This is a genomic window from Stenotrophomonas sp. T8 (assembly GCF_051853085.1).
Taxonomy (GTDB): Bacteria; Pseudomonadota; Gammaproteobacteria; order Xanthomonadales; family Xanthomonadaceae; genus Stenotrophomonas; species Stenotrophomonas sepilia.
On record NZ_CP195329.1, the window covers coordinates 2,716,295 to 2,831,637 of the forward strand.

Annotated in this window: 94 protein-coding genes, 1 tRNA gene and 1 pseudogene (2 of these 96 running past the window's edge); 43 read left to right on the forward strand and 53 right to left on the reverse strand. The window is 67.3% G+C overall.

The features are described from left to right. Both tpiA and ACSDHM_RS12815 read right to left on the reverse strand, forming a co-directional pair. Positions 1-98, reverse strand: the start of a protein-coding gene (gene tpiA, locus ACSDHM_RS12810) for a triose-phosphate isomerase (RefSeq protein ID WP_072168490.1). It extends 658 nt beyond the left edge of the window; 98 of the gene's 756 nt are visible here — the first part of the coding sequence; the start codon lies at positions 96-98; the stop codon falls past the left edge of the window. Positions 99-726: 628 nt separating this feature from the next. Further along, positions 727-1,704 carry an isopenicillin N synthase family dioxygenase gene (locus ACSDHM_RS12815; protein ID WP_049414703.1) on the reverse strand — a complete coding sequence of 326 codons (978 nt, stop codon included), beginning with the start codon at positions 1,702-1,704 and terminating at the stop codon, positions 727-729. Between the two features lie 150 nt (positions 1,705-1,854). On the opposite strand from ACSDHM_RS12815, the gene ACSDHM_RS12820 reads away from it, so the two are divergent. Genes ACSDHM_RS12820 through ACSDHM_RS12830 form a run of 3 tightly spaced genes read left to right on the forward strand, consistent with a single transcriptional unit; the run spans position 1,855 to position 5,748 of the window. Continuing rightward, positions 1,855-3,732, forward strand: a complete 1,878-nt coding sequence (locus ACSDHM_RS12820; RefSeq protein ID WP_072168492.1) for a DUF3413 domain-containing protein — start codon at positions 1,855-1,857, stop codon at positions 3,730-3,732. A gap of 20 nt (positions 3,733-3,752) precedes the next feature. Then, positions 3,753-4,898 (forward strand): glycosyltransferase family 4 protein, encoded by a 1,146-nt coding sequence (locus ACSDHM_RS12825; protein WP_227836936.1) that lies wholly within the window; start codon positions 3,753-3,755, stop codon positions 4,896-4,898. Continuing rightward, positions 4,891-5,748, forward strand: coding sequence for a polysaccharide deacetylase family protein (locus tag ACSDHM_RS12830; protein WP_061480014.1), 858 nt, complete (start codon positions 4,891-4,893; stop codon positions 5,746-5,748). Before ACSDHM_RS12825 ends, ACSDHM_RS12830 begins: the two co-directional genes overlap by 8 nt. 81 nt (positions 5,749-5,829) lie before the next feature. On the opposite strand, the gene glmM is transcribed toward ACSDHM_RS12830, so the two are convergent. The 5 genes from glmM to trpB form a co-directional block, all read right to left on the reverse strand. Continuing rightward, on the reverse strand, positions 5,830-7,191 hold the full coding sequence (gene glmM / locus ACSDHM_RS12835) for a phosphoglucosamine mutase (protein WP_072168494.1): 1,362 nt from the start codon (positions 7,189-7,191) through the stop codon (positions 5,830-5,832). Continuing rightward, on the reverse strand, positions 7,191-8,066 hold the full coding sequence (accD, locus tag ACSDHM_RS12840) for an acetyl-CoA carboxylase, carboxyltransferase subunit beta (protein WP_005417947.1): 876 nt from the start codon (positions 8,064-8,066) through the stop codon (positions 7,191-7,193). The genes glmM and accD overlap by 1 nt, the downstream gene beginning before the upstream one ends. Before the next feature lie 215 nt (positions 8,067-8,281). Next, the gene (gene trpA, locus ACSDHM_RS12845) at positions 8,282-9,091 is read right to left on the reverse strand and encodes a tryptophan synthase subunit alpha (protein WP_227836935.1); all 810 of its coding nucleotides are present in this window, start codon (positions 9,089-9,091) and stop codon (positions 8,282-8,284) included. A gap of 1 nt (position 9,092) precedes the next feature. Then, on the reverse strand, positions 9,093-9,773 hold the full coding sequence (locus tag ACSDHM_RS12850; protein ID WP_151355355.1) for a hypothetical protein: 681 nt from the start codon (positions 9,771-9,773) through the stop codon (positions 9,093-9,095). Then, a complete protein-coding gene (trpB, locus tag ACSDHM_RS12855) occupies positions 9,770-10,987 on the reverse strand; it encodes a tryptophan synthase subunit beta (protein ID WP_072168497.1) in 1,218 nt (405 codons plus the stop codon). The genes ACSDHM_RS12850 and trpB overlap by 4 nt, the downstream gene beginning before the upstream one ends. A gap of 97 nt (positions 10,988-11,084) precedes the next feature. On the opposite strand from trpB, the gene ACSDHM_RS12860 reads away from it, so the two are divergent. Next, a complete protein-coding gene (locus tag ACSDHM_RS12860) occupies positions 11,085-11,972 on the forward strand; it encodes a LysR family transcriptional regulator (protein ID WP_188240776.1) in 888 nt (295 codons plus the stop codon). Between the two features lie 71 nt (positions 11,973-12,043). Here the strand turns inward: ACSDHM_RS12860 and ACSDHM_RS12865 are convergent, their stop codons facing one another. From ACSDHM_RS12865 to prmB, 13 genes are all read right to left on the reverse strand, one after another. After that, a complete protein-coding gene (locus ACSDHM_RS12865; protein ID WP_439426313.1) occupies positions 12,044-13,153 on the reverse strand; it encodes a toxic anion resistance protein in 1,110 nt (369 codons plus the stop codon). Positions 13,154-13,197: 44 nt separating this feature from the next. Continuing rightward, entirely contained in the window at positions 13,198-13,905 is a 708-nt protein-coding gene (locus tag ACSDHM_RS12870; protein ID WP_188240775.1) for a hypothetical protein, read from the reverse strand. Beyond that, positions 13,902-19,289 carry a DNA repair ATPase gene (locus ACSDHM_RS12875; protein WP_439426314.1) on the reverse strand — a complete coding sequence of 1,796 codons (5,388 nt, stop codon included), beginning with the start codon at positions 19,287-19,289 and terminating at the stop codon, positions 13,902-13,904. The genes ACSDHM_RS12870 and ACSDHM_RS12875 overlap by 4 nt, the downstream gene beginning before the upstream one ends. A gap of 82 nt (positions 19,290-19,371) precedes the next feature. Beyond that, a complete protein-coding gene (locus tag ACSDHM_RS12880) occupies positions 19,372-21,390 on the reverse strand; it encodes a hypothetical protein (protein WP_005417967.1) in 2,019 nt (672 codons plus the stop codon). Then, entirely contained in the window at positions 21,390-22,064 is a 675-nt protein-coding gene (locus ACSDHM_RS12885) for a hypothetical protein (RefSeq protein ID WP_439426315.1), read from the reverse strand. Before ACSDHM_RS12885 ends, ACSDHM_RS12880 begins: the two co-directional genes overlap by 1 nt. A 168-nt stretch (positions 22,065-22,232) precedes the next feature. Next, a complete protein-coding gene (locus tag ACSDHM_RS12890; RefSeq protein ID WP_065179160.1) occupies positions 22,233-22,889 on the reverse strand; it encodes a phosphoribosylanthranilate isomerase in 657 nt (218 codons plus the stop codon). Further along, the gene (gene truA / locus ACSDHM_RS12895) at positions 22,886-23,656 is read right to left on the reverse strand and encodes a tRNA pseudouridine(38-40) synthase TruA (RefSeq protein WP_088497829.1); all 771 of its coding nucleotides are present in this window, start codon (positions 23,654-23,656) and stop codon (positions 22,886-22,888) included. The genes ACSDHM_RS12890 and truA overlap by 4 nt, the downstream gene beginning before the upstream one ends. Positions 23,657-23,689: 33 nt before the next feature. Continuing rightward, the gene (locus ACSDHM_RS12900) at positions 23,690-24,052 is read right to left on the reverse strand and encodes a VOC family protein (RefSeq protein ID WP_049414720.1); all 363 of its coding nucleotides are present in this window, start codon (positions 24,050-24,052) and stop codon (positions 23,690-23,692) included. A gap of 26 nt (positions 24,053-24,078) precedes the next feature. Then, positions 24,079-26,106: a FimV/HubP family polar landmark protein gene (locus ACSDHM_RS12905; protein ID WP_439426316.1), complete on the reverse strand. Its 2,028-nt coding sequence runs from the start codon at positions 26,104-26,106 to the stop codon at positions 24,079-24,081. A gap of 144 nt (positions 26,107-26,250) precedes the next feature. Next, the gene (locus ACSDHM_RS12910) at positions 26,251-27,279 is read right to left on the reverse strand and encodes an aspartate-semialdehyde dehydrogenase (protein ID WP_072168506.1); all 1,029 of its coding nucleotides are present in this window, start codon (positions 27,277-27,279) and stop codon (positions 26,251-26,253) included. An 89-nt stretch (positions 27,280-27,368) separates the two neighbouring features. After that, positions 27,369-28,406 carry a 2-hydroxyacid dehydrogenase gene (locus ACSDHM_RS12915; RefSeq protein WP_072168507.1) on the reverse strand — a complete coding sequence of 346 codons (1,038 nt, stop codon included), beginning with the start codon at positions 28,404-28,406 and terminating at the stop codon, positions 27,369-27,371. Then, on the reverse strand, positions 28,399-29,502 hold the full coding sequence (aroC, locus tag ACSDHM_RS12920) for a chorismate synthase (protein WP_061480026.1): 1,104 nt from the start codon (positions 29,500-29,502) through the stop codon (positions 28,399-28,401). Before aroC ends, ACSDHM_RS12915 begins: the two co-directional genes overlap by 8 nt. Further along, positions 29,499-30,428 (reverse strand): 50S ribosomal protein L3 N(5)-glutamine methyltransferase, encoded by a 930-nt coding sequence (prmB, locus tag ACSDHM_RS12925; RefSeq protein WP_069139585.1) that lies wholly within the window; start codon positions 30,426-30,428, stop codon positions 29,499-29,501. The genes aroC and prmB overlap by 4 nt, the downstream gene beginning before the upstream one ends. A 122-nt stretch (positions 30,429-30,550) precedes the next feature. Between prmB and ACSDHM_RS12930 the strand changes: the two genes are divergently transcribed. After that, the gene (locus ACSDHM_RS12930; RefSeq protein WP_072168509.1) at positions 30,551-31,201 is read left to right on the forward strand and encodes an SCO family protein; all 651 of its coding nucleotides are present in this window, start codon (positions 30,551-30,553) and stop codon (positions 31,199-31,201) included. Further along, complete coding sequence (asd, locus tag ACSDHM_RS12935) at positions 31,198-32,040, forward strand: archaetidylserine decarboxylase (RefSeq protein ID WP_069139587.1); 843 nt, start codon at positions 31,198-31,200, stop codon at positions 32,038-32,040. Before ACSDHM_RS12930 ends, asd begins: the two co-directional genes overlap by 4 nt. Before the next feature lie 111 nt (positions 32,041-32,151). Here asd and ACSDHM_RS12940 read toward each other — a convergent pair whose 3' ends face one another. Continuing rightward, complete coding sequence (locus ACSDHM_RS12940) at positions 32,152-32,499, reverse strand: ribonuclease E inhibitor RraB (RefSeq protein ID WP_049414732.1); 348 nt, start codon at positions 32,497-32,499, stop codon at positions 32,152-32,154. Positions 32,500-32,522: 23 nt separating this feature from the next. Next, on the reverse strand, positions 32,523-34,133 hold the full coding sequence (locus ACSDHM_RS12945) for a transglycosylase SLT domain-containing protein (RefSeq protein WP_154351181.1): 1,611 nt from the start codon (positions 34,131-34,133) through the stop codon (positions 32,523-32,525). Between the two features lie 122 nt (positions 34,134-34,255). On the opposite strand from ACSDHM_RS12945, the gene ACSDHM_RS12950 reads away from it, so the two are divergent. Both ACSDHM_RS12950 and greB read left to right on the forward strand, forming a co-directional pair. Continuing rightward, on the forward strand, positions 34,256-35,761 hold the full coding sequence (locus tag ACSDHM_RS12950) for a helicase HerA-like domain-containing protein (protein WP_227836930.1): 1,506 nt from the start codon (positions 34,256-34,258) through the stop codon (positions 35,759-35,761). A gap of 86 nt (positions 35,762-35,847) precedes the next feature. Next, positions 35,848-36,354, forward strand: coding sequence for a transcription elongation factor GreB (gene greB, locus ACSDHM_RS12955; protein WP_005418006.1), 507 nt, complete (start codon positions 35,848-35,850; stop codon positions 36,352-36,354). A gap of 86 nt (positions 36,355-36,440) precedes the next feature. On the opposite strand, the gene ACSDHM_RS12960 is transcribed toward greB, so the two are convergent. After that, complete coding sequence (locus ACSDHM_RS12960) at positions 36,441-37,265, reverse strand: DUF3025 domain-containing protein (protein WP_439426317.1); 825 nt, start codon at positions 37,263-37,265, stop codon at positions 36,441-36,443. Then, positions 37,262-38,623, reverse strand: a complete 1,362-nt coding sequence (rimO, locus tag ACSDHM_RS12965; RefSeq protein ID WP_072168513.1) for a 30S ribosomal protein S12 methylthiotransferase RimO — start codon at positions 38,621-38,623, stop codon at positions 37,262-37,264. Before rimO ends, ACSDHM_RS12960 begins: the two co-directional genes overlap by 4 nt. 205 nt (positions 38,624-38,828) lie before the next feature. Here rimO and ACSDHM_RS12970 point away from each other — a divergent pair, with 205 nt between their 5' ends. Genes ACSDHM_RS12970 through ACSDHM_RS12980 form a run of 3 tightly spaced genes read left to right on the forward strand, consistent with a single transcriptional unit; the run spans position 38,829 to position 40,102 of the window. After that, positions 38,829-39,500, forward strand: a complete 672-nt coding sequence (locus tag ACSDHM_RS12970) for a dienelactone hydrolase family protein (protein WP_065179170.1) — start codon at positions 38,829-38,831, stop codon at positions 39,498-39,500. Next, entirely contained in the window at positions 39,497-39,919 is a 423-nt protein-coding gene (locus ACSDHM_RS12975) for an HIT domain-containing protein (protein WP_049414742.1), read from the forward strand. The genes ACSDHM_RS12970 and ACSDHM_RS12975 overlap by 4 nt, the downstream gene beginning before the upstream one ends. 15 nt (positions 39,920-39,934) lie before the next feature. Beyond that, positions 39,935-40,102 carry a LiaI-LiaF-like domain-containing protein gene (locus ACSDHM_RS12980; protein WP_005418011.1) on the forward strand — a complete coding sequence of 56 codons (168 nt, stop codon included), beginning with the start codon at positions 39,935-39,937 and terminating at the stop codon, positions 40,100-40,102. A gap of 106 nt (positions 40,103-40,208) precedes the next feature. On the opposite strand, the gene dcd is transcribed toward ACSDHM_RS12980, so the two are convergent. Together dcd and apbC are read right to left on the reverse strand one after the other, a co-directional pair. Beyond that, positions 40,209-40,781, reverse strand: a complete 573-nt coding sequence (gene dcd / locus ACSDHM_RS12985; RefSeq protein ID WP_005418012.1) for a dCTP deaminase — start codon at positions 40,779-40,781, stop codon at positions 40,209-40,211. 78 nt (positions 40,782-40,859) lie between these two features. Continuing rightward, a complete protein-coding gene (apbC, locus tag ACSDHM_RS12990; RefSeq protein ID WP_005418013.1) occupies positions 40,860-41,714 on the reverse strand; it encodes an iron-sulfur cluster carrier protein ApbC in 855 nt (284 codons plus the stop codon). Positions 41,715-41,928: 214 nt separating this feature from the next. On the opposite strand from apbC, the gene ACSDHM_RS12995 reads away from it, so the two are divergent. Both ACSDHM_RS12995 and ACSDHM_RS13000 read left to right on the forward strand, forming a co-directional pair. Further along, complete coding sequence (locus tag ACSDHM_RS12995) at positions 41,929-44,718, forward strand: TonB-dependent receptor plug domain-containing protein (RefSeq protein ID WP_072168514.1); 2,790 nt, start codon at positions 41,929-41,931, stop codon at positions 44,716-44,718. A gap of 414 nt (positions 44,719-45,132) precedes the next feature. After that, positions 45,133-47,940, forward strand: a complete 2,808-nt coding sequence (locus ACSDHM_RS13000; protein ID WP_065179173.1) for a TonB-dependent receptor domain-containing protein — start codon at positions 45,133-45,135, stop codon at positions 47,938-47,940. A gap of 115 nt (positions 47,941-48,055) precedes the next feature. On the opposite strand, the gene ACSDHM_RS13005 is transcribed toward ACSDHM_RS13000, so the two are convergent. After that, entirely contained in the window at positions 48,056-51,172 is a 3,117-nt protein-coding gene (locus ACSDHM_RS13005; RefSeq protein WP_188240770.1) for a TonB-dependent receptor domain-containing protein, read from the reverse strand. A 559-nt stretch (positions 51,173-51,731) separates the two neighbouring features. On the opposite strand from ACSDHM_RS13005, the gene ACSDHM_RS13010 reads away from it, so the two are divergent. From ACSDHM_RS13010 to ACSDHM_RS13025, 4 genes are all read left to right on the forward strand, one after another. Further along, a complete protein-coding gene (locus ACSDHM_RS13010) occupies positions 51,732-53,834 on the forward strand; it encodes a M13 family metallopeptidase (protein WP_072168541.1) in 2,103 nt (700 codons plus the stop codon). Positions 53,835-54,050: 216 nt separating this feature from the next. Then, the gene (locus tag ACSDHM_RS13015; protein WP_188240769.1) at positions 54,051-56,060 is read left to right on the forward strand and encodes a M13 family metallopeptidase; all 2,010 of its coding nucleotides are present in this window, start codon (positions 54,051-54,053) and stop codon (positions 56,058-56,060) included. 123 nt (positions 56,061-56,183) lie between these two features. Beyond that, entirely contained in the window at positions 56,184-56,678 is a 495-nt protein-coding gene (locus tag ACSDHM_RS13020) for a VOC family protein (protein ID WP_227836927.1), read from the forward strand. A 73-nt stretch (positions 56,679-56,751) separates the two neighbouring features. Beyond that, on the forward strand, positions 56,752-58,335 hold the full coding sequence (locus tag ACSDHM_RS13025; protein WP_227836926.1) for a phytoene desaturase family protein: 1,584 nt from the start codon (positions 56,752-56,754) through the stop codon (positions 58,333-58,335). A 90-nt stretch (positions 58,336-58,425) separates the two neighbouring features. On the opposite strand, the gene ACSDHM_RS13030 is transcribed toward ACSDHM_RS13025, so the two are convergent. The 7 genes and pseudogenes from ACSDHM_RS13030 to ACSDHM_RS13060 form a co-directional block, all read right to left on the reverse strand. Continuing rightward, positions 58,426-59,100: a rhomboid family intramembrane serine protease gene (locus ACSDHM_RS13030; RefSeq protein ID WP_005410509.1), complete on the reverse strand. Its 675-nt coding sequence runs from the start codon at positions 59,098-59,100 to the stop codon at positions 58,426-58,428. A 93-nt stretch (positions 59,101-59,193) separates the two neighbouring features. Continuing rightward, positions 59,194-59,622 carry an MGMT family protein gene (locus tag ACSDHM_RS13035; RefSeq protein WP_404830527.1) on the reverse strand — a complete coding sequence of 143 codons (429 nt, stop codon included), beginning with the start codon at positions 59,620-59,622 and terminating at the stop codon, positions 59,194-59,196. After that, positions 59,529-60,449 (reverse strand): DMT family transporter, encoded by a 921-nt coding sequence (locus ACSDHM_RS13040; RefSeq protein WP_439426318.1) that lies wholly within the window; start codon positions 60,447-60,449, stop codon positions 59,529-59,531. Before ACSDHM_RS13040 ends, ACSDHM_RS13035 begins: the two co-directional genes overlap by 94 nt. Positions 60,450-60,608: 159 nt before the next feature. Beyond that, positions 60,609-61,967: a glutathione-disulfide reductase gene (gorA, locus tag ACSDHM_RS13045; RefSeq protein ID WP_072168518.1), complete on the reverse strand. Its 1,359-nt coding sequence runs from the start codon at positions 61,965-61,967 to the stop codon at positions 60,609-60,611. Beyond that, positions 61,964-62,125: pseudogene (locus ACSDHM_RS13050) on the reverse strand (amino acid dehydrogenase); the annotation flags it as partial. The gene gorA and the pseudogene ACSDHM_RS13050, both read right to left, overlap by 4 nt. Positions 62,126-62,151: 26 nt before the next feature. Next, entirely contained in the window at positions 62,152-63,396 is a 1,245-nt protein-coding gene (locus tag ACSDHM_RS13055; protein WP_072168519.1) for a DUF418 domain-containing protein, read from the reverse strand. Between the two features lie 99 nt (positions 63,397-63,495). Next, positions 63,496-63,978 (reverse strand): FKBP-type peptidyl-prolyl cis-trans isomerase, encoded by a 483-nt coding sequence (locus ACSDHM_RS13060; RefSeq protein WP_005418041.1) that lies wholly within the window; start codon positions 63,976-63,978, stop codon positions 63,496-63,498. Positions 63,979-64,089: 111 nt separating this feature from the next. On the opposite strand from ACSDHM_RS13060, the gene ACSDHM_RS13065 reads away from it, so the two are divergent. After that, positions 64,090-64,629 carry a C40 family peptidase gene (locus tag ACSDHM_RS13065; RefSeq protein ID WP_005418044.1) on the forward strand — a complete coding sequence of 180 codons (540 nt, stop codon included), beginning with the start codon at positions 64,090-64,092 and terminating at the stop codon, positions 64,627-64,629. A gap of 131 nt (positions 64,630-64,760) precedes the next feature. After that, positions 64,761-65,534: a C40 family peptidase gene (locus tag ACSDHM_RS13070; protein WP_053497133.1), complete on the forward strand. Its 774-nt coding sequence runs from the start codon at positions 64,761-64,763 to the stop codon at positions 65,532-65,534. A gap of 287 nt (positions 65,535-65,821) precedes the next feature. Here ACSDHM_RS13070 and ACSDHM_RS13075 read toward each other — a convergent pair whose 3' ends face one another. After that, positions 65,822-67,156 carry a dicarboxylate/amino acid:cation symporter gene (locus ACSDHM_RS13075; RefSeq protein ID WP_065179181.1) on the reverse strand — a complete coding sequence of 445 codons (1,335 nt, stop codon included), beginning with the start codon at positions 67,154-67,156 and terminating at the stop codon, positions 65,822-65,824. Between the two features lie 154 nt (positions 67,157-67,310). Between ACSDHM_RS13075 and ACSDHM_RS13080 the strand changes: the two genes are divergently transcribed. The 5 genes from ACSDHM_RS13080 to ACSDHM_RS13100 all read left to right on the forward strand — a co-directional run bounded on the left by ACSDHM_RS13080 (position 67,311) and on the right by ACSDHM_RS13100 (position 72,553). Next, on the forward strand, positions 67,311-69,017 hold the full coding sequence (locus ACSDHM_RS13080; protein ID WP_227836925.1) for an alkaline phosphatase: 1,707 nt from the start codon (positions 67,311-67,313) through the stop codon (positions 69,015-69,017). Further along, on the forward strand, positions 69,014-69,559 hold the full coding sequence (locus ACSDHM_RS13085; protein ID WP_188240763.1) for a WG repeat-containing protein: 546 nt from the start codon (positions 69,014-69,016) through the stop codon (positions 69,557-69,559). Before ACSDHM_RS13080 ends, ACSDHM_RS13085 begins: the two co-directional genes overlap by 4 nt. 542 nt (positions 69,560-70,101) lie before the next feature. After that, entirely contained in the window at positions 70,102-71,388 is a 1,287-nt protein-coding gene (tilS, locus tag ACSDHM_RS13090) for a tRNA lysidine(34) synthetase TilS (protein WP_181357781.1), read from the forward strand. A gap of 36 nt (positions 71,389-71,424) precedes the next feature. After that, the gene (locus ACSDHM_RS13095) at positions 71,425-71,685 is read left to right on the forward strand and encodes an exodeoxyribonuclease VII small subunit (RefSeq protein ID WP_188240762.1); all 261 of its coding nucleotides are present in this window, start codon (positions 71,425-71,427) and stop codon (positions 71,683-71,685) included. Next, positions 71,675-72,553 carry a polyprenyl synthetase family protein gene (locus tag ACSDHM_RS13100; RefSeq protein WP_072168525.1) on the forward strand — a complete coding sequence of 293 codons (879 nt, stop codon included), beginning with the start codon at positions 71,675-71,677 and terminating at the stop codon, positions 72,551-72,553. The genes ACSDHM_RS13095 and ACSDHM_RS13100 overlap by 11 nt, the downstream gene beginning before the upstream one ends. 75 nt (positions 72,554-72,628) lie before the next feature. Here the strand turns inward: ACSDHM_RS13100 and ACSDHM_RS13105 are convergent, their stop codons facing one another. Further along, entirely contained in the window at positions 72,629-73,000 is a 372-nt protein-coding gene (locus tag ACSDHM_RS13105) for a DUF4870 domain-containing protein (RefSeq protein ID WP_005418071.1), read from the reverse strand. 87 nt (positions 73,001-73,087) lie between these two features. Continuing rightward, positions 73,088-74,455, reverse strand: a complete 1,368-nt coding sequence (pmbA, locus tag ACSDHM_RS13110) for a metalloprotease PmbA (protein WP_072168526.1) — start codon at positions 74,453-74,455, stop codon at positions 73,088-73,090. 68 nt (positions 74,456-74,523) lie between these two features. Between pmbA and yjgA the strand changes: the two genes are divergently transcribed. Further along, positions 74,524-75,111 (forward strand): ribosome biogenesis factor YjgA, encoded by a 588-nt coding sequence (gene yjgA, locus ACSDHM_RS13115; RefSeq protein ID WP_072168527.1) that lies wholly within the window; start codon positions 74,524-74,526, stop codon positions 75,109-75,111. A gap of 41 nt (positions 75,112-75,152) precedes the next feature. Here the strand turns inward: yjgA and tldD are convergent, their stop codons facing one another. From tldD to ACSDHM_RS13135, 4 genes are read right to left on the reverse strand one after another with little or no spacing between them, the layout of a single operon-like run. Beyond that, on the reverse strand, positions 75,153-76,598 hold the full coding sequence (gene tldD / locus ACSDHM_RS13120) for a metalloprotease TldD (RefSeq protein ID WP_072168528.1): 1,446 nt from the start codon (positions 76,596-76,598) through the stop codon (positions 75,153-75,155). 58 nt (positions 76,599-76,656) lie between these two features. Beyond that, complete coding sequence (locus ACSDHM_RS13125) at positions 76,657-80,514, reverse strand: YhdP family protein (RefSeq protein ID WP_227836923.1); 3,858 nt, start codon at positions 80,512-80,514, stop codon at positions 76,657-76,659. Between the two features lie 30 nt (positions 80,515-80,544). Next, the gene (gene rng, locus ACSDHM_RS13130; RefSeq protein WP_005418079.1) at positions 80,545-82,032 is read right to left on the reverse strand and encodes a ribonuclease G; all 1,488 of its coding nucleotides are present in this window, start codon (positions 82,030-82,032) and stop codon (positions 80,545-80,547) included. Continuing rightward, positions 82,025-82,633, reverse strand: coding sequence for a Maf family nucleotide pyrophosphatase (locus tag ACSDHM_RS13135; RefSeq protein WP_072168530.1), 609 nt, complete (start codon positions 82,631-82,633; stop codon positions 82,025-82,027). Before ACSDHM_RS13135 ends, rng begins: the two co-directional genes overlap by 8 nt. A 130-nt stretch (positions 82,634-82,763) precedes the next feature. Here ACSDHM_RS13135 and ACSDHM_RS13140 point away from each other — a divergent pair, with 130 nt between their 5' ends. The 4 genes from ACSDHM_RS13140 to arcD all read left to right on the forward strand — a co-directional run bounded on the left by ACSDHM_RS13140 (position 82,764) and on the right by arcD (position 88,938). Next, positions 82,764-83,501: an SIMPL domain-containing protein gene (locus ACSDHM_RS13140; protein ID WP_072168531.1), complete on the forward strand. Its 738-nt coding sequence runs from the start codon at positions 82,764-82,766 to the stop codon at positions 83,499-83,501. 215 nt (positions 83,502-83,716) lie between these two features. Next, positions 83,717-84,367 carry an energy transducer TonB gene (locus ACSDHM_RS13145; protein ID WP_072168532.1) on the forward strand — a complete coding sequence of 217 codons (651 nt, stop codon included), beginning with the start codon at positions 83,717-83,719 and terminating at the stop codon, positions 84,365-84,367. 195 nt (positions 84,368-84,562) lie between these two features. Further along, positions 84,563-87,352 (forward strand): TonB-dependent receptor, encoded by a 2,790-nt coding sequence (locus ACSDHM_RS13150; RefSeq protein ID WP_061479655.1) that lies wholly within the window; start codon positions 84,563-84,565, stop codon positions 87,350-87,352. A 164-nt stretch (positions 87,353-87,516) separates the two neighbouring features. Continuing rightward, positions 87,517-88,938 carry an arginine-ornithine antiporter gene (gene arcD / locus ACSDHM_RS13155; protein ID WP_072168533.1) on the forward strand — a complete coding sequence of 474 codons (1,422 nt, stop codon included), beginning with the start codon at positions 87,517-87,519 and terminating at the stop codon, positions 88,936-88,938. Between the two features lie 101 nt (positions 88,939-89,039). Here the strand turns inward: arcD and ACSDHM_RS13160 are convergent. From ACSDHM_RS13160 to ACSDHM_RS13200, 9 genes are all read right to left on the reverse strand, one after another. Next, positions 89,040-89,116 (reverse strand) — tRNA-Asn (locus tag ACSDHM_RS13160). A 22-nt stretch (positions 89,117-89,138) separates the two neighbouring features. Then, positions 89,139-89,609, reverse strand: coding sequence for a 23S rRNA (pseudouridine(1915)-N(3))-methyltransferase RlmH (gene rlmH, locus ACSDHM_RS13165; RefSeq protein WP_005418108.1), 471 nt, complete (start codon positions 89,607-89,609; stop codon positions 89,139-89,141). Between the two features lie 64 nt (positions 89,610-89,673). Beyond that, positions 89,674-90,084, reverse strand: a complete 411-nt coding sequence (gene rsfS, locus ACSDHM_RS13170; RefSeq protein ID WP_005418109.1) for a ribosome silencing factor — start codon at positions 90,082-90,084, stop codon at positions 89,674-89,676. Between the two features lie 58 nt (positions 90,085-90,142). Further along, on the reverse strand, positions 90,143-90,808 hold the full coding sequence (gene nadD, locus ACSDHM_RS13175; RefSeq protein WP_439426319.1) for a nicotinate-nucleotide adenylyltransferase: 666 nt from the start codon (positions 90,806-90,808) through the stop codon (positions 90,143-90,145). 3 nt (positions 90,809-90,811) lie between these two features. Beyond that, the gene (holA, locus tag ACSDHM_RS13180) at positions 90,812-91,849 is read right to left on the reverse strand and encodes a DNA polymerase III subunit delta (RefSeq protein ID WP_439426320.1); all 1,038 of its coding nucleotides are present in this window, start codon (positions 91,847-91,849) and stop codon (positions 90,812-90,814) included. A 12-nt stretch (positions 91,850-91,861) separates the two neighbouring features. Then, entirely contained in the window at positions 91,862-92,446 is a 585-nt protein-coding gene (locus tag ACSDHM_RS13185; protein ID WP_005418114.1) for an LPS-assembly lipoprotein LptE, read from the reverse strand. Between the two features lie 137 nt (positions 92,447-92,583). Continuing rightward, positions 92,584-95,226 (reverse strand): leucine--tRNA ligase, encoded by a 2,643-nt coding sequence (leuS, locus tag ACSDHM_RS13190; RefSeq protein WP_072168545.1) that lies wholly within the window; start codon positions 95,224-95,226, stop codon positions 92,584-92,586. 105 nt (positions 95,227-95,331) lie between these two features. Then, a complete protein-coding gene (locus ACSDHM_RS13195; protein WP_072168536.1) occupies positions 95,332-95,931 on the reverse strand; it encodes a DUF998 domain-containing protein in 600 nt (199 codons plus the stop codon). 28 nt (positions 95,932-95,959) lie between these two features. After that, entirely contained in the window at positions 95,960-96,139 is a 180-nt protein-coding gene (locus ACSDHM_RS13200; RefSeq protein ID WP_141653594.1) for a hypothetical protein, read from the reverse strand. A gap of 49 nt (positions 96,140-96,188) precedes the next feature. Here ACSDHM_RS13200 and trxA point away from each other — a divergent pair, with 49 nt between their 5' ends. The 4 genes from trxA to ACSDHM_RS13220 all read left to right on the forward strand — a co-directional run bounded on the left by trxA (position 96,189) and on the right by ACSDHM_RS13220 (position 101,024). Then, entirely contained in the window at positions 96,189-97,046 is an 858-nt protein-coding gene (gene trxA, locus ACSDHM_RS13205) for a thioredoxin (protein WP_069139614.1), read from the forward strand. A gap of 107 nt (positions 97,047-97,153) precedes the next feature. After that, positions 97,154-98,854, forward strand: coding sequence for a FecR family protein (locus ACSDHM_RS13210; RefSeq protein WP_088496124.1), 1,701 nt, complete (start codon positions 97,154-97,156; stop codon positions 98,852-98,854). Continuing rightward, positions 98,851-100,473 carry a CHASE2 domain-containing protein gene (locus tag ACSDHM_RS13215; protein WP_061479663.1) on the forward strand — a complete coding sequence of 541 codons (1,623 nt, stop codon included), beginning with the start codon at positions 98,851-98,853 and terminating at the stop codon, positions 100,471-100,473. The genes ACSDHM_RS13210 and ACSDHM_RS13215 overlap by 4 nt, the downstream gene beginning before the upstream one ends. 98 nt (positions 100,474-100,571) lie before the next feature. Then, entirely contained in the window at positions 100,572-101,024 is a 453-nt protein-coding gene (locus ACSDHM_RS13220; RefSeq protein ID WP_439426321.1) for a DUF4442 domain-containing protein, read from the forward strand. 127 nt (positions 101,025-101,151) lie between these two features. Here ACSDHM_RS13220 and ACSDHM_RS13225 read toward each other — a convergent pair whose 3' ends face one another. Beyond that, entirely contained in the window at positions 101,152-102,468 is a 1,317-nt protein-coding gene (locus ACSDHM_RS13225) for a hypothetical protein (protein WP_088496125.1), read from the reverse strand. 76 nt (positions 102,469-102,544) lie between these two features. On the opposite strand from ACSDHM_RS13225, the gene ACSDHM_RS13230 reads away from it, so the two are divergent. From ACSDHM_RS13230 to rnfB, 9 genes are all read left to right on the forward strand, one after another. After that, positions 102,545-103,228: a DUF502 domain-containing protein gene (locus ACSDHM_RS13230; RefSeq protein ID WP_088496126.1), complete on the forward strand. Its 684-nt coding sequence runs from the start codon at positions 102,545-102,547 to the stop codon at positions 103,226-103,228. Continuing rightward, positions 103,225-104,013 carry a queuosine precursor transporter gene (locus ACSDHM_RS13235; protein WP_061479667.1) on the forward strand — a complete coding sequence of 263 codons (789 nt, stop codon included), beginning with the start codon at positions 103,225-103,227 and terminating at the stop codon, positions 104,011-104,013. Before ACSDHM_RS13230 ends, ACSDHM_RS13235 begins: the two co-directional genes overlap by 4 nt. 94 nt (positions 104,014-104,107) lie before the next feature. Then, positions 104,108-106,048 carry a DUF885 family protein gene (locus ACSDHM_RS13240; RefSeq protein ID WP_439426322.1) on the forward strand — a complete coding sequence of 647 codons (1,941 nt, stop codon included), beginning with the start codon at positions 104,108-104,110 and terminating at the stop codon, positions 106,046-106,048. Positions 106,049-106,064: 16 nt separating this feature from the next. Next, positions 106,065-107,135, forward strand: a complete 1,071-nt coding sequence (locus tag ACSDHM_RS13245) for a serine hydrolase domain-containing protein (protein ID WP_088496128.1) — start codon at positions 106,065-106,067, stop codon at positions 107,133-107,135. Further along, positions 107,132-107,536 (forward strand): SMU1112c/YaeR family gloxylase I-like metalloprotein, encoded by a 405-nt coding sequence (gene gloA2, locus ACSDHM_RS13250; protein ID WP_072169114.1) that lies wholly within the window; start codon positions 107,132-107,134, stop codon positions 107,534-107,536. The genes ACSDHM_RS13245 and gloA2 overlap by 4 nt, the downstream gene beginning before the upstream one ends. A gap of 479 nt (positions 107,537-108,015) precedes the next feature. Beyond that, entirely contained in the window at positions 108,016-108,459 is a 444-nt protein-coding gene (locus tag ACSDHM_RS13255; RefSeq protein ID WP_049415741.1) for a DUF2147 domain-containing protein, read from the forward strand. A 100-nt stretch (positions 108,460-108,559) separates the two neighbouring features. Next, positions 108,560-110,632 (forward strand): methionine--tRNA ligase, encoded by a 2,073-nt coding sequence (gene metG, locus ACSDHM_RS13260; RefSeq protein ID WP_072169113.1) that lies wholly within the window; start codon positions 108,560-108,562, stop codon positions 110,630-110,632. A gap of 78 nt (positions 110,633-110,710) precedes the next feature. After that, positions 110,711-111,301, forward strand: coding sequence for an HAD family hydrolase (locus tag ACSDHM_RS13265; RefSeq protein ID WP_151355457.1), 591 nt, complete (start codon positions 110,711-110,713; stop codon positions 111,299-111,301). A gap of 24 nt (positions 111,302-111,325) precedes the next feature. Next, complete coding sequence (rnfB, locus tag ACSDHM_RS13270) at positions 111,326-111,739, forward strand: Rnf electron transport complex subunit RnfB (protein ID WP_151355456.1); 414 nt, start codon at positions 111,326-111,328, stop codon at positions 111,737-111,739. 50 nt (positions 111,740-111,789) lie between these two features. On the opposite strand, the gene ACSDHM_RS13275 is transcribed toward rnfB, so the two are convergent. After that, entirely contained in the window at positions 111,790-112,137 is a 348-nt protein-coding gene (locus ACSDHM_RS13275) for a RidA family protein (RefSeq protein ID WP_005418155.1), read from the reverse strand. Positions 112,138-112,330: 193 nt separating this feature from the next. On the opposite strand from ACSDHM_RS13275, the gene mprF reads away from it, so the two are divergent. Continuing rightward, positions 112,331-114,895 carry a bifunctional lysylphosphatidylglycerol flippase/synthetase MprF gene (gene mprF, locus ACSDHM_RS13280; RefSeq protein ID WP_188240757.1) on the forward strand — a complete coding sequence of 855 codons (2,565 nt, stop codon included), beginning with the start codon at positions 112,331-112,333 and terminating at the stop codon, positions 114,893-114,895. Positions 114,896-114,990: 95 nt separating this feature from the next. Here mprF and ACSDHM_RS13285 read toward each other — a convergent pair whose 3' ends face one another. Continuing rightward, on the reverse strand, positions 114,991-115,343 hold the end of the coding sequence (locus ACSDHM_RS13285; RefSeq protein ID WP_072169110.1) for a virulence factor family protein. It continues 994 nt past the right edge of the window; the window shows 353 of its 1,347 coding nt (coding positions 995-1,347); its start codon lies beyond the right edge, outside the window; the stop codon is at positions 114,991-114,993.

Sequence of the window (115,343 nt, forward strand, 5' to 3'; positions counted from 1 at the left end):
TCCAGCGGCAGCCCGGCGGCCACCTGCTCCAGCAGTTCATTGGCGAATTGACGGCTGCCGTGCAGCTTCCAGTTTCCGGCGACGATCTTGCGGCGCATGAGCGGGTGGCTCCTGTGTGAAGTCAGCCGGTCATGATACCCGCTACGGCAAAAATCCGTTTCCGTGTAAGCGGTTACATGGATTTTCAGCCAACGGCGCAGCCCCTCGTGGCGGGGGTCGGGTTGGTCGCGGAGAGCCCGGCTGGATCTGGGGCTTGGCCGCGGCATGGATGCCGCGAACACCCCCGTCATCCCCGCCCGCCCGGCCTCTGACACATTCCGACGGTTCCGCCCGCCACGGAAAGAAAAAAGAAGAGCAAGAGCAAAAGCGGCATTCCGGGTGCCCTGCCCCACTTCGATCTGACAGATCTCATCCACGCATGGCGTGGATCTACCGTGTCGACCAAGGTCGACACCTACCGAGAATCGGGATTTACCCACCGTCACCGGGAAACTGTCGGGGGTGGGGCGGTGTGGGTTGGCAGGACCGTTGGCGCCATGGATGGCGCCATCGAGCCCCCATGGACGGGTTCACGGCGTGTCCTGCCAACCCACGCCGCCCCGCTCAACCGGCACGAATCCAGAGCCGCTTTGGCTTTGGGCTTGCTGGCCAGCGGCCGGCACTACCGCGGGCGCAGGGTGCGACCCTGCAAAAAACAAGGCCGCCTTTCGGCGGCCTCACTTCTCTTTACTTCAGCTTGATCTCGCGCAGGCGCTCCTCGAGGAAGCCGTGGGCGGTGATCGGCTCCGGGTACCGGCTCGGGTTCTCCGGGGTGATGCACGAGGGCAGCACGTCGATCAGGAAGTCCGGGTTCGGGTGCAGGAAGAACGGCACCGAGTAGCGCGGCTGGCGCGCCAGCTCGCCCGGAGGATTGACCACGCGGTGGATGGTCGACGGATACACATGGTTGGTCAGGCGCTGCAGCATGTCGCCGATGTTGACCACGATGGTGTCCGCGTCCGAGGTGAACGGCACCCACTCGCCGTCGTGCGACTGCACTTCCAGGCCCGCGGCACTGGCACCCACCAGCAAGGTGATGAAGTTGATGTCGCCATGAGCACCGGCACGAACGTTCGGGATGTCGTCGGTGGTGATCGGCGGGTAGTGGATCGGGCGCAGGATCGAATTGCCGAAGTTGGTCTTGTCGGCGAAGAAATTCTCCGGCAGGCCGATGTGCAGGGCGAGCGCCGACAGCACGCGCGACCCCAGGTTGTCCAGCGCCTGGTACAGGCCGTACCCCCGCTCGCGGAAGCCCTCTACTTCGGTCGGCCACAGGTTCGGCGCCATCACGTCACGGTACTTGGAGTCGTCGGCGATCTCGCGGCCGATGTGCCAGAACTCCTTCAGGTCGAAGTGCTTGGAGCCCTTGGCGGTCTCCACGCCGAAGGGGGTATAGCCGCGGGCCCCGCCGCTGCCAGGCACGTGGTACTTGCGCTTGACCTCTTCCGGCAGGGCGAAGAAGGCCTTGAAGGCATCGTAGGCCGCGTCGATGTCGGCCTGCGGGATGCCGTGGTTGCGGATGCCCGCGAATCCCCATTGGCGATAGGCCGCGCCCAGCTCGGCCACGAAGGCCTCGCGGTCGCTGTCGAAACGGGTGATGTCGAGGGTGGGGATCTGGCTCACAGCGGTTCCTGGCTTGTCATTGGGTCTGGGGGGCCAGCGCATTCATGGCCCGCCTGAACATTGTGACAGATCGCCCGGGGGACGCCACTCGATACGAAGAAACAAACCGATACAATGCGCGACCCGCGCGCGGATTAACGCTTCCGTCACGTGGGGCCCGACCTTTTCCCCGCTCCCTGAATCCGCTTCGCCATGTCTGCAGCCGCCCCTGCCGCACTCGCCCTTGAAGGCTTCACCCGGCGTTGGCGCCGGCTGGCCTGGTGGTCGCTGTTCGTCGCCGGCAATGCGGTCCTGGCTGCGGCGATCGCACTGGGCAACGTGCCGCTGCGGGACAATCCAGGCGGCAGCGCGGGCCTGGCCTACCTCGCGATCGCCCTGCCCGGCCACCTGCTCGCGTTCGGCGCGCTGGCCGGCCTGCTGCCGTTGCTGCTGGGGCTGTGGCCACGCACTGCCCGTACGCTGAGCATCAGCGCCGTTCTCCTGCAGGGCCTGTGGCTGTGCCTGCTGCTGGTCGACGCCAAGGTGTTCACCCTGTACCGCTTCCACCTCAACGCCATGGTCGTGAACATGGTGTTCGGCGGCGCCCTGCAGGACCAGGTCGCCCTGTCCTGGAAGACCTGGCTGCAGGTCGCGCTGCTGGTCGCCGCGGTCTTCGCCGCCGAAGGCCTGCTGGCCTGGGCGTGCTGGAAGCTGCTGCCGGCAGTGCCGCGCCGGCGACGGGTGCTGCAGGCGTGGGCAGCGGTCGCGCTTCTGATGGCCGGCGGCCAGGTGGCCACCGCCTACTACGACGCCCGCGGCGACCGCGATGTGATCGCGCAGTGGAACTACCTGCCGTGGGCGCAACCGATCACCGCCAAGAGCTTCATGCGGCGCCTGGGCGTGGTCAGCCAGCAGCAGGCCGGCCTGCCCGACCCGCGCCATGCGCAGCTGCAGTACCCACTGCACCCGCTGCGGTGCCAGAACCCGCATCGTCCCAATGTGCTGATGGTGGTGCTGGAATCGCTGCGCCAGGACGTGCTGACACCGCAGCTGATGCCCAACACGTCGGCGCTGGCGCAGGACGCGCGCGTGTTCGACCAGCACTTCAGCACCGGCAATGCCACCCGCTACGGCCTGTTCGGGCTGCTGTACGGCCTGCCCGGTGGTTACTGGCCAAGCATGCTCGACGAGCAGCGCGGCTCGCAGCTGTTCCAGGTGCTGGGCCAGCAGGGCTACGACCTGCACCTGTACGGCAGTGCGCCGTTGTACAGCCCGGAATTCGATCGCACGGCATTCGCCGATGTGCGCGACCAGCTGCACCAGGGGCCATCGGCACTGAAGTCCGACGGCCGCGACCGCGCGATCATCAGTGCACTGCAGCAGGACATCCGCGCCAGCCAGGCGGCGCAGCGCCCGTGGTTTGGCTTCGTGTTCCTCGACTCCACCCACGCGCCGTACCACATGCCCGATGGTTACCCGCCCGTGGCGACGCCGATGGCTGCGGACATCGACTTCCTCAAATTCGGCCCGGAGCATGACCCGACGCCGGAACTCAACCGCTACCGCACCGCCGTGCACTACGCAGACAGCCTGATCGGCTCGCTGCTGGACGACCTGCGCGCACAGGGCCTGGCCGAGGACACCATCGTGCTGGTCACCGGCGACCATGCCGAAGAGTTCAACGACCTCAAGCTGAACTATTGGGGCCACAACGGCAACTTCTCCGACTACCAGCTGCAGGTCCCGTTCGTGCTGCATTGGCCAGGCAGGGCCGCTGGCCGCGACGCCCGCACCAGCTCGCACGAAGACTGGGTACCGACACTGATGCGCCATGCGCTGGGCTGCGAGAACGCGCTGAGCGATTACAGCACCGGCCAGGACCTGCTGGCCGAACCGCAGGGCCCGCGTGCCCTGGTGGTCGAAAGCTGGTCGCAGCGCGCGATACGCCATGGCGACGCGATCTACGTGTTCGACAAGTTCGGCAACGCCACAGCGCTGGACCGGCACTACCTCCCGCTGCCCCAGCAGGCCCCTGATGCGGCTGCCGTACGCACTGCATGGGAAGCGTTGACCCGCTTCCGCAATCGTTGACCTTCAAGGATCGATCCCGCATGAACCGTCCGCTGCGCATCCTGCACACCGAAGCCGCCAAGGGAATGGGCGGACAGGAGATCTACATCTTCCGCCACATGCAGGTGATGCGCGCGCGTGGCCATGAGGTGGCGCTGCTGTGCCAGCCCGAAGCGCGCCTGGCCAAGCTGGCACGCGACGACGGTTTCACCGTGTACACCCTGCGCATGGGGGGCCTGCTGCGCCTGCTGCGCGGCATCTGGTCGGTCTCGCGCCTGGTGCGTCGCGAGCGCTACGACGTGGTCAACACCACCAGCCGCCGTGACGCGCTGATCGCCGCCGCCGGTGCACGCCTGGGCGGCACACCGCTGGTAATACGCTCGCGCCACCTGATGAGCCCGGTCAACTCGCTGCTGACCTATACCGGCCTGCCGCACCGGGTGATGACCGTCAGCAGCTTCGTCAAGCAGCTGCTGACCGAGCGCGGCATTCCGGCCGAGCACATCGGTATCGTGCCGCCAATTGCAGTCCCGCCGCGCTGGAGCGAGATCCGCAAGGCCGATCCCTGGCAATGCCTGCAGGAGGTGCGCGCGGAGGTGCGCGCCGAGCTCGGTTTCAGCGAGCAGGACATCGTGGTCGGTTGCGTGGCGGTGCTGCGCGGACCCAAGGGGCATGCCGACCTCCTGCAGGCGATGGTGCCGCTGTGCAGGACGCATCCGAACCTGCACCTGGTGGTGATCGGCGATGGCCAGCCGGTCATGGATCGGCTGCAGGCGCTGCGCGACGAGCATGGGCTGCAGCAACAGGTCCACCTGCTCGGCTATCGTGACGGCGCGTGCCGGCTGATGGCCGGCTTCGACATCTTCGCGCTGGCTTCGCACAAGGAAGCGGCCGGTACCGTGTTGCTGGAGGCTGCCTATGTCGGGGTACCGATCGTGGCCACGCGCGTAGGTGGCGTGCCGGAGATGGTGGTCGATGGCAGCAATGCGATCCTCACCCGATTGGGCGACAATGCAGCCCTGACAGGCGCACTGCGCCTGCTGGTGGAAGATCCGGAACGGCGGCGGCAGATGGGCCGCGCCGGGTGGGACTGGATGCACAGCGCGCACCGGTTCACCCCCGATGGCCACGGTGAGACCACCGAACACTACTACCGCCAGTGGCTGAAGGAGCTGGGACATGGCTGATGCCCGAACCGTACCGGTGCTCATGCACCACCACGTCAGTCCGTCGCCGGGCATGATCACCGTGTCACCGGAGAATTTCGAAAGCCAGATCGCCTGGTTGGCCGGCAACGGCTGGACTTCGCTGACACTGGACCAGTACGCCGGCTTCCTGGCCGGCAAGCCGGTGCCGCGCAAGTCGATCGTGATCACCTTCGACGATGGCTACCTGGACAACTGGGTGTATGCGCACCCGATCCTGCAGAAGTACGGCATGCACGCAGTGGTGTTCGTGGTCACCGGCTGGATGGGTGAAGGCCCGGAGCGGCCCCATGCGGGGCTTGCCGGAGCAGTGCTGCCTGCCACGCCGGACCACCGCGGTTGCGAAGCGGCCATCTACGAGCAGAACCGCAGCGACGACGTGATGATGCGCTGGAGCGAAGCGCGCGCGGCCATCGCCGCCGGCACCTTCGAAGTGCATTGCCACACCCATACCCACACCCGCTGGCTGCGCCGCGACGACCTGGACCGCGCACAGCGCCGTGCGGGCCTGAGCCACGACCTGGCAGTCTCGCGCGAAGTCCTGCGGGACAAGCTCGGCGAGGTGTCCGATACGCTGTGCTGGCCTTACGGCGATTTCGACCAGGACCACATCGAGGTGGCACGCGAGCACGGCTTCCGCTACCTGCACACCACCCACCCGTTCGGCCGTAATGTGGTCGGCGGCGATCCGGAACGCATCTACCGCTTCGCGATCCGCAACCGCCCGGCGAGCTGGTTGCGCAAGCGCATCGCCCAGAGCTACACCCCCCTGATCGCGCCGCTGTTCAATGGCTTCAAGGCGCGGCAGAAGAAGATGGTGCCGGGGCCGTGAGCCTCGCGCAGCCTTGCCGCCCGAACGAAAAAACGCCCCGGCATTGCGGGGCGTTTCTGTTTGGGCAAATGCACAGCTGCCTCAGGCGGCGGCTTCACGGACCGCTGCAGACAGGCGGTCCAGCGTGTCCTGCATCAGCGTTGCATCATCGGCCTCGACCGTGACACGCACCACCGGCTCGGTACCGGACGGGCGCAGGAACGCACGGCCACGGCCGGCCACTGACTGCTGCGCGACGGCCAGCGCGGCCTGCACGCTGTCGGCCTGCACGGTGGCCTTGGCCGAGACATTGCCCAGCCGCACGTTGACCGTCTTCTGCGGCACCCGCACCAGCCCCTTCAATGCCTGGCGCAGGGTCTGCCCGCTGTTGCGCAACGCCACCAGCACCTGCAGCGCACTGACGATGCCGTCACCGGTGGTGGCCCGATCCAGGCACAGCAGGTGGCCGGAGGCTTCGCCGCCGAGCACCCCACCGCCTTCGATCAGCGCCTGGTGCACATAGCGATCACCGACATTGCTGCGCACGAACGGAATCTGCAGATCGGCGAAGGCCTTCTCCACGCCGTAGTTGCTCATCAGCGTGCCGACCACCGGGCCGCGCAGGCGGCCTTCGGCTTTCCATGCCCGGGCCAGGATGTAAAGCAGGTCGTCGCCGTCGACCGGGTTGCCCTGGTCGTCGGCCATCAGCACGCGGTCGCCGTCGCCGTCGAAGGCAATGCCGAGATCGGCGCGGGTTTCGCGGACCTTGGCCGCGAGATTGTCGATATGGGTGGAGCCCACGCCGGCGTTGATGTTGACGCCGTTTGGCTCGGCGCCAATGCCGATCACCTCGGCACCCAGCTCGCGGAACAGCAGCGGTGCGATCTGGTAGGTGGCGCCGTGCGCGCAGTCCAGCACCAGGCGTACGCCACGCAGGTCGAACGCGCGCGGCACGCTGGCCTTGCAGAACTCGATGTAGCGGCCGACCGCCTCGCGGCCACGCGACGCCTTGCCCAGCTTCTCTGATTCGACGGTGGTGAACGGAACGTCCAGCGCCGCTTCGAGGGCAAGCTCGGTGGCATCGTCGAGCTTCTCGCCCTGGGCGGAGAAGAACTTGATGCCGTTGTCGTAGTGCGGGTTGTGCGAGGCACTGATGACGATGCCGGCATCCACGCCCAGCGTACGGGTCAGGAACGCCACCGCCGGCGTCGGCATCGGCCCCAGCAGCTGCACGTCGGCACCGGCGGCCACCAGGCCGGCTTCCAGCGCCGCCTCGAACATGTAGCCGGAAATGCGGGTGTCCTTGCCGATCACCACGATCGGCCGGCGCCCGTCCTGGCCGCGCTGGGCGACCAGGACACGGCCCAGGGCGTTGCCCAGGCGCAGCACGAAGTCGGCCGAGATCACGCCCTGGCCGACCCGGCCACGGATGCCATCAGTACCAAAGTACTTGCGGCCTCCCATCAAGCCACCTCCGGCGCCGGCTGACGGCCCAGCATCGCCAGCAGGTCGGACAGGCGGTCGCGCAGCTCGCGGCGATCGCAGATCTGGTCGATGGCACCATGTTCGAGCAGGAACTCCGAGCGCTGGAAGCCTTCCGGCAGTTTCTCGCGCACGGTCTGCTCGATCACGCGCGGGCCGGCGAAGCCGATCAGCGCCTGCGGTTCGGCGATGTTGATGTCGCCCAGCATCGCAAAGGAGGCAGAGACACCCCCGGTGGTCGGATGGGTCAGCACCGAGATGTACGGCAGCCCGGCTTCACGCAGCTTGCCCAGCGCGGCCGAGGTCTTGGCCATCTGCATCAGCGAGAACAGGCCTTCCTGCATGCGGGCGCCACCGCTCTGCGAGAAGCACACGTAGGGCGCCCCGATCTCGACTGCGGTTTCTGCGGCCAGTGCGAAACGCTCGCCGACCACCGAGCCCATCGAGCCGCCCATGAAGGCGAAGTCGAAAGACGATGCCACCAGCGCACGGCCCTTGAGCAGGCCGCGCATGGCGATCAGCGCGTCGTACTCGCCGGTATTCTTCTGCGCGATCTTGATGCGCTCGCTGTACTTCTTCTGGTCCTTGAACTTGAGCAGGTCGGTCGGCCCCAGGCGCGCACCGATCTCGGTGGTGCTGTCGGCGTCGAACAGGGCGGCCAGGCGCGCGCGCGCGCGGATCGCCATGTGATGGCCGCACTTCGGGCAGACTTCCAGGTTCTCTTCCAGTTCCGGACGGTACAACGCGCTGCCGCAGTTGCTGCACTTTTCCCACAGGCCCTCGGGGACACTGCGCTTCTTGCTGGGGGTGTTGTCGGTGCGGATGCCGGACGGCATCAACTTGCTGAGCCAACTCATGCGGGAGGACACTTCCGTTCAGGGCGGCCCTGGGGCCGCAAAGGCGGACAGTCTAGCTCCGCTTTCCCCGCCCGTGCACCCCCTTGCCAGCCGCGGGGCAGCGGGAAAAAACCATGCTGGGACGTACGTTTAGGTGCTGGACGGTGCCCGCCGCCGGCCGGCAGCCTTTGCACGCCAGCCATCAGGAGGACGCCGGCCAGCGGCCGGCAGTCCTGTTACGCGTCCAGCGCCTGCCGCAGCGGGGCGAGGAAGGCCCGGGCGCGCTGCACCGCGTCTTCCGCCGAGCCCGCTTCCGCCAGCGCCGCCACCAGCGCGCTTCCGACCACCACGCCATCGGCCTGGCGGGCCATGGCCGCGGCACTGGCGGCATCCTTGATACCGAAGCCCGCCACCACCGGCACCGATGCGCGCGCGCGCAACGCCTGCAGGCGGGTACCGGCGGCATCGCTGTCCAGGCGCTCGGACGCGCCGGTGACACCGGCAAAGCTGACGTAGTAGAGATAGCCACGGGCCAGCGCCAGCAGCTTGTCGGCTCGCGCCTCGCTGGTGGTCGGCGACGCCAGCAGGACCAGTGCAAGGCCGGCTGCGTCGAACGCCTGCTGGGCATCGCCCGCTTCTTCCGGCGGCAGGTCGACCAGCAGCACGCCGTCCACGCCGGCGTCGACGGCGGCCTTGGCGAAGGCCGCGTAGCCATGGATCTCCACCGGGTTGAGGTAGCCCATCAGCACCACGGGGGTCTGCGCATCGCGTTCGCGGAACTGCGCCACGGCCTGCAGGACGTAGCGGCTGCCGGCGCCGCGTGCCAGCGCGCGCTCGGAGCTGCGCTGGATGGTCGGGCCATCGGCCATCGGGTCGGAAAACGGCACGCCCAGTTCGATCACGTCGGCGCCGGCCTCGACCAGTGCGTGCATGACCGGCACGGTCGCCTCCAGCGAGGGATCACCGGCGGTGACGAAGGGAATCAGCGCCTTGCGCTGCTGTTCGCGCAGACGCAGGAAACAGGCATCGAGTCGGGATACGGGCATTTCAGGCACATCCTTCAATCAGTTCAATCGCATCGCTGGTTCCCCAGTACATCCGGGTGACCTTCCCTTCAAACAGTTCCAGGCGGATGCCCAGGTCCGAACCCGGGTCCTGCCAGGTGAGGTACTCGCCCTGGTCACCGTCGTAGGCATGCGGGCTGGATACCGGCGGCTTCGGGAACTGCGCCATGGCCTGGGCACGGGTCATGCCGATGCGCAGGCCGAAGGGACCGGGCTGTTCAACCGGCAGCTCCGGGTCGTCGCCCGGCTTCAGATCAAATCGGACCACGCGGTCGTCGTCGGTCATCATCGACACGCCCGGCGGCAACCCCCTGCCGTCGTAGTACTCGCAGTCGCCTTCGAAGAACTCTTTCGCGCCCTGTGCCTTCCACGGCCCCAGTGACTTCAGGTCCCCCATGTGCTGACCAACCAGCACTTCGCCGGCATGGTCCAGCGCAACCGAGGCGACGGCGGGGGCGTTGTCGTCGTTGCTCTCTTCCGCAGACGGCGGATCGACGATCGGCGTACGCGCCATCGGGTCGAGGTCATCGTTGGCGGCCGGCTGCTGTGCGGGCTGCGCGGTGGCTTTGGCAGCCGGCGCAAGCACTGGCGGTTCCGGCGGCTGGCACGCGGCCAGGCCCAGCACCAGCAGAAGCACCCCGCTGTTCCGCAGCAGCGCGCTCACAGCACCAGCCCTTCGCGCGCGGCGATGGTGTGCACGTCCTTGTCGCCACGGCCGGACAGGTTGCACAGCACGATCTGGTCACGCGGACGCTCACGCGCCAGCTTGATCGCCTGTGCCAGTGCGTGGCTGGACTCCAGTGCCGGCAGGATGCCCTCGGTATGCGCCAGCAGGTGGAAGGCCTGCAGCGCTTCTTCATCAGTGATGCCCAGGTAGCGCGCACGGCCGGTATCGGCCAGGAAAGCATGCTCCGGGCCGACGCCCGGATAGTCCAGGCCGGCCGACACCGAGTGGGTCTCGATGATCTGGCCGTCGTCGTCGCACAGCACATAGGTGCGGTTGCCATGCAGCACGCCCGGCCGACCGGCGGCGATCGATGCGGCGTGGCGGCCGGTGCCGATGCCGTCGCCGGCGGCTTCGGCGCCGACGATCTCGACCTGGCGATCGTTGAGGAAGGCGTGGAACAGGCCGATGGCGTTGCTGCCGCCGCCGACGCACGCGGTGATCGCATCGGGCAGGCGGCCATACTCGGCCAGCATCTGCTCGCGTGCCTCGCGGCCAACGATGGCGTTGAAGTCACGGACCATGCGCGGATACGGATCCGGGCCGGCCACGGTGCCGATGATGTAGAAGGTGTCCTGCACGTTGGTCACCCAGTCGCGCATCGCTTCGTTGAGCGCGTCCTTCAGGGTGGCCGAGCCGGAGGTGACCGGCACCACCGTCGCGCCAAGCAGCTTCATGCGGTAGACGTTGATCTTCTGCCGCTCGATGTCGGTGGCGCCCATGTACACCACGCATTCCAGGCCCAGGCGGGCGGCAACGGTGGCACTGGCAACACCGTGCTGGCCGGCACCGGTCTCGGCGATGATGCGCTTCTTGCCCATCCGCGCGGCCAGCAGCGCCTGGCCGATGGTGTTGTTGATCTTGTGCGCGCCGGTGTGGTTCAGGTCTTCGCGCTTGAGCAGGATCTGCGCGCCGCCGACATGGTCGCTCAGGCGCTGGGCGTGGTAGATCGGGCTCGGCCGGCCCACGTAGTGGGCCAGGTCGCGGTCGTAGGCAGCCTGGAATGACGGGTCCTGGCGGGCCTGGTCATAGGCCTGGGCCAGTTCCTGCAACGGACCCACCAGGGTTTCGGCAACGAAGCTGCCGCCGTAGCGGCCGAAATGGCCCTGGGCATCCGGGAAGGCGTGGTAGTCGGCAATGGGGGAGGCAGACATGGAAGCGACCGCTGGTTCGAGACAGGTGGATACTCTAGCGCACGGGTCTTGACCGGAAAATGGATATTATCTGGCGCATATCGTCAGGAAATCTCAAATGAGCCGTTCCCTGCTGCCGCCACTCAATGCGCTGCGTGCGTTCGAGGCCACCGCCCGTCTCGGCGGCGTCGGCCGCGCCGCACACGACCTGCATGTCACCCACGGTGCGGTCAGCCGGCAGCTGAAACTGCTGGAAGACCATCTCGGCCTGGCGCTGTTCCAGCGTGCCGGTCGCGGCCTGCGCCTGACCGCTGCGGGCACGCGGCTGCAGGCAGCGTGCAGCGAGGCCTTCGGCGGCATCGAAGACTGCGTGCGCGAACTGCGGCGGCCGGCGGCGGCCCCGGCGCTGGTACTGGGCTGCAGCGGCAGCGTGCTGGCGCGCTGGATGATCCCGCGCCTGCCTGCGCTGCAGGCCGCCCTGCCCGGCGTGCGCCTGCAGTGGTCAGCGCTGGATGGCAGCTTCACCGAGGCACAGGCGGCACTGGATGCGGTACTGCTGCTGGCACAGGGGCCGTGGCCCCGGGGCTGGCAGGTGCGTGAGCTGGCCCCGGAACGGGTGGGCGTGGTGGTGGCCCCCTCGCATCCGGCCGCGCAGCGCCTGCGGCAGGCACCGCCCTCGGCGCTGCTGCAGGAGACGCTGCTGCACACCAGCTCACGGCCGCAGGCGTGGCCGGCGTGGGCGCAGGCGCACTCTCTGGACCCCGCGAAGCTGCAGCTGGGCACGGCCTTCGAGCATCTGTACTACCTGCTGGAGGCAGCGGTGGCCGGGCTGGGCCCGGCGATCGCACCCGAGCCACTGGTGGCCGAGGACCTGGCCGCCGGGCGACTGGTCGCGCCGTGGGGGTTTGCCGCCACTGGTGGTTTCTGGGTGCTGGCGCAACCGGACGGACCACCTGATGCGCGCGTGGATGCGCTTGCCGACTGGCTGGGCCAGCAACTCCGATGACAACAAAAAGGGGACGGAGGGAATTAAGTCGCAAGTGGCACAAACGACTTAATTCCCTCCGTCCCCTTTTTTCAGCTGGCGGTCGGTGTGGCCAGGCGCTGCTGCAGGTCTTCGCGCAGGCGCGACAGCTCCGCTTCCGCCTGCTGCCGCTGCTGCATCCCTTCGCGATGGATGCTGCGCACTTCTTCCACCGTGGCGATCAGCTGGTCGTGCACATGGCGCAGCGTGGCCACGTCGATCACGCCGCGCTGGTTGCTGCGCGCGGTATCCACCGAGGCCTGGCGCAGCAGGTCGGCATTGCGGCGCATCAGTTCGTTGGTGGCGTCATCGATGGCCGTGGACAGTTCGACCGCAGCCTTCTGTTCGCCCAGCGAGAGCTGGATGGCGAACTGGCGCTTCCACGACGGAATGGTGATGTCGCGGACGGTGTTGAACTTCTCGATCAGCTGCAGCGCGTTGGCCTGGATCAGGCGGATCATCGGCAGCGACTGATCGGCGGCGTGCTGCATCAGCTGCAGGTCGGACACGCGCTTCTCGATCAACCGGATCGCATTGTCGATCTCGCCCTGGCGGATGCGCTGCTGGGGGTCCTCGCTGGCCTGCCCGGCCAGCTGTTCGGCCTGCAGTTCGGCCAGCCGCTGCTTGCCCGCTGCCGCATACAGGCCGAGCGCACGACGTTCTTCGCGGACGATATCGTGCATGCGGTCGAACTCGCCCACGCGCTTGCCCATCAACGCCTGCTGCACGCCGACGTCGGCCAGCAGCTGTTCGATCTGCGCGTTGGTGTCGCTGAACTTCTGCACCAGCTCGCCCTTGGAGGCGCGCATGCGGTCGATCAGGCCACCGATCACCGGCACCTTCGAACGCTGGGCGAAGCCATCCAGCTTCAGGCTGCGCGCGATGCGCACCACCTCGCGCAGCTTCTCGCCACTGGCATCCAGGTCACGATTGCGGACCTGGTCCAACAACTGGCTGGAGAACGCGGCGGTGCGCGTGGCCGCCTCGCGGCCGAACACCTGCAGGTTGCCCGGGCGCAGATCGTCCAGTTCCAGACGGATCTCGGCGATGCGCGGCAGATCCTCGCGGACCAGCCCAAGCGCCTGCAGTGCACCTTCGTCGAGCGCAGTGGCGGTGGTCGTGCCGGGTACGAGGGCACCGGGGGTCTGGCTGTCCTGGGTCATCGGGCAGTCTCCTTGCAGTTGGGTAAGCGGCAGCGGCGGCCGGCTCAAGGCAGTCTAGCCTGAGCCGCGGCCACCTCGTCATCGATCTGTGCGTGCAACGTGGCAGCCTTGCCGGCCAACGCAGCGCCCGCAGCGGCCTGGCCCGCCAGTGCAGCCTGCCGCCAGGCTGGCAGCAGCACGTCATGGATGCGCGCGAAGCGTTGCAGCAGCATGTTGTCCTGGTCCTGCAGCAGCTGCCATTGGCCGGCTTCCAGGCGGCGCAGCGAGGCCAGCCGGCGAAGATGGTCCAGCCGGTGCGACAGCGCGGCCTGACCGGCGATATCCAGCGTCGTCAGCCGCGACGCAGCCAGTTCGGCCCAGCCGTCCAGCGCCGCGGCCGCCGCGGAATGCTCAACGATGGCCATGGCCCGCAGCTGCATGTGCTGCTGCAGGTGCTGGGCCTGCTCACGCGCCTGCAGGGCCAGTACGCCCAGCTGCGACTGCAGCGCGTGCCCTTCTGCTTCGCGAGCGACATCGCGCCCCAGCAGCCGTCCCCACCAGCCTTCCTGCTGCCGGATCTGCGCCGGGTTGCCGGCCTGCAGGGCCAGCGCGATGCGCGCAAGCGCAGCCACCAGGCGCTCGCCCGCACCCGGTGGCAACGGCGTTTCGCGCCGCGCCAGCGCCTGCAGCAACGGCGCACCATAGTCGGCCAGCGCAGCGACATCGACCGTATCCGGCAGCATCGGTGGCGGCAGTGGTACGCGCGTGGTCACGGCAGCGGCGGCGGCTTCGGCGTGGATGCCGGCATGCCATCGCCGTCTTCCGGTGGCAATGACTCGCCGTAGAAGTGGCGCATCAGCGCCTCATCCAGCGCCCGCTCCTCCGGCGTCGCGGCGCGGCGCACGCGCGCGCGCTGCGCCACCACAGCGCTCGGCGTGCCCCGCTCGACCTGCTGTCGCGCCCAGCCGGCGAACGCGGCCAGGGTCTGCGACACCTGCACCTGCTGCGCCTGCGATGCCGCCAGCAGCTCCACCAGCGGCGCCAGGCCCGCCTGCAGGTCTTCGGCCAAGGCCGTGGCCGGCACGCCGGGGGCTGCCGCGACCGGCGCCGGCGCAGCGGCCGGACGCGCCTCTGAAAGGCGATGCAGGGCCTCCAGCAGCGCCGGCCACGGCGCCGGGTCCGCAACGGCGATCGCTTCCGGCGCGGGCGGTGGCAGCTGCAGCGCGGTGGCGATATCGGCCAGCTGCGCCACCACGCGCCCGCCGACATCGCTGTCGTCGGCCCCCATGGCCTTGTTGCGCAGGAAGTCGCGCTTGATCTGTGCCCAGCGCTGCGCCTGCGTGTCATCCAGTACGCCGCGCAGTTCGGCCAGCTTCAACAGGTTCTCTTCGGCACCGGTGGTCAGCAGCTGCGCCTCGCCCAGGTAGTGGTCGGAGATCAACTGCTGCAGTTCGTCCTCGTTCATCACCGGGGAGATCTTCTCGGCCAGCTTGTTCATGTTGCGGTAGCTGCCTTGCAGGCGGAACGGCGGCTCGGTGCGGTAGCGGTCGTCCTGTGCGGCGCTGGCGATGTACTGCTGGTTGACCCGGTAGACCACGTCACGCACACGCAGCATGCGCTGCAGGGTGGCGGTGATCTCGTTGATCTCCGCGCTGCTGTAGGCGTGGCTGAGGCCGTTGGTCGAGACCTCCTTGCCCATCGCGCGGTCGACCAGTACATACAGGTCGGCCATGTCGCGCGTGGCCAGCGGCGCCAGCACCGGATTGGAGGTCAGGCTGTTCTCGATGTAGCTGAGGGTGAAGGCGGCCTCCATGCCACCGAGCACGTCACCGAGGTTGTAGATGTCGGCACGGTTGGCCAGCATGTCCGGAATCTTGAACACCTCGCCGGACTCGGTGTACGGGTTGCCGGCCATCACCACGCAGAACTTCTTGCCGCGCATGTCGTAGGTGCGGGTGCGACCGCGCCACACGCCCTCGATACGGCGGGTGCCATCGCACAGCGAGATGAACTTCTGCAGGAACTCGGGATGGGTGTGCTGGATGTCGTCCACATACAGCATGGTGTTGTTGCCCATTTCCAGCGCCAGGTTGAGCTTCTCCAGCTCCTGCCGCGAGGTCGCGTCCGGTGCCTGGGCCGGGTCCAGCGAGCGCACCTCGTGGCCCAGCGCCGGGCCGTTGATCTTCATGAAGACCAGGCCCAAGCGGTGCGCCACGTATTCCATCAGCGTGGTCTTGCCATAGCCCGGGGGCGAAATCATCATCAGCAGGCCCATCAGGTCGCTGCGCTTGTTCTCGCCGACCGTGCCCATCTGCTTGGCCAGGTTGTCACCGATCACGCCCAGGTAGACATCGTTGATCAGCTTGTTGCGTACGAACGAGGACAGCGGCCGCGCCTTGAACTCGGAAAGCCGCAGGGTCTCGCGCTCGCGACCGATGATGCCCTGGCGCAGCGCCTGGTAGGCATGAAACGCTGGCACGAAATGACGCAGGTGCTGCTGCAGGCGCGCGAGGAAATCATCCAGCGATACCATCAGCGCGCCATTGCTGATGCGTGCGTGTTCACCCAGCAGGCCATTGACCTCCGCCTGCAGTGCGGCATCGCTGGCACGGGTGCGCAACTGGCGCTGCACCAGCAGCAACGCGGCGGCTTCGTCGACATAGCCGGCATGCTGCGCATGCGCCGGCATCCGCGCCACTGCGCGCAGCCACTGCCCAGCCAATGACCAACGCGTAGCCAGTGGATCCTGGCCGCGCTGCAGGGCACGCTCGACCGCCTCACGCTGCCCCGCCTGTTCCAGCTGCTCGGCCAATGCCTCCAGCAGCGCCACCGCGTGGCGGCTGCTGCTGAACACCGGATCGCCCGCCGCCAGTTCTTCGCCCAGATAGGCGGCTGCAGCCTCCGCGGCATCGGCATCGAACGGCAACGCGTGGGACTGCGCATACCCCAGCAGCGCCTCGGCCATTTCTGTGCGCAACGCCAGGCGCCCTTCGTCGGACCCCAGCAGGCGTGCCAGCGCCTCGGCGCCCACCTGCCGCGCCGGCCATTGCGCCACCGCTTCGCGCCGCTGCTCAGCGGCCCAGAACAGCAACGCCAGCGCACGCACCCGCGGTGCGTGACGCAGGCTGCCGGCCGCCTGCTGCAAGGGCAGTAGCGCACGCAGGATCAGTGCCGCATCGTGGTCATGGATGCCACGCTCGTAGCCTTCGCGATAGCGTGGTGCGGCGAACGCACGCACACGCTGATCCAGCGCTTCCGGGTTGGCGACGTCGTGCTGCAGCACAGCCAGATCGAGGCCATCGCGCCCCTCCTGCGCGGCCAGCAGCAGGCTGCCGGCCAGATACTCGCCGCGATACAGCGTGGGCGATTCCGAGTCGAGGGTGACCGGCCAGAACGGCTTGAGTGCGTCCAGCTCCGGATCGTGCAGGGTCTCCAGGAAGTCGGTGCCGGTCAGATGGATGGCCAACGTGTCGCCACGCGGCAACAGGGTCAGGTCCAGTGCCTGCGTATTGACGCTGAAGCGATGGCGCGGGCCCAGCCGCACCACGTTGCCGCCGGCTTCGTACAGGTCACTGCGGTCGCGCAGCTGGCGCACCGCCTGGTCACGCACGCCCTTCAGCCGCGCCTCGATGTCGTCGGCCTTGACGTTGTCGTGCAGCGTGCGCAGGCGCTCGGCCAGCTCACGCAGCTTGAGGATCAGCGGATCACCGGCAAAGAACGCGTTGAGCTCATCGGCGGTGGCGAAGCGCTCGGTGCGCCTGGCCAGGCCGTCGAGGATCCGATTGGCCGCATCCAGTACCGAGCGCGCCTTGCGCTGGCGGTCATCCAGCAACGCCTGCTTGTGCGTTTCGAAGGCCTCGACCAGCTCTTCGCGCTTGCTCAGGATGTCGCCGAGGAACTGCTCGTGTTCGCCGAACTGGCTCTCCAGTTCCTCCAGCTGCACCAGCAGGCGCGACAACTGCTCGTCGGCACGTTCGGGGTCGGTGGCCAGCGCCAGCGCGCTGGTGATCGACTGCGAGAACAGCGCGAACTGGGCGGCGAACTGCGCCACGGCCTCGGCCGAACCGAGTGACCTGCGGCGCTGGTCAGCACGCGCGCGCGCCTGGTTGAGGCGACCGTACAGCACCGAGATCGACTCGACCACGCGGGTGCGGGCAGTGGCATCGTCCACCTTCAGGCCGGCCATCAGCTCGGACAGCATGTCCAGGTCGGACGCCATGCCACGCAGGCCTTCCAACTGCTCGTCAAGCTGGCGCGCCGTCTGTGCCTGCTGCGCGGCATCATCCAGCGCCTGCAGGCGCGTGGCCAGCGGCGCCAGCGCTTCCTCGCCGGCGAGGAAGTCACCGGTGGCGGCGCCAACACGGTCCTGTGCCTCCACCAGTTCGACGGTCATCGCCTCGATGCGCGCGGTGTCGATGTAGCGCAGCTCGCGGAGGGTCAGCAGCCGCCCGCGCAATGCGGTGATCGCGTTGAGGGCCTCGACGAAGGCCTGCACCTCGCTCCAGTTCTGCGGTTGCAGCCGGCCCAGCAGCGCCTTGTGCGCGGCCTCGGCCTCCAGCATCGCCTGCGCCGATTGCTGACGGATCGACTGCACCTTCTCGTACTCGTCCAGCACCGATTCGCCGGTCGCGCTGATCTGCCGCAGCAGCGCCTCGGCGCCATCGCAGGCCGCGTCACCCAGCCAGTGGTGTGCATCAAAGAGGCGCCGCGTATCGGCCACCAGGCGCTGGTAGCGCTGTACCGACACGTCCTGGCCATCGATCTCGCGCGCCAGGTTGAACAGGTTGGAAATGCCGCGCACCAGCTCGGCGTTGCCGATGCGGCCCATGAACGTGTTGCCGGGCGGCCGGTTGGCGGCGAACTCGTCACTGCTGAACGGCGTCTGCCAGACCTGCATCGGATGGATGCGGGTCGGTTCGCTGCCCTCGGCATGGAACAGCACCATGCGCCCGTCCTGCATCAAGGCGTAGCCATGGCCGAACACCGGGTTCTGCAGCACGCGCTGGATGGTGTTGTAGACGAACAGCGCCGAGCGCCCGCCTTCGCGCTCGTAGAAGATGTACAGCACGTCCTCGCCGTTTGGCGAACGGATGCTGCGCTTGAACTGCATGCCGGCCATCGAGGCATCAAATGCCTTGTGCTCGCCGCCCTGCAGGTAATAGCCACCCGGGAAGATCACGCCATGGTCTTCGGGCAGCTGCACGCAGGCCTGCACGATCGCATCATTGCGCACGATGCCGCCGGTCAGCGTGTTGTAGATCAGGCCGCGCCATTCGGTCTCGCGGTACGGCAGCACCTTCAGCAATACCAGCGAGCCGACCCGGGCGAACTCGAACTGGGCGTCGTCCAGCGACTGCGTGCTGTCCTCCACGGGTTCACTGTAGATGCCCTGTCCGGTTTCGGTGTTGTTTTCGACCTTGATGGTGAGGTCGCCACCGGTGGTTTCCACGAACAGGGTGTCGAGGATGTTCAGGTGCGAATGGCGGCCGTTGACCGCCAGGTCGCGGGTCGCCCGGGTCCATTCGAAGTCGAACGGCGGCGGCAGCGCGATATCGCGCTCACCGCGCGCATCCAGGTAGGTCAGCTCGCCCTCGCGCGACAGCGCCCAGCGGAACACGCGCACGTCGCTGCTGCGCTCGCCGATCTGGAACGAGGCCAGCAGCTTGTCGCCGACCACGATCAGCTGCAGCAGGCGCGCGTGCTTGTAGTAGGCATACAGCTCGTTGAAATCGTGCACGAAGCCGGGCTGGTCGAGGAAGCTGCCCTTCAGCTCCAGGGCAGCGACGTCGTAGCCATCGCTGCCCTGCACCAGCCGGTACAGGCCGAACACATCCTCGATGCGGGTCTGGGTCTTCAACCCGATGAACACGTTGTAGCCGAACAGCAGGCGGTCCGGGCCCACCTGCACGATGTCACGGCCGACGCAGTTGTTGTCGCTGCGGATGCGGAAGCGCCCGACCACCTCCAGGCGGCTGTCGCCGAACTCGGCCAGGCGCTGGCGGTTGAGTGTTTCGGCCAGGCCCTGCAGGCGCTGGCCCTGCTCGGCCAGGCGGCGGCGCAGGACTTCGTAGGCGCCGCCCTGGGCGACAGCCTGGTCGACGGTGCTGCCGCCGGCCTCCGGCGCAGTGGATTCGGCGGACGGATGGGTTTCAGACATCAGCAGGTTTCCGGCTCACGGGCGGACGGCCGCGGTTGCGGCCGGCGCGGGCGGGCGATGGCGGCGGCCATCGCCCGATGCATCAACGGGCGCTGTCGACCACGGTAGCCGACACGGTCGGTACCGCTTCGGCATCCTCGGCGATCTGGCGCGGCGCCGGTTCGGCCACGGCCACGCCCAGGTAGCGCTGCATCAGCTCCTGCACGATCGGGCTCTTGCCGGCGAAGCCTTCGATCGACTTGCCCAGCGACACCGCCTTGACCAGGTTCTCGAACATGCCGCCGTCGCCGCCGACCAGGTCGATATCGGCGTTGCGCAGCGCGCTGGCGATGACATTGGCGTTCTCGCGCGAGACTTCCTTGCCGGCTTCGATCGAGGCCAGCGCCTGCTTCAGGCTGTTGTCCAGCATCATGCGGAACTCTTCATGGCCACGTGCCTGGTCACTCAGCGAGGCGATGGCTTCGAACTTGCGCACCAGGCCCTCGGCCTCGGCCAGCAGCTTCTTCTGCACCACGCCGGCTTCGGCATTGCCCAGCGACTCGGTGGCGGTGGCACGGGCCAGGCCCATCTTTTCCTCACCCTGCGCCTGCGCCTGCAGGGTCTCGGCCAGAACGCGGGCTTCGTTGCTGCCCTGCTTCAGGCTGGCTTCGGCCTTGGCTTCGATCACGCGCGCTTCGGCAATGCCGACCTTCTCGATGGCCAGCGCCGAAGCTTCACGCACCTGCGCTTCGGCCAGGCCCGGCGCTGCCTGTTCGGCACGCAGGGCATCGGCCAACAGGCGCTTGGCTTCGGCCTGCTTGCCGGCCGCTTCATGCTCGGCCTGGGCCAGCGTGGTCAGTTCCACCGCGCGATGCTTTGAAGCGGTCTCGCGCGCCTGCGCTTCCTTGACTTCGCGCACCAGCGCTTCCTGCGCCTTGGCCTCGGCTTCCAGGATCAGCACCTGCTTCTGGCGGTCGGCCTCGGAGACTTCGCGCACTTCCTTGATGCGCTCCTCTTCCTGCGCCACGGTCTTGTCGATGGAGATGCGTTCACGGGTGATGTTGGCCACGTCCATCTTGCCCTGCTCGACCACCTTGTCACGCTCCACGCCCTGCAGCTGCACTTCACGATCGGTGGTGACCTGCTCCAGCTGGCGTGCGCGCTCCACGCGCTCGGCCTCGATGGCCACGGCACGCTGGCGGTTCTGCTCGGCCACTTCCACTTCGCGCAGGCGGTTCTGGTCGCGGATCTCGATCAGCTGCTGCGCTTCGATGCGGGCATTCTCGGACAACTGGCGCTGCTCCTCCTGCACCTTGGCGGTCTCGGCCTCCTCGCGTGCGCGGATGGTCTCGATCTCACGCTTCTGCCGTGCTTCGGCTTCGGCCTGCTGGCGTTCCAGGGCCAGCAGCGCTTCGCGCGCTTCCACGTTCTTCTTGGTGATGGCGAGCTTCTCGTTCTGCTCCAGCTCGTTGGTCACCACGTTCTGCGCGGCCGTCAATTCGGTGATCTTGCGGATGCCCTGCGCATCGAGAATGTTGAACTGGTCCAGCAGCGACTTCGGGGTCTGCTCCAGGTAGTCGATCGCCACGTCCTCAAGGACGTAGCCGTTCAGATCATTGCCGATCACCGCGATGATCTCGTCGCGGAACTCCTGGCGCTTCTCGAACAGTTCGGTGAAGTCGAACTTCTTGCCGACCGTCTTCAGCGCTTCGGAGAACTTGGCGTTGAACAGCTCGTCGACGGCATGCTTGTCCGATGCACGGTCGGCACCGATGGCCTTGGCCACGCGCAGGACGTCGGCCTGGGTCTCGTTGACCCGCAGGTAGAACGCCACGGCGATATCGGCACGCATGTTGTCGCGGCAGATCAGGCCTTCCTTGCCGCGGCGGTCGATCTGCAGCGTGATCAGGCTGATCCGCATCAGCTCGGCGCGGTACAGCACCGGGATGATCAGCGCACCGGTGAAGTGCACCTTGGGCGTGGAGCTCATGTCGTTGACGATCAGGGCCACGCCCTGGTCGACCTTGCGGTAGAAGGCCTTGAACAGGCCGGCCAGGCCGAGCAGTGCGACCAGCAGCACGGCTACGCCGATCAGGAAGGGGGCCATGGTTGCCAACGTCATCAGTGATTCTCCTTGTTGCCCGGAAGCAGGTTGTCCTGGAAGTCGAGGGCGACCGCGTCGGCGCGGACCACCCGGTAATGGTGTTGATCAGCCACGTGTTCGACCAGCACGATGCGCTCGCCACGCTGCAGTTCGATCTCGCTGCGCACCTGCAGCACCAGTCCGGCGCCGCCATCGTCGAAGGTGGCGTGACCGCCGCGGGCATCCACCTTCGGCGAGGCAACCACGCCGGTACGCCCCAGCAGCGAGGCCTGCGCCGCCGGGCGCAGGCGCAGCAGGAACCTGCGGACGGGGCGCAGCAGCAGCGCGGTGAACGGAACCGCCGGCAACGGCGCCAGAAGGGCCACGACCGCACCGATCGCCCAGCGCAGCAGGTCCGGCAGCGGCAACAGCACGAACAGATGGACGAAATAGGTGACGATCCAGGCGAAGAAACCCAGCAGCGTCACCACAAGCATGAGGGGAACCCCACCCAGGCCCCAACGCGCCAGCAGTGCGGACAGTCCCTGCAGATCATGTGGGTCGCCATGCAGCGCCCCATCGGCGCCGGCATCGCCAAACCCGTCGTCGACCAGGCCGAAGGCCGCCAGTGCCCAATACAGCACCGCCACCGCCAGCACGATGCTGTACGGCAGGGTCGGGAAACCGAACACGACGGTGAGGAACTCCTGCATCGCTTGCCCTCCTGGGCGGTGGGCGGCGGCCGCCCGTTCGGGGCACGCCGAGCGCGTCCCGTCGATCCCCGCGCCAGCCCTCATGGCAGGCGCGCTTGGGACCATCCTATGTGAAGAATGCGTGCAGGCTCAAATCCAGGTCCAAATCACGACAAATAATGACGCCAATCACTCGAGAACCGTGCAATCGGCGCGGCGCACTTCCTCGACGAAGGTGCGCATCTTGTCGCCGTCCTTGATGCCCGGCTCCAGTTCGATGCCACTGGAGACATCCACGCCCCACGGCAGGGTACCCAGCACCGCGTCGTAGACGTTTTCCGGGTTCAGGCCACCGGCCAGCAGGAACGGGCGATGCAGGCCGGTCGGGATCCGGCCCCAGTCAAAAGCCACGCCGGTGCCGCCACCGCCGCCCGGCGCGTGGCTGTCGAACAGGAAGCCGGCGGCGCTGGGATAGCGCAGCTGCAGGGTGCGGGCGTTGATCTCTTCACGGCCGCCCATGGCGATCGCCTTCAGGTACGGCATGTTGAAGCTGCGGCAGAAGCTCTCGTCTTCCTCGCCGTGGAACTGCAGCAGGGTCGGTCGTACCGTGCGCAGCACCTCGCGCACTTCTTCCTTGCTGTTGTTGCGGAACAGCGCCACCACGTCGACCATGGGCGCGATCGCCTGGCGCATCGCGCGTGCCTCGGCCGGAGCGACCCGGCGGCTGCTTTCACGGGCGAAGATGAAACCCACCGCGTCCACGCCCAGCTCACCGGCCAGGCGGACGTCGCCGGCCCGGGTCATGCCACAGAACTTGATGCGTGTGCGGTAGTAGGAACGGCTCATAGCGTGACCTCGGCGGGCAGGTGCCAGTTGTCGGGGTACAGGGGCCCAAGGAACACCAGGCCCTGCGGCGGTGCGGTGGGACCGGCTACGGTGCGATCGCGCCCGGCCAGCAGTTCGGCGATCCATTCCACCGGCTTCTCGCCACTGCCCACCAGGATCAGCGATCCGACGATATTGCGGACCATGTGATGAAGGAATGCATTGCCCTGCACGGCGACCTCGATCACCTCGCCCTGGCGGCTGACCTGCAGTGACTGCAGCTCACGCCGGGCGTGCAGCGCCTGGCACTGCACCGAACGGAACGCGCTGAAGTCGTTCTCACCGAGCAGGGCCTGGCCGGCGGCGTGCATCAGGGTCTCGTCCAGCGCGCGGCGCTCCCAGCTCAAGGTCTGCCGGTCCAGCGCGGGCCGCACTTCGCGGTTGAGCAGGCGGTAGCGGTAGCGGCGTGCGCGCGCGGAGAAACGCGCGTGGAAATCCTCGGCCACCGGCACGCACCAGCGCACTGCGATCGAGCGCGGCAGGCGGGTGGTAGTGCCCAGCATCCACGCGCGCGGATCGCGCACCACGTCGGTATCGAAATGCACGACCTGGCACTGGCCGTGCACGCCGGCATCGGTGCGGCCGGCACAGACCACCTGCAGCGGCGCATCGGCCACCGACGACAGGGCCTGCTCAAGGCTGGCCTGCACGCTCGGGCCACCCTCGCCCAGGTTCTGCCAGCCCCTGAAATCGCTGCCGTCGTACTCGACGCCAAGCGCGTAACGCATGTGCTACCTCAGATGTTGCGGGAGGGGCGGCGCTCAGGCCGGATCGCGTTCGGACCACACCGCCAGTTCGTTGCCACCAGGCTCGACGAACTGGAAACGGCTGCCGCCGGGGAAGGAAAACACCGGCCGCACGATCTCACCGCCAGCGTCAAGCACCGCCGCTTCGATCGGTGCCAGCTGGTCAGCGTACAGCACCAGCAGCGGGGCACCGGCATCGCTGGCACGCAGCGGCTGGCCGCGGAAGAAGCCGCCCTGCAGGCGGCCGTCGTCGAACGCGGTGTAGTCGCTGCCATAGTCTACGAACGACCAGCCGAACGCCTTCTCGAAGAAGGCGCGGCTGGCTGCAGGATCCGTGGAAGCGAATTCAACGTAGTCGATGCGGCGCTCGCGGCTCATGACGGGGTCCTTGTCGGCGGGTTCGATCACGGCAGGCGGGCCAGCAGTTCGCGGGCCTGGGCCTGGCAGTGCAGGTCGCCGCCCTCGGCCACTTCCTGCAGCAACGTACGCGCGGTCTGGGCATCGCCCAGGTCGAGGTAGGCGATGGCCAGCTCAAGGCGTTCCTGGCCGGCGCGCGGCGCCCAGCCGGCATCGCTGGCCGGCGGCGCAGTACCGTCTTCATGCGCCGCCGCGGCCAGCGCGTCATGCGGCGCTGCGCCCGAAGCCTCGCCGTCATGGTGCTCGGCCGGCAGGTCGAACACGCCGCGGAACTGCGGCTGCTGTTCGGCGTGCAGCGCGTAGTCCGGCACTGCCACCTCGCCAGGGGCCGCCTGCGCGAGCGGCTCATCCTGCGCGGCGGCGGCCGGCGCGGAATCCTCCTGCGTGACCACCGGCTCGTCCCAGCGCGGCAGGTCGGTCACTGCCTCGGGCAGCTCCATCACTTCGTCATCGCGCAGCGTCTGCGCCTGCCAGTCAGCCTGGGCGGCGACGTCGGCGACCGGTTCGGCAGCCACGTCATCCTGCCCCCCGGTTTCGCTCGCCCAAGCCGGCATCGCCGGCTCCTGGCGGCCCGCTTCGGGCACCACAGACGACCATGAGGACTGCTCGGCCAGCGTATCCAGCGCCGCGCCCGCCGGTACCGCAGCGGTCAGGCCGGCGGCATCGTCTTCGTCGCGCAGCGGCGGCAGCGGCGATGGCTTGCGACGACGCAGCAGCCAGGCTGCACCGGCCGCCAGCAGCAGCACCGGCAGCCCCAGCCAGTACCACGGCGTTGCCGCATCGCGGGTATCCGGTGCCTGCGCCAGTCGCTGCTGCGCGGCGGCCAGGTCGTTGTCCTTCATCGCGATCAGCGACTGCTGCTGTTCCTTGAGTTTTTCCAGGTCGGCGACGCGCTGCTTCAGCTCGCCAATCTCGGCATCGCGGGTCGCGATGTCCTCGCGTGCCTGGCGCAGTTGTTCGTTGCCCAGCATGTCACCCTCGCTGCCGGCTCCAGTGCCGGTGGTTGTGCCCGCGCGCGCGGCGTCGGAAGCCAGCGCCGGAGCGATTTCAAGTCGTGCCCCATTGGCCGCGGCCGGGGAAGAAGCGTTCGTGGTTGCCGCCGCGGCCACCGGGGCGACGGTACCCGCCGGTTGCGGCACGGTGCGCGCCTGCCGCCACTGCGCGGCGTGCTCGCGCACCAGCGCTGCGGCCTCGGCGGCATCGACCGCCGCCAGTGCATCGCTGCCGGGCATGCGCAGTACGGCGCCTTGCTTGAGCAAGTTGACGTTGCCGCGGATGAAGGCCTCCGGGTTGGCCCGCAGCAGGGCGATCATCGCGCGGTCGCGGCTGACCTGGTTGCCGCGGGCCACCGCGCTGGCGATCTGCGACAGGGTCTGCCCACGCTGGACGATGACGCTGCCATCGGCTGCCTGCGCGGCAGCGGGTGCAGCCCCTGCACGCGGGCGAGCCGATGCAGGTGCCGGCGCTGCCGCAGTGGACGGCGCAGGTGCGCTTGCGCTCTCCGCAGCGGCCGGTGCCGGTGCAACGTCACGGACGATGGTGTTGGAGAGGGTACCGGCCGGCGCGACGATTTCCGGTTCGGCCACCGCCAGTGCGCTGGAGGGCGCATCAACCAGTGCCGAGTATTCGCGCACCAAGCGGCCCTGGCCCCAGTCGGCCTCGATCAGGAAGCTCAGCGACGGGGTTTCGACCGGCGTCTGCGAGGTCACCCGCACCACCGCCCTGCCCTGCGCATTGCGGGTCAGTTCGAACTGCAGCTCGCTGACCAGCCCGGCCGGCCGCTGCAGGCCGACGCGTTCGAAGGTGACCGCAGAGGCCAGCGCGACGCGCAGGTTCTCCAGTTCGGATGGATCGGCCGAGACTACCGGGATTTCGGCCAGCAGGGGCTGGCCCGGCTTGGACAGGACACGGATGTCACCCAAGCCCAGGGCAAGCGTCGAACTGCTGGCCAGGGCCAGCAGCGCGGTGGAAAGATAGAGGAGCGGGCGCTTCGCGCCCCTGGCCCGTTTATTCATGGGCGACACTATAAAGCGTGCGGACCGGGGTCCGCACCCACCGAGGGGACCTTCGGTAGCGCCGGCCGCTGGCCGGTAGCACCACATGCCAATCACGGCAATGCCGGCCAGCGGCCGGCACTACCGGTGAGGCAACCGCTGTGATCAGCGCTGCTCGGCGGCGACCAGCTCGGCCAGCTGCACGGCGTTCAGGGCAGCGCCCTTGCGCACGTTGTCCGACACGATCCACAGGTTCAGGCCACGCGGGTGCGACAGGTCCTCGCGGATGCGGCCGACGTACACCGCATCGGTCCCCGAAGCATGGGTAACCGGAGTCGGATAGCCACCGGACTCGTGACGATCCACCACTTCGATGCCCGGCGACTGCTCCAGCAGCGCGCGCGCTTCAGCGACGGTGACCTTGTCGCGGGTCTCGATCGCCACCGACTCGGAGTGGCCGTAGAACACCGGCACGCGCACCGCGGTCGGGTTCACCAGGATGCTGTCGTCGCCGAGGATCTTGCGGGTCTCCCAGATCAGCTTCATCTCTTCCTTGGTGAAGCCATTGTCCTGGAAGTCATCGATGTGCGGGATCAGGTTGAAGGCGATCTGCACCGGGAAGCGCTGCGGATCGATCTCCTGGAAGCTGAGCAACTGGCCGGTCTGCTTGCCCAGTTCCTCCATCGCCGAGCGGCCACCGCCGGACACCGACTGGTAGGTGGACACATTGATGCGCTCGATACCGTACTTGCGGTGCAGCGGCGCCAGCGCCACCAGCATCTGCATGGTCGAGCAGTTAGGGTTGGCGATGATGCCACGCGGACGGTTGGCGACCTGTTCCGGGTTGACCTCGGACACCACCAGCGGCACGTCATCGTCGTAACGGAAGGCCGAGGAGTTGTCGATCACCACCGCACCGGCGGCGGCGAACTTCGGTGCGTATTCCTTGGACACGCTGCCGCCAGCCGAGAACAGCGCGATCTCGACACCGGTCGGATCGAAGGTGGCCAGGTCCTGGACCTTGACCTTCTGGCCGTTGAATTCAATCTCGCCACCGGCCGAACGCTCGGAGGCGAGGACGCTCAGGGTGCCGACCGGGAAATCACGCTCGGCCAGGATCGACAACATGGTCTCGCCAACGGCGCCGGTGGCACCGACGACGGCGACGTGGAAACTGCGCTGTGCATTGCTCATGGGGAACTCTCACGAAAACGGGAATGGGGGAAAACACGCACGACAGCTGGGTTCGGGGAACCTCCTCAAGCGGGGCGCGCGGAGGTTCCCTATCGTTTCCCGGTTTTTTTGCCCAGCATCACGCGCGCGGCCATCGCCGCGTCAGCGTTGATCGCGCTCGGCATGCGCGACGGGCCGCCGTCCAGGCCGAGCCCGGCAGCCAGATTATCCACGGCCAGCTGTACCATCGCCGTGCGCGTGGCCAGCGAGGCGCTGCCGATATGCGGCGTGAGCACCACGTTGCGCAGCGCCAGCAGCTCCGGGCGCACCTTCGGCTCGCCCTCGTACACATCCAGGCCAGCGGCCGCCAGGTGGCCGTTGGCCAGTGCGTCGGCCAGCGCCAGTTCGTCGACGATGCCGCCGCGGGCGATGTTCACCAGGGTTGCCGTCGGCTTCATCTTCGCCAGCGCAGCTGCGTCGATGATGTGATGCGAGGCCGGCGTGTAGGGCAGCACCGTTACCAGATGGTCGGACTGTGCCAGCAGTGTATCCAGGTCCACATAGGTCGCGCGGAGCGACGCCTCGGTGTCGGCCGGCAACCGTGAACGGTTGTGGTACAGCACCTTCATGCCGAAACCGTGCGCGCCGCGGCGGGCGATGCCCTGGCCGATGCGGCCCATGCCAAGGATGCCCAGCGTGCTGCCATGGACATCCGCGCCCAGCATGGTCTGGAACGACCACTGCTGCCACTGCCCTTCACGCAGCCAGCGCTCGGACTCGGTGATCCGGCGCGCGGTTGCCATCAGCAGCGCGAAACCGAGATCGGCGGTGGTTTCGGTCAACACGTCCGGCGTGTTGCTGGCCAGGATGCCGGCCGCGCTGAGCGCGTCGACATCCAGGTTGTTGTAGCCGACGCCGACATTGGCGATCACCTGCAGCTGGGTGGCATCGGCCACCTGCGCCGCACCGATGCGCTCGTTGAGGGTGATGATCGCGCCGTCGGCGCTGGCCAGCTGTGCGGCGATCTGGTCCGGCGACCAGGCGGTGACGGTGTCGGTGCTGCGCAGCTGCACGCGATCGCGCAGCGGCGCGATGGCCGCCTCGATCAGCGGCTGGCTCACCCACACGGTCGGCCGCGTGTCAGCCATCGATCTGCCCGGGAATGCGCGGGGTGATCGTGCCGACATCGCCGCACTGCGCGCGATGACGCAGCGCCTGATCCATCAGCACCAGCGCCACCATCGCTTCGGCGATGGGCGTGGCGCGGATGCCGACGCAGGGATCGTGGCGGCCGGTGGTGACCACCTCGACCACGTTGCCGTCCGTATCCAGCGACGGGCCCGGCAGGCGCAGGCTGGACGTCGGCTTCAGGGCGATCGACGCAACGACCGGCTGGCCGGTGGAGATGCCACCGAGGATGCCGCCGGCATGGTTGCTGGCGAAGCCCTGCGGGGTCAGCAGGTCGCGGTGTTCAGTGCCCTTCTGCGCGGCGCTGGCGAATCCGTCGCCGATCTCCACGCCCTTCACCGCATTGATGCTCATCAGCGCAGCGGCCAGTTCGCCATCAAGCTTGCCGTAGATCGGCTCACCCCAGCCCGGCGGCACGTTGTCGGCGACCACGTCCACGCGCGCACCGACCGAATCACCGGACTTGCGCAGCGCATCCATGTACGCCTCGAGTTCCGGCACCTGTGCGGCGTGCGGCCAGAAGAACGGATTGTCTTCCACCGCCGACCAGTCGAAACCGGCCGGGGTGATGTCGCCCAGCTGCGACAGGTAGCCACGCACGGTGACGCCGAAACGCTCGGCCAGCCACTTCTTGGCGACCACGCCAGCGGCCACGCGCATGGTGGTCTCGCGTGCCGAGGAACGGCCACCGCCACGCGGATCGCGGATGCCGTACTTGTGCCAGTAACTGTAGTCGGCATGGCCCGGGCGGAACTGCTGGCCGATATTGGCGTAATCCTTGCTGCGCTGGTCGGTGTTACGGATCAGCAGCGCGATCGGGGTGCCGGTGGTCAAGCCCTCGTATACGCCGGACAGGATCTCGACCTCGTCGGCCTCGCGCCGCGCGGAAGTGTGCCGGCTCTTGCCGGTCGCACGGCGCTGCAGGTCGTGGGCGAATTCGGCCGCGTCCAGCGCCAGCCCCGGAGGGCAACCATCGATCACGCAGCCGATGGCCGGCCCGTGCGACTCGCCGAACGTGGTGACGGTGAACAGCTTGCCGAACGAATTGGAGCTCACGGGCGCTGCGCCGCCAGTTCGGTGATGCGTGCGCTGTGGGCGATCAGCTCGCGGCATTCGACCGCAAAGATGCCCATCTGGCCAACCTTGAACTCGATCCAGGAAAAATCGACTTCCGGCAGCAGCTTGACCAGATGCTGTTCGGACTCACCCACTTCACAGATCAGCAGACCGTCTTCGCTCAGGTGCAGCGGGGCGTCGCGCAGGATCTTCAGCACCAGGTCCAGGCCATCGTCACCGGCACGCAGGCCCATTTCCGGCTCGTAGGAATATTCCTGCGGCAGGGCATCAGTCTCGTCGTTGGTGACGTACGGCGGGTTGGTGACGATCAGGTCGTAGTGGCGGCCGGTCAGGCCATTGAACAGGTCCGACTTGATCAGGGTGACGTTGTGCGCCTGCAGGCGCTCCTTGTTCTCCTCGGCCAGCGACAGTGCGTCGTCACTCAGGTCGACGCCGTCCACTTCCCAGTTCGGGTAGTAGTGGCCCATGGCGATGGCGATGCAGCCCGAACCGGTGCAAAGATCCAGCGCGCGGCTGACATCGCGGCCGGCCAGCCACGGTTCGAAACCACATTCGATCAGTTCGGCGATCGGCGAGCGCGGCACCAGCGCGCGCGTGTCACTCTTGAAGCTCAGGCCGGCGAACCAGGCCTCACCGGTCAGGTAGGCAGCGGGGATGCGTTCGTCGATGCGACGCTGGAACAGTTCCAGCACGCGCAGCTTTTCGGCCTGCAGCAGGCGTGCCTGGCCGTAGGCCGGGCCGAGGTCGTGCGGCAGGTGCAGGCTGTGCAGCACCAGTTGGGTGGCCTCGTCCAGCGCATTGTCGTAGCTGTGCCCGAAGGTCAGCCCGGCTTCGTTGAAACGGCTGGTGCCGTAGCGGATCAGATCGATGATCGTGTGGAGTTCGGCGGCCGTTTCAGCGGTCATGGCGGTACTGCGGGCAAAGTGGCCCCCGATTATAGGGGCTGGCGCCCGCGGCGGCATCCGTTGCGGCGGAAACGATCGGGCCACAGCCGGTATGATGGAGCCCATTTCGCGCGGGAGCCCCCATGTTCAATCGCAACGCCGGCATCATCCTGCTGATCGCCCTGGCCGCGGGGCTCGGCCTGCTCGCCGCCCAGCAGGTGTTCGCGCCGAAGCCGCCGGCCAACGCCCCGGCCACCGAAGCGATCACCCTGTACCCGCAGCCGCGTGAACTGCCCGACTTCAACCTGGCCCAGTCCGACGGCACCCGCCTCATCCCGGGCGAACTGAAGGGCCACTGGACCCTGGTGTTCCTGGGTTTCACCTTCTGCCCGGACGTCTGCCCGACCACCCTGGCCGAGCTGGCCGGCGCACAGAACCAGTGGGAAGCCCTGCCCGACAGCCTGCGCCCACGCGTGCTGTTCATCTCGGTCGACCCGGACCGCGACAGCGCCACCCGCCTTGGCGAGTACGTGCACGGCTTCCACAAGGACACCCTGGCCGCCACCGCCGATATCCCCTCGCTGGAGCGCTTCGCCACCTCGCTGGGTTTCGTGTTCCAGAAAGTGCCGGGCAAGCATTTCGACGAAAACCCCGAGGATTACACCGTCGAGCATTCGGCCAGCCTGGCCGTGCTCGACCCGCAGGGCCGCCTTGCCGGCCTGGTGCGCCCCCCGTTCAATGCGCCGGCGATCGCCCGCGACCTGCACAAGCTGACCGAGAAAACCGCCCCATGAGCCTCACCACCGCCCTGACGTACGCCCTGCCCCATCGCCTGCTGTCCTCGATGGCACGCTCGCTGGCGTACTCGGACGATCCGCGCGTGTCGCGCTGGCTGATCGACACCGTCACCCGCAAGTTCAACGTCAATCTGGACGAAGCGGCCAACCCGGACCCGCGCAGCTACGCAACCTTCAACCAGTTCTTCACCCGCGCGCTGAAGCCGGGCGCGCGCGTGGCCGATGCCGATCCGCGCAGCCTGGTGATGCCGGCCGACGGCCGCATCAGCCAGCTGGGGAAGATCGAGGCCGGCCGCATCTTCCAGGCCAAGGGCCAGTCGTTCACCGCCGCCGAGCTGCTGGGCAGCGACGAGGACGCCAAGCCGTACAACGATGGCCTGTACGCCACCGTGTACCTGTCGCCGCGCGACTACCACCGCGTGCACATGCCGTGGACCGGCACCCTGCGTGAAACCGTGCACGTGCCAGGACGCCTGTTCAGTGTCGGTCCTGCGGCCGTCAACGGCGTACCGCGCCTGTTCGCACGCAACGAGCGCCTGGTCTGCCACTTCGACACCAGCTTCGGCCCGATGGTCAGCGTGATGGTCGGCGCGCTGCTGGTGTCCGGCGTGGAAACCGTGTGGAGCGGCGAGGAGATCCCGGCCTACGGCGATCGCATCACCCGCAAGGACTACCGCGGCAAGGGCATCAAGCTGGAGCGTTTTGCCGAGATGGCACGCTTCAATTACGGCTCGACCGTGGTGGTGCTGCTGCCGCCGGGCGTGGCCGAATTCGCCCCGCATCTGGATGCCGAGCATCCGGTGCAGCTGGGCCAGGCGCTGGCAAAGCTGCGCTGACAAAAAGGGGACGGAGGGGATTAAGTCGTTTATGCATAAACGACTTAATCCCCTCCGTCCCCTTTTTCCACAACGGAATGCCGGCCAGCGGCCGGCACTACCGGTCGCGCGTTACTGCAGGACCGGGGCCGGTCCGACGTCCATGCCGTCGTAGTCTTCCACGCCGTGCTCCGCGGCCAGCGCCGCGAATTCCTGGTTGCGGCGGTCCAGCGAGGCTTCGTCGTGGATTTCCACGCGCTCCACGTGCAGCACGTGGAACGGCGCGTCGCCCTCTTCCGGTTCCTGCTCGAAGAGTTCCACGAAGGTGTAGCCCTGTGCCTGCAGGTGCTGGGCCAGCGCCTGCAGCGGCTCGGCACTGGCGTGGACGAAGAAATACCCCCACAGCAACGGGCCGTTGATGTCCCAGTCGGTGTTCTCGCGGAGGTTGGCGAACAGGTTGCGGGTGGCTTCGAGGTCCATACAAATTCCAGTGGTCTTGGGAATTACTTGTCGCAGCCCTGCAGCTTCAGCGTCTGGCCCTGGCGCAGGCTGTAGGCCGGCGCCTTCAGGCCGTTGGCGCGGGCCAGGGTCGGCAGGTCGCACTGGAACTTGGCGGCGATGGCGCCCAGGGTCTCCCCCCGGCCCACCTTGTGGCTGCGCGCCGGCTTCGGCCGGGCGGCCGGCGCCGGGCGCGGTGCCGCCACTGCAGCCACCGGTGCGGTCGGCACGCTGGTGGATGCAGCCGCGTCGGCCACCGGCACCACGCCGCCCACCGCCACGCTGCCGGTATAGCTCGACGCGGCTGGGCGCTTGATCGCCGCGTTGAGATCAGCGGTGATCAGCGTGCGGGCGAGGTCGGCACGCGGGCCACTGACGCAGTTGCGCTGGTACAGACCGGCGATGCGGGTGGTGGCATTGATCAGCGTGCCGGCCGGGATCCAGCCATCGGCCTCATAGCGCGGGTTGAGGTTGCGCAACGCACGCATGTAGCCATCGCGGGTACCGTGGCTGCCCAGGCAGATGGTCAGTTCATAGATGGTGGTGGACTTGGCCAGCCGCAGCGTGGCCGGCTGCGCGCTGATCTTCGGGAACTCCACGCCGTACTGCTGCGGGTGCAGGAAGATCCATGCCGCGGCAATCACCATCGGCACGTAGTCCTTGGTCTCGCCCGGGAACTGGTTGTAGACGCTGTCGGTCCAGAAGCTCTGCCCACCGCTCTGCTTGAACACGCGCGCAGCACGGCCTTCGCCACCGTTATAGGCGGCCACCGACATTTCCACGTTGTTGTTCAGTTCGCGCAGGCGCTCGTTGAGGTAGCTGGCGCTGGCCTCGGCGGCGCTGCGCGCGTCGAAGCGGGTATCGAAGCCGGTGCCGTCCGGGCCCAGGCCGAAACGGCGGCCAGTGGCTGGCATGAACTGCATCAGGCCGGCGGCGCCGGCGCGCGAGGAAGCATGCACACGGCCATTGGATTCCTTGGCCATGATCCCGAACAGCAGCGCCTCGGGCAGGCCGCGCTTTTCCCACTCCGGCCACATCACCGCGCGCAGGTTCTGGTAATTCTCGTAGCTGGTCAGCAGCGCCGGGCGCATGTCGGTCAGCCAGCGGCGGATGCCGGCCTGCACCGCCGGGTTGTACTCGACCATCGTGTCGAAGGCGTGCCGCTTGTCGTTCAGCAGCGCGGCAGCGCGTGCGGCCTCGGGCACGTCGGCGGTGAGCGGGCCGATGTGATCCGGGTCGGCTTCCAGGCGGTCACCGCCCTCGTCGGCCACGTCATCGCTGGCGGCGGCATCGGCGTCGTGCTTGAGCAGCCGCTTGTAGCTGGCCAGCAGGGTCCCCATCTGGCAGCCCTTCTGCTTCACGCAGTCGTTGAGGACATCTTCCATGTCCTCCAGCGCGGCATCGGCCTCGTTGCTGCCCTTGGGGTCGGCATTGGCGACCAGCAGCAGGGCATCGCCGTAGCGCTTTTCGGCGGCGGTCATGCGCTGCTGCAGCGCATCCACCTTCACCTTGTCCCGGGCCGAAACCCGCTGTGCGTGGGCGTCGGGCGCCAAGGAAACCAGGCCGGCCAGGGCCAGCAGCGGCCAACCGCGGGAAATCAGGACAGGAACGGGCATTGATGGCACTGTGTGCAAAACAGGCAGGCAGAGTAGCGGCGCCGCCAAGGTCCGGGCAAGCCGACCTTCGGACCGTCACTGCCGGCGGTTAACATTGGGCTATTCATCACAAGGGCTGGATAATGGATCCGATTCTGCTCGGCAAAGGCATTACCGACGATATTGCCGTCACCCTGCTGCCGAAACTCGGCAACCGCCACGGTCTGGTGGCCGGCGCCACCGGTACCGGCAAGACCGTGACCCTGATGACCCTGGCCGAGGGCTTCTCGCGACGGGGCGTGCCGGTGTTCCTGGCCGATGTGAAGGGCGATGTCTCCGGCCTGGCCGTGCCCGGCAGCGGCGCCGAGAACCTGCTCCAGCGTGCCGCCGAGATCGGCGTGGCCGACTATGCGCCGGCCGCCAGCCCCACCATCTTCTGGGACCTGTACGGCAAGCTGGGCCACCCGGTGCGCACCACGGTCAGCGAGATGGGCCCGACCCTGCTGGCGCGCATCCTCGAATTGAACGACACCCAGGCCGGGGTACTCGACATCGTATTCAAGCTGGCCGACGACCGCGGCCTGCTGCTGCTGGACATGGACGACCTGCGCGCCCTGCTCGGCCTGGTTGCCGAGGAGCGCAAGGACATTTCCACCGAGTACGGCCTGGTCAGTGCGCAGTCGATCGCGGCGATCCAGCGTTCGGTGCTGCGCCTGGCGCAGGACGGTGGCGAGAATTTCTTCGGCGAACCGGCGCTTGAACTGGCCGACATCATGCGGGTCAACCACGACGGCCGCGGCATGATCGGCATCCTCGCCGCCGACCAGCTGGTGCTCAAGCCCAAGCTCTATTCCACCTTCCTGCTGTGGCTGCTTTCGGAACTGTTCGAGCAGCTGCCGGAAGTGGGCGACCTGGACAAGCCGAAGCTGGTCTTCATCTTCGACGAGGCGCACCTGCTGTTCGATGATGCACCGCCGTCGCTGGTGCAGCGCATCGAGCAGGTGGTGCGCCTGATCCGCTCCAAGGGCGTGGGCGTTTACTTCTGCTCGCAGTTCCCCGACGACGTGCCGGGCAACATTCTCGGCCAGCTGGGCAATCGCGTTCAGCACGCACTGCGTGCGTTCACCCCGCGCGACCAGAAGGCGGTGAAAACCGCGGCCGAGACGTTCGTGCCGAATCCCAAGCTGGACGTGGCCAAGGTGCTGAGCCAGCTCGGCACCGGCGAGGCACTGGTATCCACGCTGCAGGACAAGGGCGTGCCGATGCCCGTGCAGCAGACGTTGATCGCGCCGCCGCGCTGCCGGATGGGACCGATCACCGAGGCCGAGCGTGCACAGGTACGCGCCGGCAGCCCGGTCGGCAGCCGCTACGACACCGCGATCAACCGCGAATCGGCCGCCGAACTGCTGGCCCAGCGCGCGCAGAAGAGCATCGAGCAGGCACAGGCGCCGGCCGCGCGCAGCCGCGAGCAGGACGAAGCTCAGGAAGGGGGTTTCGGCCAGGCCATCAAGGACGCGATCTTCGGCACCAAGCGCCGCCAGGGCATGATCGAGACCATGGCCAAGCAGACCACGCGCACCGTCGGCACCAAGCTGGGCAACCAGATCGTGCGTGGCATCCTCGGTGGCATCTTCGGCGGCAAGCGCTAGATACCCCTGCTGGGGTCAGAGCCCTCCCGCAAGGGAGGGCTCCGACCCCGCTCCCCATTCGTCATCCAGAAAAGAAGTCGTATTGCATGTCCCGTTGGCGTCCCCCCGCAGAAAAAAGCACCGCCCTGATCACCGCTTCCGGGCATGCGCGACTGAAGGCCGAACTGGATGAGCTATGGCGCGTGCGCCGTCCGGAGGTGGTGAAAGCGCTCGCCGCCGCTGCCGCAGAAGGCGACCGTTCCGAGAACGCCGAGTACACCTACCGCAAGAAGCAACTGGGCGAGATCGACCGCCGCGTGCGCTACCTGACCAAGCGGCTGGAATCGCTGCGCGTGGTCGATACCACGCCAACCGATCCGCTGGCAGTGTTCTTCGGCGCGTGGGTGGAACTGGAGAACGTGGACAGCGGCGACACCAGCCGCTACCGCATTGTCGGGCCGGATGAGACCGATGCGGGCCTGGGCTGGATCAGCATCGATTCCCCCCTGGCGCGTGCGCTGCTGAAGAAGCGGCTGGATGATGAGTTCTCGGTGGAGCTGCCCGGCGGGCAGTTCACCTTTGCAGTGATCGGCGTGGAGTACGAGCCTGTGTAGCGTCGAGCCATGCCCGACCTCACCGCCGTTGTAGAGCCGAGCCCATGCTCGGCTGATGGGCAACGCAGCCGAGCATGGGCTCGGCTCTACAACGGTGGCGGGTACGTGCGCCCTGCACGCAGCGGGCGGAAATAGTCGGCATTGCGGTAGAAGGCGGAATCCTGCATGTCGTGCCAGCCTGGGATTCCAGCCAACGGCAGCGGACGCAGCTGCAGCGGATCGGTCACCGCCCTGCCCTCGGCAATGGCAGCGCTCACCACGTCGACACAGGCACCATCGGCATCGCCCTGCACCACCACGCACTTGCCGACCAGCAATCGCCCCGGCAGCAGTGCCTGTTCCATCAGCGCATGCCCGAATACCACAGTGATGGCGATGTCACCGCTCTGCCAGTTCACCGGCTCAAACAACGCGGGCCAGTCGTGTGCGTCCCAGGCAGCCAGCAGTGAGTCATCGCGCACACGCACGATCACGCCGGTTTCGTCGAACTGGGTCAAGGCGGCCTGCGCGCGGTTGCGCTGGCCGGGTGGCATCGCCTCGATATGCAGGCACTGCCGCACGTTGAGCGCGCGCTTCAGCTGCGGCTGTGAGGCCCACACCAGCGCATTGAACAGGTCGTGCCAGTTGCCGGCACGGGTGGCGATGCGTCCCTGCGCGATACGCACTTCGTAGTGCAGGCCATCGGCCAGCAGCGCGGCGTCCTGTTCAACCAGGCGCTTGCCAGGCACGGCCAGGCGTGCATCGAGCGCCGCGATGGACGGCCATGCGGTGCCGTCCAGCAGGTCACGGAAGTCCTGAAGCCCGGCAAACAGCGGGTGCTCGAACCGCCGTGCAGCTACCGCCGCACGTGGCGGCGGTACGAAGCGCCGTGAACCGCCGCCGTTGCCGGTGGCGGCCGTCGCTGCGATCACAGCACCTTGAGGTCGAACGCCGGACGGGGGGCGGCCGCCAGCGCGTCACCGTACAGGTCATGCTCGTCGCTCTCGGTGATCTCCACGTCGACGAATTCGCCCACGCGCAGCGGCACCTGGTCGGCATTCTGGATGTGCACCAGACCGTCGATCTCCGGGGCATCGGCCTTGGAGCGGGCCACGGCGATGTCGCCTTCGATGCCGTCGACCAGGCACTGCTGCACGGTGCCGATCTTGGCCTCCAGGCGCGCGGCGGAAATCTGCGCCTGCTTCTCCATGAAACGGGCCAGGCGTTCCTGCTTCACCTCTTCCGGCACGGCGTCAGGCAGGTCGTTGGCGGTGGCACCCGCGACCGGCGAGTAGGCGAACGCACCGACGCGATCCAGCTGCGCTTCGTCAAGGAACGACAGCAGTTCCTCGAACTCGGCTTCGGTCTCGCCCGGGAAGCCGACGATGAAGGTCGAACGCACAGTGATGTCCGGCGCGATACGGCGCCAGTTCTGCACGCGCTCCAGGGTCTTCTCCACCGCGCCGGGGCGCTTCATCAGGCGCAGGATGCGCGGGCTGGCGTGCTGGAACGGGATATCCAGGTACGGCAGGATGCGGTTCTCGGCCATCAGCGGCACCACTTCATCCACGTGCGGATACGGGTAGACGTAGTGCATGCGCACCCACGCATCCAGCTCCGACAGGCCTTCGCACAGCGCCTTCAAACGGGTCTGGTAGGCCTTGTCGCGCCACATCTTTTCGGCGTACTTCACGTCCACGCCGTAGGCCGAGGTGTCCTGCGAAACCACCAGCAGCTCGCGCACGCCGCCACGCACCAGGCGCTCGGCTTCACGCAGCACCTCGTCGACCGGGCGCGAAACCAGCTTGCCGCGCATCGACGGAATGATGCAGAAGCTGCATTTGTGGTTGCAGCCCTCGGAAATCTTCAGGTACGCGTAGTGCCGCGGGGTCAGCTTGATACCGTAGTCGGGCACCAGGTCCACGAACGGATCGTGCTTGGGCGGCAGTGCTTCATGCACCGCTTCCATCACGCTCTGGTAATCCTGCGGGCCGGACACCGCCAGCACGTTGGGGTACGCCTCGCGGATCTGCTCCGGGCGCTTGCCCAGGCAACCGGTGACGATCACCTTGCCGTTCTGGTTCATCGCCTCGCCGATCGCGTCCAGCGACTCGGTCACCGCAGAATCGATGAAGCCACAGGTGTTGACCACCACCACGTCGGCCGAATCGTAGGACGGGACGATGTCGTAGCCTTCCGAGCGGAGCTGGGTGAGGATGCGCTCGGAATCGACGAGGGCCTTCGGGCAGCCAAGGCTGACGAAGCCGACTTTGGGGTTCAGCTGGGACATGGAAATCGCGGGACTCTGGGGGCCTGGGCCCCTGCCGCCATGGCAGGGGTTCCTGGGGGCCGGGGCCTGAAAGGGCGCCAGTATACCGGGGTTGGCGGCCGCGCTCTGAATGCCCAGCCGACCGATACGGCACAGCCACTGACGCCGCGCTAACCGGCGCAGCACCGACAATGCAGTTCTGTTTCCAGCAACGAGGAAGATGACGATGGCCGAGTGGATCACCCTGGATACGCATCACGGCCCGGTACGGGCCTGGCAGGCCCTGCCGGAAGGCACCGCGCGCGGCGGCCTGGTGGTGGTGCAGGAAATCTTCGGCGCCAATCCGCATATCCGCAGCGTGGCCGAGCGCTTCGCGGCGGAAGGCTATGCGGTGCTGGCGCCCTCGTTCTTTGACCTGCTCGATGGCCCCGACGCCGATCCGGACGCGCTGCCCTACGACGCCGACGGCGTGAAGCAGGGCCTGGAACGGGTCGGCGCGCTGGGCATGGAGCGGGCGCTGGAAGTGGTCCGCGCGGCGGCCACCCGGCTGGCCCCCTACGGCAAGGTGGGCACCGTCGGCTACTGCTGGGGCGGCACGGTGGCGATGCTGTCCGCAGTGCGCCTGGGGCTGCCGTCGGTCAGCTACTACGGCGCCCGCAACGTCCAGTTCCTTGATGAGACACCCAAGGCGCCGGTGATCTTCCACTTCGGCGCCCAGGACCGCAGCATCCCACCGGAAGCCGTGCAGGCCCACCGCGAGAAGCTGCCGCAGATGGCCACCTACGTCTATCCGGCCGATCATGCCTTCAACCGGGAGGTCGGACATGCGTATGATCCAGACAGCGCCGCCCTGGCGCTGCAACGCACCCTGGACTTCTTCTCGGAGCATCTTGGATGAGCGAATTCGAACTCGATTCACGCCTGGCCACCGATAGCGTGCTGGTGGCGGAAGGACCGTTGTCGCAAGTGCGGCTGATGAACGACGAACGATTCCCCTGGCTGGTGCTGGTACCGCGCCTGGCCGGGGTCACCGAGTGGATCGAGCTGGACGGCGAGCAGCAGGACAAGCTGCGCACCGAGCTCAACCGCGCCTGCAAGGCCCTGAAGGGCTCCGACGGGGTGGAAAAGATCAACATCGGGGCGCTGGGCAATATCGTGCGCCAGCTGCACTTCCATGTGATCGGCCGCCATGACGGTGATCCGGCCTGGCCGGGCCCGGTCTGGGGCAGCGGCCCGGCGCACCGCTACGAGCCGGCGGCGCTGGACCAGCATGTCGCCTACTGGAAGGAACGGCTAGGATATCCGGCCCTGTCCTGAGCCTTCGCCGACCCGATGCGATTCAACCTCGTTGCCGCCGTCCTGCTGATCCTGATCGGCCTGTTCATGCTCGCCAGCAATCTCGGCTGGACGCACCTGAACCTGTCCAAGCTGCTGCTGACCTGGTGGCCGGTGGCCCTGGTGGGTGTCGGCATCGCGATGCTGTTCGGTCGCGGCAAATAAGAAAGGCGGCGCATTGCGCCGCCTTCCTTCATGTGGAGCCGGGCCATGCTCGGCTGCCCTGCCTTGAAGCCGAGCATGGCTCGGCTCTACAAATCGCCTGCAATCTTCAGGTCCGCGGCAGGGTCACGCCGGTCTGGCCCTGGTACTTGCCGCCACGGTCGCGGTACGACGTCTCGCAGATGTCATCGGCGGCCGCCTGGAAGAACAGCATCTGCGCCACGCCTTCGTTGGCGTAGATGCGCGCCGGCAGCGGCGTGGTGTTGCTGAATTCCAGGGTGACGTGGCCTTCCCATTCCGGCTCCAGCGGCGTCACGTTGACGATGATGCCGCAGCGCGCGTAGGTGCTCTTGCCCAGGCACACCACCAGGGTATCGCGCGGAATGCGGAAGTACTCCACGGTACGCGCCAGCGCGAAGCTGTTGGGCGGGATGATGCACTCATCGCCGACGATATCCACGAAGCTGCCCGGATCGAAGTGCTTGGGATCGACGATCGTCGAGTTGATGTTGGTGAACACCTTGAACTCGCGCGAGCAGCGCACGTCATAGCCATAGCTGGACGTGCCGTAGCTGACGATGCGCTGGCCGTTGGCCTGCTTGACCTGCCCGGCCTCGAACGGCTCGATCATGCCGTGCTGCTCGGACATGCGGCGGATCCAACGGTCACTCTTGATGCTCATGCTTTGTCCTGGGGGTACGAGGGGGCGCGAGGATTCTAGCAGGGGGCCGGCCTGCGCCGGCGGCCCCTGCCCCAGCACTTACAGCAGCGAGGACAGGATCGGGATCGAGGCCCGCGGGCGCTTGCCGACTTCCTCGATCAGGCGCTGCGCGGCATGGCGGTAGGCCTGGGCCGGTGCCGAATCCGGCTGGGCCACGGTGATCGGCGTGCCTGCATCGCCCTGCTCGCGGATGCCGATCTGCAGCGGCAGCGACCCCAGCAGCGGCACGCCGTACTGCGCGGCCATGCGCTCGCCGCCGCCCTCGCCGAACAGGTGCTCGATGTGCCCGCAGCTGCTGCACGTGTGCACCGCCATGTTCTCGACGATGCCCAGCACCGGCACCTCGACCTTCTCGAACATCTTCAGCGCCTTCTTCGCATCCAGCGTGGCGATGTCCTGCGGCGTGGTGACGATCACTGCACCGGCCAACGGAATCTTCTGGGTCAGGGTCAGCTGGATGTCACCCGTGCCCGGCGGCAGGTCGATCAGCAGGAAATCCAGGTCGTCCCACAGGGTATCGTTGAACAGCTGGGTCATCGCCGAGGTGGCCATCGGGCCGCGCCAGATCATCGGGGTGTCTTCTTCGATCAGGTAGCCGATCGACATGGTGTCCACGCCGAACGCACGCAGAGGCTCGATGCTCTTGTTGTCCGGGCTTTCCGGGCGGCCGGACAGCCCCAGCATGGCCGGCACGCTGGGGCCGTAGATGTCGGCGTCGAGCACGCCCACCCGCGCACCGAGCTGCTGCAGCGCCACAGCCAGGTTCACCGAGGTGGTGGACTTGCCGACGCCGCCCTTGCCCGAACCGACCGCGATGACATTGCGGATGCGGGCATGCGGCGTAAGTCCCTTCTGGACCTGGCTGGCATGGGGACGGCGGGGAGAACTGTTCACAACGAGCACCGGCGGAGTCAGGGGGATAACCCGACATCATACAAGCTGGACGTAACCTGACTGAAATTCAGGATTGCGACGGATTCGTGCACAGATTGTTAAGTTCATGTTACGTTCGATCAGCACTGTTTTGAGCTGCGGAGCCCGTTGTTCCGGCCCGCGCGATGGCGCATGCGCAGTGCCGTTTTTGTTTTTTGCTCTCCATTGGAACTACATGAAACACGTCAGCAATACCGCACGTCGCAACACGCTCGCCGTCGCCCTGATTTCCGCTCTGATGGCCGCCGCCCCGGCAATGGCCCAGGACAAGGCGACCAACCTGGACAAGATCACCGTCACCGGTTCGCTGATCCCGCAGACCCAGGTCGAAACCCAGACCCCGGTGATGTCCATCACCGCCGAAGACATCCAGACCCGCGGCTTCAGCAGTGTTGCTGAAGTGCTGCAGCAGTCATCGCTGACCACCGGCGGCCTGCAGGGTGGCCAGACCTCGGGTGCGTTCACCCAGGGCGCCGAAGCCGCCGGCATGTTCGGCCTGAATCCGGGCTACACCAAGTACCTGATCAACGGCCGCCCGATGCTCTCGTATCCGGCGCTGTACAACGGCAGCGAGTCGTTCAACAACATCAGCGGCATTCCGATCGACATCGTCGAGCGCATCGAAGTCCTGCCGGGCGGCCAGTCGTCGCTGTACGGCTCGGACGCGATCGCCGGCGTGGTCAACATCATCCTGAAGGAACGCATGGACGGCGGCACGATGTCGATCCGTGGCGGTACCTACACCGAAGGTGGTGGCAGCAACATCCGCTTCAGCGCCGCCAAGGGCTTCAACGCGTTCGACGACCGCTTCCACGCCCTGGTCAACGTGCAGATCGAAAACGGCAGCCCGATCTGGGGCTACCAGCGTGACATCACCAAGCAGAACAACCCGGTCGGTTACACCGCGCAGTTGCCGTCGAACGACTTTGCTGTCATCGGCAACGCCGACAACAAGCTGTACATGATGGACCCGACCCGCTGCGCCAACGTGGCAGGCCTGTACGACGGCACCACCACCGTCGGCAAGCGTGCATCTGGCGAATCGTGCGGCTCGGTGTACAGCGCCGGCTACAAGACCCTGAAGAACGGCAAGAACAGCGGCCAGTTCTACTCGTCGATGACCTTCGACGTGAACGACAACTTCCAGCTGTTCGCCGACGTGCTGTACAGCAAGGAAAAGACCGAGTTCACCTCCGGCTCCAGCGCCCTGTGGTGGGGCACCAAGTCGGTGATGGGCGGCTTCTACGACCAGGGCCTGGGCAAGGTCGTGAACCTGCAGCGCGCCTTCGCGCCGGAAGAAATCGGCCCGGGCCACTACAACAACATCCTGAACTCCGATGAGAGCCGTTCCTACCAGGTCACCCTGGGCGGCAAGGGCATGGTCGGCGACTGGGACTACAGCGCCAGCTTCACCCGCGGCGAATACCGTCTGGACCAGAACCGCTTCGCGCGCTGGAAGGACAAGATCGAAGGCTTCTTCGGCGACACCGTGCTGGGCCCGCGCCTGGGCACCACTGCTGATGGCTTCGGCATCTACAACCCGAACTACACCGCCTTCTACTCGCCGATCACCCCGGACCAGTTCGCCAGCTTCACCGGCTATGGCACCCACCGCAGCAAGACCTGGCAGAACTTGGGTCGCGTGCAGGTGACCAACGGTTCGCTGTTCTCCCTGCCGGGCGGCGACGCCGGCCTGGCCGTCGTGCTGGAAGGCGGCAGCGAAGGTTGGGACTACTCGCCCGACCAGGCCTTCGTCGATGGCAACGCGTGGGGCGCCAGCGCCGTGGCCGGTGCCGGCCACCGCAGCAACTACGCGGTGACCAGCGAACTGCGCATGCCGGTGTTCGAGTCGCTGACCATCAGCGCCTCGGGCCGCTATGACGCCTTCAAGATCGCCGACAAGACCGTCGACAAGGCCACCTACAGCATCGGCCTGGAATACCGTCCGGTGGAAAGCCTGCTGCTGCGCGGCAAGTACGGCACCGCGTTCCGCGCGCCGACCCTGTCCGATGCCTTCCAGGGCATGAGCGGCTCGTTCGCCTCCGGCCAGAACGACTACTACCGCTGCAGCCAGATGGGTTACGCGCTGCGTGACGAAGCCTGCTCGTTCTACAAGACCACCTCGGTGTACAGCGAAAAGTCCGGCAACCCGGACCTGAAGCCGATCACCGCCGACGTGTGGAGCGCAGGCGTGGTGTGGGCCCCGGTGAGCAACTTCTCGCTGTCGGTCGACTACTACAACTGGAAGATCAAGAACGAGGTCAAGACCCTGAGCACCGACCAGCTGCTGCTGGCCGAGTACCAGTGCCACAACGGCCTGCCGAACAACACCTCGGCCAGCTGCCAGAACGTGACCGACTGGGTGACCCGCGACGCCGGTGGCAACCTGACCCGCGTGTACACCCCGAAGCTCAACGTGGCCAGCCAGAACCTGGAAGCGGTGACCGTCGGTGCCAAGTACCAGCAGGACCTGGGCCGCTTCGGTTCGCTGATGTTCTCCGGCAACTACACCAACATGCTCAAGCGTGAAGTGGTGGCCCTGCCGGGTGCGCAGAAGCTGGACCTGCTGAGCGATCCGTACAACATGTGGTACTACGACAACTTCGCCAAGGTACGCGGCGACGTGTCGGTGGGCTGGGCCATCTCCAAGTTCACCACCACCGTGTACGCCAACTACGTCGGCAGCACCCCGAACTACCTGGCCTACACCGGCCGCAGCTATGACTACGTCCACTCCTCCGGCGCCAAGGCCGGCAAGTGGGGCTCGTACACCACGTACAACATGAGCCTGAACTACCAGGCACAGGACGATCTGACCTTGTCGCTGATGGTCAACAACGTGTTCAACAAGCTGCCGGAAGGCCAGCGCTACAACTACCCGGGCAACGAATCGACCCCGTTCAACGACGGCTTCTACAGCGTCTACGGCCGTCAGATCTCGGCCCAGGTCAAGTACGACTTCTGATCCCGTCGTATTCCGGACTGCGTGTCTGGACCAGGCCCCGCTTCGGCGGGGCCTTTTTTTTCACCACTGAGCCCCGCCCCCTGTCCGGCCTGTAGCAGAAAGTGTGATCCACAACGCACAAACATCCGGGCTCCCGGCAGCGCTGATCCAAGGCAACGCATTGATCTACAAGGCATATCCGCAATGCCGACATGTTCCCTTGCACGCCGCCAACTTTTGAAACATGCCAAAACAAATCGCCTTATCCATTGATTCTGAAGCATTTTTTCATCTCCCAACGGCACCTTGATGTGACAAACCTGTGTTGGCAGCGTTAACGACGTGTTACGGTCGACCTGAATGGAGTCACACTGAACGAATTGTTAATGCGCAGGGAATGCGCCGCCAAGACATTGCTCACTACGGGGATCCACCATGTCTCGCCAACGTTCCACGCTCTCGCGCCACCCTCTGACCCTCGCCCTGCTCGGCACCCTCCTGGCCTCCGGCACCGCCCTGGCCCAGGACGGCAATGCGCCGACCCAGCTTGATCGTGTGACCGTCACCGGGTCGCTGATTCCGCAGACCGAGATCGAGAACCACACGCCCGTCCTGACCGTCACCGCCGAGGATATCCAGACCCGCGGTTTCACCAGCGTCGCCGATGTCCTGCAGCAGTCCTCGCTGTCCACGGGCGGCCTGCAGGGTGGCCAGACCTCCGCATCCTTCACCCAGGGCGCCGAAGCGGCGGGCATGTTCGGCCTCAGCCCGGGCTATACCAAGTACCTGATCAACGGCCGCCCGATGCTCTCGTATCCGGCGCTGTACAACGGCGGCGATACCTTCAACAACATCAGCGGCATCCCGATCGACATCGTCGAGCGCATCGAGATCCTGCCGGGTGGTCAGTCGTCGCTGTACGGCTCGGACGCGATCGCCGGCGTGGTCAACATCATTCTCAAGGAGCGCATGGATGGCGGCGTGCTCAATGTGCGCGGCGGTGCCTACAGCGAAGGTGGCGGCAACAGCTTCCGCTTCAGCGGCGCACGCGGTTTCAACTCCAAGGATGACCGCTTCCATGCACTGGTCAACGTGCAGTATGAGAAGACCAGCCCGATCTGGGGTTACCAGCGCGACCTGACCAAGGTCAACAACCCCGACGGTTACAGCCCGCAGTACGTCTCCAACGATTTCCTGGTGCTGCTGCCGGCCGCCAACAACCGCTACGCGATGATGGACCCGAACCGGTGCGCCAACGTAGCGGGCCAGTTCGACGGCACCACCGTGCTCGGTACCCGTCCGACCGGCCAGGCCTGCGGCTCGGTCTACGGCACCGGGTACAAGACCATCAAGAACGGCAAGGAAAGCGGGCAGATCTACAGCTCGGCCACCTTCGACGTGAACGACAATTTCCAGCTGTTCGGCGACGCGCTGTACAGCCTGGAGGAGGTCAAGTACGCCACCGGTTCCGGCTACACCTGGTGGGGCACCTCCTCGGGCTGGGGCCGCTTCTACGACCAGGCCAGCGGCCAGTACATGAACCTGCAGCGCGTGTTCGCGCCGGAGGACATCGGTGGCGGCGGTTATCGCGACATCATGAACACCGACCGCAACAAGGCCTACCAGGTCACCCTCGGCGGCCGCGGCACCGCAGGCAACTGGGACTACAGCCTCAGCTTCACCCGTGGCGAGTACAAGCTGACCGAGCGCAATTTCGTGCGCTGGAACGACCCGATCAACGACTACTTCGAGCAGCGTGTGCTGGGCCCGGTGCTGGGTACCACCAGCACCGGCTACAACATCTACAGCCCGAACTGGGAAGCGTTCTACGCACCGCTGCCCGCCGGTGACTTCCAGAGCTTCACCGGCTACAGCTACAGCGAAAGCCGCACCTGGCAGAACCTGGCCCGCGCCCAGGTCACCAATGGCTCGCTGTTCAAGCTGCCGGGTGGCGATGCCGGCTTCGCCGTGGTTCTGGAAGGCGGCAGTGAAGGCTGGGATTACACGCCCGACCCGGGCCTGATGGACGGCAGCGTGTGGGGGACCACCGCCGTATCCGGTGCCGGCCATCGCAGCAACTACGCGGTGACCACCGAACTGCGCATGCCGCTGCTGGAAACGCTGACCGTCACCGGCTCCGGCCGCTATGACGCCTTCAAGATCGGCAGCAACACCGTGGACAAGGCCACCTACAGCGTCGGCATCGAGTTCCGCCCGATCGAAAGCCTGTTGTTCCGTGGCAAGTACGGTACGGCGTTCCGCGCACCGACCCTGTCCGATGCCTTCCAGGGTCGCAGCGGTTACTACGCCAACGGCTCCACCGACTACTATCGCTGCGGCCAGCTGGGCTACGACCCGGCCAACACCACCGGCTGCCCGTACGACAGCGTCTCGGTGTTCGGCACCCGCTCGGGCAACCCCGACCTGGAGCCGATCACCGCCGATGTCTGGAATGCAGGCGTCGTGTGGGCTCCGATCAACAACCTGTCGCTGTCGGTCGACTACTACAACTGGAAGATCAAGAACGAGGTCGATACGCTCAGCTCCGACCAGCTGCTGCTGGCCGAGTACTACTGCCGCAACGGCCAGTCCAACAACACCTCGGCCAGCTGCCAGAACGTCGACGACTGGATCACCCGTGATGCATCGGGCGTGCTCGACGAGATCTACACGCCGAAGATGAACGTCGCCCGCCAGAACCTGGAAGCACTGACCGCCAGCTTCAAGTACGTGCAGGACATCGGTCGCTTCGGTTCGCTGCAGTTCTCGGCCAACTACACCGACATGCTCAAGCGCAAGCTGCAGCCGCAGCCGGGTGACGAGTTCCTGGACCTGCTGCACGACCCGTATGCGATGTGGGTGTATGACTCGTACGCCAAGGTACGCGCGGACGGCTCGATCGGCTGGGCCAAGGACAACTGGACCACCACCCTGTATGCCAACTACATCGGCAAGACGCCGAACTACATGGCTTACGTGGGCAACGGCTATGACTACGTCCACAGCTCCGGCTACAAGGCAGGCAAGTGGGGTTCCTACACCACCTACAACCTGAGCGTGAACTACCGCGCGATGGAAAACCTGACCCTGTCGCTGATGGTCAACAACGTGTTCAACAAGATGCCGGACAACCAGCGCTACAGCTTCGCCGGCACCAGCGGCCAGCCGTACAACAACTACCTGTACAACGCCTACGGGCGCGCGATCTACGTGCAGGCCAAGTACGCGTTCGGCGTGAAGTAATCCCGCAACCGCAGCAACGGAAAAGCCCCGCCATGGCGGGGCTTTTTCGTGTCCGGCCTGAGCGGATGGAAGAATAGGCCCTGGTGGAACAGGGCCTGCCGTCAGGTCCGCCCGCTCAGCGGAAGCTGTAGCGGAGGCTGGCCATGTAGCGGCGACCAAGCGCGTCCAGTACGTACGGGAACGGACCGATGTCGTCGGACAGGTTCAGCACCGACAGGTTCAGGCGCGCATTGTCGGTCAGGTGGTAGCTGACATTGGCATCCCAGGTCGTCCAGCTGTCGCGCTTGAAGTACTGCCGGCTTTCCGGGGTTGCGGTCAGGCTGAACTGCGAGCCGCTCGTGTAGTTGGACGTCACGCCATAGCTCCACTTGCCGATGGCATGCTGCGCCGTCCAGCGGAACTGGCGCTTGGGCTCTTCGAACGTACCCACGCGCTCCACGAACGGCACATCCGCGTTGGCGGCCTGGCCACGGTTCTTCGGCATGTAGCCGTAGAAGCCCAGTGCCACCTGGCCGAACCGGCCCATGTCCCAGTTGTAGTCCACCTCGGCCGTCCAGCCGCGGAACATAAGCACCGGGCCATTGCCGTACTCGGTGCGGATATCGGTGGCCGCACCCGTCAACGGATTGCGCGTGACCAGGCTGCAGAAGCGGTTGGCGTTGGGCACGTTGGACGCATTGAAATCCGGGTTGTCGAAGCAGCCGGTGATGATGTCGGTCGGGCTCAGGCTGGTGATCACATCGGTGATCTTGATGTCATACCAATCGGCGGCGACGCGCAGGCCCTTCGCCCAGTCCGGTGCGAACACGATGCCCGCTGTCCAGGATTTGGCCTTCTCGTTCTTCAGGCCGGTATAGCCGTTGACCGAGCCGAGGGTGTTGGTCGGCGACGCCTGGAAGGTCGCCGGGTCCGCGCCCGGGTAGGCCTGGAAGAAGGCCTCGCAGTTTCGGCGGCGAATCGCGGGATTGGTGCCGCCGTTGATGGCTGACACCGAGCAGACTTCCGGGATGTTGTAGTACGCCGGCTGCAGCGAGGTATAGAGCTCGGCAATGGACGGGGCACGCAGCGACTGGGTCTTGCTGCCGCGCAGCTGGATTCCCGCGAACGGCTCGTACTGGATGCCATAGGTGTACGCGTTGAACCCACCAGCCACCGAGTTGACCACGCGGCGGCCCTTCAGGGTCAAGTCCAGGCGATGCAGGCCAGGCAGATCCCAGTCGGGGTTGAACAGCGGTGCCAGAAACTCAGCGAAGATTTCATTGGTGTGATAGTCGCCCTTGGCGCCCTGGATCGGCACCGAACGGCCCTGCCCCAGCCGCTGGTACTCGCTCGGGGTGAACGAGCCTTCTTCGCGGCGATGCTCCACGCCTGCGGCGAAGGAGAACTCGCCCCCCGGCAGGTCGAACAGGCCACCAGTCACCGACGCGTTGAACACGGTCTGGCGCGTCCGCGCCTTGGCCAGGGTCGGCGTCGATACATAGGCCAGTGCTTCAGGCGATGCCTGGTTCTCGCCGAACAGATTCAGCGGACGGCAGTTCGGATCCGCAGTGGTGCCGCGGGCGGATGCATCACAGACGATGTTGCCGCTTGCATCGCGCTTCACGTTGAGCGCATTGATGAAGTTCTGCTGGATCAGGCCGGTGCCCTTGTAGTCGAAGTCGCCTCGGCCGTGGGTCACACTGGTTTCCCAGTTGAAGCGGCGCTCGCCGATATCGAAGAAGCCGTCCAGGCCGAGCACGATGCGGCTGAGGCGCGTATCGGTACTGGCGTTGTTCATGCTCAGGTCGCGCGAAGAGCGCGACAGGCGGAACGAGGTGATGCCGTTCTCGGCCAGGATGCGACGGGACTCCGCGCTGAGGAACGGATTGTTCGCGCTGAACAGCATCGCGCCGCTCTGGTCGCCACTGCCATCGGGGTTTGCGGCACCGAAACCGGCAGCGTTGTAGACGTTCTGGTCCAGCGTCTCGCGCGCGGTGGCGCTGTAGTGCGACAGTTCGAAGAAGCCACGCACGTTGTCGTTGAAGTCGAAGCTGCCGGTCGAATAGACCGTACGGCGTTCGAGGTCGGCGATCAGTGGGACGGTCTCGTTGAGGTTGAGGCCATCGCCACCGGACGCGTTGCCGCTGGGATAGGAGATGCCCGGATCGTAGGCAACCAGATCGCCCTTGTCGTTGAAGTGCCAGAGCTTGTTGTTCGGACCAAAGCCGTTCAGTTCACCCGTGGCATTGCGCTGGTAGCTGCGCCGCACCTGGATGTCCGACGGCATGATCAGGCCACCGAAGGTCATGCTGGAGATACGCCGGTTGCGGATCCAGACCTGGTCGGCGATGCCGTCGGCCGGTCCGGTGTTGAACGGGATGCTGGGGTCAATGCGACCGTCATTGCCCGGCGTGCGCCACGGCTGGAAGCGCGCCACGTTGGCTGCCGTCGGATTGGTCTGCAGGCTGTAGCCATTGCGGTAGAAGTCGCGCTGGAGCGCGTTCACGCCTTCACTGTTGTCCAGTTCGGCAGCAATGGTGAAGTGGCCACGTCCGTCGGCGAAGCCGCTGCCGAAGATGGCAGACCAGGAGTAGCGGTCGTTGTCGTTCTTGGTGGTCCTGCCAAAACCCAGCTCGACCTCGGCGCCCTCGAACTTGTCACGCAGGATGATGTTGTTCACGCCTGAGATGGCGTCGGAACCATACGTGGGTGCACCACCGATGCTCAGGCTTTCCACACGCTCGACCATCACGGTCGGAATCGCGTTCATGTCGACCTGGATGCCCGAGCCGCCGCCGGCGCCGAATACGGTTGGCGGTGCCGAGGTCACGAAGCGGCGACCGTTGACCAGGGTCAGCAGGCGGTTGCTGCCCAGACCGAAGCGACTGGCGAAGTTCACGCCCGCACCGAAGCCGGCCTGATCACCGCGTGAGGACACGCCGGCGGACACACCGGGAATCTTGGTCAACGCATCGATCAGGTTGGTGTGTCCGTACGCATCGATATCCTGGCGGGACACCACAGCGGCTGGTTCCAGGGTGTCATAGCCGGCGCGGTAGATGTGCGAGCCTGTTACCGTGATGCGGTCCAGCTGGGTGGCCGCGGCTTCATTGGAAGCCTTCTTCGCGCTCTCAGCGGTTTCCTTTGCAGTTTCTGCCTCCTGCGCGAAGGCAGGCAGGGCAACGGCAAGCAGAATGGCCGAGGTGAGCGCGAGGCTCAACGGATTACGGGGTAGTGGGCGAGTCTTCTGCATGTCTCTCTCTCTGAAAGTGAGGGCACAAAAAGCTCTGCATCGGCAAGGCAGAGGAAATTTAGTCAGCAACTGTTCACGTGCCGATAACGGAATTCATACACATAACGACACGAAACGGCAACATTCAGCAAAAGTTCGATTTGATATGACGCGCAGGGAAATGAAGCATGAGCGCGTAAACCCGCGTCGGCATTGTTCAAATAATCATCTCCAATCAAAGGCTTGAGCCGACATCACGCCCCCCCCTGCCGCAGCCGTGGCACTCGTGCACAGCGCTCTGGACACGTCATGTCCCGGCAGGCGCGCAACCTGTACCCGCGGGCAACTGCGAGCACGCGTTCATCATCAATTCACCCGTTGGGCAGGCAGACGCCCAGCCTTCGCTCGGCGCTGCGGCGACGCCTGATGTGCCTTCCTGCAACGCCTTCTGGCGCGTGCACGCCCCTTGCGCAGGGACATGACCTTCGACACCCTTGCAGGTCTGGCCGGCGGCGTATCGTTCGGCCCACGGTCGCACCTGCGGCCACTCCCTGACTCACTCGGCCCGGAGGCCATTCAAGTGACCCGTACTCCCAAGATCGTGCTGCTGACCCTGGCCGTTTCGGCCGCGCTGGTCGGCTGCGGCAAGACTGAAACCCCGGCCAAGGACGCCGCCGCCTCCGCCCCGGCCACCGCCGAAGCCACCACCTATAAGCTGGACGAGAGCAAGCTGCCGGCCTACAACGCCTTCCAGCCGAGCGACCTGGACACCACCAAGGACGCCTGCACCGCCTTTGGCGACTACGTCAACAGCAAGTGGCTGGCCGCCAACGAAATCCCGGGCGACCGCACCAGCTGGGGCGCGTTCACCATCCTCGACGAGCGTTCGGTGGCCGTGCAGCACCAGCTGGCCGAACAGGTCGCGCAGGTCAAGAACCCGAACCACATCGAGAAGATCGTCGGCGACCTGTGGGCGACCGGCATGGACGAAGCGAAGATCAACGCGCAGGGCATCGAGCCGCTGAAGGCGGACCTGGCGGCGATCGACGGCCTGCAGGACAAGGCAGCGATCGCCAACTACCTGCGCACCAGCGCCGCCAAGGGTGACAACGTCCTGTTCGGCTTCGGTGCCGAAGCGGACTTCAAGAACTCGGCCATGAACATGGCCTACGCCAGCCAGGGCGGCCTGGGCCTGCCGGATACCACCTATTACACCGATGCCAAGAACGCCGACAAGCTGAAGGCCTACCAGGCGCACGTCGCCAAGGTGCTGGAGCTGTCCGGCGTCGCCGCGGCCGACGCGGCCAAGCAGGCCGAGGACGTGGTCAAGTTCGAAACCCGCCTGGCCAAGGCTTCCAAGTCGCGCGTCGAGCTGTCGCGCAACGTCGAGCTGTACTACAACCCGGTCACCCTGGCCGACGCCGACAAGCTGACCCCGAACTTCAGCTGGACCGAGTTCTTCAAGTCGCAGGGCGTGGCCGCACCGGAGAAGTTCTCGCTGGCCATGCCGGCGTTCCATGAGGAAGTGAGCAAGGCGCTGGGCGATACCGACCCGTCGGTGTGGCGCGCCTACCTGCGCTTCCACACCGTGGACAGTGCCTCGCCGTACCTGGCTGACGCCTTCGTGCAGGAGAACTACGAGTTCTACGGCAAGACCCTCAACGGCCAGAAGGAACAGAAGCCGCGCTGGAAGCGCGTGCTGGGCACCATCGAGAATGATGCCGGTGAAGCCTTCGGCCAGCTGTACGTGAAGGTTGCCTTCTCGCCGGAAGCCAAGGCGAAGATGGAAGAACTGGTAAAGAACCTGGCCGCCGCGCTGAAGGACCGCATCCAGGGCCTGAGCTGGATGAGCGAGGAAACCAAGGCCAAGGCCATCGCCAAGTGGGAGACCTTCACCCCGAAGATCGGTTACCCGGACAAGTGGCGCGACTGGTCGGGCCTGCAGACCCAGCGCGACAGCTTCCTCGGCAACGTGCGCGCGGCCAACGAGTTCAACTACAAGTTCAACCTGTCCAAGATCGGCAAGCCGGTGGACAAGACCGAGTGGGGCATGACCCCGCAGACCGTCAACGCCTACTACAACCCGCTGCAGAACGAGATCGTGTTCCCGGCCGCCATCCTGCAGCCGCCGTTCTTCGATCCGAAGGCCGACGACGCGCTGAACTACGGCGGCATCGGTGCGGTGATCGGTCATGAGATGACCCACGGCTACGACGACCAGGGTGCGCGCTTCGGGCCGACCGGCAACATGGAAGACTGGTGGACCCCGGCCGACAAGAAGAACTTCGAAGGCCTGACCGGCAAGCTGGTCAAGCAGTTCGACCAGTACAAGGTGGACGGCCAGGCGGTGAACGGCCACCTGACCCTGGGCGAGAACATCGCCGACCTGGGTGGCCTGGCCACCGCCTACGACGCCCTGCAGAAGGCCTCCGCCGGCAAGGAAGATGCGAAGGTCGATGGCTTCACCCGAGACCAGCGCTTCTTCTTCAACTGGGCCACCGTGTGGCGCACCAAGTACACCCCGGAAAACGCCAAGGTCCGCCTGGCCACCGACCCGCACGCCCCGGCGCAGTTCCGTGCCATGGGTGCGCCGTCGAACCTGCCGACCTTCGCCGCCGCGTTCCAGTGCAAGGCCGGTTCGCCGATGGCCCGCACCGGCGAGCAGCAGGTGGTGATCTGGTAAGCAACGGCTGACGTTGCGGCGTACCTGCAAGGGCCCGGGAATTCCCGGGCCTTTGTTTTTCACAGCGCCCGTCATCCACGCATGGCCCACGCCGTTGGAAGATGCCGACCTTGGTCGGCGCACGGCTCGGCGGAGCCACCGTGATGCGTGCATGCCGCGCCCATGCCCGGCTTGCTATAGTGCGCGCGCCCTCAATCCATCACGGATTCGTTCCACATGCCCAACTTCCGTCCGCTTGCCATCGCCCTGGGCATCAGCCTGGCGACTCTGGTCCCGACCCACGATGCGTTTGCCGCCGCCAAGAAGAAGGCCGCACGCGCCCCGGCCGTCAGCGCCCAGTGCAGCGACTTCTATAACACCACCAATGCAGGCTGGCTGAAGGCCAACCCGGTTCCGCAGACCGGCGCCACGACCGCGCTGGGCCAGTTGGTCGACCGCAGCCGCCAGCAGCAGCGCGACCTGCTCGATGCCGCGATGAAGTCGCCGCAGGGCAACGTGCAGAAGCTGCTGGGTGACTTCTGGGCCAGCGGCCTTGACGAAGCCGCCGTGGAAGCGGACGGTTCCAATCCAATCGCCCCGCTGCTGACCCGCATCAACGCCATCAAGAAGGCCAAGGATGTGCCGGCCTCGATCGCCGCGCTGCACCAGGTGGGCATCCCGGTCGCCTTCAACTTCGGCCCTGACGTCGACCTGAAGGCACTGGACCGCCACATCGGTTACTTCATGCAGGGCGGCATGGGCCTGCCGGATCCGGCGTTCTATACCCGCACCGACGCCGATACCGTGGCGCTGATGGGCCGCTACCGCAACTACGTCAAGCAGATCCTGGCGCTGACCGGCACCCCGGCGGCCAAGCTGGATGCCGAATCGCAGGCGGTGATCGCGCTGGAGACCGAGCTGGCGCGCAACGCGCAGTCGCTGGCCGGCATCAACAACCCGTTCAACAACTACGCGCCGATCTCCACCAAGGAGCTCAACAGCCGCTACCGCAACCTGCAGCTGGACGCGTTCCTGAAGGCACAGGGCGTGGACGATGACCTGGTCTCGCTGGCCGACCCAGGCCTGTTCAAGCAGCTCGATGGCATGGTCACCAAGCTCAAGCCGGAGCAGTGGAAAGCTTACCTGCGCTGGCGCGTGGGCGACTCGATGGCGCCGTACCTGTCCAAGGCCTACCGCGACGCCGAGTTCGAATTCCGTGGCCGTGTGCTGCGTGGCCAGACCCTGCCGCCGCAGCGCTGGGAATCCGTGCTGGATGCAATCAATGTGGCCGCCGGCCCGATGGTCGGCCGCGAGTACGCCGCCCGCTACCTGTCGGCCGAAGATCGTCGCCAGGCCGCATGGATCGTCGACAAGGTGCGCGAAGTACAGATCGAGGCGGTAAAGAACAGCAGCTGGATGAGTGCCGAAGCCAAGACCGAAGCGCAGGCCAAGCTGGCTGCGCTGAAAATCGAGATCGGCACGCCACTGCGCGACCTGGACTACAGCGTGCAGCCGATGGGGCGCGGCTCGTTTGGTGGCAACATGCTGATTGCATCGACCTGGCGCCACCGCGAGGAAATGAAGCGCATCGGCAAGGGCAATGCCGACCGCCGCTGGGACGTGCTGCCGCAGCAGCCGTCGCTGGCCTACGACCTGGCGCAGAACCGCCTGATCGTCACCGCCGCGATCCTGCAGGGCCCGGTGTTCAACGCCAAGGCCGACGCCGCCGACAAGTTCGGCAGCTTCGGTGGACTGGTCGGCCACGAGCTGACCCGTGCGATCGATGCGAAGGGCGCGCTGGTCGATGCCAAGGGCGAACTGCGCAGCTGGTGGACCCCGGCCGACAAGACCGCCTGGACCCTGCTCGGCAATCGCGTGGCCGCGCAGTACAGCGCCTACGACTTCCCGGGCGTAAAGGGTGCCAAGGTCAACGGCACGCTGACCCAGGAAGAGAACCTGGCCGACATCGCCGGCCTGGAACTGGCCTGGGCGGCGTATACCGCGCAGGAACCGAAGGCCAAGCAGGCACAGCAGCAGGGCTTCTTCCGTGCCTGGTCGGCACTGTGGGCACAGCAGCTGTCGCCGAACGAGGCCGCGCGCCGTCTGACCGCCGACATCCGCGCACCGGGCCTGTGGCGCAGCAACGGCACGCTGGCCAACCTGCCGGCGTTCGGTGCCACCTTCAGTTGCAAGGCCGGGCAGCCGATGCAGCGCAGCGAAGCCGACCAGATCAAGGTCTGGCGCTGAGCCCGCGGCCGCACTGGTAGTACAAAGGGCGCCTTCGGGCGCTCTTTTTTTGCGGGTGCAGCACGATCCCGGGTTAACACTGCGCGTGCTATCGCTGCGGCTTCGTCCAACGTGGAGCCGGACATGGCACACAAGAACACGATCTGTATCTGGTACGACAACGGCGCGCTCGAGGCCGCCACCTTCTATGCCAACACCTTTCCCGACAGCGTGGTGACCGCTGTCCACCACGCCCCGGGCGACTACCCGGACGGCAGGGAGGGCAACATACTGACCGTCGAATTCACGGTCTGCGGCATCCCCTGCGTCGGCCTCAACGGCGGCACCGCGTTCAAGCACAGCGAAGCCTTCTCCTTCCAGATCCAGACCGAGGACCAGGCCGAGACTGACCGCTTGTGGAACGCCATCGTCAGCAACGGCGGACAGGAGAGCCAGTGCGGTTGGTGCAAGGACCGATGGGGCGTTTCCTGGCAGATCAGCCCACGCATGCTGATCGAAGCGGTGACCAGCCAGGACAAGGCACTGGCCAAGCGCGCCTTCAATGCGATGATGCCGATGAAGAAGATCGACATCGCCACCATCGAAGCGGCAATCAAAAAAGGGGACGGAGGGGATTAAGTCGTTTCCTCCCCCCTGTGCGCAGATGCGGATTGCGACTTAATCCCCTCCGTCCCCTTTTTCCGAGGTGCTGATGTCCTGGGATGCGATCATCATCGGTGGCGGCCACAACGGCCTGGTCTGCGCGGCCTATCTCGCACGCGCTGGCAAGAAGGTGCTGGTGCTGGAACGTCGTGGCGTTCTCGGCGGCGCGGCGGTCACCGAGGAATTCCACCCCGGGTTCCGCAACTCGGTGGCGTCATACACGGTGTCGCTGCTGCAACCAAAGGTAATCGACGACCTGCAGCTGCATGCGCATGGGCTGCGCATCATCAGTCGCCCGGCCAACAACTTCCTGCCATTGCCGGACGGCCGCTACCTGCTGTCCGCACCGGGCCGCACCCAGGCCGGGGTCGCGAAGTTCTCCGAGCGGGATGCACAGCGGCTACCCGAATACGAAGCGCGCCTGGAGATCTTCGCTGATGTGCTGCGCGCCTGGGCCCTGCGCGCGCCGCCGGACCTGGGTGCAGCAGGCGGTTGGCGTGCGCTGCCCGCCCTGTGGCAGATGGGCCGCCTCGGTCGTGAACTGGCCACGCTGGATGCCTCGCTGCGGCAGGAGCTGCTGGACCTTTTCACGCTGTCGGCGGCCGAGTACCTGGACCGCTGGTTCGAAAGCGAGCCGATCAAGGCGCTGTTCGGCTTCGATGGCATCGTCGGCAACTACGCAAGCCCCTATACACCGGGCAGTGCCTACGTACTGCTGCACCACGTGTTCGGCCAGTGCAATGGCATGAAAGGTGCGTGGGGCCATGCGATCGGTGGCATGGGCGCGATCAGCCAGGCCATCGCCACTGCCGCGCGGGAGGCCGGGGCTGAGCTGCGCGTGGATGCCGGTGTGCAACGCCTGCTGATCGAGCAGGGTCGTGTCGTGGGCGTGGCGCTGGCCAACGGCGAAATCCTGCGCGCACGCGCGATGATCGCCAACGTCAATCCAAAGCTGCTGTACGAGCAGATGCTGGCACCGGAGCAGGTACCGGACGCAACGCGCGAACGCATGGCGAACTGGCGCTGCGGTTCCGGCACGTTCCGGATGAATGTCGCGCTGTCGCAGCTGCCGGACTTCCGCGCTCTGCCCGGTCCCGGCGATCACCTCAGCGCCGGCATCATCATGGCCCCAAGCCTGGATTACATGGACCGTGCCTGGCTGGATGCGCGTCGCAATGGCTGGTCACGCGAACCAATCGTGGAAATGCTCATTCCCAGCACGCTGGACGATTCGCTGGCGCCGCCGGGGAAGCACGTCGCCAGCCTGTTCTGCCAGCACGTGGCGCCCGTGCTGCCCGGCGGGCGTCACTGGGATGATCATCGTGAAACGGTGGCCGATCTGATGATCGCCACCGTTGAACGGTATGCGCCGGGTTTCGCTGGCAGCGTACTGGGCCGCCAGGTGCTGTCACCGCTGGATCTGGAGCGCACCTTCGGCCTGATCGGCGGCGACATCTTCCACGGAGCGCTCAGTGCCAACCAGTTGTTCTCGGCACGGCCGATGGTTGGCCAGGCTGGCTATCGTGGTGCCCTGCCCGGCCTGTATCTGTGCGGGTCGGGAACACATCCCGGGGGCGGCGTGACCGGCGCGCCAGGTCACAATGCGGCGCAGGTAGTGTTGCAGGATCTGTGAGGGCGTGCCAACCAAGGTTGGCACCTACCCGCGTGGGAGAAGGCGTGCCGACCAACGGTCGGCACCTACAGCGTCAAATGATCCTTCGGATCATTTGACGCTGCGCAGATGGTTCGGGCGCTTCGGTGGGCCGGGCGGTCGGCGCTTGTTGAACGGCGGCTGCCCGCGCCAGTAGCGAATCAGCAACCAGCCGAACAGCATGCCGCCGAGGTGCGCGAAGTGGGCCACGCCCGGCTGCCAGCCGGTCATGCCCAGCACCAGTTCGCCCACGCCGAACAGGATCACGAAGGTGCGCGCCTTCATCGGGATTGGTGGGAACAGCAGCATCACCCGCTGGTTCGGGAACAGCATGCCGTAGGCCAGCAGCAGGCCGAACACGCCGCCAGAGGCACCCAGCACCGTGGCCGGGTTCTCCAGCAGCGTACCCACCAGCAGCTGGCAGACACCGGCACCGGCCACGCAGACCAGGTAATACAGCAGGAAGCGCTTCTCGCCCCAGGTCTGCTCCAGTGGCGCACCGAACATGAAGACCGCCAGCATGTTGAAGAACAGGTGGCCGAAGCTGCCATGCAGGAAGCCATAGGTCAGCAGCTGCCAAGGCTGGAAGTTGCCACCCGGCGAGAACGCATCGAAGCCCTGCTGCAGCGGTTGCAGCATGAACGGCTCAAAGGTCTGCATGCCGAGCAGGAACGGCTGCTGCAGCAGGAACAGGATCGCGTTGGCGATCAGCAGGGCCTTGGTGACGGTTGGCAGTCGCGGGAACATGGGAGCACCGGCATGGAACGACCTCCATCATAGCCGCAGCACCGCGCCTTGTTGGCGACCCGCAGGTCCGGCCTGTTCAGTCGCCAGCGGCGCTCAGCCCGGCCCCCATACGGCAGCATCCAGCGCTACCGCCGGATCGGTCGTGGGCATCTGCACCCGGCCGTTCTCAACCACCACGCCCTCGGCACGCAGCCGCTGCGACTGCTCGCGCCAGCCCGCCGACCCTTCTTCCATGGCGATGCGCCCATCCGAGCGCAGCACGCGGTGCCAGGGCAGGTCCGGGTCGTCGTTCTGGCCCAGGATGCGCGCGGTCAGGCGTGCACGCCCGGGCAGGCCCGCGCGCATCGCCACCTGGCCGTAGCCCATCACCTGCCCCGCCGGGATCGCGCGGATCACCGCCAGGATGCGCGCACGCGCCTGCTCCGGCGTCAGCGCCGCAGGCGGGTCACCAGCAGAACGCCGATCAGCACCAGCACGGTGCCGGCGATCTGTGCCGGCCCCATCGGTTCGTCGAGCAGCCATAGGCTCATCACGATGGTGGAAACAGGGCCCAGCATACCGACCTGTGCGGCCAGCGACGAACCCACGCGCTGCACCGCCAACATGATCGCCAGCACCGGCAGCACCGTGCAGACAGTGGCATTGACCAGCGACAGCCACTGTACCGGCGCCGGTGCCTGCCACAGCAGTGGCAGCGGATGGGTCACCGCGAAATGCAGCAGCACCAGCACGCTGGCCACGCAGCTGGCATAGGCCGTCAGCCGCACTGCACCGATGCGCGCGACCACCTGCCCGCTGCCGAACAGGTACAGCGCGTAGCTGAGCGCACTGCCCAGCACCAGCAGGCTGCCGACGATGATCTGGCCGCCCTCGCGCTGCAGGTCGTGCCCGAAGGCCAGCAGCACGCCGAGGTAACTCAGCACCAGCGCGCCGATCTGCCAGCGTCCCGGCCGCTGGCGCGCCAGCAGCACGTTGATCAGCAGCACCAGGGTCGGGTTCAAGTACAGGATCAGCCGTTCCAGCGTCATGCTGATGTACTGCAGGCCCTGGAAATCGAGCAGGCTGGACAGGTAATAGCCGGTGAAGCCCAGCCACAGCACGCGGGCGCGGTCGGCCCAGGACAGCGGTGTGGCCCGGCGCGCGGCCCACAAGGCCATCAACGCGAACAAGGGCAGCGCCATCAGCATGCGCAGGGCGAGCAGCGTGGTGGCATCCACGCCGTGGCGCAGGCCGAGCTTGACGATGATGGCCTTGCCGGAAGCAGCAATGGCGCCGATCGCAGCCAGGCCGATACCCCCCAGCGCGATGCGGGGGGAAGCCGTAGCGATGCGGGAAGCGGGCGTGGACATCAGGACGACGGCGGGCCGCGCAGAGCGGCCCGGTAAGGCGTGGGGGCGCCCATTGTCGCACGGGCGCCCCCGGTGCCCTGTAGAGCCGAGCCTGCGCTCGGCTTCGCCAAGCCTGGGCGAAAAGCAGCCGAGCGTGGGCTCGGCTCTACAACTGCGGGCTCAGCGCATCAGCACCACTTCCTCGGCCGAGGTCGGGTGGATCGCCACGGTGTCGTCGAACTGGGCCTTGGTTGCGCCCATCTTCACCGCCACCGCGAAGCCCTGCAGGATCTCGTCGGCCGCTTCGCCCAGCAGGTGGATACCCACCACGCGCTCCTCCGGGCCCGCGCAGACCATCTTGAACAGGCTGCGCTGGGTGCCGTTGGCCAGCGCCTGCAGCATCGGGCGGAAACGGCTGTGGTAAACGCTCACCTGGTCAAAACGCGCGCGCGCTTCCTCTTCGCTCATGCCCACTGCACCCAGCGGCGGATGCGAGAACACCACGCTGGCCACGTTCTCGTAATCCATCTTCGATTGCGGACGTCCACCGAACAGGCGGTCCATCAGCCGCCGTGAAGCGGCCACCGCCACCGGGGTCAGGCCGACCTTGCCAGCGATGTCGCCGACCGCGTGCACGCTCGGCACAGAGGTGGTCTGCCATTCGTCCACCTGCACCTGCTGGTGCTCGCCAATGCCGATGCCGAGCGCTTCCAGGCCCAGATCACGGCTGTTGCCGCGGCGGCCGGTGGCAAAGAACACCGCATCGAACACGCTGTCGATCGGGCCGTCATGGCCGAACGCACGCACGCGCTCGCCATCGCGCTGCAGTTCGCGCAGGCGATAGTCGAAGTGGATCCGCACGCCCTGCTGCTTCAGGTTCTCGGCCAGCTGGTCGGTCAGCTCGTAGTCGAAGCGCTCCAGCAACCGCTTGCCCCGCACCAGCAGGCTCACCTTGCTGCCCAGCGCCTGCAGCAACCCGGCCAGTTCCACCGCGATGTAGCCGCCACCAATGATCGCCACCTCGGCCGGTGCCGCACGCAGATCGAAGAAGTCATCGGAAACCAGGCCCAGTTCCGCGCCGGGAATATCCGGACGCAGCGGATGCGCGCCGGTGGCGATCAGGATGTGCTCGGCGCTGTAATGCACGCCGTCACTGCAGGCCACGGTATGCGCATCAAGCAGACGGCCGCGCGCAGGGATGCGCACCACGCCGGTTTCATCCAGGCGCTTGTGGTAGCTGGTGTGGATGTTGGTGATGTAGGCCTGGCGATGGATCACCAGCTCCTTCCACGACAGCGCCGGGCGTGCCTCGACATCGAAGCCCATCGCATTGGCCAGGCCGATGCGCTCGTGCAGGTCGGCCGCCAGCCACATCGCCTTCTTCGGCACGCAGCCAACATTGACACAGGTACCGCCCAGTTCGCCCGGTTCCAGCATCGCCACGCGCTTGCCATGCTGCGCTGCACGGATGGCACCGGCCAGGCCGGCGGAACCGCCGCCAAGGACGATCAGGTCGTAATCATAAGGTGCAGTGCTCATCGGAATCGCTCGGGTCGGTAAGGGGCAGGATCGATCGCTGGCGTGCGGCCGCAGACGAGATCGGCGATCAGCTGGCCGGTGCCGGCGCTCATGCTGATGCCGAGCATGCCATGCCCCGCTGCAAGCCAGACGTGAGGATGCGCGGGCGCGCGGCCGATCGGCACAGCGCATGCGTGCCCATCGCTCACCCCTGCTCCGTGCTGCGCCGCATCGGTGGCCACTGCCGATAGGTCATCGCACGCCATATCCACTCGATCGGGCCGAAGCGGAAATGGCGCAGCCACAGGTGCGAGAAGACCACCTGCGCGGCAAACAGCAGCAGCGCGAACAACAGCTGCACGCTGCGCGGCATCATCTCGAACCTGCCCAGGCCATAGTGGTAGAAGGTCCAGGTACACAGCAGCGACTGACCAAGATAGTGGGTCAGCGCCATGCGCCCGACCGGTGCCAGCCAGGCCAACCGCGCACGCCAATGCACGATCCACGCGAGGTAACCCAGGCACATCGGCAGGCCACCGATCGTCACCAGCGCCATCGCCGCTGTCACCGGCAGGCCGTAGGCACCCGGCGCCAGGTAGGGCTTCCAGGCAATACCCAGCAGCGTGACCACGAGGCCCAGCGGCAGTGCCCCCCAACGCAGCACCGCGTACAGCCGCGGAAAGCGCTCCGGCGTCGCCAACGCGCCGCTGGCGGCGAACCAGCTGCCGATCAGGAACATGCCCAGCACTTCCGGGCCGGTGATCAGCAGCGCGCCCATCGAGGTGCCGAACTCGCTCAGGCGCTGCACAGTGGCCTGCGCCCAGCTGCCCTGCCCGTACACCTGCCGCTGCAGGTCGATGCTCTGCTGCGCCTCGGCAAGCATGCCCCGCACCTCTTCGGCCGAAGCCATCGACACCATCGCGCCCACCAGCAGCATCAGCGCAACGCCGCCCAGATAGACGGTCACGCCCATCCACGGCAGCCAGCTGCGCGGCGCCTCCCGGCAGGCCAGCAACGGCAACGAGACCAACGCGTACATCACCAGGATGTCGCCGGACCAGACCAGCAGCGCGTGGCACAGGCCGATCAGCAGCAAGCCAGCGCTGCGGCGCAGGTAGAACGGGGTGAAGTCGCGCCCGGCGGCCTCAGCGCGCTGCGCCATCACCGCGAAGCCGGCGCCGAACAGCAGCGAGAACAGGGTGAAGAACTTGCCCTGCACGAACACGTACACAAAGGCATCGGCCCAGTAGTCGATGCCCTGCCAATGTACGTCGATGCCGGTGAAGGCCAGGTCCAGCGGTCCGCTGAAGGCCTCGATGTTCATCAGCAGGATGCCCAGCAGCGCGGCACCGCGCAGCACGTCCAGCACGGCGATGCGTTCGCCGGAAGCGACCGGCTGCAGGGAAGGAGAAGCGGCGTTCACGGGGCGTCCGTCAGGCAGGTCCGCCATTATGCCGCCGGCCCGTACGCCATGGATGGCCGCGCCGTGTTCCAGAAACGCAACGGCCCGCCGAAGCGGGCCGCTGCATCCATCACGATCGCGCTGCGATCAGTGCTGGTGACCACCGTCGCCGTGGACGTGGCCGTGGTCGATCTCTTCCTTGCCGGCTTCGCGCACGTCGACGATCTCGACGTCGAAGTGCAGGTCCTTGCCGGCCATCGGGTGGTTCAGGTCGACGTCGACGACGCTCATGCCGACCTTCTGCACGGTCACCGCACGCGGGCCGAAGTTGGTCTGCAGCACGACCTGCTGGCCCGGGGCCAGCTTGGTGTTGCCGAAGTGCTTCTTCGGCACGCGCTGGGACAGACCTTCACGACGCTCGCCGTAGGCATCGGCCGCCTTGACGTCGACGTTGAAGGTCGCGCCGGCTTCCTTGTCCATCATGGCGTTTTCCAGGCCCGGGATGATGTTGCCGTGGCCGATCAGGATCGCCAGCGGCTCGCCGCGGTCCTTGGACGACTCGATCGGCTCCTGGCCGACTTCGGAAACGGTGTAGTGGAAGCGGACAACGCGGTCTTTTTCGATCTTCATGCGCAACTCTGTCTGGATCTGCCGGAGGCAGGCGGGTTGGGGCGGGTTGTCGCCCGGCGGGGACGCCGCCATCATGACGGCCAATCCAAGGTGGCGCATTATCCGGAGATCATGCACATCACGCCAGTTTCGTCCGGCCCGCGCCGGTTTCTCGCCCCGGCCCTGCTGCTGGCCCTGCCCGTGTTGATGACCGCCTGTGGCGGCGGCAAGGCCACCCGCCCGGCGCCGCCCCCGCCGACGGCGAACTGGCCGAAGACCGTGCCGGACAACCCCGAGGCCGCCAACTCGGTGCTGATGCGGGCCATCAGCCTGGTCGGCACGCCCTACCGCTATGGCGGCAACACCCCGGATTCGGGCTTCGACTGCAGCGGCCTGGTCGCCTATGTCTATCGCGAAATGCTGGACCTGCGACTGCCGCGCACCTCGCGCGACCTGGCCGCCGTACAGGGCCCGAAGATCGATCCGCAGCGCCTGGCCACCGGCGATCTGGTGTTCTTTGGCAGCCGAGGCAGCGTCACCCATGTCGGCATCTATGTAGGTGAGGGGCGTTTCGTGCACGCGCCGAGTACCGGCGGGACGGTACGCCTCGACTCGCTCAGCGGCCCCTACTGGAAAGACCACTACACAGGGGCGAAACGCGTCCTTCGCTAAAATGAACAGGCGATATGTTCAAAACTGTGACGTAAATCACTACTGAAATAACGTTTTACTAACGGAATTTTTAACTTATCGGCGGTTTTACAGGGCATGATGCCCCATCGTTTTTTTCCTGTGACCGACGCGTGACGACTGACGACCTGAAAAGCGAAGGCCAGACTTCCGTATCTTCACGCAGTGCCCGCCCGTTGTTGCTTGGCCTGGCACTGTGCCTGACCAGCCTTCCGGCCTGGTCGCAGACTGCTCCGAACCGTTCCGATGTGCCCCCGGCCCCGGTGGCCGAGAGCGCCGCCCGACCGGCCGCCAAGGCCGAGGCTGCCGCTCCGCAGCGCAGCCGCGTCGATGCCGCCGCCAGCGCCACGCTGGCCGCCCTGCTGCCGCACCTGGCCGCCAACGACACCATTCCGCTGATGGACCGCTCGGCCGTGGTGGCCGGCGACCTCAGCCGCCTGCTCGCCAACTACGACACCAGCAGCGCCGCCAATGGCAGCGTTGTCGGTACCGCCGCCGACAACGGCAAGGTGCAGTCGCTGCTGCGCCGCGCGATGACCCTGCTGGGCACCCCGTACCGTTGGGGTGGCAGCAACCCGGACAGCGGTTTCGACTGCAGCGGCCTGGTCGGTTATGTGTTCCGTTCGGCCCTGGGCATCGAGCTGCCGCGCGTCTCGCGCGAGATGGCCCACGATGACAACGCCGAACTGATCAACGACCGCACCGCGCTGGCTGCCGGTGACCTGGTGTTCTTCGGCCGCAAGGGCCGCGTCGACCATGTCGGCATCTATGTCGGCGACGGCCGCTTCCTGCACGCACCGAGTTCGGGCAAGGACGTGCGCGTGGACACCCTGCTCAGTGGCTACTGGGGCAACAAGTTCATGCAGGCCCGCCGGGTCGACCTCTGACCCGCTGGCGCTACGGCGCCGCCTGACGCGAGAAGCCGCTGCCCTGCAGCGGCTTTTTTGTTGGCAGGAATCCATTGCCCCCCATCCACGCATAGCGTGGATCTACTGGGACCTGCTCGTTGTGCCACCGCCGACCGCCCTGGTAGGTGCCGACCGTTGGTCGGCACTGTGTCTCTCCCTCCACGCATGGCGTGGATCTACGAGGAATGCCCCTTGGCCGGCACCGCGTCGGCCATCCCCAAGCAAAAGGCCCGCCGGTCAGGCGGGCCTTTCATCTCCACGCAACCTCAGCTGCGTGGCGGAGTCGGGTCAGGATCGTCCACGCCCACATTGCTGGACGGATTGTCATACACCGCCTGGTCGAGCAGCCCGGTTTCCTTGGCCACGAGCACCGGCACCAGCATCTGGCCGGTCACATTCGTCATCGTGCGCATCATGTCCAGGATGCGGTCGATGGCATACAGGTAACCGATGGTCTCCAGCGGCAGGTTCGCCGCGCTCAGCACCACCGTGGCCATGATCACCGCAGTACCCGGCACGCCGGCGGTGCCGAAGCTGCCCAGCACCGAGGCGATCAGCACCACCACGTACTGCTCCGGGGTCAGCGGCACGCCGCTGTACTGCGAAATGAACACCGCGCACAGCGCCGGATAGATCGCGCCGCAGCCGTCCATCTTGATGCTGGCGCCCAGCGGCACCGCGAACGAACCGTAGTCCTTGTTCACGCCCAGGTTGTGGGTGATCGAACGCAGCGCCACCGGCATCGCAGCGAAGCTGGACGAGCTGACGAACGCAACCTGCATGCCCGGTGCGGCGCCACGGAAGAACTTCAGCGGGTTCAGGCCGTGCGCCAGCAGCAGCGCGCTATAGACCACCACGATGTGCAGCGCACAGGCCACGTACAACGCCAGCACGAAATGGCCCAGCGGCAGCAGCTTCTCGAACCCATAGCTGCCGACCAGGCCCGCGATCAGGCCGAAGGTGCCGATCGGGGTGACTTCCAGCACGAAGCGGGTCACCTGGATCATGATGTCGCTCATCTGGCCGACCAGCTTGCGCGCCTCGGTCACCTTCTCGCCCAGCTTGACGATGGCAAAGCCCACCAGGCCGGCGAAGAAGATCACCGGCAGGATCGAGCCGCGACCTGCGGCCAGCACGGTCTCACCGGCCGCGTTGACCTTGGTGCCGATGCCGGACAGCGCATAGAAGACGTTGGCCGGCACCACGTCCAGCAGCACCTGCACCACGCTGGGCACTTCGCGCGGCACGTAGTTGCTGGCCATCGACAACTGCAGGCCACCCGCGCCGGGCTGCAGCACCGTACCCACGGCCAGGCCGACACACACTGCCAGCGCGGCGGTGATCACGAACCACAGGAAGGTGCGCCCACTGAGCGCGGCCACGGACTTCTGCCCGTGCAGCGACGAGATCGCGTTGATGACCGCGAAGAACACCAGCGGCACGGCGATCATCTTGATCAGGGTGACGTACAGCTCACCGAGCGGGCCGAACCACGTTTCCGCGGCCGGGCCGAGCGCCCAGCCGGCCAGCGCGCCGAGCACGAAGCCACCGACCACGCGCTGCCAGAATGGAATCCGCAGCCAGGCAGAGACCAGCTTCATAGGCAATCCAGAGGGGAAGGAAGGGATGCTGGCACGATAGCCCAAGGCAGCCCGCAAAACGACCGCCCGGCCGGCAAATCAGTGTGTCATCGGCGTGCCTTGCTGGGGCGGGCATAATGAATGTCCCGTTACAGTTTGTGAGATCCCAGCGTCCATGCGTCGTTCCGTCTCCCTGTTGGCCGCCTGCGCCACCACCCTGCTGCTCGGCGCCTGCGCCAGCACCTCCCCTGCCTCCACCCCGGCCGGCCTGAAGATCGCCGTCGACCCGGTCGCCCATCCGGCCGGCGAGACCCCGCAGTGGTGGTACCGCAGCGGTGCCGCCCAGGCTGCGGCCAATGGTGCGATGTCCGGCAAGGCGAAGAACGTCATCCTGTTCCTCGGTGACGGCATGAGCCTGACCACCGTGGCCGCCTCGCGCATCTACGAGGGCCAGCGCAAGGGCGGCTCCGGCGAGGAGAACCTGCTGTCCTGGGAACGCTTCCCGGCCACGGCGTTCAGCAAGACCTACAACACCGATTCGCAGACGCCTGATTCGGCCGGCACCATGACCGCCATCACCACCGGCGTGAAGACCCACATGGGCGCGATCGGCGTCAGTGCCGGAAGCCGCACCGACTGTGCCGACAGCCTGTCCAAGGGCCTGCTGACCTGGCTGCAGCTGGCCGACAGCGCCGGCCTGGCCACCGGCGTGGTCTCCACCGCCCGCCTGACCCATGCCACCCCCGCTGCCACCTACGCGCACTCGCCCGAGCGCAACTGGGAAAACGACACCGACCTGACTGAAGCGGCCAAGGCGGCCGGCTGCAAGGACATCGCCCAGCAGCTGCTGTCGACCTCGCGCTATGGGCGCGGTCCGCTTGTCGCCCTTGGTGGCGGCCGTGGTGAGTTCACCACCGTGGAAGAGCGCGACCCGGAATACGACGACAAGGTCGGCCAGCGCCTGGACGGCCGCAGCCTGGTCCAGGAATGGCAGCAGGCGCATCCGCAGGGTGCCTATGTCTGGAACAGCAAGCAGCTGGCCGCAGCCGCAAATGCGCCGGCCATCCTTGGCCTGTTCGAGCCGGACCACATGCGCTACGAGTACGAGCGCCCGCAGGATCCGGGCGGTGAGCCGAGCCTGGCCGAACTGACCGCAGCGGCGATCAAGAACCTTTCAAGGCACCCGGAAGGCTACGTACTGATGATCGAAGGCGCGCGCATCGACCACGCCAACCACAGCGGCAATGCCTACCGTGCACTGACCGAGACCGTGGCGCTGTCCGATGCGGTGCGCGTGGCCAACGAGCTGACCTCGGCCGACGACACCCTGATCATCGTCACCGCCGACCACTCGCACACGCTGAACTTCGTCGGCTACCCGGCACGCGGCAACCCGATCCTGGGCAAGGTGAAGGACAAGGGCGGCGAAGACGGCGCCGGCAAGCTGGACTACGCCCTGGACGGCACCGGCCAGCCGTACACCACGCTGAGCTACGCCAACGGCCCAGGCCACACCGGCAGCAGCAACCAGCAGCCGGCCGGGCCGAAGCGTTACCCGCACAACCCAAGCAGCTTCGAACCGGCCAACGGTCGCCCGAACCTGCGCGAGGTCGACACCGAGCATCCGGACTACATGCAGGAAGCGCTGGTGCCGATGAAGTCCGAATCGCATGGTGGTGAGGACGTCGGCATCTGGGCACGTGGCCCGGGCAGCAAGGCGATCCGCGGCACGCTGGAACAGAACGCGATCTACCACATGATCGTGCAGGCCACCCCGGCCCTGCGCGAGCGCCTGTGCCAGGCCGGCACCTGCGATGACAAGGGCGTGCCGGTGCAGTTGCCGGCACCGGCGGCCTTCGAACGCAAGGCCGAGGCAAAGTGATCGCGCGGCAGGCCCGCCCTGCCCCTGCCAGCGGCCGCCTTGCGCGGTCGCTGGCAATGCTTGGCGTGCTGGTCAGTGCCAATGCACAGGCACAGGCACCGGCATGCAAGCTGCTGACCGACGAACACGGGTTGTGGCCGCTCCCCAACTGCGAGGTGGTCGATCACCGGCTGAAGATCAGCGCCGATACGCTGAAGGACCTGAACTACGACGACCACGGCCTGGCCGTGGTGTATGCCGACCAGGGCTTCCACTACGTCGACCGCACGGGCCGCAGCCTGCCGGTGCTGACCTGGGACAACGGCCCGGAAACGCCGCAGGAAGGCCTGCTGCGCGGCCGCGTCGGCAGCCGCGTCGGCTACTTCGACCTGAAGTTCCGCCAGGTGGTGCCCGGCACCTTCGATTTCGCCTGGCCATTCCAGGATGGCGTGGCCGAGGTCTGCAACGGCTGCCGGCGCGGCACGCCGGATGCCGATGGCCACACGCCGATGGAAGGCGGAGAGTGGTTCCGCATCGACCGCTCGGGCCGCCGGGTGAAGTAGGGTTTCGGCAGGGCTGCGCCCTGCACCTGCCGAAGCCGAATCAAGATCAAAAGCGGCTCTGGTTTTCTGTGAGTTGGGCGGGACGGTGTGGCTGGTCAGGACACGCCGTAAACCCGTCCATGGGGGCTCGATGGCGCCATCCATGGCGCCAACGGTCCTGCCCACCCACACCGCCCCCCCCCCCCCGACAGATTTCCGGTGACGGTTGGACCATCCACGCCATGCGTGGATCAGATCTGTCAGATATCGAATTGAATCCGGGGTCAGATCCGTTTTCCTGCGGAAAACGGATCTGACCCCATCAACATGTCCAACAGACCGCAGGAAACTGTCGAAGGCGGGGTGGGTCCGGTTGCGGGGGGCGCTGCAAGTACGTCCATGTAAGCTCGGTCGCCGCATCCATGCGGCTCACGCCCCCGCAACCGGACCCACCGCGCCGACGCGCAGGAAACCAGCTTCTGCTGTTGCTTCGGCTCCTGCCGTGGCCGTGGCCTCTGCGGGTGCAGGGCGCAGCCCTGCCGAGCAACCCTATACTTGCCGGCGTGACTGCCTTCCCTGCCCTCGTTCCGCTCGATGCGCCGCTGCTGGTGGGCTACAGCGGTGGTGTCGACTCGACCGTGCTGCTGCACTGGCTGTGGCGCTGCGCACAGGCCTCCGGCACGGCGCTGCGTGCGGTGCACGTACACCATGGCCTGCAGGCCGATGCGGACGGCTGGGTGCTGCATTGCCAGCAGCAATGCGCGGCACTGGGCATTGAACTGGCCGTGCATCACGTGCAGATCGACAATCGCGCGGGCCTCGGCCTTGAAGGCGCGGCGCGGCAGGCGCGACGCGCCGCCTTCGCGGCCGAACTGCGCGACGGCGAAACGCTGGCACTGGCGCAGCACCAGGACGATCAGGCCGAGACCTTCCTGCTGCGTGCCCTGCGCGGTTCCGGTATTGACGGCCTGGCGGCGATGTCCGCACACAGCCACATTGGCGGGCATCCGTTATGGCGCCCCCTGCTGCCGGCAACGCGCAACGCGCTGCTCGACTACGCGCGCCAGCACGCGCTGCGCTGGATCGAAGACCCCAGCAATGGCCACGACCACGCCGATCGCAACTTCCTGCGCCTGCAGGTGCTGCCGTTGCTGCGCCAGCGCTGGCCGCATGCGGCTGCGGCATTGGCGGGCAGCGCAATGCACTGCGGGCAGACCCGTGCTCTGCTGGACGAGGAAGACGCCGAGCTGATCGCGCACCTGGAAGTGGCACCACGCGTGCTTTCGCTGCAGCTGCTGCGCCAGGTGTCACCGGGGCGTGCCGCGCGCGTGCTGCGCGCCTGGGTGATCGGCCACGGTGCCGCCCCACTGCCGGCCACGGTACTGCAGCAGGGTCTGCACGAACTGCTGCCGGCCAGCAACGATCGCCAGGCGCGGGTGCGCTGGCACGAGCATGCCATCCAGCAATGGCGCGATCACGCCTATCTGCTGCCCGCACAGCTGCCATCGCTGCCCCGCGGGTGGCAGGCCGAATGGGATGGGCGTGCCCCCCTGCCGCTGCCCGATGGTGGTCAACTGCGCCTGCGGGGCGCCGTGGCCTTCGAACGCCCGCTTCAGGTCCGTGCGCGCGTGGGCGGCGAGCGCATCGTGCTGCCCGGTCGCCCGCATTCGCATGCACTGAAGGACTGCCTGCAACGCGAGCACCTGGCCCCCTGGCGGCGCGCCCAGCTGCCGCTGATCTTCGATGGGCCACAGTTGCTCGCTGCCGCCGACGTGGTCATTGCGGCCCCTCTGCAAGCCTGGTTGCAGGCCCAGGATGCTCAGCTGCAGTGGCGTCCCGGCGGCTGGTGAATTGACCCCCGCGCGCAGCCCGTCCACACTTGCCGCATGGCCAAGAAGTCCCCCGAAAACGCCTCCCCGGTCGCCCAGTTCGAGCAGTCGCTCGAATCGCTGGAACAGCTGGTGGAGCAGATGGAAACCGGCGAGCTGAGCCTGGAAGCCTCGCTCAGTGCTTACGAACGCGGCGTCGGTCTGTACCGCCAGTGCCAGCAGGCGCTGGAACAGGCCGAACTGCGCGTGCGCCTGCTCAGCGATCCGGCGCAGCCGGAAACATCCGAGCCTTTCGATCCGCCCAGCCATGACGGCTGAGGTTCTGTTCGCGCGCTGGCGCGACCGTATCGAAAGCCAGCTCGACGCCGCCCTGCCCTCGCCCGCCGAAGCACCGCAGCGCCTGCACCAGGCCATGCGCTATTCGGTGCTGGGCGGTGGCAAACGCATGCGACCGCTGCTTGTGTACGCCAGTGGCCATCTGTTTGGCGCGCAGCCTGAACACCTTGACGCAGCGGCGATGGCCGTCGAGCTCATCCACGCCTATTCGCTGGTGCACGACGACCTGCCGGCGATGGACGATGACGCGCTGCGACGCGGCAAGCCGACCACCCACATCGCCTTCGACGAAGCCACCGCGATCCTGGCCGGTGACGCCCTGCAGACCCGCGCCTTCGGTCTGCTGGCCGATGCGCCGCTGCCGGCCACGCTGCGCGTGGCCTGCCTGCAGACCCTGGCCCACGCCTCCGGCGCTTCCGGCATGTGCGGTGGCCAGGCGCTGGACATCGACGCCACCGGCCAGCAGCAGACGCTGGCGGCACTGACCCGCATGCATGCGCTGAAGACCGGCGCGCTGATCCGCGCGGCAGTGCGCCTGGGCGCGCTGTGCGGCCAGGCCCACGAACCACAGCTGGCCCAGCTGGACGGCTTCGCCGACGCGCTCGGCCTGGCCTTCCAGGTCCGCGATGACATCCTCGATGTCGAAGCCAGTTCCGAACAGCTGGGCAAGACCGCCGGCAAGGACCAGGCGCAGGACAAGAGCACCTTCCCCGCGCTGCTCGGCATGGACGGTGCGAAGGCGCAGCTGCGCGAACTGGCCGCACGCATGCAGGCCACGCTGGCCGACTATGGCGAAGAAGCCGATGCGCTGCGCGCGCTGGCAACACTGGCGGTGGAACGCGATCACTGATCGCTGGCGTGACGTTGGCGCCAAACAGGAACGCCCGGCAATGCCGGGCGTTCCTGTTTGCGCACGCAGACGGTATTACTTGACCAGGCGCAGCGCGAACGGGTAGCGGTAGGCTTCGCCGTTGTTGGCCTTCACAGCGGCGATGATGCAGAACACCAGGTTCAGGATGCCGACGATCGGCGCCAGGATGCCGCCGATGATCACGATGGTCAGCACGATGCAGATCAGCATCGCAATGGTGATGGTGATCTGGAAGTTCAGCGCTTCCTTGGCCTGGTCTGTCACGAAGGACTTGCTGGCGTCATCCTTGTTGATCAGCCAGATGATCAGCGGGCCGATGAACCAGGTGAAGATGCCCAGCAGGTGCGCGGCCAGCGCCATCGTGCGCTGGTCGGCCGGGGCATTGGTGGTTGCCGGCGGCGGCGGGACGTTATCGAATTCACTCACGACAAAACTCCTTTTCATTGGGTGGTCTTGACCCACCAGCACCAAGCTGGATGCGTCAGGCGGGCATAGCTTACGCCATCGATGCCATCAATCATTACCGGCAATGGTCATCCGCCCCAGCAGGATCGAGCCGGTCCGGATGTGCGAGCGCGGGTCGACGTCGCTGCCGACCGCCTCGATGCTGCTGAACATCTCGCGCAGGTTGCCGGCGATGGTGATGCCGTCCACCGGGTACTGGATCTCGCCGTTCTCGACACGGAAGCCGCCGGCGCCGCGCGAATAGTCGCCGGTCACCCCGTTCACACCCTGCCCCATCAGCTCGGTCACCAGCAGGCCGTCACCCATCTGCCGGGCGATCTCTTCGAGCGAGCCGGCATTGGCCGCCAGCTGCAGGTTGTGCACGCCGCCAGCATTGGCGGTGGTCTGCAGGCCCAGCTTGCGCGCCGAATAGCTGCCCAGCACATAGCGCTGCAGCACGCCGTCACGGACCAGCGCCGAAGCACGGGTGGCCACGCCGTCGCCGTCGAAGGCGGCTGAGCGCAGGCCGCGGCGCAGGTGCGGCAGTTCGTCAATCTGCATCCACTCCGGGAACAGGCGCTGGCCGACGCTGTCCAGCAGGAAACTGGCCTGGCGGTACAAGGCGCCGCCGGACACTGCCGACAGCAGGTGGCCAACCAGGCTGCGCGCTACTTCCGGGGCGAACAGCACCGGCATGCTGCCAGTGGCCAACGAACGCGGCTGCAGGCGGGCGATGGTGCGCTCGGCGGCGCGACGGCCGACCAGGCCCACGTCTTCCAGGTCCCCCTGCGCCAGCGCGCTGGTGTACCAGCCATCGCGCTGCATGCCGTCGCCCTGCCCGGCGATCAGCGCGCAGCCGATAGAATGGTGGGTGCCGCGCTCACGGCCGAAGAAGCCGTGCGAATTGGCGTACACCGACAGGCTCTGCATGCTCGACACGGAAGCGCCATCGGAATTGCGGATCTGCGCATCGGCCTCGCGGCCAGCGGCCTCGCAAGCCAGGGCCAGGTCCACCGCCTCATCGGCCTGCAGCGCCCACGGGTGCCAGCCATCCAGGTCCGGGAAGTCGGTGGCCATCAGTGCGGCCTCGGCCAGGCCGGCGGCCGGGTCATCCTCGGTATGCCGTGCGATCGCGCAGGCCTGCTCGACCGTAGCGGCCAGGCTGGCCTCGTTCAGGTCGCCAGTGCTGGCACTGCCCTTGCGCTGCCCGAAATAGACGGTCACGGCGATGCCACGGTCACGGGTGGACTGCACGGTCTCGACCTCGCCGAGGCGGACATTGACCTCCAGGCCGCGGTCCTCGCTGCAGCTGACCTCGGCCTGGCTGGCGCCCAGCGCGCGGGCGCGGTCGAGCAGCTGCTGGGAGAGGTCGGCCAGCCGTTCCAGCCGGGCCAGGCTGTCGTCGCCGACGGCCACTTCAGGGGCGATCACGTTCAATGCTTTATCCTGTGCGGGTTGGGCCCGGCATCACGCCGGGCGACTTTTTTTGAAATCAGGTAGGGACGATGCGCGGACGCGACGAAGAAACCGGTGAATTCCACGACAAGAGCCGCAGCCAGAACCGGCGCGATGCACTCGACGTGCTGGCCCTGGGTGAGAAGCTGGTGTCGCTGACCCCGGCCCAGCTGGCGCGCCTGCCGATTCCGGAAGACCTGCTGCCGCACATCGCCGAGTGCAAGCGCATCACCGCCCACATCGCCCACAAGCGCCAACTGGCGTTCCTGGCCAAGCACATGCGCCGCGAAGAAGAGGCCACGCTGGATGCGATCCGCGATGCGCTCGACGCCAACAGCGAAACCGGCCGCCGCGAAGTGGCGATGATGCACCGTGTGGAAGACTGGCGCGACCGCCTGCTGGCCGAGGGAGACAAGGCGCTGGCCGCTCTGCTCGATGACTATCCGCAGGCCGACCGCCAGCAGCTGCGCACGCTGGTACGCAACGCGCAGGCCGAGAAGGCCAGGAACAAGCCGCCGCGCGCTTACCGCGAGATCTTCCAGGTGCTGCGCGGCCTGATGCTGCCAGCCGCGCTGGGCCTGAAGGCCGGCGCCGAAGACGCCGACCACATCGGGACCGGCAAGGCCGACGAGGACTGAGTCCCCGTCGGCCCGGGCGGTTGCTGTGGCCATCGCCACGCTCAGGCCTGGGTACCGCCGACGGTGATGCCCTCGATCAACAGCGAGGGCTGGCCGACACCCACGGGCACACTCTGCCCGTCCTTGCCGCAGATGCCCACGCCCTCGTCCAGGGCCAGGTCATTGCCGACCATGCGCACCTTCTGCATGGTTTCCGGGCCGTTGCCGATCAGGGTCGCGCCCTTCACCGGCGTGGTGATGCGGCCGTCCTCGATCAGGTAGGCCTCGGTGGCCGAGAACACGTACTTGCCATTGGTGATGTCGACCTGGCCACCGCCGAAGTTGACCGCGTACAGGCCCTTCTTCACCGAACGGATCATCTCCTGCGGGTCGTGCTCGCCGGCGCGCATGTAGGTGTTGGTCATGCGTGGCATGGTCAGGTGCGCGAACGATTCACGGCGCCCGTTGCCGGTCGGGGCCATGCCCATCAGCCGCGCATTGAGGCTGTCCTGCATGTAGCCGACCAGGATGCCGTCCTCGATCAGCGGGGTGCACTGGCTGGGGTGGCCTTCGTCGTCGATGTTCAACGAACCGCGGCGGCCGTCGAGGGTGCCGTCGTCGACGATGGTCACCCCCGGTGCCGCCACACGCTCGCCGATGCGGCCGGCGTAGACGCTGGTGCCCTTGCGGTTGAAGTCGCCTTCCAGGCCGTGGCCGACCGCTTCGTGCAGCAGCACGCCCGGCCAACCCGGGCCGAGCACCACCGGCATCATGCCGGCCGGCGCCGGCACCGCTTCCAGGTTCACCAGCGCCTGGCGCAGCGCTTCCTGGGCGAGGGCTTCGGGGCGGCCGCTGGCAAACAGGTCTTCGTAGCCATAGCGGCCACCGCCCCCGGCATAGCCGGACTCGCGACGGCCGTTGTGCTCGACGATCACCTGCACATTCAGGCGTACCAGCGGACGCACATCGGCCGCCAGCACACCGTCGCTGCGCGCGATCAGCACCGTATCGACGCCGCCGGACAGGCTCACCATCACCTGCTTCACGCGCGGGTCGGCGGCACGCAGGTAACCATCCAGGCGCTTGAGCACCTCGACCTTGGCTTCGTTGCCGATACCATCGATCGGGTCCAGCGCCGGGTACAGTGCACGCGCATTGCCGCGCAGCAGCGATCGCCCGGACTGCGCACCGCCCTCACGCGAGATCGCGCGCGCCGACTGCGCCGCCGCCAGCAGCGCGTCGGCATGGATGTCATCGGAGTACGCAAATCCGGTCTTCTCGCCGGAAATCGCACGTACGCCCACGCCCTGCTCGATGGAATGGGCACCGTCCTTGACGATGCCGTCTTCCACGCTCCAGCTCTCGCGGCGGGCGTGCTGGAAATAAAGGTCACCGAAGTCGACACCGGGGCCGAGCAACTGGCCGAAGGTGCGCTCCAGGCCAGCGGTATCCAGGCCGCCGGGGCGCAGCAGGCGGTCTTGGGCAAGCGTCAGGGCGATATCAGTCATGGTCTCGATCTGGGGGTGCGGGGGCGCTCAGGCAAGCCCCGTGAACAGGGAACCGCGCTCAGCGCGAGCGCGGCAGGTCGGTGACGGTCGGCGGAATGGCCGGTGCAGACGCCGGCTCGGGCGGTGATGGGGTCTTGTCGCGGCTGCGCTCGATCACTTCCACCTTAGGTTCCTTCCATGGACCGGTCACCTTGTAGGTTCGGGCGCCAATCTCGCCCAGCGGCTTGGACAATACCGCATTGGTGGCCGCGCCCAGCGCGGCCCCCACCGGGCCGCCGGCCACCGCACCGACCACGGTCAGCAGGTTGCCCGCGCGCGGGTTGACGTCGATGGTCTGGTCGAACCGCTGGTTGCGCAGGTCGGCCTGGCCACGGATGGTGATGTTGGCCGCCGGGCCTTCGATCAGCACCTTGTCGGTGCGCGCCATGCCCTGGCCGAACTGCATGCTGCCGTCGATCTGGTTGAACGCGAAGCCCTTGGAGAAGAAGTCGCGGAAGTCGAACATCAGGCGCCGCGGCAGCTGCGCGACGCTGAGCAGGCCCAGCACGCGGCCGGCGCCTGGCTCCAGCTCCAGCAGCTGGCCATTGCGCGCGTGCAGGTCGAGGCTGCCCTGCAGATTGCCCAGCTGGAAGTCCGACGGGCCTCCGCTCCACGAGGCCTGCAACTGCGCCTGGCCGGAACCGCCGCGCAACTGGCCACCGTAATCAAGATTCTGCATCAACCCACCCAGATCCTCACTGCGCACCTGTGCGGTCAACTCGGTACGGGCACCGCCGGTCCGGCCCAGCCAGCGACCGCTGATGTCGATCTCCTGGTCCGGCGCACGGAAACGCAGCTCATCCACGTTCAGGCCGTTGGCCAGCGGCCGCGTGCGCAGCACCGCCTGGCCCAGCACCACCTTGCCGAACTTCAGGTCGGCAATGTCCAGCGCGAACGGCGGCAGCTTGGCCGGGTCCATGTCGTTGGCACCGGCCTGTACCCGCGCCGGTGCAGCCGGCGCACCCGGTGCCGCCGGCAGTGACTGCCAGTGCACGCGGTCAAGCTGGCCACTGATCGTGCCACCGTCCGCATTGGGGACGGTCAGGCGTCCGGCCAGCGACGGGCCGTCCAGGCGCACATCCAGTGCCTGTGGACCCGGGTGCAGCTGCAGCCGGGTCTGCTCGAACACGCCGCCGATCAGCTTCAACTGGCCGACCTGGACGTCCACCGCTCGCAGCGGCATCGCATCGTCGTCACCGCCGCCCCGCGCCAGGCCGATCCACTCCAGCGCATCCAGGGTCGCGCTGCGGCCATTGACCGTCAGCCCGCTCGGCGGCGGCTCACGATCAACATGATCACTGCCCAACATGACCTGCACGCCGGTCTGGTTGTTGTGGCTGCGTGCGGCCAGGGCCAGGCGCTGGCCGAAGGCCACATCGATGCGGCCGGCGCCCATCGGCAACTGCGCGGCCACCGTGGTCGCCAGCGCTTCGGCGGCCGGCTTGTCCAGCGGTGCCGGCAGGTCCAGCCGCGTGCCGACCAGATCCGAACTCAACCGCAGTTCACTCGGCGGCGCGGGCGCCCCCGGGGCCACCTTGGGCAGGTTGACCGCGATGGTCCACGCTGAAGTGCCGGTGATGTAGGGCTTGAGCCAGGCCATTTCCGGTGCGCGGTCGATCAGTACGCCCGCATCAAGATGCGCCGTCAGCTTCGATTCGAAGGCCTGCGTGCTGTCCTGCACGTAGCCGCCAGCGCGCAGGCTCAGGCGGCCATCCTGGCCGAGGTGGCGCACCGCCAGTTCGTCGGCGCCGAAGCCGCCATTGCTGTAGCGCGCCTGCCCTCGCATGTTGTCGAAGGCCAGCTGGAAGCGCTTGTCGACCAGCTTCACGCCGGTCAAGTCGACCGTCCCCTGCAGATGACCACCGCCTTCATCGTGGTGCAGCGGCTGCAGCAGATCGAAAGTCACATGTGCCGGACCACTGGCGACCAGGTTGTCCAGGGTATCGCCATAGTCCTTGTGCAACGGGCTCTGGCGCAGCATCGCCAGCAGCTTGCCGGCCTCGCTCGGCGCGTCGGCGCGCACGTACAGCGGCTGGTGGCCGAAGTCCGGAATGCCGGCTTCGAATTTCTGCACCGCCACGCCCGCCAGGTCGCCACGTCCACGCATCTCGAAGCCGGGGCCGATGAAGGCGATGTCGGCATCGACCTGGCGCATCAGCGGCCAATCGTGCTGGAAGCGGATGTCGCCATTGCTGATGTGGCCGGTGGCCTCGAAGCGGCCATCGTTGTTGTCGAACGGCCAGTCGTCCAGGTCACCGGTGACCAGGCCGACACCGCCACGCACCTGGCCGCCGGCCAGTGCCATGTCCAGCCAGTCGGTGGCGCCCTTGCTCATCTTGGAGTGGATCCAGAAGCGCTTGGCTGCCGTCATCGGCACGTCGTCCAGCTTGGCGGCCAGCTGCAGCCACGGCCGCGTGCCGTCGCCCTGGAACCAGACGCCGCCGCGCACGTCGGCCGCGTAGTCGGTGCCCTCCACGCGCATCGCCGGCGTTCCGATCCGCCAACCGCCGCCCTCGTCGCGCCACCCCACGATCTGTCCGGCCAGATGCAGGTCATGCCGCACGCCAAAGCCGGTCGGCCAATCGAACTGCAGCTGCCGTTGCGGCTGCAGCTGCAGGCTGAAGCCATCGGCATCGCCTTCGAAACGCCCCCCGAGGCCGCGCAGGCCCGGAGAATTGCCGACGCTGGCAAAGCCCAGCGACTGCAGTTCGCCCTGTGCCCGCAACGGGCCATCACGCTCGCCGGCCAACTGCAATCGGCGCATCTCCAACTGCGGCCTGGACAGGAACAGCCAGCGCCGCAGTCCCGGTTCAAGGAGATTGCTCAGGGCCAGCCCTCGCAGCGCGGTGCCGGCCTGCACCGCACCGGCGTTCACCCGCAGCTGCTTGCCGATCTGCAGCTGCAGGCCATCGAGCTGCTGTGCGCCATCTTCGGTCTTCAGGCGCAGGCGCGGCACCTGCAACGCCCAGCCATCGGCCTGGCGCTGCCAGCGCAGGCGGGCCTGCAGCCGCTGCAGCTGCAGCTGCGGCGCTGCCACGCCGGGCATCGGTGCACCGTCGACGCGCACGTCCCGCAGGTCCGAATCGGTGGTCAGTGCGACCGGCGCGAAATCACGCAGGGTCAGCCACAGGTTCAGCTCGCCCTTGCCCTCGCGGAGGCGCACGCCGCCGGCCGCCAGCAAGGGCGACCAGGCATGGAAATCGACCGGGTCGGCGCCGAGCCAGGCCTGGCCGTTGCCGCGCGCACGGTCCACGTCCAGTACCGCCGTCAGCGGCAGCGCTTGCGCATCGGCCCAGGCGCGTACACCCACGCGCAGGCGATCACCATTGACCCGCATGCGCAGGTCGATGCGCGGCAGCGTGGTGTCGATGCCGATCCCCGGCGCGTGCACGCCCAGGCGGCCGCCGATCACCTGCAGCTCGCCGAGCCGGCGCAACGCATCCAGCGGATCCCCCCCGTTGTCGGATTGCGGCAGCCCGCGCACCGACCAGCGTCCGTCTTCGCCCTGCTGCAGGTCCAGGGCCAGGCCACGCAGGCGCAGTTCGGTCAGCGAGCGCCCGGGCAGCAGCCCGCTGTACATCGATACCAGCACCTCGGCCTCGCCGATCGCCAGGCCCTGCCCGGCACCGATGCGCAGGCCCTTCAGCTGCAGCAGCGGGCCACGACGGGTCCAGGTCGTCCGCAGCTGGTCAAAACGCACCGGCTGGCCAGCCCGCTCGCTCAGCCAGGCAGCGATCCTGTCGGGATGACGCTCGGCCAGCGGCAGCAGTTGGCTGAAGGTGCCCACCAGCAGTGCAAGCCCGACCAGGCCCACCGCACAGGCGGCAATGAAATGACGGCGGATCCTTCGCAGTCGCAGGCGCGGCGGCGCGCTCATCGGCCACCGCCGGCCTGCAGCCGGCGAGGATCAGAGCAGAACAACATCGAATTGCTCCTGCAGGTACTGCTCGTCCGCCTGGAAGCGGATGCTCTTGCCGAGAAATTCCTCCAGCTCAGCCACCGCCGAGGATTCCTCATCGGTGATGCGCGCGACCACCTTGGTCGACGCGATGACCAGCAGCCGCGCGGCATCAAACTGGCGCACGGCGCGGGTGATCTCGCGGAAGATCTCGTAGGTCACCGTCTCGGTGGTCTTGATGCTGCCGCGGCCGCTGCACTGCGGGCAGGTTTCCGACAGCTGGCGCTCCAGGCTTTCGACCGTGCGCTTGCGGGTCATTTCCACCAGGCCCAGCGGCGAGAAGTCGTACACCGTGGTCTTGGCATGGTCGCGGGCCAGCGCCTTTTCCAGCGTGCGCAGCACCTGGCGGCGATGCTCTGCATCATCCATATCGATGAAGTCGATGATGATGATGCCGCCCAGGTTGCGCAGCCGCAGCTGACGCGCCACTGCCTGCGCCGCTTCCAGGTTGGTGCGGAACACCGTCTCTTCCAGGTTGCGCTGGCCGAGGAACGAACCGGTATTGACGTCGATGGTGGTCATCGCCTCGGTCTGGTCGATCACCAGGTAGCCACCGGACTTGAGCGGCACCTGCTTGTCCAGCGCGCGGCCGATCTCGTCTTCCACGCCGAACATGTCGAAGATCGGGCGGTCGCCGGAATACAGCTCCAGCTTTTCGGCCAGCACCGGCATGTACTTGGCGACGAAGGCCTGCAACTGGCCGAACGTCTCCTTCGAGTCCACCTTCACCTTGTCCACGTCCTTGCGGATCAGGTCGCGCACGGACCGCAGCGGCAGGCTCAGGTCTTCATAGATGATGCTGCACGACGGCGCCTCGCGGCCGCGGCGCTCGACCACGTTCCACACGCGCGACAGGTAGGCGATGTCCTCGGCGATGGCCTCGGCCGGCTGCCCTTCGGCGTTGGTCCGCACGATGTAGCCGTAGCCACCGTGCTGGGCCGACAGTTCGGTCACCAGCGCCTTCAGGCGGGCGCGCTCGGTTTCGTCTTCGATGCGCGCCGACACGCCCACCACCTTGGACTGCGGCAGCAGCACCATGTAGCGCGAGGGAATGCTGATCTGCGTGGTCAGGCGCGCGCCCTTGGTGCCGATCGGGTCCTTCACCACCTGCACCACGATGTCCTGGCCGTCACGCAGCAGCTCGACGATCGGCACGCTGGCCGGCGGCGGCAGGGTGGTATTCTCGGTGTCGGCGCTGGCCACCGGCGCCGGCCGCACCACGTCGTTGGCGTGCAGGAACGCCGCGCGCTCCAGGCCGACTTCGACGAAGGCGGCCTGCATGCCGGGCATGACCCGCTGCACCTTGCCCTTGTAGATGTTGCCGACCACGCCACGGCGCCAACCGCGCTCGATGTGAAGTTCCTGCAGCATGCCGTTTTCGATCACCGCGACACGGGTCTCGCGCGGGGTCACATTGACCAGGATTTCCTCAGACATCGGCAGCCTCCCTGGCGGCATCGGCAGTGGGGACCGGCACGCCACAGCGCGCCAGCAGACGATCGGTATGCAGCAGCGGCAGCCCCATCACGCCGGAGTAGCTGCCGGAAAGGTGTTCGATCCAGCGTTCGGCCCCACCCTGGATGGCGTAGGCGCCGGCCTTGTCCAGCGGCTCGCCGGTGGCGACATAGGCGGCGATGTCGGCGGCATCGATCGGGGCGAAGGTCACTTCGGAAATGACCAGCTCGCTGTCCAGGCCGCCCGCGCCGACCACCACCACGGCGGTCATCACCTGGTGGGTGCGCCCGGCCAGCCGCGCCAGCATCGCCCGCGCGTCAGCGGCATCGACCGGCTTGCCGAAGACCTCGCCGTCCAGGACCACCTCGGTATCCGAACCAAGCACCCGCGCCTGCCGGTCGTCGGCCAGCACCCGGGCCAGCCCGGCGCGCGCCTTGTCGGCGGCGACCCGGCATACATACTGTTCGGCGCTTTCAGTGGCCGCGCGCTGCTCGACGACCTCCAGGTCAAGGGCCTGGAAGGGGCGTCCGAGTCGGGCCAGCAGCTGGTTGCGTCGGGGGGAGCGGGAAGCAAGATAGAGCATCGGCACAGCATAACCTGACGCCGCCACCTGAATCGTCGGCAACCCGTTACGGAACGCGTACAACCCCGAACAGGCTCACAGCGCGTTCATCGCTACGACACCACCCTCACCGGCACAACAAGGAGATCCCATGCGCCTGACCGCCACCCCGCTGCTGCTTGCCCTGTCCCTCGCCCTTGGAACCTCGATGACTGCTCATGCCGCTCCGTCGTCGCCGTCGATCGCCGCCGCGGCCGAAGGCACCCTGCTGAACATCTCGGCCAACGCCGACGCCACCCGCGTGCCGGACGTCGCCACCCTGTCGGCCGGTGTGGTCACCCAGGCTGCCGACGGCAACAGCGCCATGCGCCAGAACGCCCAGCAGATGGACAAGGTGCTGGCCGCGATCAAGGCCGCCGGCATCGCCGAGCGCGACGTGCAGACCAGCGGCGTCAGCCTCAACCCGCAGTACCGCTATGCCGACAATGAGGCACCGAAGATCACCGGCTACCAGGCCAGCAACACGGTCAGCCTGAAGGTCCGCGACATCGCCAAGCTCGGCAAGGTGCTCGACGCGCTGGCCGCGCAGGGGGCCAACCAGATCAACGGTCCGCAGTTTGAGATCGACCAGCCCGAACCGGTCTATGACGAAGCCCGCCTGGCCGCCCTGAAGAAGGCCCAGGCCCGCGCCCAGACCTATGCCAGATCGCTGGGCCTGCAGGTGCGCCGCATCGTCAGCATCTCTGAAAACAGCAACGGCGGTTTCCGCCCGATGCCGATGATGCGCACCATGGCCGCCGGCGCGGCGATGGACAAGGCTACCCCGGTCGCACCGGGTGAATCGACCGTCTCGGTCAACCTGGACGTGGTGTTCGAACTGGGCCGCTGATCGCGCCCGGCACGGCCGACACAGGCGGGTCCCGCAGGGGCCCGCCTTTTTCGTGTATTCCGGCGGCGTTGGCTGAAGGCCAGCCCAACGCGCATGCCCCTGCCTCTAGGCAGTGGCCGCCATGCCGCGCTACTGATGGACTGCCAGCCGCGTGCGGCAACCCCGCCACGGACCCTGGTGCGTTGAGGACTTCGTCACTGGCATGGAGGTGGACCATGGTTCGTACCTATCCCGTTGCATCCCCGCACTTCGACCCCGCCCGCGTAGCCGCCTGGAGTGCAGCGATCGCCCTGCACCTGCTGGCCTTCCTGTTGCTGCTCATCCCTGCGACCTACCAGGCCGTGCAGGCCCCGCGTGAAAAGACGCCGGTCCGGCTGATCGAGAAGATCCCGCCACCGCCGGCGCCGCCGGTTCCGGTCCCGCCAAAAGAGATCGTCCAGGTGGTACCGAAGCCGCGGACGCAGCCGGTGGTACCGCCACTGCCCGCACCCACCGCGACCGTGGAAGAGACCCAGGGCATCGCATTGCCGGCCGCCGAACCGGCTCCGCCGCAATTGGCGCCCAGCATCGACACCTCCACCCCGTTGGCCGGCGCCCAGCTGCAGTACCGCAGCGCTCCGCCGCCGACCTATCCGATCCAGTCCCTGCGCAACCACGAACAGGGCACGGTGCTGTTGCGGGTGGAAGTGGACACCCGTGGCCAGCCGGTCGCGGTCAGCGTCGAGCGCAGCAGCGGCTCGCGCAACCTGGACCAGGCCGCCCGCCAGCAGGTGCTCAAGCACTGGCGCTTCGAGCCTGCCCAGCGTGACGGCGTGGCGGTTCCGGCCATCGGCATGGTGCCGGTGCAGTTCTCGCTGCCGGACTGAGCGTCCCACCGGCCCGGCCCCGCGCCGGGCCGGCCCCTGCCACTGCCCGACAAATGCGGACATGCCCGGGCCAAGCGTTACTGATTAAGCAAAAATTCACGTCTTCGTCACCTGCTGGAAACCTAGATTGGCGCGTCCCGGTATCGATCCGGCGACAGCCCTCAACGCTACGGTTTTCCAGTTAGGAGAGAAGCTGTGAAACACCCGATCCAACGGCCCGCCAGCCGCCGCCGCACCACCCTGGCATCGTCCATCACCCATATCCTTGCTGGCAGCACCCTGCTGCTGGTCGGCGCCGTGGCTTCTTCCTCAGCCTTTGCACAGGAGCAGGCCACCAACCTCGACCGCATCACGGTCACCGGCTCCAACATCCCGCGCACCAACACCGAGACACCGTCGCCGGTGCAGGTGGTGACCCGCCAGGAAATCGACCGCACCGGCAAGACCACGGTCGCCGAGTACCTGCAGACCCTGACCGCCGACGGCGCAGGCTCCATTCCCAAGACCTTCGGCAACGGCTTCGCCGGTGGCGGCGCCGGCATCTCGCTGCGCGGCCTGGGCGCCGGCTCGACGCTGGTGCTGTTGAACGGCCGCCGCATGGCCACCTACGGCCTGGCCGATGACGGCCAGAAGGTCTTCACCGACCTCAGCACCATCCCGCTCGATGCCGTCGAGCGCGTGGAAGTGCTCAAGGACGGCGCCTCGGCGATCTATGGCTCCGACGCCATCGCCGGCGTCGTCAACATCATCCTGCGCAGCGACTTCCAAGGCGCCATCCTGCGCGGTTCCTACGGCATTTCCGGTGACGGCGATGGCGACGCGAAGAAGGCGACCCTCACTGCCGGCACCGGCGACCTGTCCAGCGATGGCTGGAATGCGTTCTTCAGCCTGGACGTCGGCAAGACCGACGCGATCAAGATCAGCGACCGCAAGAACCGCAAGTGGATCGGCACCGGCGATATCCGGCGCTGGGGTTACGACGCTGCAGACGCGCAGTTCCTGGGCGGTGCCTACCTGTCGGGCGGTACCGCCGGCGGCGTGGGTCCCAATGGCTCGGTGTTCGATGCCACCGGCCATCTGGTTGCCCTGCCGGGCTGCGCCGGGCTGACCACGATTCCCGGGCAGAGTGACGCGACCGCGCAGGCCCAGGGTTGCCTGTGGGATCCGGCGCAGCAGTACCGCGACCTGAGCCCGGAAGAGAAGTACGTGAACGTGTTCGGCCGCGCCAGCTTCGCGTTTGGTGAAGGCGGCGAGGTCTATACCGAGATCGGTTACTCGAAGAAGGAAACGATCTTCAGCAATACGCCATCCGGCGTATCCGGCGGCTGGGGCTACCCTGGCGGCCCGGTCAACGCCAACAGCGGTGCCGGTGCGACCCAGCTGTATGCAGGTCATCCGGACAACCCGCTGCCCACCGCGGCCCGCCTGCGTTACAGCGCGTGGGACGTGGGCCCGCGCGTGACCGACAATACCAATGAGTTCAACCGCTTCCTGGTGGGTGTCAAGGGCAACTGGGGCGACTGGAGCTACGACACCGCCTACCTGCATTCCGGCACCGACCTGGTCAACAAGCGCACGGGTTTCCTGCGTTATGACGCAGTACGCTGCGTGCTGGGCAATCCGGCCTGCCCCTATGGCACCTGGCGCATCGGCGACAATGCCTCGCAGACGCCGCAGTCGGTCTACGATGCCATCAGCCCGACCATCAGCGCGCGTGCCAAGTCGAGCCTGGACATGTTCGACTTCACCATCTCGCGCAGCCTGATGGATCTCAAGGGCGGTCCGCTGGGCCTGGCCTTCGGTACGGAGTGGCGCAAGACGAGCAACAGCCTGACGCCGCAGACCTTCACCGATATCGGCCAGATCATCGGCCTGGGCTACTCGGCCTACGACGGCACGCAGAATGTGTATGCCGGCTACGCCGAACTGTCCGCACCGGTGCTGGAGCAGTTGGAGCTGAGCGCTGCGGTCCGCTACGACAAGTACGAAAGCGGCGAAGGCAAGGCCACGCCGAAGCTGGGCGTGAAGTGGACCCCGGCCGACTGGATCGCACTGCGCGCCAGCTACGCTGAAGGCTTCCGTGCGCCGAACCCGGCCGAGAACGGTGACGGTGGCCTGGCCGCTTTCTCCAACGCCCGCGATCCGGTGCGTTGCGCCATCGACCCGGCCAACGAATGCACCGCGCGCTCAGTGGCGATCATCACGCGGCCGAACAAGGACCTGAAGCCGGAAGAGTCCAAGAGCTACTCGGTGGGCATCGTGCTGCAGCCAACCTCGACCACCTCGCTGACTGTGGATGCGTGGGAAATCAAGCGCACCAACGAAATCGCGCAGGGCAGCACGGCCGACGCCATCGCCGCGGGCAACGTTCTCCGCGATGCCAACAACATCGGCGGAGTCGCCAACAGCGGCACCATCCTGGCCGTCAATACCGCCTACGTGAATGCCAACTCCTCGCGCGTCCGCGGTATCGACACCGACATCCGCCAGACCTTCGACATCGGCCCGGGCCAGCTGGAAATGGACCTGCAGTGGAGCCACGTGCTCAAGTTCGAGCGCACCGAGGGTGATACCACCGTCGACTATGTGGGCACCCACGGCAACTGCGACGTGACCAACTGCATCGGCACGCCGAAGGACCGCATCAACTTCGGCACCACCTGGAAGCAGGGCCCGTGGAGCATCAGCGGCGTGGCCAACTACATCAGCAAGCTGGAGAACAAGGACCGCCGCGGCGGTGACTACCTGGCCTTCTATGAAGACGGCGAGCCGGTAGAGAAGATCTCCTCGTTCACCACCTTCGATCTGTCCGGCCGCTGGAACATCACCGAAGCCTTCGAGCTGAACGCTTCGGTGCAGAACGTGTTCGACCGCATCGCGCCGCTCGACCCGAGCACTTACGGTGCAGTCAATTACAACCCGCTGCACTTCAGTGGTGCGATTGGCCGCTACTTCACTGTCGGCGCCAAGTACACGTTCAAATAATCCCGCTGCTGTGTTTGCTTCGAAGGCCCGGGCTGTTGCCCGGGCCTTCGTCGTTTCCTGGCTGTTCGTTGTCCATGCCGGCTCCCGCACACCCGGCCTTGCAGCCATGTTCACGAGTACATGGCTAGGGTGTGCTCGCGGCATCCGGGCCGCAGGGGATCTCAATGGCCACGACATCGCAACGCCTCGGCCTGCCGGCGTTGACTGCACTGGTAGTCGGCTCGATGGTCGGCGCCGGCATCTTCTCATTGCCGCAGAACGTTGCCCGCAGTGCCGGCCCGGCCGCCGCGATGATCGGCTGGGCGCTGAGCGGTGCGGGCATGCTGATGCTGGCCTTCGTGTTCCAGGCCCTGGCCAACCGCCGTCCGGACCTGGACACCGGCATCTACGCATATGCACGCGAAGGCTTCGGCAACTACATCGGCTTCTCCGCGGCGTGGGGCTACTGGGTCGCTTCGGTACTGGGCAATGCCAGCTTCTTCGTGCTGATCTTCAGCGGCCTGGGCCATTTCATGCCGGTGTTCGGCGAAGGCAACACGCCAGCCGCCGTGGCCGCTTCGTCCGTACTGTTGTGGACCGTCCACCTGCTGGTGCTGCGCGGCCTGCGCACAGCAGCCATCGTCAACGGCCTGGTGACAGTGGCCAAGCTGCTGCCCATCGCACTGTTCCTGGTGCTGGCCGCCGGCGCGTTCCGCATGGAGGTGTTCCGCGCCGACTTCTTCGGCACGCCTGCGCTCGGCGACCTCGGCCAGCAACTGCGCGGCATGATGCTGGTCACCGTGTGGGTGTTCATCGGCATCGAAGGCGCCAGCATCTATTCGCGGCGAGCCGCGCGCCGTGCCGACGTCGGCCGTGCCACGGTGATCGGTTTCCTGGGGGTCTGGCTGCTGCTGGTCCTGGTCAGCCTGCTGTCGATGGGCGTGCTGTCGCAGGCCGAACTGGCCGGGCTGCCCAACCCGTCGATGGCCTACGTGCTGCGCGCCATCGTCGGCGAATGGGGCGCGACGGTGATCATCGCCGGTTCGATCATTTCGGTGCTGGGCGCGCTGCTGGCCTGGGTGCTGCTGTGTGCCGAAGTGCTGTATGCCGCCGCTGGCGACGGCACGATGCCCGCCTTCCTGGGACGCGAGAATGCGCGTGGCGTGCCGGCCAATGCATTGTGGTTGAGCAACGGGCTGATCCAGCTGTTCCTGCTGCTGGTGCTGTTCAATGCGGGCAGCTACACCGGCCTGGTGCTGCTGGCCGCATCGATGAGCCTGGTGCCCTACTTCCTGTCCACCGCGTTCGGCGTGCAACTGGCCTGGCGCGGGCAGTCCTACGCGGGTGAGCCACGCGAGCGCTGGCGCGATTTCGTCGTCGCGCTGCTGGCCAGCGCCTACGCGCTGTGGCTGGTGTATGCCGGCGGCCTGAACAACCTGCTGCTGTCGGTGCTGCTGTACGTGCCCGGCGTTGTTCTGTTTGCGCAGACCCGGCGCCAGCGCGGCGAGCCGGTTTTCACGCGCTGGGAGTGGGCGCTGTTCGGCGCGATCCTGGCAGTAGCGATCGCCACGCTGGCAGCGTTCTGGAAGGGCCGGATCACGCTGTAGCGCCGAGCGCGTGCCCGGCTTGGAGGATGCAGCCGAGCATGGGCTCGCCGCCACAACACGGCAAAAAAAAACCTGCATCTCGCGATGCAGGTTTTGCAAGGTGGCGCCCGAAGTTGGACTCGAACCAACGACCCCCTGATTAACAGTCAAGTGCTCTAACCGGCTGAGCTATTCGGGCAGACGACTAGTATAACCACTCTTCACGCGCGATGGTAGGGGTGATTGGCAATCATTGCGGCAGCCCGATACAGCTGCTCGGCCACCACCAGACGCACCAGCATGTGCGGCAGCGTCAGCGGTCCGATCGACCACTTTTCGTCGGCCAGCGCGGAGACCTCTGGCGAATGCCCTTCCGGGCCACCGATCAGGAACGCCAGGTCCCGGCCCTGCCCGCGCCAATGCTCCAGGCGCTGCGCCAGCTGCTCGGAACTCAACTGCCGCCCCGGCACGTCCAGTGCCACCACGTAAGCGTTCTTCGGCAGCGCGGCGATGACCCGCTTGCCTTCATCCTCGGTGGCACGGCGCGGATCGCGCCCCTTGCCGCGCAGGCCGGGTTCGATTTCCACCAGCTCGAACGGCAGCCAATGCGACAGCCGCTTCTGGTATTCGGCGAACCCCTGCGCGACCCAGCTGGGCGCGCGTTCACCGGTGGCGATCAGGCGGGCTTTCATCAACGGTCCTCCAAAACGTCGACGGCGCCATCGGCGCCGTCGAAGGGATGCGTCAACGTGCGGCTCAGGCCACTTCGTCGTCGCTGGACGGCGGCTGGTCGCCGACGGTCCACAGGCGCTCGAGCGCGTAGAACTCACGCACGCGCGGCAGCATCACGTGGACGATCACGTCGCCCAGATCGACCAGCACCCACTCCGCTTCGCGCTCGCCTTCAACACCCAGCGGCATCACGTCGATGTTCTTGGCGAAGCGCACGACTTCATCGGCAATCGACTTGACGTGGCGGGTCGAAGTGCCCGAAACGACGATCATGTAGTCGGCAACGCTGGACCGGCCGCGCACGTCGATCTCGACCAGGTCCTTGGCCTTCAGGTCTTCGGTGGCTTGGCGGACGCTGGCCAGCAGTTCCGGCACGGACGGCGGCGGGCTGGGCAGATCGACCTTGATGGTCTGGGGCTGGGTCTGGTTGCTCAAAATGGATCGACTCGATAAACGTGGGGGCGATTATACGGGGATGGCGCGGCCGCGCCATTCACGCCGTGGCCGGGCGGTACAGCCCGTGTGCAGCGACATAGTCGGCCACGGCCGGTGGCAGCAGTGCGCGCCAGGGACCGCCAGCGGCAATCTGCGAGCGCACGGCGCTGGCCGATTCCTCGCGCAGTGGGTGGTGCAGGCGCAGGATGCGCCCGGCCGGGCTGGCGAACAGGGCCTGCTCATTGTCGGCCCAGCGCCCTTGCAGGGCGCGCCCCAGCTCGCCATCGATCGACGCCTGCAACGGACTGCCCGGCCGTTCGGCCACCACGAAGTGGGCCAGACCGAACAGGGCCTCCCATTCATGCCAGCCGGACAGCCCCAGCAGGCTGTCGGCGCCCACCAGCCAGGCCAGCGGCCGGCTCGGGCCCAGCTCGCCACGCAGCTCGCGCAGCGTGTCGACGGTGTACGACGGGCGACCGGGGCAGCGGGTGGCACGTTCCAGTTCGCGACGGTCCAGCAGCAGCCCCGGCTCGTCGCCGATGGCCAGCGACAACATCGTGCAGCGCTGCTCAGCAGTGGCACCGGGCACCGCGCGGTGCGGCGGATCGGCGGCCGGCAGCATGCGCACGGCGACCTGCAGTTCATCACGGGCCGCACGCGCGATCGCCAGGTGCCCGAGGTGCACCGGATCGAAGGTGCCCCCGTAGTAGATCCGCAGGCTCATCACTCAGGCCCGCACCAGCAGGCGCACGGCACGCGGCTCGGCCACGGCCACCAGCAGGCGTTCCAGCGCCAGCCAGGCGTCGCCGTCAGCGCGCCCCTTGGCAATGCGGTCGACCAGCCCCGCCTCGGCCACGAAGCGCTCCCAGCGCTTGCCTTCCGGGTGCCGCTGCAGCGCGCGCTTGTAAGGCGCCTGCCGCGATTCCCAGATGCCGCGCGATTTCATTTCAGCGGCCAGGTTGCCACCACGCGCCTGCACGCGGGCCAGGCCCGCGCCCGCCAGCAGCTCGCGGATCACGATCGGCATCAATGCGGCCACCGCCTCCCCTTCACCGCGCAGGCCGGCCAGCATGCGCAGCACCGCCGGCGGCTGGCCGGAGAACGTCGCCTCCACCAAGCGGAACACGTCGTAGCGGGCAGCGTCAGCCACCAGCGACTCCATCCGTTCCACATCCAACGGCTGGCCGTCGGCCAACAGCGCCAGCTTGTCGATTTCCTGGGCGGCGGCCAGCAGGTTGCCCTCCAACCGCTCGGCCAGGCGCTGCACGGCAGCCGGGTCGGCACGCAGGCCCTTGCCGCGCAGGCGGCGCTCGATCCAGTCCGGCAGTTCATGCGGCTTGATCGCCCATGCCACCGACAGCACGCCGATGCGGTTGACCGCCTCGGCCCACTTGCCCTGGTGGGCCTTGCTCCATTCATTGGCGGTGATCATCAACACCACGTCCGGCGCCGGGTTGGCGCAGAACTGGCTGATCACCTCGGCGCCCTCCTTGCCCGGCTTGCCGCTGGGCAGGCGCACCTCGACCAGGCGGCGGGCGCTGAACAGGCTGGGCGCATTGAAACTGGCGTCAAGCTGGTTCCAGTCGAAATCACGCCCGTCGGCGTCGAACACTTCGCGTTCGCCGATGCCCGAGGCGCGCGCACGCGCGCGGATGGCATCTGCGGCCTCCAGCACGCGCAGTGTTTCCGGGCCTGCGATCAGGTATACCGGCGCCAACGCCGTGTCAGCGCCCTGGCTGGCCAGCTGCTCCGGACGCAGTTCCATCGTCGCTGCCGCTCAGTGCTTGACGGCGGCGGCCGGCTCTGCCGGCACCGCGCCCTCGATCGGCTTGGCCTTCGGCGCGGACAGGCTGCCCCCCTTCTCGATCTCGGCGCGGACCACGCTGTCGATACGGCGGATGATCGAGGCGGACATTTCCCGGCGCAGCTCCGTGGCCAGGATTTCGCGTTCGGTGGTGGTGCCGGTGGCGTCGGTCGGCGGCGACACGTAGTCGCGCGACAGTTCGATCACCTGCTGCGGCACCAGTTCGCTGCCATCCTCGCGGCGGAAGATGAAGATCACCGCATAGCGCAGGCTGTACTCCTGCGCACGACCTTGCGAGTCGATGGCGATCGGGAGGTCACCCCAGCGCTCGGACAACACCTGCAGCTGGGTACTGGGTTCCTTGCTGTCCTCATCGGCCAGCCTGGCACCGGAGGCCAGCAGGCTGCGATTGAGCAGCTTGACCAGTTCACTGTACGGGGCGGTGGAGACCACCTTCACCGGGGCGGTGTCGGTCGGCAGCATCAGCTTGTTGCGCAGATGGAAGCCGCAGCCGGCAAGGCCGAGGACAAGAACGAGGGCAAGCAGGATTCGGGTCATGGAGACAGTCTGGCGGAGCCGGGCGATCACGGCAACACACAGCGTGCCCGAAGCCGCGTGAATGCAGGGCCATCAAGCACCCGGCCCTGCTTCTGGAAAGGCACCGGCCACCGCGCGGGTGGCCGGTGCGAGGTACATCAGGCGGCGACGATGTTCACGATCTTGCCCGGGACGATGATGATCTTGCGCACCGTCAGGCCTTCCATGAACCTGGCCGCGTTGGGCTCGGCCAGCGCCAGCGCCTCGACCTGCTCGCGCGCGGCATCGGCCGCCACCTCGATGGTGCCGCGCAGCTTGCCGTTGACCTGCACCGCCAGGGTCAGCGCATCGCGTACCAGCGCACTGCTGTCGGCCTGCGGGAACGGCTGGTCTTCCAGCAGCGTCTCGCCATGGCCAAGCACCTGCCAGAGGGCGTGGCTGGCATGCGGCGTGATCGGGTTCAGCAGCAGCACGACGGCCTGCAGCGCTTCCTGGCGCACCGCGCGGCCCTGCTCGCTGTCGTCCTCGAACCTGGCCAGCGCGTTCATCAGCTCCATCACCGCTGCGATGGCGGTATTGAAGCTGTGGCGGCGGCCGTAGTCGTCACCGACCTTGCCGATGGTTTCATGGGTCTTGCGGCGCAGCGCCTTCTGGTTGGCATCCAGTGCTGCAACGTCCAGCGCCGGGGCGGCACCGTCGGCAGCATGCTTCTGCACCTGGGCCCACAGGCGGCGCAGGAAGCGCGCCATGCCGTCCACGCCGGCCTCGTTCCACTCCAGCGACTGCTCCGGCGGCGCGGCGAACATCGAGAACAGGCGCACGGTGTCGGCGCCGTACTTGCCGACCATCGCCTGCGGGTCCACGCCGTTGTTCTTCGACTTGGACATCTTCTCGGTGCCACCGACCACCACCGGCTGGCCGTCGGCGATCAGGGTGGCGCCGGTGATGCGGCCGCGCTCGTCACGCTGCACTTCCACATCGGCCGGGTTGATCCAGTCCTTCGAACCGTCCGGATTCGGGCGGTAGTAGGTCTCGGCGATCACCATGCCCTGGCACAGCAGGTTGCGCGCCGGCTCGTTGCTGTCCACCATCCGCGCGTCGCGCAGCAGCTTGTGATAGAAGCGGAAATACATCAGGTGCAGGATCGCGTGCTCGATGCCACCGATGTACTGGTCGACCGGCAGCCAGTAGTTGCCGCGCTTGTCGACGGCGTCACGGGCACCCGGCGAGGTGTAGCGGGCGTAGTACCAGCTCGACTCCATGAAGGTGTCGAAGGTGTCGGTCTCGCGCTCGGCGGCGCCACCGCATTCCGGGCAGGTGGTCTTGCGCCATTCCGGGTCGGTCTTGATCGGCGAACCGGTCCCGGAGAACGCCACGTCCTCCGGCAGTACCACCGGCAGCTGCTCCTCCGGCACCGGCACCGCACCGCACTTGGCGCAGTAGATCACCGGAATCGGGCAACCCCAGTAGCGCTGGCGGCTCACGCCCCAGTCGCGCAGGCGGTAGTTGACGCGGCGCTGGCCCTGGGCCTTGCGCTCGAAACGTTCGGCCAGCGCTTCGAACGCGCCCTGGAAGTCCAAGCCGTCGAATTCGGCCGAGTTGACCAGTTCGAAGGCACGGTTCTTGTCGCTGTACCAGTCCTGCCAGCGGCTGCCGTCCCAGTTGCGTTCTTCTTCAGTACGCGGGTCCTTCAGCGCGATGACCTGCTTGATCGGCAGGCCGTACTTGTTGGCCACTTCATTGTCGCGCTGGTCATGGCCCGGCACCGCCATCACCGCACCGGTGCCGTAGCCCATCAGCACGAAATTGGCGACCCACACCGGGACCGGCTCGCCGGTGACCGGGTGCAGCGCGCGCAGGCCGGTGTCCATGCCGCGCTTTTCCTGGGTCTCCAGCTCGGCCTCGGACACACCGCCCTGCTTCAGGTCGGCCAGCATCGCGGCCAGTTCCGGGTTGTTCTTCGCTGCGTGCAGCGCCAGTGGGTGTTCGGCGGCGATCGACACGAAGGTCACGCCCATCACCGTGTCCGGGCGGGTGGTGAACACGCGCAGCGGATCCAGCACGCCACCATCGACGTCGCGCACGTCGAACTGGATTTCCAGGCCCTCCGAGCGGCCGATCCAGTTGCGTTGCATGGTCTTGACCGATTCCGGCCAGCCGTCCAGCTCGTCCAGGCCATCCAGCAGTTCCTGGGCGTAGTCGGTGATGCGCAGGAACCACTGCGGGATCTCACGCTTCTCCACCAGCGCACCGGAGCGCCAGCCGCGGCCGTCGATGACCTGCTCGTTGGCCAGCACGGTCTGGTCGACCGGGTCCCAGTTCACCACCGCGTTGCGGCGATAGGCCAGGCCCTTGCGCATCAGGCGGGTGAACATGCGCTGCTCGTGGACGTAATAGTCCGGACGGCAGGTGGCGAACTCGCGCGACCAGTCGATGGCATAGCCCAGCGATTTCAGCTGGCTGCGCATGTGGTCGATGTTCTTGTAGGTCCACGCCGCCGGCGCGGTCTTGTTCTTGATCGCGGCGTTTTCCGCCGGCAGGCCGAACGCGTCCCAGCCCATCGGCTGCAGCACGTTGTGGCCGGTCATGCGCTTGTAGCGGCTGATCACGTCGCCAATCGTGTAATTGCGCACGTGGCCCATGTGCAGCGCACCGGACGGGTACGGAAGCATCGACAGGCAGTAGTACTTCGGCTTGTCCGAGGTCTCGTCGACCTCGAAGGCACGGGTGGCGTCCCAGTACTGCTGGGCGGCGGATTCAACCTGCTGCGGGTCGTAGGCGTTGGTTTCAGCGCTGGTCATGGAACACGCGGATGCGGCGGCAAAGCGGTACAGCGTACCGCAGTGCGGCAAACGTCTCCAATCCTGCCTGCTGGGGGTGGGCGCCGCGATGCCCCGGGAGCCGTCTCAGCGTTGGCGCGACAGCGGCAGTGCGGTGGCCAGCCAGGCCACCCAGCAGGCGAACGCCAGCCGTTGTGCCAGCGGCGCCGGCAGGACGCCCTGCAGGGCAAACGCGGCCACCGCAGCCAGCATGCCGCAGCCCAGGGCCAAGGCGCCCAGGGCGCGGCCATGCGCCTGACGCAGCTGTGTCGTGCCCAGCAACAGGGTTCCGGCGACGAAGCCCAGCACCCAGATCATCCAGGCACTGGCATGCAGCTGGCTGGCCGGCCCATGCAGATCGTCCACGTCCAGCGGCAGCAAGCCCATCGCGGCAAAGCCCAGGCCAGCCAGCAGCAGCATCTGGCTGCCGACCCTCGATGCCCAGCCGGCAGTGGCGGGCAGGCTGCGGCGCAGGCGCTCAGCCACCACCGCGGCGAGCACGCCGGGCAGCACAAATCCAAGCAGATTGAAGGCCAGCGCATGCGGTACACCCCGCGCACCCAGCAGCGCCACCGGGTGGCGCGCCTGTGCATAACCCTCCAGGCCGGCACCGAAGCCAGACACAGCCAGGACGAACACGACTGCAGCAAGCAGTCCCAACCAACGATCAAGCCGGACCATGGACATTGCGCGCAGTCACCCGGAAAAGAATGGATCAGCGCATTGTCGCGGCAGCGACGCGGTGCGCCAAGCGCGCGACCGAGGCCGGGTGCTTCCGGCGCACCGCGACCACTACGCCGGTCAGCTCCGGAAAGCGGGTGATCCACGAGCTGTACTGCGTGCCACGCCCCCGAGGCCGTCGCGCGCGATGTGATGGCAGGGTTGAGACGGACATCGATCGTCACCATAGAATCGGTCTCCAGATGCCAAGCGATGCTTTCCCCATGACCGAGACGACCTACGTATTCGACGCCACCACTGCGACCTTCGAGGCCGAAGTCCTGCAGAAGTCGCTGCAGACGCCGGTGCTGGTCGACTTCTGGGCCACCTGGTGCGGGCCGTGCAAGACCCTCGGCCCGATGCTGGAAAAGCTGGCTGCCGAGTACAACGGTGCGTTCGAGCTGGCCAAGGTCGATGTCGACAAGGAACAGCAGATCGCTGCGGCCTTCCAGATCCGCTCGGTGCCGACCGTGTTCCTGGTCAAGGGCGGCCAGCTGGTGGACGGCTTCCCCGGCGCCATTCCGGAAGGCCAGCTGCGTGAGTTCCTGGCCCAGCACGGCATCGTACCGGCCGATGTGGGCGATGCTGTCCCCGAAGATGACACCCCGCTGGATCCGCAGGCGCAGGTCGATGTGCTGCGTGCGCAGATCGCCGCCGAGCCGGACAAGGATGAACTGAAGCTCGACCTGGCCCTGGCCCTGCTGCAGATCGGTGGCGTGGACGAGGCAGGCACCCTGATCGACGGCCTGCCTGCCAACCTGGCCACCGACGACCGCGCCGTGCGTGCCCGCGCCCGCCTGGCCTTCGCCGCCGCGCTGAAGGATGCACCGGCCGCCGAGGTACTGGACGCACGCATCGCCGCTGACGGCAAGGACCTCAAGGCCCGCCACCTGCGCGGCGTGCAACTGCTGCTCGGCGGTCATGACGAGGCCGCGCTGGCCCAGTTCCTGGAAATGCTGCGGATCGACCGCGGATTCGAGGAAGGCCTGCCGCGCAAGGCGCTGATCGACGCCTTCAATGTGATCTCCGACGAGGATCTGGTCGGCCAGTACCGCCGCAGGATGGCGTCGCTGCTGTTCTGAACGGGAACCCGCTCCGTTCAGAATCCCTGCACTGAACGCGGGCAATAATGCCCGCGCTGGTGGCCACGCGGTCGCCACGATCCGTTCGGGGGGATGAGGTCGGGGCCATGGGGTCTTGCAGCTGCACCCCCGCATTGCCGGGATTGCAAACTGTGACCGTCGTCCGCTCTCTGTCGTTCGCCATGCATTTAACGGGCGCTCTGCTCTGCGCCCTCTTCCTGATGCCCGCCATTGCCGGCGCCCAGGACTGGAACTACCGGGTCCGGCCCGGCGATACCCTGTGGGACCTGGGCGGGCTCTACCTGAAGCCCTCGGTACGCTGGCAGCAGCTGCAGCAGCACAACCGCATCGACAACCCCTACCAGTTGCCGCCGGGCCAGCTGCTGCGCTTCCCGATCAGCTGGCTGCGCACCGAACCGGCGCCGGCCCGGGTGCTGTCCGTGCGCGGCAAGGTCGCGCTGGCAGGCGCCGATGGCACGGCGACCCGCGCGCTCCAGGCCGGCGAACAGCTGCATATCGGTGACACCGTGGAGACCGAAGGCGATTCCAGCATCACCCTGGAATTCGCCGATGCCTCGCGCCTGCAGCTTCGCGAGTACTCGCGCCTGCGCCTGGACCAGCTGAGCCGTTACGGCCACACCGGCATGGTCGACACCCGACTGCGCCTGCAGCAGGGGCGAGCCAGCAACCGGGTGACGCCGGCGCGCGGCCCCGCCTCGCGTTACATCATCGATGCGCCCACCGCGACCAGCAGCGTGCGCGGCACGGTGTTCCGGGTCAGCGCCGGGGATAACGGGCACGTCGGTGCCACCGAGGTCCTGCAGGGCAAGGTGCAGGTCGGCAACTCCCATGGCCAGCGCCTGGTCCGGCCGGGCCAGGCGACCCGCAGCAGCAGTGCCGATGCGGCGCCCGCTGCGGTCTCCGCACTGCTGCCGGCGCCGGCGCTGCGCAATGACGCGCTGCGCCTGGCGCCGCTGCCGACCGTGCTTGCCTGGGAACCGGTCAATGGCGCCGATCATTACCGGGTGGAAGTGGTGCAGGCGGCAACGCCGGAGATCCTGCTGTTCGCCGCCACCACCGCCGACACCCGGCTGGCGATCGGCGATCTGCCGCCTGGCCAACTGCGCATCCTGTTGCGCGCGGTCGACGCCCAGGGGGTCGAAGGCCTGGATGCCAGCGCCGATTTCGAGCTCGGTGACCAGCCACCACCGCCGCTGACCGTATCGCCGCTGCATGGGCAGACGATCAACAGCGACCGCCCGCGTTTCCGCTGGAGCCAGGCCCCCGGTGCGCGCAGCAGCGTCCTGCAGATCGCCACCGAACCCAGCTTCCTGCAGCCCCTGCAGGAGCAGGCCACCCATGCGACCGACCTGCGCCTGGCGCAACCGCTGCCGCCCGGCCAGTACTACTGGCGCGTGGCCTCGCGCGATGGCGAAGGCCGACAGGGCCGCTATGGCCAGGCGTTGCCGCTGCAGCTGAGCAACGAACCGGTGGACCCGGCCCTGCAACCACCCGAGGCCGCACACGGCGAGCTCACGCTGCGCTGGCAGGCCGGCAGCGAGGGCCAGCGCTACCGGGTGCAGGTGGATCGCCGCGGCGACTTCAAGGCACCGCTGGTCGACGAAACCGTGGACCAGCCGCAGGTGAGCTTCAAGCGCCCGTGGAGCGGCACCCTGCATGTACGCGTGCAGTACATCGACGATGACGGCCACGCCAGCGCGTTCTCGCCTGCCCAGCAGGTCCCGCTGCCGTGCCGCCTGTGCTACGGCGCGGGTGGCGGCGCCCTGCTGCTCTGGTTGTTGTTGTGAGGCGCTCGCCGCTGCCATGGTCGAAGCGGATCCTGCTGGCCCTGCTGGCCGGCGTGCTGACCATCGTGGCCAGCCAGGGACAATGGCTGTGGCGGCAGGACGAGGCGGCCTATGACGCGCTGGTCGGCAACTGGGATTACCGCCCCGATCCCAGCGTGCTGATCGTCGCCATCGACGAAGGCAGCCTGCAGCGCATCGGCCAGTGGCCCTGGCCCCGCTCGGTGCATGCACGCCTGCTTGACCGCCTGACCGATGCCGGCGCCGAACGCGTCGCGCTGGACCTGATGCTGTCCGAACCGGATCGCCGTGACAGCCGACAGGATGATCAACTGGCGGCCGCCATCCGACGCAATGGCCGGGTGGTGCTGCCGGTGCTGGCCGCACCGGCGGCCGGCGACCGCATGGCCGAGGAGATGCTGCCGATCCCACAGATCGCTGCCAGTGCTGCCGCCATCGGCCACACCGATGTCGAGGTGGATGGCGACGGCGTCGCCCGTGGCGTCTATCTGCACGCAGGTATCGGCCAGCCGCACTGGCCGGCACTGGGCCTGGCACTGGCCGACCTGCCTGCCGGTGCCGTACGCGGCCTGCCCGATCCCGACCCGGAACTGGGCTCGCCCTATCAATGGCGTCGCGACGATTACGTTCGCGTGCGCTACGCCGGCCCCCCCGAGCGGCTGCCGCAGGTGTCCTATGCGGACGTTCTCGATGGCCACGTGGACATGGCGATGCTGCATGGCCGCCGCATCGTAGTTGGCATGACGGCCAGCGGCATCGCGCCCCGCCTGCTGACCCCGACCACCCGCGAGTTCTGGATGAGCGGCAGCGAGTACCAGGCCAACATCACCTCGATGCTGCTGCAGCACAGGCAGATCGATGTTCTACCGCATGCCTGGCAGCACGCCATCAGCGGTGTGCTGGTGGCGCTGTGCGTGATCCTGCTCGGCCTGCGCCTGCCCTGGCTGGTCGCGCTGTGTTCGTTGCCGATGCCTGCCCTGCTGAGCTGGCTGCTGCTGCGCACGAGTGACCTGTGGTGGGCGCCGGCCAGCGCGATGCTGGGCGTGACGCTGGCACTGCTGGTCTGGGCGGTGTGGCGGATCTCGGCCTGGCACCGCCAGGCCAACCGCGACGCCCTTACCGGCCTGGGCAACCGCCTCCGCTTCGAGCAGTCGCTGCAGCAGGAATGTGATGCAGCGCGGCGCAGCGGCAAGCCATTGAGCCTGGCGCTGATCGACGTCGACCACTTCAAGCGCCATAACGATCGCCACGGGCACCAGGTCGGCGACCGCGTGCTGCGTGATGTCGCCCGCCTGATCGGCGCCCATGCGCGCCGCCCGCGCGACATGGCGGCACGCTACGGTGGTGACGAATTCGCGCTGGTGCTGCCGGATACACCGGCCGAGGGCGCACGCCAGGTGATCGAGGACCTGATTGCCTGCGTGCGCGCCTTGCCGGCGCCGGGCGATGGCAGCGACGATACCGTCACGCTCACCATCGGCGTATTCACCCGCGTGCCCGACGGCGAACTGCAGCCCCACCATTTCGTGGAAGGCGCCGACACCGCCCTTTATCAGGCCAAGGCCAACGGCCGCGACGGGTACATGATCGACGGCCCATGAGGCAGGACATGCACGCCGCCGTAGGACACACGCCCGGGGTGCAACATACGCATGCGAATGGTTAGACTGGGCGCCTCGCCTCGCGCCCCCGGACCCGCATGAACGCCCGCCTGTTCCGCTTCGGCATCAACCTGTGGCCACCGTTCCTGTTCACCGGCATCCATGTCACCCGCATCACGCCCGATTACCGGCAGATCGACGTCGAGCTGCGGCTGCGCCCGTGGAACCGCAACTACGTCGGCACGCATTTCGGCGGCAGCCTGTTCGCGATGACCGACCCGTTCTGGATGCTGGGCCTGCTGCACATCCTCGGCCGTGACTACTACGTGTGGGACCGGGCCGGTGCGATCGATTTCCTCAAGCCTGGCCGGGGCACGGTGCGCACCTCGTTCCGCATCGACGATGCGCTGCTGGCCGAACTGCGTGCCGAAGCAGCGGGCGGCGAGAAGTTGCTGCGCTGGTTCAGCAACGACGTCGTCGACGACAGCGGCGAGGTGGTCGCCCAGGTGCGCAAGCAGGTCTATCTGCGGTTGAAGCCACACGCGCGCTGATCCGGCGCGGGCGCTGTCCTCTGCTGCCCTGCCAGGGAGGCTCCGATGCGCCCGTATGCGCGTGTGCACCTGCGGAGCGAAGGCAGCCGCGAGGATGACGGGGACAGCGCGCACTGGCCGCCGCTGCTCAGTCGCGCGCGGCGGCGGCCGGGGCGTCCCCCGCCACCATCGGTACCGACAACCATGGGCTCTCGTCGGTGCTGCGCGGCGCTGAGCGCCGCGGTACCTGCAGGCGGCGGCCATCGGCCGACAACTGCGGTGTCCGCACCTGCGAGCGGAACTGGGCAGGCAAGCGCTTCAGCGCATCCACAGGGTCCTCGGCCTGCTGTCGCAGCCAGCGTTGCGCACCGATCAGCCGCACCATCGCGGCAGCATCCTGGGGCCGTGACGAATAGGCCGGATAGGCCGGGCCCGCGATATCGGCCAGCACGCACCCCATGATGTTCGACAGGCAGCCGAAGTCATGCTGCGGCGGTGCCGGCACCGGCAGCGGGCGATCCGCCTCCAGCGCGGTCATCGCCGCCGCGCCACAGGCCCAGCCCAGGTTGCCCGCCACACGCGCCAGGGTGCTGCTGCGATCGAGTACCAGCACACCACCGAACTCCTGCGCCGAGGTTTCGATCGCAGCCCTGCTCATCGCATACTCGCCCTGCATCGCACGGCACAGGCTCTGTTCGGCGGCCCGCATCGGCTTCATCGCCTGCTCGCATTCCGCAGGCAGCGGCTGGTCGGCCGGCAGTTCAACCAGCATGTCGGCCAGCAGCTGGGCATTGGCCTGCACCAGGCTGGCACCGATGATGCTCTCCACCAGGTAGCTGCCGCCCGTCACCAGCCGGCGGCCCAGCTGCAGCCCGCGGCAACTGCCACGCAGCGCACCGTCGATATCACCCTGCACATAGGCCAGCGCGCGTGCGCTGGTGGCGTCGATCACCAAGCCATAGGTCGGCATCGGCACGAGGATGCCTTCGCCTTTGGGCCGGAACGGCGACACGAAGTGATCCGCATCGGCCAGCTGGTCCAGGCGCGCATGCAGCTGCTGGTGGCCAGCGTGGGCATCGACGAAGCGCTGCGGGTCCGCGCGCACCTGGGCGAGGCAGTCACTGGCGGTCGGTCCGCAGCTGGCCGAAGGCCGTGATTGCAGCTCGACGTGGTCCTCTGCCAGCTGCGGACGGGCGCCGCCATTGCCGCGCGGATCCGCCTCCCAGCGCTGTACGTCCCGGACCAGCGCCTGATCGCGCTGGCCCGGGTCGAGATCGTCGAACGCGAGTGTCCACAGCAGCGCAAAGCCGTTGCGGCCATCAGCGGGCAGGCGGGCCTGCAACCGCTGCTGGGCCTGCAGCCGTGATTCCGGCACGGGCCACATGCGCGAGGCACACCACGCCACGATGGCCAGCACCAGCAGTCCTGCCAGGGCCCAGCCCAGTCCGCGCAGAATCTTCAACACAGCTTCCCTTCCATGCATCGTTGCCGCAGTCGATCCCCCAGCGTAATCGACCGGCTGTGGCCGCTACAATGCGCGCATGTCGCTCGAAGCCCCCGCCCTGGTCCCCCGCCCCTCCCTGCAGCGCCTGTTCCTGACCGGCCTGCTGACCCTGCTGCCGATCTGGCTGACCTGGGTCGTGGTCAAGTTCGTGTTCGTGCTGCTGTCGGGCATTTCCAGCCCATTGGTGGTGCCGCTTTCCGAGCAGATCGCGACAAGCTTCCCGCATTACCTCGGCTGGGTCCGTGCCGAGTGGATCCAGAACACCATCGCCCTGCTCGCCACCCTGCTGGTGATCCTGGCAGTGGGCGTGGCCAGCCGCCGCGTGCTCGGCCAGCGCCTGCTGCGCTGGGTCGGCGCGGTGATCAAGCGCATTCCGCTGGCCAGCATCATCTACGACAGCGCCAAGAAGCTGCTGGACATGCTGCAGACCGAGCCGGGCAGCACCCAGCGCGTGGTGCTGATCGATTTCCCGCACCGCGACATGAAGTCGGTCGGGCTGGTCACCCGCGTGATCAAGGAACAGGGCACCGACCGTGAACTGGCCGCGGTGTACGTGCCAACCACGCCGAACCCGACCTCGGGTTACCTGGAGATCGTGCCGGTGGAGCTGCTGACCCCGACCGACTGGACCGTCGACCAGGCCATGAGCTTCATCATTTCCGGCGGTGCCGTCGCACCGTCCAGCGTTCCGTTCACGCGCGCAGGCGAACGCAGCCAATGACCACCGCGGCGCCAATCGAGCGCCCGCTGCAGGACCGCGCGGTCCTGCTGTTCATCGTGCTGGCCGCGTTCTTCTGCGGCAACGCCGTGCTGGCCGAACTGATCGGGGTGAAGATCTTCGCGCTGGAAGACACCCTCGGCATTGATCCGCTGAACTGGAACCTGTTTGGCCAGACCGGTTCGCTCAGCTTCACCGCCGGTACCCTGCTGTGGCCGGTGGTGTTCATCATGACCGACACGATCAACGAATTTTTCGGCAAGCGCGGCGTGCGCTTCATCTCGTGGTTGGCCGTGGTGCTGATCGCCTATGGCTTCCTGTTCGCCTTCGCAGCGATCTCGCTGGCGCCGGCCAGCTGGTGGGTCACCTCGATGGACGGCCACGGCGTGCCGGACTACCAGGCGGCATTCGCAGCGGTGTTCGGCCAGGGCATGTGGACCATCGCCGGTTCGCTGGTGGCCTTCCTGCTCGGCCAGCTGATCGACGTGGCCGTGTTCCACCGCATCCGCCAGGCCACCGGCGAGCGCCACGTGTGGCTGCGTGCGACCGGATCCACCGCGATCTCCCAGGTGGTGGACAGCTTTGTAGTGATCTGGATCGCCTTCGTGCTCGGCCCGCAGCACTGGCCGACCTCACTGTTCCTGGCCGTCAGCAGCGTCAACTACATCTACAAGATGGGCTTTGCGGTTGCCTTGATTCCACTGCTGTACCTGATGCGGCGTGCGATCACCCGCTACCTGGGCGCAGACAGGGCCGCCGCGCTGCGCGCCGCCGCCGCGGCTGACTGAAGCCCCAGCGACGGCAAGCTGACTGCGCCTTCACGCTGGCCGTACGCGGCCGGATCGTGCAAGCTCCACGGTCTGTGTTCCACGGAAGCTCCTGATGCCGCATCACACCCGCGCCCTGGCCGCCGCCATTGCCGCGTTGTTCCTGTTCAGTGCCGTACCGTCGGCCGAAGCAGCGAAGAAAAAGGCCAGCCGCCCTGCCGCCGCGCAGACCCGCCAGGCTGCCAAGCCCAAGGCCAGGCCCGCCCGCGTCACCGCGCCGGCGCGTGGCAGCTCGGCGCGCCGCGCCGCGCCGCGCCCGGTCGCCCCGGCCCGGGCCGTACCCAAGCAGGTGCAGCTGGAGCGCCTGTACGACGAGTACTGGGATGCCTCGATGCGGTTGAACCCGCTGCAGGCCACCTTCCAGGGCGAGGCCCGCTACAACGACCAGCTGCCCAACATCCTGTCCGCCGCCTGGCGCCAGCAGTCGCACGACTTCACCACGCAATGGCTGGGCAAGGTCGAGAAGCTCGGCAGTGACGGCCTGCAGGGCCAGGACCTGCTCAGCTACGAGATCTTCGTGCGCGACGCGCGCGCATCACTGGCCGCCGAGCGCTACCCGAGCTGGATGATGCCGATCAGCCAGTACTACAACATCGGCAGCATCATGGCGATCCTCGGCTCCGGTGCGGGCGCACAGCCATTCAACACCGTGCAGGACTACGACACCTGGTCACGCCGTTCGCTGGGCATTCCCGAGCTGTTCGACCAGGCCATCGACAACATGCGCCAGGGCATGAAGGCCGGCGTGGTGCAACCACGCGACCTGATGGAAAAAGTGCTGCCGCAGCTGGATGCGGTGATCAAGCCCACCGCCGAGGAAAGCATTTTCTGGTCGCCGATCCGCACCATGCCGAACACCATCCCGGCTGAGGACAAGGCGCGCATCAGCGCCGAATACAAGCGCATGATCGAGCTGCGCATCATGCCGGCCTACCGTGCCCTGCGCGGCTTCATCGCCACCGAATACCTGCCGGCCACACGCACCAGCAGCGGCCTGGGCGCATTGCCCGATGGCCAGGCCTGGTACGCCAACCTGATCGTGCAGACCACCGCCAGCGACCAGACCGCCGCACAACTGCATGCGCTGGGCGAACAGCGCGTGCAGGAACTGCAGGCGCAGATCGCCACGGTGATGAAGGACGCCAAGCTGCGCGGCTCTCCCACCAAGCTGCTGCGCAGCATGCGCAACGACCGCCAGTTCCAGTACGGCGACGCCAACGCGCTGATCAACCGCTACCGCCAGGTGCAGCAACAGGTCAGCGCACGCCTGCCGCAGGTGCTGGATACCTTGCCGCAGGCACCGCTGGAGGTCCGTGCGGTGGAACCGGAACGTGCACTGACCGCCGCCGCTGCCGCCTATCAGCCGTCGGCGGCCGGTCAACCGGGCGTGCTGTACATCAACACCCGCGACCTGCCCAGCCGAAAGCGCTGGAACGTGCCGGTGCAGTACCTGCATGAAGCGATCCCGGGCCACCACGTGCAGCTGGGCCTGCAGCAGGAGCTGGCCAAGCTGCCACGCTTCCGCCGCCTCGGTGGCGATCTCGCCTTCGTCGAAGGCTGGGGCCTGTACGCAGAAACGCTGGGCGAGGATCTGGGCATCTACACCGATCCCTACGACCGCATCGGCTACCTGTACTCGCGCCTGCTGCGCGCCGCCCGCGTGGTGGCCGACACCGGCGTGAACGCCCAGGGCTGGAGCAAGCAGCAGGCTGTCACCTACCTGCAGAAGACCGTGGACATGAGCAGCGACGATGCCAACGCCGAAGTCGAGCGGATCATGGCCCAGCCCGGCCAGGCGCTGTCGAATGTCGCCGGCCTGACCACCATCGTTGCCCTGCGCGACAAGGCCAAGGCACGCCAGGGCGCCGCCTTCGACCTGCGCCGCTTCCACGCCGAACTGCTGAAGGACGGCTCGATGCCGCTGGACGTGCTTGACCGCAAGATGGAACGCTGGATGGTTCAGCCGGCCAGCACTACGCCCACGCCTTCTCCTTGACCCCTCCGGAGCCACCATGCGCCCTGCCGTCGCCCTGTTCGCCGTCGTGCTGGGCCTGCTGCCTTCAACGGGTATCGCCGCACCGGTGCTGACGCCACCGGATGCGGGCATCGACGGGCTGATGCAGGCCTACGACGGCCAGGTACCCGGTGCTGCAGTCCTGGTGCTGCACGACGGGCAAGCGGTGTTCCGCCGTGGCTACGGCCTGGCGGTGGTGGAGGACGGCACTGCGGTCACCCCGGCCAGCAACTTCCGGCTGGCCTCGGTCAGCAAGCAGTTCACCGCTGCGGCGGTGCTGCTGCTGGTGGAGGATGGCCGGCTTGGGCTGGATCAACCCGCCCGGCAGTGGCTGCCCGAACTGCCACCGGCTGCCGCGGCCATCACGATCCGCCAGCTGCTCTCGCACACCGGCGGCCTGCTCGACTACGAAGACCTGATGGATCCGGCTGACACTCGGCAGGTGCATGACGCCGATGTGCTGACCCTGCTGTCACGCCAGGACCGGCTGAAGTTCGCGCCGGGCACGCAGTACCACTACAGCAACAGCGGCTATGCGCTGCTGGCACTGATCGTCGGCCGTGCCTCCGGCCTGGATTTCGCAGCCTTCCTGCAACAGCGCATCTTCCGCCCGCTAGGCATGGCCCACACTGTGGCCCATCAGGACGGCATGGATACCATCGCCGCACGCGCCTATGGCTACAGCTGGATCGATGGCCGCTGGCAGCGCACCGACCAGAGCGCCACCAGTGCCGTGCTCGGCGATGGCGGGATCTACTCCTCGCTGGACGACCTCGCCCGCTGGGATGCGGCGCTGTACGACGACCGCCTGCTGTCGAAGGCCTCGCGCCGCGCGATGTTCAGCCCGGCCACATCGACATCCGAACCGGATGTGCCGCACTACGGCTTCGGCTGGCGCCTGAACGGCCCGGTGCAATGGCACAGTGGCGAAAGCATCGGCTTCCGCAATGTGGTCGTGCGACACCCGGAAAAGCACCTGACCGTGATCGTGCTGACCAACCGCAACGCCCCCGAACCTTATCCGCTGGCACTGAAGATCGCCCAGCGCTGGCTGGACACCCTGCAATGAACACTGGTTCCGACGCCCTGCTGGGCATCCACCATGCGGCACTGATCTGCAGCGATTACGCGCGTTCAAAAGACTTCTACGTCCGTATCCTCGGCCTGCGCGTACTGGCCGAGAACCACCGCGCTGCGCGCGATTCCTGGAAACTGGACCTGGCCCTGCCCGACGGCGGACAGCTGGAACTGTTCTCGTTCCCCTCGCCACCGCCCCGCCCCAGCCGCCCGGAGGCCCAGGGCCTGCGCCACCTCGCGTTCCGGGTCGCTGCGCTGGAGCCGTTCATCGAACGCCTGGCCAGCCACGGCGTGGACTGCGAACCGATCCGCGTGGACGAATACACCGGCCGCCGCTTCACCTTCTTCGCCGACCCCGACGGCCTGCCGCTGGAACTGTACGAAGTCGGTTGACGGCCCTGGGGTCAGATCCCTTTTCCGACGGAAAAGGGATCTGACCCCATCGCCGCCACCGGAAACGTCATCCACGCGTGGATCTACCGTGTCGACCAAGGTCGACACCTACCAACAGCCGAAGGAATTTGTCAGAGGTGGGGCGGTGTGGGTGGGCAGGACCGTTGGCGCCATGGATGGCGCCATCGAGCCCCCAAGGGTGAGGGCGCGTTGCTTGCGAAGCACTGCTTCGCAAGCGCCCGAACGCCCAGCCGCCAGCGGCTGGGCCGGACCGCGGAGCGGAGTTTACGGCGTGTCCTGCCCACCCACACCGCCCCGCCATCCCACGGAATCCCGCCGTTGAGGTTGCCGGCCAGCGGCCGGCACTACCGCGGGTGCAGGGCGCAACCCTGCAACGCCCCCCTTCCCCATACTCCGCCGAATGGGTATACAGTCGACCCATGCCGGCACCGTGCCGGAATGAACCCTGGGAGGGGACCATGCGCAAGACCTTCAAGACCCTGCTGCTGGCATTGCCGCTGTGCCTGGCCGCGCTCTCGGCGCAGGCCGCCGACGGCGCCGCCGGCCGCTGGAAGACCATCGACGACAAGACCGGGAAGGTGAAGTCGATCGTCGAGATCACCCAGGCCCCCAACGGCACGCTGACCGGCAAGGTGGTCGACATCCTGCACTCGGACAAGGGCCCGAACCCGGTCTGTGACGGCTGTGAAGGCGCCAACAGGAACAAGCCGGTGAAGGGCATGACCATCCTCTGGAACCTGAAGGCCGACGGCGCCAACAAGTGGTCCGGCGGCACCATCCTCGACCCGGCCAACGGCAAGACCTACAAGTCGAAGATGGAACTGCAGCCCGGCGGCACCCGGCTGGACGTGTCCGGCTGCATCGCCTTCATCTGCCGCGCGCAGACCTGGCAGCGCGAATAAGCGCCCCGCACCTGCTTCAACCCCGTGACCCGGCCCCGGCCGGGTCACGTCGTTGCGGGCATGCGATACTCTGCGGTTCCCCTTGGATCCACCCGCGACCATGACCCGTACCGCGCTCGTCACCACCGCCCTGCCCTACGCCAACGGCCCGCTGCACCTGGGCCATCTGGTCGGCTACATCCAGGCTGACATCTGGGTACGTGCGCGGCGAATGAGCGGCGGCAGGACCTGGTTCGTCTGCGCCGATGACACCCACGGCACGCCGATCATGCTGGCCGCGGAAAAGGCCGGGGTCACCCCGGAAACCTTCATCGCCAACATCCAGGCCAGCCACGAACGTGACTTCGCCGCCTTCGGCGTGGCCTTCGACCACTACGACTCGACCAATTCGGCGGCCAACAAGGCGTTGACCGAGCAGTTCTACCTGAAGCTGGAAGCGGCCGGCCACATCAGCCGCCGTTCGGTCGCGCAGTTCTACGACCCGGCCAAGGGCATGTTCCTGCCCGACCGCTACGTCAAGGGCATCTGTCCGAACTGTGGCAGTGCCGACCAGTACGGCGACAACTGCGAAGTCTGCGGCGCGACCTATGCACCGACCGACCTGAAGGAGCCGCGTTCGGTCATCTCCGGCGCCACGCCGGAAATGCGCGATTCGGAGCACTTCTTCTTCGAGGTGGGCCACTTCGATGCGTTCCTGCGCGAGTGGCTGGCCGGCGATGTCGCCCTGCCGGGCGTGAAGGCCAAGCTGGGCGAGTGGCTCAATGCCGAAGGCGGCCTGCGCGCGTGGGACATCTCGCGCGATGCGCCGTACTTCGGTTTCCAGATTCCCGGCCAGCCGGGCAAGTACTTCTATGTCTGGCTGGACGCACCGATCGGCTACCTGTCCAGCTTCCAGACCCTGTGCGGCAGGATCGGTGAGGACTTCGAAGCGCACCTGCGTGCCGGCACCGCCACCGAACTGCACCACTTCATCGGCAAGGACATCGTCAACTTCCACGGGCTGTTCTGGCCGGCGGTGCTGCACGGAACCGGCCACCGCGCGCCGACCCGCCTGCACGTCAACGGCTACCTGACCGTGGACGGCGCCAAGATGAGCAAGTCTCGCGGCACCTTCGTGATGGCCCGTACCTTCCTCGATGCTGGCCTGGAGCCGGAAGCGCTGCGCTACTACTACGCCGCCAAGTCCGGCGGTGGCGTCGACGATCTCGACCTGAACCTGGGTGACTTCATCGCCCGCGTCAACGCCGACCTGGTCGGCAAGTTCGTCAACCTGGCCAGCCGCTGCGCCGGCTTCATCAGCAAGCGCTTCGACGGCCAGCTGGCCGCGCAGCTCCCCGATGCGGCGCAGTACCAGCGCTTCGTCGATGGCCTGGCGCCGATCCGTGAAGCCTACGAGCGCAACGACCCGGCCGCGGCGATCCGCTTGACCATGACCCTGGCCGACGAAGCCAACCGCTACATCGACGACGTCAAGCCGTGGGTCATCGCCAAGCAGGAAGGCGCCGATGCGCAGCTGCAGGCCGTGTGCAGCCAGGGCCTGAACCTGTTCCGCGTGCTGGTCACCGCCCTGAAGCCGGTGCTGCCGGCCACCGCCGCGCAGGCCGAGGCCTTCCTCGCCGCGCCGGTGAATGACTGGACCGAGCTGGCGCAACCGCTGCTGGGACACCGCATCACCGAGTACACCCCGCTGTTCACCCGTATTGACCCGAAGAAGATTGACGCCATGATCGACGCCTCCAAGGACACCCTGCAGCCGGCGGCTGCCGCTGCCCCCGCCGCCAAGCCGGCCGCCCCGGCTCCGGCCCCGGCCAAGGACGAAGCAATGAGCGCCGACGCGTCGGCCTACATCGGCATCGACGATTTCGCCAAGCTCGACCTGCGCATCGGCAAGGTGCTGGTCTGCGAGTTCGTGGAAGGTTCGGACAAGCTGCTGCGCTTCGAACTGGACGCCGGCGAGCTGGGCAAGCGCCAGATCTTCTCCGGCATCCGTGGCAGCTACGGCGAACCGGAGAAGCTGGTGGGCCGCAGCGTGGTGTTCATCGCCAACCTGGCCCCGCGCAAGATGCGCTTCGGCCTGAGCGAAGGCATGATCCTGTCGGCCGGCTTCGACGGTGGCGCACTGGCGCTGCTGGACGCCGACAGCGGCGCGCAGCCGGGCATGCCGGTCCGCTGATGCCTGCAGCGGGCGTGGTTACGGCCACGCCCGCCGGCAGCTCCGGCCCCGGGAGGCAACGCGATGGGAAGCAACGCAATGGAACTGGCGCTGTTCGACTTCGACCACACCGTGACCACCTGCGATACCTATGGCCGCTTCCTGCGCCGCGTGGCCACCGCCGAACAGCTGGCACAGGCATGGTGGAAAGTCGGGCCGTGGCTGGCCGCGTACAGGCTGAAGCTGATCTCGGCCGAACGCATCCGCGCCCGCGTCACCCGCCTGACCTTCAGTGACCGCCACAGCGATGACATCGCCACGCTGGCCGCCGGCTTCTCGCGTGAGTTCCTGCCCGACGTGGTGCGCCCGGAAATGCTGGAGCAGATCCGCTGGCACAAGGAACAGCAGCACACCGTCGTGATCGTGTCCGGCTCGCTGGACCTGTACCTGCGGCCGTGGTGCGAGCAGCTGGGCCTGCAGCTGATCTGCAACCGGCTGGAAAGCCAGGACGGCCGCCTGACCGGCCGTTACGCCGGTGGCGACTGCGGTCCGCGCAAGGCCGAGCACATCCGCCGCCAGTTCGATCTGTCGCGCTACGTGCGCATCCATGCCTACGGTGACAGTTCCGAAGACAAGCCGATGCTGGCGCTGGCCCACGAGCGCTGGTTCCGCGGCAAGCCCCTGAAATAACCCAACGCGCAGCCTCCGCCACGCATGAGCCTGATCCCGCCCCTGACCGAACGCCTCGACCGCCTGCTGCCGCAGACCCAATGCGGGCAATGCGGCTATGACGGCTGCCGCCCGTACGCGCAGGCAATGGCACGTGGCGAGGCGGGTGTGGACCGCTGCCCGCCGGGTGGCGACGCCGGTGCACGGGCGTTGGCGCAGGTGCTGGGCGTACCGGCGATTCCGTTCGATCGTTCGCGCGGCGAGCACAAGGCGGCCCAGGTGGCGTTGATCGTCGAAGCCGACTGCATCGGCTGCACCAAGTGCATCCAGGCCTGCCCGGTGGACGCCATCGTCGGCGGCGCCAAGTACATGCACACGGTCATTGCCGACCTGTGCACCGGCTGCGAGCTGTGCATCCCGCCGTGCCCGGTGGACTGCATCGAGCTGGTGCCGCTGTAACAGGGGTCAGATCCCTTTCCGCAGGAAAGGGATCTGACCCCATCCCGCAGTTACGGCACCGCTGCCGTCACCACGATCTCGACCTTCCACTCGGCGTGGGCGAGCTTGGCTTCGAAGGTTGCGCGGGCCGGGGTCGCGCCCTCGACCACCCACTCGTCCCACGCCTTGTTCATGCCGTCGAAGTCGGCGATGTCGGCCAGGAACACTTCCGCACGCAGCACGTGCTGGCGATCGCTGGCGACCAGCGCCAGCAGCTTGTCGATCTCCGCCAGCACCTGCCGGGTCTGGCCGGTGATGTCCTGGCTGGTGTCTTCCGGAATCTGGCCGGAGAGGTAGGCGACCTTGTTGTACACGGTCATTTCGGACATGCGCGGTCCGACGTCGTAACGCTCCATCATGGGCGTGGCTCCTGCGGGTGATCAGGCCCGCATTGTCCTCCAATCCGGTCAACGGTGGGTGCACGGGTCCCCCGCGCGACACGTCACTACCGGGCTCCGACACATCCGCTGGTCAAATGGCGGCGACAGGCGCACGATGCGCCACGCCCCGCGTTGACACCGCACTCGCCCCTCCTGACGCACCCTTGCGCCGATGACCGCAGCCACCAACCCCGCCGCCGCTTCCTCCACCCCGGCATGGAAGCGGATCCTCACCATTGTCGTTCCCCTGCTGATCCTGTCGCTGGCCCTGCATGGCCTGGCCAATGAATTCGATGAGCACGGCTACCGCGCCATCCGCCAGGCGTTCCGCCAGCTCAGTGGCCTGCAGATCACGCTCACCGTGGTGCTCGGCCTGGCCAGCTACGCCTGCCTGATCGGCTTCGATGCCATCGGCCTGCGTCGCAGCGGAATCCGCGTGCATCCGGCACGCATCGGCATCACCGCCTTCCTTGCGCATACGCTGGGCCAGACCGTGGGCTTTGCCGCGCTGACCGGCGGCGCAGTGCGCCTGCGTGGCTACCGCAGCGCCGGCCTGGACCTGGCGCAGATCGGCCAGGTGGTGCTGATGAGCACGCTCGGTTTCGTGTTCGGTGCGTGGCTGTTGATCAGCGTGGCGCTCTGCATGGAACCGGCGGCAGCGGCGTTGGCATTGCCACTGAATCCCGATGCCGTGCGCATCGTCGGCATCGTCGCCCTGCTCGCCTATCTGGGTACCGTGCTGCTGGTCGGTCGCGATGGACGGCAGTTCAGCGTGTTCGGCCATGCGTTGTGGCTACCCGACCGCCGCACCATGCTCGGCGTCACCGTGCTCAGCGTGATCGAGCTGGTGCTGGCCAGCGCCGCGTTCTATGTGCTGCTGCCGGACTCGACGCCCACCGGCCTGCCCGGCTTCGTCGGCCTGTACCTCGTCGCGGTACTGGCCGGCCTGGTCTCGACCGTGCCGGCCGGCCTGGGCGTGTTCGAATGGAGCCTGTTGAAGCTGTTGCCGCAGGTGGCACCGGCGGCGGTGCTGGCGGCCGCGTTGATCTACCGCGTGACCTATTACGTACTACCGCTGGTGCTGGCCACGTTGCTCGCCCTTGCGCCCGCGCTGCGCCAGCCGCTGCAGGCCAGTGCCGGGGCAACCCGCGCCGGCTGGAACGCACTGCGCCCATGGTTGCCGCAGATCATCGCGCTGGCGGTGTTCAGCATCGGCGCCGCGCTGGTCATCGATGGCACGCTGCCCACGCCACGCCGGCACCTGGTGAATGCCTCGCTGCCGATCCTGGAAACCTCGCACCTGATCGGCAGCCTCAGTGGTGTCGCGCTGCTGCTGATCGGGCAGGGCCTGGCCCGGCGCAGCCACGCGGCGTGGATGCTGGCGATGGCGGTGTGCGTGGCCACCCCGCTGCCGCTGTGGCTGCGCGGTGGCCAACCGTTGATTGCCGTCTCGGCGGTGCTGGTGGCGATGGCGCTGTGGGCCGCGCGCCGCGAGTTCTACCGCCAGGGTGCGCTGCTGGATGAAGCCTGGTCGTGGCCGTGGCTGCGTAACCTGGGCCTGGTGCTGGTGGCAGTGACCTGGCTGCTGTTCTTCACCTACAGCCATGTCGAATACCAGAACGAGCTGTGGTGGCAGTTCGCGGTCTCCGGCAACGCACCGCGCGCGTTGCGCGCGTTGCTGGTGGTGGCCATCGCGCTGGTGATGTTCGGCCTGGCGCGGCTGCTGCACAGCACACGCAGCCCGCTGCCCGCCGCCGATGAAGCGACGCTGCAATCGCTGGCGCCAGTCCTGGCCGGTGCCACCGACACCCAGGCCTGCCTGGTGCTGACCGCTGACAAGGCAGTGCTGCGCGATGAAGCGAAACTGGGCTTCGTGATGATGCAGCGCTATGGAGGTTCGCTGATCGCGATGGGCGACCCGGTCGGCCCGCCGGACGTCGCCCGCGCATTGATCTGGCGCTTCCGCGAGGAAGCCGACCGCCTCGGCCTGCGCCCCGTCTTCTACCAGGTCGGCGAGTCCTACTGGCAGACCTACCTTGACCTCGGCCTGGGGCTGGTCAAGCTGGGCGAAGAAGCGATGGTGCCGCTGCATGATTTCGGCCTGGAAGGGCGCGAGCGCGCCGACCTGCGCCAGGCCTGGAACCGGGGCAAGCGGGGTGGCCTGTCCTTCCGCGTGGCGCCCGTGGAGGAAGTTCCCAGCCTGCTGCCGCGCCTGCACGCGATCTCCAACGCATGGCTGGAAGACAAGGCCGGCGACGAAAAGGGCTTCTCGCTCGGCAGCTACGACCCGGATTACCTGGTGCGCTTCCCGGTGGCGCTGGTCGAGGCCGAAGGCCAGATCGTGGCCTTCGCCAACCTGTGGCAGGCACCGGCAGGCGCCGAGCTGTCGGTGGACCTGATGCGCCACGTCAGCGAAGCACCGAAGGGCACGATGGACTTCCTCTTCATCGAGCTGTTCCTGTGGGGCCGCGCACAGGGCTATGCACGTTTCTCGCTGGGCATGGCGCCGCTTTCCGGGCTGGCACAGCATCGTCTGGCTGGCCGCTGGAACCGGCTGGCCGGCCTGCTGGCGCGGCATGGCGAACGTTTCTACGGGTTCAGTGGCCTGCGCCGCTTCAAGTCGAAGTTCGATCCGCAGTGGCGGCCACGCTATCTCGCCGCGCCTGGCGGCATGCACCTGCCGGCGGCGCTGCTGGACGCCACGCGCCTGATCTCTCTGGACCCGCGGCGCAACTGACGACCCGCACCACCCGGCAGGTGTCGACCTTGGTCGACACGCCAGCGCCGACCAAGGTCGGCATTTTCCAGCACGCTGGCCAGCGTGGCCCGGCGCTACGCCCCGCCCTTGAGGATCACCTCGGCCAGCCGATCATAGTCACCGCCGAAATGGTGGTCGCCCGGCAGCTTCACCCGCTTCACGCCGTCATTGGCCGGCAGGTCCGGGCACAGTGCGTCCTCGTCCTTGTCGCCATATACGCACAGGGTTTTTTCCGCCGGCAGCCTGGCCACCTCCGGTGCGATCGGCAGGCCATCGCCGCCACCGCCCAGCCAGTTGCTGACGTGGAACTCGAAGTCGGCCTTCCTGCCCACCGACAGCAGCACGATACGATCCAACGCTGCGCGGGTATCGGCGTCGAGCTGGTTGATGGTCGCCGGCAGCACGTCGGCACCCTGCGAGAAGCCGA

Coding starts and splice junctions, on each gene's coding strand:
- ACSDHM_RS12915 (WP_072168507.1), bottom strand. CDS start 28,406: ATGGCTGACACGCGGCCGACCGTGTGGGTGAGCCAGCCGCTGATCGAG.
- ACSDHM_RS12930 (WP_072168509.1), top strand. CDS start 30,551: ATGTTCAATCGCAACGCCGGCATCATCCTGCTGATCGCCCTGGCCGCG.
- ACSDHM_RS13065 (WP_005418044.1), top strand. CDS start 64,090: ATGCACATCACGCCAGTTTCGTCCGGCCCGCGCCGGTTTCTCGCCCCG.
- ACSDHM_RS12865 (WP_439426313.1), bottom strand. CDS start 13,153: ATGACCCAGGACAGCCAGACCCCCGGTGCCCTCGTACCCGGCACGACC.
- nadD (WP_439426319.1), bottom strand. CDS start 90,808: ATGAGCCTGCGGATCTACTACGGGGGCACCTTCGATCCGGTGCACCTC.
- ACSDHM_RS12950 (WP_227836930.1), top strand. CDS start 34,256: ATGGATCCGATTCTGCTCGGCAAAGGCATTACCGACGATATTGCCGTC.
- ACSDHM_RS13140 (WP_072168531.1), top strand. CDS start 82,764: ATGCGCCTGACCGCCACCCCGCTGCTGCTTGCCCTGTCCCTCGCCCTT.
- ACSDHM_RS13200 (WP_141653594.1), bottom strand. CDS start 96,139: ATGTCCGTCTCAACCCTGCCATCACATCGCGCGCGACGGCCTCGGGGG.
- ACSDHM_RS12995 (WP_072168514.1), top strand. CDS start 41,929: ATGAAACACGTCAGCAATACCGCACGTCGCAACACGCTCGCCGTCGCC.
- ACSDHM_RS13265 (WP_151355457.1), top strand. CDS start 110,711: ATGGAACTGGCGCTGTTCGACTTCGACCACACCGTGACCACCTGCGAT.
- ACSDHM_RS13055 (WP_072168519.1), bottom strand. CDS start 63,396: ATGGCGGACCTGCCTGACGGACGCCCCGTGAACGCCGCTTCTCCTTCC.
- ACSDHM_RS12940 (WP_049414732.1), bottom strand. CDS start 32,499: ATGGACCTCGAAGCCACCCGCAACCTGTTCGCCAACCTCCGCGAGAAC.
- asd (WP_069139587.1), top strand. CDS start 31,198: ATGAGCCTCACCACCGCCCTGACGTACGCCCTGCCCCATCGCCTGCTG.
- ACSDHM_RS13040 (WP_439426318.1), bottom strand. CDS start 60,449: ATGTCCACGCCCGCTTCCCGCATCGCTACGGCTTCCCCCCGCATCGCG.
- ACSDHM_RS13060 (WP_005418041.1), bottom strand. CDS start 63,978: ATGAAGATCGAAAAAGACCGCGTTGTCCGCTTCCACTACACCGTTTCC.
- ACSDHM_RS13075 (WP_065179181.1), bottom strand. CDS start 67,156: ATGAAGCTGGTCTCTGCCTGGCTGCGGATTCCATTCTGGCAGCGCGTG.
- ACSDHM_RS13185 (WP_005418114.1), bottom strand. CDS start 92,446: ATGACCCGAATCCTGCTTGCCCTCGTTCTTGTCCTCGGCCTTGCCGGC.
- ACSDHM_RS12900 (WP_049414720.1), bottom strand. CDS start 24,052: ATGAGCCGCGAGCGCCGCATCGACTACGTTGAATTCGCTTCCACGGAT.
- truA (WP_088497829.1), bottom strand. CDS start 23,656: ATGCGTTACGCGCTTGGCGTCGAGTACGACGGCAGCGATTTCAGGGGC.
- ACSDHM_RS13240 (WP_439426322.1), top strand. CDS start 104,108: ATGCCGCATCACACCCGCGCCCTGGCCGCCGCCATTGCCGCGTTGTTC.
- ACSDHM_RS13015 (WP_188240769.1), top strand. CDS start 54,051: ATGCCCAACTTCCGTCCGCTTGCCATCGCCCTGGGCATCAGCCTGGCG.
- ACSDHM_RS13235 (WP_061479667.1), top strand. CDS start 103,225: ATGACCACCGCGGCGCCAATCGAGCGCCCGCTGCAGGACCGCGCGGTC.
- glmM (WP_072168494.1), bottom strand. CDS start 7,191: ATGGGAGGCCGCAAGTACTTTGGTACTGATGGCATCCGTGGCCGGGTC.
- ACSDHM_RS13245 (WP_088496128.1), top strand. CDS start 106,065: ATGCGCCCTGCCGTCGCCCTGTTCGCCGTCGTGCTGGGCCTGCTGCCT.
- ACSDHM_RS12980 (WP_005418011.1), top strand. CDS start 39,935: ATGCGATTCAACCTCGTTGCCGCCGTCCTGCTGATCCTGATCGGCCTG.
- trpA (WP_227836935.1), bottom strand. CDS start 9,091: ATGCCCGTATCCCGACTCGATGCCTGTTTCCTGCGTCTGCGCGAACAG.
- ACSDHM_RS13000 (WP_065179173.1), top strand. CDS start 45,133: ATGTCTCGCCAACGTTCCACGCTCTCGCGCCACCCTCTGACCCTCGCC.
- ACSDHM_RS13125 (WP_227836923.1), bottom strand. CDS start 80,514: ATGAGCGCGCCGCCGCGCCTGCGACTGCGAAGGATCCGCCGTCATTTC.
- rimO (WP_072168513.1), bottom strand. CDS start 38,623: ATGTCCCAGCTGAACCCCAAAGTCGGCTTCGTCAGCCTTGGCTGCCCG.
- ACSDHM_RS13255 (WP_049415741.1), top strand. CDS start 108,016: ATGCGCAAGACCTTCAAGACCCTGCTGCTGGCATTGCCGCTGTGCCTG.
- accD (WP_005417947.1), bottom strand. CDS start 8,066: ATGAGTTGGCTCAGCAAGTTGATGCCGTCCGGCATCCGCACCGACAAC.
- ACSDHM_RS12875 (WP_439426314.1), bottom strand. CDS start 19,289: ATGTCTGAAACCCATCCGTCCGCCGAATCCACTGCGCCGGAGGCCGGC.
- ACSDHM_RS13095 (WP_188240762.1), top strand. CDS start 71,425: ATGGCCAAGAAGTCCCCCGAAAACGCCTCCCCGGTCGCCCAGTTCGAG.
- ACSDHM_RS13025 (WP_227836926.1), top strand. CDS start 56,752: ATGTCCTGGGATGCGATCATCATCGGTGGCGGCCACAACGGCCTGGTC.
- ACSDHM_RS13275 (WP_005418155.1), bottom strand. CDS start 112,137: ATGATGGAGCGTTACGACGTCGGACCGCGCATGTCCGAAATGACCGTG.
- ACSDHM_RS12820 (WP_072168492.1), top strand. CDS start 1,855: ATGTCTGCAGCCGCCCCTGCCGCACTCGCCCTTGAAGGCTTCACCCGG.
- trpB (WP_072168497.1), bottom strand. CDS start 10,987: ATGTCTGCCTCCCCCATTGCCGACTACCACGCCTTCCCGGATGCCCAG.
- gorA (WP_072168518.1), bottom strand. CDS start 61,967: ATGAGCACTGCACCTTATGATTACGACCTGATCGTCCTTGGCGGCGGT.
- trxA (WP_069139614.1), top strand. CDS start 96,189: ATGACCGAGACGACCTACGTATTCGACGCCACCACTGCGACCTTCGAG.
- ACSDHM_RS12905 (WP_439426316.1), bottom strand. CDS start 26,106: ATGAATAAACGGGCCAGGGGCGCGAAGCGCCCGCTCCTCTATCTTTCC.
- ACSDHM_RS12880 (WP_005417967.1), bottom strand. CDS start 21,390: ATGACGTTGGCAACCATGGCCCCCTTCCTGATCGGCGTAGCCGTGCTG.
- leuS (WP_072168545.1), bottom strand. CDS start 95,226: ATGACCAGCGCTGAAACCAACGCCTACGACCCGCAGCAGGTTGAATCC.
- ACSDHM_RS13195 (WP_072168536.1), bottom strand. CDS start 95,931: ATGTCCATGGTCCGGCTTGATCGTTGGTTGGGACTGCTTGCTGCAGTC.
- ACSDHM_RS13030 (WP_005410509.1), bottom strand. CDS start 59,100: ATGTTCCCGCGACTGCCAACCGTCACCAAGGCCCTGCTGATCGCCAAC.
- prmB (WP_069139585.1), bottom strand. CDS start 30,428: ATGACCGCTGAAACGGCCGCCGAACTCCACACGATCATCGATCTGATC.
- ACSDHM_RS13005 (WP_188240770.1), bottom strand. CDS start 51,172: ATGCAGAAGACTCGCCCACTACCCCGTAATCCGTTGAGCCTCGCGCTC.
- holA (WP_439426320.1), bottom strand. CDS start 91,849: ATGGAACTGCGTCCGGAGCAGCTGGCCAGCCAGGGCGCTGACACGGCG.
- rlmH (WP_005418108.1), bottom strand. CDS start 89,609: ATGAAAGCCCGCCTGATCGCCACCGGTGAACGCGCGCCCAGCTGGGTC.
- ACSDHM_RS13100 (WP_072168525.1), top strand. CDS start 71,675: ATGACGGCTGAGGTTCTGTTCGCGCGCTGGCGCGACCGTATCGAAAGC.
- ACSDHM_RS13135 (WP_072168530.1), bottom strand. CDS start 82,633: ATGCTCTATCTTGCTTCCCGCTCCCCCCGACGCAACCAGCTGCTGGCC.
- ACSDHM_RS12975 (WP_049414742.1), top strand. CDS start 39,497: ATGAGCGAATTCGAACTCGATTCACGCCTGGCCACCGATAGCGTGCTG.
- ACSDHM_RS12970 (WP_065179170.1), top strand. CDS start 38,829: ATGGCCGAGTGGATCACCCTGGATACGCATCACGGCCCGGTACGGGCC.
- ACSDHM_RS13035 (WP_404830527.1), bottom strand. CDS start 59,622: ATGGCTGCTCGACGAACCGATGGGGCCGGCACAGATCGCCGGCACCGT.
- ACSDHM_RS12910 (WP_072168506.1), bottom strand. CDS start 27,279: ATGAGCAATGCACAGCGCAGTTTCCACGTCGCCGTCGTCGGTGCCACC.
- ACSDHM_RS13230 (WP_088496126.1), top strand. CDS start 102,545: ATGTCGCTCGAAGCCCCCGCCCTGGTCCCCCGCCCCTCCCTGCAGCGC.
- ACSDHM_RS12890 (WP_065179160.1), bottom strand. CDS start 22,889: ATGAGCCGTTCCTACTACCGCACACGCATCAAGTTCTGTGGCATGACC.
- arcD (WP_072168533.1), top strand. CDS start 87,517: ATGGCCACGACATCGCAACGCCTCGGCCTGCCGGCGTTGACTGCACTG.
- ACSDHM_RS12815 (WP_049414703.1), bottom strand. CDS start 1,704: ATGCGCTGGCCCCCCAGACCCAATGACAAGCCAGGAACCGCTGTGAGC.
- ACSDHM_RS12945 (WP_154351181.1), bottom strand. CDS start 34,133: ATGCCCGTTCCTGTCCTGATTTCCCGCGGTTGGCCGCTGCTGGCCCTG.
- ACSDHM_RS12885 (WP_439426315.1), bottom strand. CDS start 22,064: ATGCAGGAGTTCCTCACCGTCGTGTTCGGTTTCCCGACCCTGCCGTAC.
- ACSDHM_RS12830 (WP_061480014.1), top strand. CDS start 4,891: ATGGCTGATGCCCGAACCGTACCGGTGCTCATGCACCACCACGTCAGT.
- ACSDHM_RS13080 (WP_227836925.1), top strand. CDS start 67,311: ATGCGTCGTTCCGTCTCCCTGTTGGCCGCCTGCGCCACCACCCTGCTG.
- tldD (WP_072168528.1), bottom strand. CDS start 76,598: ATGACTGATATCGCCCTGACGCTTGCCCAAGACCGCCTGCTGCGCCCC.
- ACSDHM_RS13020 (WP_227836927.1), top strand. CDS start 56,184: ATGGCACACAAGAACACGATCTGTATCTGGTACGACAACGGCGCGCTC.
- ACSDHM_RS13210 (WP_088496124.1), top strand. CDS start 97,154: ATGGGGTCTTGCAGCTGCACCCCCGCATTGCCGGGATTGCAAACTGTG.
- greB (WP_005418006.1), top strand. CDS start 35,848: ATGTCCCGTTGGCGTCCCCCCGCAGAAAAAAGCACCGCCCTGATCACC.
- gloA2 (WP_072169114.1), top strand. CDS start 107,132: ATGAACACTGGTTCCGACGCCCTGCTGGGCATCCACCATGCGGCACTG.
- metG (WP_072169113.1), top strand. CDS start 108,560: ATGACCCGTACCGCGCTCGTCACCACCGCCCTGCCCTACGCCAACGGC.
- ACSDHM_RS12860 (WP_188240776.1), top strand. CDS start 11,085: ATGAGCCGTTCCCTGCTGCCGCCACTCAATGCGCTGCGTGCGTTCGAG.
- rnfB (WP_151355456.1), top strand. CDS start 111,326: ATGAGCCTGATCCCGCCCCTGACCGAACGCCTCGACCGCCTGCTGCCG.
- ACSDHM_RS13220 (WP_439426321.1), top strand. CDS start 100,572: ATGAACGCCCGCCTGTTCCGCTTCGGCATCAACCTGTGGCCACCGTTC.
- ACSDHM_RS12825 (WP_227836936.1), top strand. CDS start 3,753: ATGAACCGTCCGCTGCGCATCCTGCACACCGAAGCCGCCAAGGGAATG.
- rng (WP_005418079.1), bottom strand. CDS start 82,032: ATGTCTGAGGAAATCCTGGTCAATGTGACCCCGCGCGAGACCCGTGTC.
- ACSDHM_RS13145 (WP_072168532.1), top strand. CDS start 83,717: ATGGTTCGTACCTATCCCGTTGCATCCCCGCACTTCGACCCCGCCCGC.
- mprF (WP_188240757.1), top strand. CDS start 112,331: ATGACCGCAGCCACCAACCCCGCCGCCGCTTCCTCCACCCCGGCATGG.
- dcd (WP_005418012.1), bottom strand. CDS start 40,781: ATGAGCATCAAGAGTGACCGTTGGATCCGCCGCATGTCCGAGCAGCAC.
- yjgA (WP_072168527.1), top strand. CDS start 74,524: ATGCGCGGACGCGACGAAGAAACCGGTGAATTCCACGACAAGAGCCGC.